The 113,655-nt window shown below is 58.4% G+C and carries 108 protein-coding genes, 1 tRNA gene and 1 pseudogene (2 of these 110 running past the window's edge); 43 read left to right on the plus strand and 67 right to left on the minus strand.

Going from position 1 to position 113,655, the window contains the following annotated elements; genetic code table 11:
- Window positions 1-366, plus strand: partial view of a pyridoxamine 5'-phosphate oxidase family protein gene (locus ACR0NW_RS16525; protein ID WP_480451519.1) — the 3' portion only. The gene continues 240 nt to the left of window position 1, outside the view; only the last 366 of its 606 coding nucleotides appear in the window; its start codon lies beyond the left edge, outside the window; the stop codon is at window positions 364-366.
- A 15-nt stretch (window positions 367-381) separates the two neighbouring features.
- Here the strand turns inward: ACR0NW_RS16525 and ACR0NW_RS16530 are convergent, their stop codons facing one another.
- From ACR0NW_RS16530 to mdh, 12 genes are all read right to left on the minus strand, one after another.
- Complete coding sequence (locus ACR0NW_RS16530) at window positions 382-1,230, minus strand: tellurite resistance TerB family protein (protein ID WP_480451517.1); 849 nt, start codon at window positions 1,228-1,230, stop codon at window positions 382-384.
- 163 nt (window positions 1,231-1,393) lie between these two features.
- The gene (gene lpdA / locus ACR0NW_RS16535; RefSeq protein ID WP_480451515.1) at window positions 1,394-2,782 is read right to left on the minus strand and encodes a dihydrolipoyl dehydrogenase; all 1,389 of its coding nucleotides are present in this window, start codon (window positions 2,780-2,782) and stop codon (window positions 1,394-1,396) included.
- 74 nt (window positions 2,783-2,856) lie between these two features.
- Window positions 2,857-3,126 carry a hypothetical protein gene (locus ACR0NW_RS16540; RefSeq protein WP_480451514.1) on the minus strand — a complete coding sequence of 90 codons (270 nt, stop codon included), beginning with the start codon at window positions 3,124-3,126 and terminating at the stop codon, window positions 2,857-2,859.
- A 1-nt stretch (window position 3,127) separates the two neighbouring features.
- Entirely contained in the window at window positions 3,128-4,648 is a 1,521-nt protein-coding gene (odhB, locus tag ACR0NW_RS16545) for a 2-oxoglutarate dehydrogenase complex dihydrolipoyllysine-residue succinyltransferase (RefSeq protein ID WP_480451512.1), read from the minus strand.
- 3 nt (window positions 4,649-4,651) lie between these two features.
- Window positions 4,652-7,609: a 2-oxoglutarate dehydrogenase E1 component gene (locus ACR0NW_RS16550; protein ID WP_480451510.1), complete on the minus strand. Its 2,958-nt coding sequence runs from the start codon at window positions 7,607-7,609 to the stop codon at window positions 4,652-4,654.
- A 39-nt stretch (window positions 7,610-7,648) separates the two neighbouring features.
- Window positions 7,649-8,383, minus strand: a complete 735-nt coding sequence (locus tag ACR0NW_RS16555) for a sulfotransferase family 2 domain-containing protein (RefSeq protein ID WP_480791887.1) — start codon at window positions 8,381-8,383, stop codon at window positions 7,649-7,651.
- Between the two features lie 12 nt (window positions 8,384-8,395).
- Window positions 8,396-8,950: a DUF805 domain-containing protein gene (locus ACR0NW_RS16560; RefSeq protein WP_480451506.1), complete on the minus strand. Its 555-nt coding sequence runs from the start codon at window positions 8,948-8,950 to the stop codon at window positions 8,396-8,398.
- A complete protein-coding gene (locus ACR0NW_RS16565) occupies window positions 8,947-9,543 on the minus strand; it encodes a DUF805 domain-containing protein (protein WP_480451504.1) in 597 nt (198 codons plus the stop codon). The genes ACR0NW_RS16560 and ACR0NW_RS16565 overlap by 4 nt, the downstream gene beginning before the upstream one ends.
- A gap of 103 nt (window positions 9,544-9,646) precedes the next feature.
- Window positions 9,647-10,528 carry a succinate--CoA ligase subunit alpha gene (gene sucD, locus ACR0NW_RS16570; RefSeq protein WP_058278790.1) on the minus strand — a complete coding sequence of 294 codons (882 nt, stop codon included), beginning with the start codon at window positions 10,526-10,528 and terminating at the stop codon, window positions 9,647-9,649.
- A gap of 84 nt (window positions 10,529-10,612) precedes the next feature.
- Window positions 10,613-11,806 carry an ADP-forming succinate--CoA ligase subunit beta gene (sucC, locus tag ACR0NW_RS16575; protein ID WP_170654678.1) on the minus strand — a complete coding sequence of 398 codons (1,194 nt, stop codon included), beginning with the start codon at window positions 11,804-11,806 and terminating at the stop codon, window positions 10,613-10,615.
- 364 nt (window positions 11,807-12,170) lie between these two features.
- Window positions 12,171-13,478 (minus strand): Hint domain-containing protein, encoded by a 1,308-nt coding sequence (locus ACR0NW_RS16580; protein ID WP_480451503.1) that lies wholly within the window; start codon window positions 13,476-13,478, stop codon window positions 12,171-12,173.
- A gap of 428 nt (window positions 13,479-13,906) precedes the next feature.
- Window positions 13,907-14,869 carry a malate dehydrogenase gene (gene mdh, locus ACR0NW_RS16585; RefSeq protein ID WP_170673531.1) on the minus strand — a complete coding sequence of 321 codons (963 nt, stop codon included), beginning with the start codon at window positions 14,867-14,869 and terminating at the stop codon, window positions 13,907-13,909.
- Between the two features lie 159 nt (window positions 14,870-15,028).
- Here mdh and ACR0NW_RS16590 point away from each other — a divergent pair, with 159 nt between their 5' ends.
- Window positions 15,029-15,784: a sulfite exporter TauE/SafE family protein gene (locus tag ACR0NW_RS16590; RefSeq protein ID WP_480451501.1), complete on the plus strand. Its 756-nt coding sequence runs from the start codon at window positions 15,029-15,031 to the stop codon at window positions 15,782-15,784.
- Here the strand turns inward: ACR0NW_RS16590 and ACR0NW_RS16595 are convergent.
- Entirely contained in the window at window positions 15,781-16,086 is a 306-nt protein-coding gene (locus tag ACR0NW_RS16595; RefSeq protein WP_480451499.1) for a hypothetical protein, read from the minus strand. The two genes, ACR0NW_RS16590 and ACR0NW_RS16595, sit on opposite strands and share 4 nt — an antisense overlap.
- Before the next feature lie 180 nt (window positions 16,087-16,266).
- On the opposite strand from ACR0NW_RS16595, the gene ACR0NW_RS16600 reads away from it, so the two are divergent.
- The 11 genes from ACR0NW_RS16600 to ACR0NW_RS16650 all read left to right on the plus strand — a co-directional run bounded on the left by ACR0NW_RS16600 (window position 16,267) and on the right by ACR0NW_RS16650 (window position 24,732).
- A complete protein-coding gene (locus ACR0NW_RS16600; RefSeq protein ID WP_480451497.1) occupies window positions 16,267-17,124 on the plus strand; it encodes an HpcH/HpaI aldolase/citrate lyase family protein in 858 nt (285 codons plus the stop codon).
- A 7-nt stretch (window positions 17,125-17,131) separates the two neighbouring features.
- Window positions 17,132-17,686 carry an NnrU family protein gene (locus tag ACR0NW_RS16605; protein WP_480451496.1) on the plus strand — a complete coding sequence of 185 codons (555 nt, stop codon included), beginning with the start codon at window positions 17,132-17,134 and terminating at the stop codon, window positions 17,684-17,686.
- 12 nt (window positions 17,687-17,698) lie between these two features.
- The gene (locus tag ACR0NW_RS16610; RefSeq protein WP_480451495.1) at window positions 17,699-17,905 is read left to right on the plus strand and encodes a DUF1737 domain-containing protein; all 207 of its coding nucleotides are present in this window, start codon (window positions 17,699-17,701) and stop codon (window positions 17,903-17,905) included.
- Window positions 17,905-18,933 carry a MaoC family dehydratase gene (locus tag ACR0NW_RS16615; RefSeq protein ID WP_480451493.1) on the plus strand — a complete coding sequence of 343 codons (1,029 nt, stop codon included), beginning with the start codon at window positions 17,905-17,907 and terminating at the stop codon, window positions 18,931-18,933. Before ACR0NW_RS16610 ends, ACR0NW_RS16615 begins: the two co-directional genes overlap by 1 nt.
- An 88-nt stretch (window positions 18,934-19,021) precedes the next feature.
- The gene (locus ACR0NW_RS16620; protein ID WP_480451491.1) at window positions 19,022-19,684 is read left to right on the plus strand and encodes a DUF1194 domain-containing protein; all 663 of its coding nucleotides are present in this window, start codon (window positions 19,022-19,024) and stop codon (window positions 19,682-19,684) included.
- A 212-nt stretch (window positions 19,685-19,896) separates the two neighbouring features.
- Window positions 19,897-20,283, plus strand: coding sequence for a succinate dehydrogenase, cytochrome b556 subunit (sdhC, locus tag ACR0NW_RS16625; protein WP_170654698.1), 387 nt, complete (start codon window positions 19,897-19,899; stop codon window positions 20,281-20,283).
- Between the two features lie 12 nt (window positions 20,284-20,295).
- Entirely contained in the window at window positions 20,296-20,667 is a 372-nt protein-coding gene (gene sdhD, locus ACR0NW_RS16630; RefSeq protein ID WP_480451489.1) for a succinate dehydrogenase, hydrophobic membrane anchor protein, read from the plus strand.
- Between the two features lie 18 nt (window positions 20,668-20,685).
- Window positions 20,686-22,491, plus strand: a complete 1,806-nt coding sequence (sdhA, locus tag ACR0NW_RS16635; RefSeq protein WP_480451487.1) for a succinate dehydrogenase flavoprotein subunit — start codon at window positions 20,686-20,688, stop codon at window positions 22,489-22,491.
- A 12-nt stretch (window positions 22,492-22,503) separates the two neighbouring features.
- Window positions 22,504-23,283, plus strand: coding sequence for a succinate dehydrogenase iron-sulfur subunit (locus ACR0NW_RS16640; RefSeq protein WP_480451485.1), 780 nt, complete (start codon window positions 22,504-22,506; stop codon window positions 23,281-23,283).
- 135 nt (window positions 23,284-23,418) lie between these two features.
- Complete coding sequence (locus tag ACR0NW_RS16645) at window positions 23,419-23,565, plus strand: hypothetical protein (RefSeq protein ID WP_480451483.1); 147 nt, start codon at window positions 23,419-23,421, stop codon at window positions 23,563-23,565.
- A 321-nt stretch (window positions 23,566-23,886) separates the two neighbouring features.
- Entirely contained in the window at window positions 23,887-24,732 is an 846-nt protein-coding gene (locus tag ACR0NW_RS16650) for an urea carboxylase-associated family protein (protein WP_480451481.1), read from the plus strand.
- Between the two features lie 50 nt (window positions 24,733-24,782).
- Here ACR0NW_RS16650 and deoD read toward each other — a convergent pair whose 3' ends face one another.
- From deoD to ACR0NW_RS16665, 3 genes are all read right to left on the minus strand, one after another.
- Window positions 24,783-25,496, minus strand: a complete 714-nt coding sequence (gene deoD / locus ACR0NW_RS16655) for a purine-nucleoside phosphorylase (RefSeq protein WP_480451480.1) — start codon at window positions 25,494-25,496, stop codon at window positions 24,783-24,785.
- 14 nt (window positions 25,497-25,510) lie between these two features.
- A complete protein-coding gene (locus ACR0NW_RS16660; RefSeq protein ID WP_480451478.1) occupies window positions 25,511-25,828 on the minus strand; it encodes an H-NS histone family protein in 318 nt (105 codons plus the stop codon).
- 107 nt (window positions 25,829-25,935) lie between these two features.
- Window positions 25,936-27,903 carry a methylmalonyl-CoA mutase family protein gene (locus ACR0NW_RS16665; RefSeq protein ID WP_480451476.1) on the minus strand — a complete coding sequence of 656 codons (1,968 nt, stop codon included), beginning with the start codon at window positions 27,901-27,903 and terminating at the stop codon, window positions 25,936-25,938.
- A gap of 146 nt (window positions 27,904-28,049) precedes the next feature.
- On the opposite strand from ACR0NW_RS16665, the gene ACR0NW_RS16670 reads away from it, so the two are divergent.
- The 6 genes from ACR0NW_RS16670 (at window position 28,050) to ACR0NW_RS16695 (ending at window position 34,962) form a co-directional block, all read left to right on the plus strand.
- Window positions 28,050-29,438, plus strand: a complete 1,389-nt coding sequence (locus tag ACR0NW_RS16670) for a 1-acyl-sn-glycerol-3-phosphate acyltransferase (RefSeq protein WP_480451474.1) — start codon at window positions 28,050-28,052, stop codon at window positions 29,436-29,438.
- A 113-nt stretch (window positions 29,439-29,551) separates the two neighbouring features.
- Window positions 29,552-30,838, plus strand: a complete 1,287-nt coding sequence (gene ccrA / locus ACR0NW_RS16675) for a crotonyl-CoA carboxylase/reductase (protein ID WP_170654716.1) — start codon at window positions 29,552-29,554, stop codon at window positions 30,836-30,838.
- A 363-nt stretch (window positions 30,839-31,201) separates the two neighbouring features.
- On the plus strand, window positions 31,202-31,921 hold the full coding sequence (locus tag ACR0NW_RS16680) for a helix-turn-helix transcriptional regulator (protein WP_170654718.1): 720 nt from the start codon (window positions 31,202-31,204) through the stop codon (window positions 31,919-31,921).
- Window positions 31,922-32,004: 83 nt separating this feature from the next.
- Complete coding sequence (locus ACR0NW_RS16685) at window positions 32,005-32,643, plus strand: acyl-homoserine-lactone synthase (protein ID WP_170654720.1); 639 nt, start codon at window positions 32,005-32,007, stop codon at window positions 32,641-32,643.
- Between the two features lie 61 nt (window positions 32,644-32,704).
- On the plus strand, window positions 32,705-34,237 hold the full coding sequence (locus ACR0NW_RS16690; RefSeq protein WP_480451472.1) for an ATP-dependent DNA helicase: 1,533 nt from the start codon (window positions 32,705-32,707) through the stop codon (window positions 34,235-34,237).
- Window positions 34,234-34,962, plus strand: a complete 729-nt coding sequence (locus tag ACR0NW_RS16695) for an SDR family oxidoreductase (protein WP_480451470.1) — start codon at window positions 34,234-34,236, stop codon at window positions 34,960-34,962. Before ACR0NW_RS16690 ends, ACR0NW_RS16695 begins: the two co-directional genes overlap by 4 nt.
- A gap of 3 nt (window positions 34,963-34,965) precedes the next feature.
- Here the strand turns inward: ACR0NW_RS16695 and ACR0NW_RS16700 are convergent, their stop codons facing one another.
- The 15 genes from ACR0NW_RS16700 to ACR0NW_RS16770 all read right to left on the minus strand — a co-directional run bounded on the left by ACR0NW_RS16700 (window position 34,966) and on the right by ACR0NW_RS16770 (window position 48,144).
- The gene (locus tag ACR0NW_RS16700; protein ID WP_170654725.1) at window positions 34,966-35,730 is read right to left on the minus strand and encodes a TIGR02186 family protein; all 765 of its coding nucleotides are present in this window, start codon (window positions 35,728-35,730) and stop codon (window positions 34,966-34,968) included.
- Window position 35,731: 1 nt separating this feature from the next.
- A complete protein-coding gene (locus ACR0NW_RS16705; RefSeq protein WP_170654726.1) occupies window positions 35,732-36,655 on the minus strand; it encodes a sulfite exporter TauE/SafE family protein in 924 nt (307 codons plus the stop codon).
- 8 nt (window positions 36,656-36,663) lie between these two features.
- Entirely contained in the window at window positions 36,664-37,722 is a 1,059-nt protein-coding gene (locus ACR0NW_RS16710) for a sulfite exporter TauE/SafE family protein (RefSeq protein WP_480451468.1), read from the minus strand.
- A gap of 90 nt (window positions 37,723-37,812) precedes the next feature.
- A complete protein-coding gene (locus tag ACR0NW_RS16715; RefSeq protein WP_480451466.1) occupies window positions 37,813-38,820 on the minus strand; it encodes an ABC transporter permease in 1,008 nt (335 codons plus the stop codon).
- Complete coding sequence (locus ACR0NW_RS16720; protein ID WP_170654733.1) at window positions 38,820-39,914, minus strand: ABC transporter permease; 1,095 nt, start codon at window positions 39,912-39,914, stop codon at window positions 38,820-38,822. The genes ACR0NW_RS16715 and ACR0NW_RS16720 overlap by 1 nt, the downstream gene beginning before the upstream one ends.
- 1 nt (window position 39,915) lies before the next feature.
- Window positions 39,916-41,445 (minus strand): ABC transporter ATP-binding protein, encoded by a 1,530-nt coding sequence (locus ACR0NW_RS16725; protein WP_480451464.1) that lies wholly within the window; start codon window positions 41,443-41,445, stop codon window positions 39,916-39,918.
- Window positions 41,446-41,534: 89 nt separating this feature from the next.
- Complete coding sequence (locus tag ACR0NW_RS16730; RefSeq protein ID WP_170654737.1) at window positions 41,535-42,533, minus strand: BMP family ABC transporter substrate-binding protein; 999 nt, start codon at window positions 42,531-42,533, stop codon at window positions 41,535-41,537.
- A 160-nt stretch (window positions 42,534-42,693) separates the two neighbouring features.
- The gene (locus ACR0NW_RS16735; protein WP_480451462.1) at window positions 42,694-43,092 is read right to left on the minus strand and encodes a GNAT family N-acetyltransferase; all 399 of its coding nucleotides are present in this window, start codon (window positions 43,090-43,092) and stop codon (window positions 42,694-42,696) included.
- An 11-nt stretch (window positions 43,093-43,103) separates the two neighbouring features.
- A complete protein-coding gene (gene tsaB / locus ACR0NW_RS16740; protein WP_480451460.1) occupies window positions 43,104-43,694 on the minus strand; it encodes a tRNA (adenosine(37)-N6)-threonylcarbamoyltransferase complex dimerization subunit type 1 TsaB in 591 nt (196 codons plus the stop codon).
- Window positions 43,684-44,247 (minus strand): NifU family protein, encoded by a 564-nt coding sequence (locus ACR0NW_RS16745; RefSeq protein WP_480451459.1) that lies wholly within the window; start codon window positions 44,245-44,247, stop codon window positions 43,684-43,686. Before ACR0NW_RS16745 ends, tsaB begins: the two co-directional genes overlap by 11 nt.
- A gap of 95 nt (window positions 44,248-44,342) precedes the next feature.
- The gene (locus tag ACR0NW_RS16750; protein WP_480451457.1) at window positions 44,343-44,534 is read right to left on the minus strand and encodes a hypothetical protein; all 192 of its coding nucleotides are present in this window, start codon (window positions 44,532-44,534) and stop codon (window positions 44,343-44,345) included.
- A gap of 7 nt (window positions 44,535-44,541) precedes the next feature.
- Window positions 44,542-46,119 carry a hypothetical protein gene (locus tag ACR0NW_RS16755; RefSeq protein WP_480451455.1) on the minus strand — a complete coding sequence of 526 codons (1,578 nt, stop codon included), beginning with the start codon at window positions 46,117-46,119 and terminating at the stop codon, window positions 44,542-44,544.
- Between the two features lie 112 nt (window positions 46,120-46,231).
- Complete coding sequence (locus tag ACR0NW_RS16760; RefSeq protein ID WP_170654907.1) at window positions 46,232-46,687, minus strand: universal stress protein; 456 nt, start codon at window positions 46,685-46,687, stop codon at window positions 46,232-46,234.
- A gap of 73 nt (window positions 46,688-46,760) precedes the next feature.
- Window positions 46,761-47,624 (minus strand): branched-chain amino acid aminotransferase, encoded by an 864-nt coding sequence (locus ACR0NW_RS16765; protein WP_480451453.1) that lies wholly within the window; start codon window positions 47,622-47,624, stop codon window positions 46,761-46,763.
- Between the two features lie 61 nt (window positions 47,625-47,685).
- Window positions 47,686-48,144: an Lrp/AsnC family transcriptional regulator gene (locus ACR0NW_RS16770; protein WP_480451451.1), complete on the minus strand. Its 459-nt coding sequence runs from the start codon at window positions 48,142-48,144 to the stop codon at window positions 47,686-47,688.
- A 128-nt stretch (window positions 48,145-48,272) separates the two neighbouring features.
- Between ACR0NW_RS16770 and ACR0NW_RS16775 the strand changes: the two genes are divergently transcribed.
- Window positions 48,273-49,322 (plus strand): Glu/Leu/Phe/Val family dehydrogenase, encoded by a 1,050-nt coding sequence (locus tag ACR0NW_RS16775; RefSeq protein ID WP_480451449.1) that lies wholly within the window; start codon window positions 48,273-48,275, stop codon window positions 49,320-49,322.
- Between the two features lie 54 nt (window positions 49,323-49,376).
- On the opposite strand, the gene trpS is transcribed toward ACR0NW_RS16775, so the two are convergent.
- Window positions 49,377-50,405, minus strand: a complete 1,029-nt coding sequence (gene trpS / locus ACR0NW_RS16780; RefSeq protein ID WP_480451447.1) for a tryptophan--tRNA ligase — start codon at window positions 50,403-50,405, stop codon at window positions 49,377-49,379.
- An 86-nt stretch (window positions 50,406-50,491) separates the two neighbouring features.
- Between trpS and ACR0NW_RS16785 the strand changes: the two genes are divergently transcribed.
- Complete coding sequence (locus ACR0NW_RS16785; RefSeq protein WP_170654755.1) at window positions 50,492-51,178, plus strand: rhomboid family intramembrane serine protease; 687 nt, start codon at window positions 50,492-50,494, stop codon at window positions 51,176-51,178.
- Window positions 51,179-51,192: 14 nt separating this feature from the next.
- On the opposite strand, the gene murJ is transcribed toward ACR0NW_RS16785, so the two are convergent.
- The 3 genes from murJ to ACR0NW_RS16800 are packed head-to-tail and all read right to left on the minus strand — an operon-like array spanning window position 51,193 to window position 56,685.
- Window positions 51,193-52,734 carry a murein biosynthesis integral membrane protein MurJ gene (gene murJ / locus ACR0NW_RS16790; protein ID WP_480451445.1) on the minus strand — a complete coding sequence of 514 codons (1,542 nt, stop codon included), beginning with the start codon at window positions 52,732-52,734 and terminating at the stop codon, window positions 51,193-51,195.
- A complete protein-coding gene (locus ACR0NW_RS16795; RefSeq protein ID WP_480451443.1) occupies window positions 52,731-55,550 on the minus strand; it encodes a [protein-PII] uridylyltransferase in 2,820 nt (939 codons plus the stop codon). Before ACR0NW_RS16795 ends, murJ begins: the two co-directional genes overlap by 4 nt.
- Window positions 55,510-56,685, minus strand: coding sequence for a penicillin-binding protein activator (locus ACR0NW_RS16800; RefSeq protein WP_170654761.1), 1,176 nt, complete (start codon window positions 56,683-56,685; stop codon window positions 55,510-55,512). Before ACR0NW_RS16800 ends, ACR0NW_RS16795 begins: the two co-directional genes overlap by 41 nt.
- Window positions 56,686-56,771: 86 nt before the next feature.
- Here ACR0NW_RS16800 and rsmI point away from each other — a divergent pair, with 86 nt between their 5' ends.
- The 3 genes from rsmI (at window position 56,772) to gshB (ending at window position 58,996) form a co-directional block, all read left to right on the plus strand.
- Window positions 56,772-57,629: a 16S rRNA (cytidine(1402)-2'-O)-methyltransferase gene (rsmI, locus tag ACR0NW_RS16805; protein WP_480451441.1), complete on the plus strand. Its 858-nt coding sequence runs from the start codon at window positions 56,772-56,774 to the stop codon at window positions 57,627-57,629.
- 1 nt (window position 57,630) lies between these two features.
- On the plus strand, window positions 57,631-58,002 hold the full coding sequence (locus tag ACR0NW_RS16810) for a YraN family protein (RefSeq protein ID WP_480451439.1): 372 nt from the start codon (window positions 57,631-57,633) through the stop codon (window positions 58,000-58,002).
- A gap of 61 nt (window positions 58,003-58,063) precedes the next feature.
- A complete protein-coding gene (gene gshB / locus ACR0NW_RS16815) occupies window positions 58,064-58,996 on the plus strand; it encodes a glutathione synthase (RefSeq protein WP_480451437.1) in 933 nt (310 codons plus the stop codon).
- On the opposite strand, the gene ACR0NW_RS16820 is transcribed toward gshB, so the two are convergent.
- The 4 genes from ACR0NW_RS16820 to cobU form a co-directional block, all read right to left on the minus strand.
- A complete protein-coding gene (locus ACR0NW_RS16820) occupies window positions 58,993-60,507 on the minus strand; it encodes a YifB family Mg chelatase-like AAA ATPase (RefSeq protein WP_480451435.1) in 1,515 nt (504 codons plus the stop codon). The genes gshB and ACR0NW_RS16820 overlap by 4 nt on opposite strands.
- A gap of 76 nt (window positions 60,508-60,583) precedes the next feature.
- On the minus strand, window positions 60,584-61,276 hold the full coding sequence (locus ACR0NW_RS16825) for a glutathione S-transferase (RefSeq protein ID WP_480451434.1): 693 nt from the start codon (window positions 61,274-61,276) through the stop codon (window positions 60,584-60,586).
- A 58-nt stretch (window positions 61,277-61,334) separates the two neighbouring features.
- The gene (locus tag ACR0NW_RS16830; RefSeq protein ID WP_480451432.1) at window positions 61,335-61,913 is read right to left on the minus strand and encodes a histidine phosphatase family protein; all 579 of its coding nucleotides are present in this window, start codon (window positions 61,911-61,913) and stop codon (window positions 61,335-61,337) included.
- On the minus strand, window positions 61,910-62,416 hold the full coding sequence (cobU, locus tag ACR0NW_RS16835) for a bifunctional adenosylcobinamide kinase/adenosylcobinamide-phosphate guanylyltransferase (RefSeq protein ID WP_480451656.1): 507 nt from the start codon (window positions 62,414-62,416) through the stop codon (window positions 61,910-61,912). Before cobU ends, ACR0NW_RS16830 begins: the two co-directional genes overlap by 4 nt.
- A gap of 118 nt (window positions 62,417-62,534) precedes the next feature.
- Between cobU and ACR0NW_RS16840 the strand changes: the two genes are divergently transcribed.
- From ACR0NW_RS16840 to ACR0NW_RS16860, 5 genes are all read left to right on the plus strand, one after another.
- The gene (locus ACR0NW_RS16840) at window positions 62,535-63,413 is read left to right on the plus strand and encodes an RNA polymerase factor sigma-32 (protein WP_480451431.1); all 879 of its coding nucleotides are present in this window, start codon (window positions 62,535-62,537) and stop codon (window positions 63,411-63,413) included.
- Complete coding sequence (locus ACR0NW_RS16845) at window positions 63,410-64,237, plus strand: ChaN family lipoprotein (RefSeq protein WP_480451429.1); 828 nt, start codon at window positions 63,410-63,412, stop codon at window positions 64,235-64,237. Before ACR0NW_RS16840 ends, ACR0NW_RS16845 begins: the two co-directional genes overlap by 4 nt.
- Window positions 64,238-64,315: 78 nt before the next feature.
- A complete protein-coding gene (gene coaBC / locus ACR0NW_RS16850) occupies window positions 64,316-65,512 on the plus strand; it encodes a bifunctional phosphopantothenoylcysteine decarboxylase/phosphopantothenate--cysteine ligase CoaBC (protein WP_480451428.1) in 1,197 nt (398 codons plus the stop codon).
- Window positions 65,513-65,565: 53 nt separating this feature from the next.
- A complete protein-coding gene (dut, locus tag ACR0NW_RS16855) occupies window positions 65,566-66,021 on the plus strand; it encodes a dUTP diphosphatase (RefSeq protein WP_480451426.1) in 456 nt (151 codons plus the stop codon).
- Window positions 66,021-67,070, plus strand: coding sequence for a HesA/MoeB/ThiF family protein (locus ACR0NW_RS16860; protein WP_480451425.1), 1,050 nt, complete (start codon window positions 66,021-66,023; stop codon window positions 67,068-67,070). The genes dut and ACR0NW_RS16860 overlap by 1 nt, the downstream gene beginning before the upstream one ends.
- 89 nt (window positions 67,071-67,159) lie before the next feature.
- Here ACR0NW_RS16860 and ACR0NW_RS16865 read toward each other — a convergent pair whose 3' ends face one another.
- The gene (locus ACR0NW_RS16865) at window positions 67,160-68,371 is read right to left on the minus strand and encodes a trans-sulfuration enzyme family protein (RefSeq protein WP_480451424.1); all 1,212 of its coding nucleotides are present in this window, start codon (window positions 68,369-68,371) and stop codon (window positions 67,160-67,162) included.
- Window positions 68,372-68,514: 143 nt separating this feature from the next.
- Here ACR0NW_RS16865 and ACR0NW_RS16870 point away from each other — a divergent pair, with 143 nt between their 5' ends.
- The gene (locus tag ACR0NW_RS16870) at window positions 68,515-70,530 is read left to right on the plus strand and encodes a M3 family metallopeptidase (protein ID WP_480451423.1); all 2,016 of its coding nucleotides are present in this window, start codon (window positions 68,515-68,517) and stop codon (window positions 70,528-70,530) included.
- A 68-nt stretch (window positions 70,531-70,598) separates the two neighbouring features.
- Here the strand turns inward: ACR0NW_RS16870 and ACR0NW_RS16875 are convergent, their stop codons facing one another.
- From ACR0NW_RS16875 to ACR0NW_RS16900, 6 genes are all read right to left on the minus strand, one after another.
- Window positions 70,599-71,531, minus strand: a complete 933-nt coding sequence (locus ACR0NW_RS16875; RefSeq protein ID WP_480451421.1) for a 2-hydroxyacid dehydrogenase — start codon at window positions 71,529-71,531, stop codon at window positions 70,599-70,601.
- Window positions 71,532-71,547: 16 nt separating this feature from the next.
- On the minus strand, window positions 71,548-72,687 hold the full coding sequence (rodA, locus tag ACR0NW_RS16880) for a rod shape-determining protein RodA (protein WP_480451419.1): 1,140 nt from the start codon (window positions 72,685-72,687) through the stop codon (window positions 71,548-71,550).
- Window positions 72,684-74,630, minus strand: coding sequence for a penicillin-binding protein 2 (gene mrdA, locus ACR0NW_RS16885; protein WP_480451418.1), 1,947 nt, complete (start codon window positions 74,628-74,630; stop codon window positions 72,684-72,686). The genes rodA and mrdA overlap by 4 nt, the downstream gene beginning before the upstream one ends.
- Complete coding sequence (locus ACR0NW_RS16890) at window positions 74,627-75,163, minus strand: rod shape-determining protein MreD (RefSeq protein WP_480451417.1); 537 nt, start codon at window positions 75,161-75,163, stop codon at window positions 74,627-74,629. The genes mrdA and ACR0NW_RS16890 overlap by 4 nt, the downstream gene beginning before the upstream one ends.
- Complete coding sequence (gene mreC / locus ACR0NW_RS16895) at window positions 75,156-76,058, minus strand: rod shape-determining protein MreC (protein ID WP_480451415.1); 903 nt, start codon at window positions 76,056-76,058, stop codon at window positions 75,156-75,158. Before mreC ends, ACR0NW_RS16890 begins: the two co-directional genes overlap by 8 nt.
- Window positions 76,059-76,119: 61 nt before the next feature.
- Window positions 76,120-77,166, minus strand: a complete 1,047-nt coding sequence (locus ACR0NW_RS16900; protein WP_039523195.1) for a rod shape-determining protein — start codon at window positions 77,164-77,166, stop codon at window positions 76,120-76,122.
- A 155-nt stretch (window positions 77,167-77,321) separates the two neighbouring features.
- Here ACR0NW_RS16900 and ACR0NW_RS16905 point away from each other — a divergent pair, with 155 nt between their 5' ends.
- Window positions 77,322-78,116, plus strand: a complete 795-nt coding sequence (locus ACR0NW_RS16905; protein ID WP_480451414.1) for a 23S rRNA (adenine(2030)-N(6))-methyltransferase RlmJ — start codon at window positions 77,322-77,324, stop codon at window positions 78,114-78,116.
- Between the two features lie 108 nt (window positions 78,117-78,224).
- Window positions 78,225-79,961 carry an adenylate/guanylate cyclase domain-containing protein gene (locus ACR0NW_RS16910; protein ID WP_480451412.1) on the plus strand — a complete coding sequence of 579 codons (1,737 nt, stop codon included), beginning with the start codon at window positions 78,225-78,227 and terminating at the stop codon, window positions 79,959-79,961.
- A gap of 51 nt (window positions 79,962-80,012) precedes the next feature.
- Here the strand turns inward: ACR0NW_RS16910 and ACR0NW_RS16915 are convergent, their stop codons facing one another.
- Window positions 80,013-81,587, minus strand: a complete 1,575-nt coding sequence (locus ACR0NW_RS16915) for a 2-isopropylmalate synthase (protein WP_480451410.1) — start codon at window positions 81,585-81,587, stop codon at window positions 80,013-80,015.
- A 251-nt stretch (window positions 81,588-81,838) separates the two neighbouring features.
- On the minus strand, window positions 81,839-83,305 hold the full coding sequence (locus ACR0NW_RS16920; RefSeq protein WP_480791888.1) for an MORN repeat-containing protein: 1,467 nt from the start codon (window positions 83,303-83,305) through the stop codon (window positions 81,839-81,841).
- 157 nt (window positions 83,306-83,462) lie between these two features.
- Between ACR0NW_RS16920 and ACR0NW_RS16925 the strand changes: the two genes are divergently transcribed.
- The 3 genes from ACR0NW_RS16925 (at window position 83,463) to ACR0NW_RS16935 (ending at window position 85,721) form a co-directional block, all read left to right on the plus strand.
- Entirely contained in the window at window positions 83,463-85,124 is a 1,662-nt protein-coding gene (locus tag ACR0NW_RS16925) for an NAD+ synthase (RefSeq protein ID WP_480451409.1), read from the plus strand.
- Between the two features lie 79 nt (window positions 85,125-85,203).
- The gene (locus ACR0NW_RS16930) at window positions 85,204-85,350 is read left to right on the plus strand and encodes a hypothetical protein (protein WP_480791889.1); all 147 of its coding nucleotides are present in this window, start codon (window positions 85,204-85,206) and stop codon (window positions 85,348-85,350) included.
- Window positions 85,351-85,508: 158 nt separating this feature from the next.
- Window positions 85,509-85,721, plus strand: a complete 213-nt coding sequence (locus tag ACR0NW_RS16935) for a hypothetical protein (RefSeq protein WP_480451406.1) — start codon at window positions 85,509-85,511, stop codon at window positions 85,719-85,721.
- Between the two features lie 114 nt (window positions 85,722-85,835).
- On the opposite strand, the gene ACR0NW_RS16940 is transcribed toward ACR0NW_RS16935, so the two are convergent.
- A complete protein-coding gene (locus ACR0NW_RS16940) occupies window positions 85,836-86,768 on the minus strand; it encodes an MBL fold metallo-hydrolase (RefSeq protein ID WP_480451404.1) in 933 nt (310 codons plus the stop codon).
- Window positions 86,769-86,875: 107 nt separating this feature from the next.
- On the opposite strand from ACR0NW_RS16940, the gene ACR0NW_RS16945 reads away from it, so the two are divergent.
- Complete coding sequence (locus ACR0NW_RS16945) at window positions 86,876-87,310, plus strand: DUF1801 domain-containing protein (protein WP_480451403.1); 435 nt, start codon at window positions 86,876-86,878, stop codon at window positions 87,308-87,310.
- Window positions 87,311-87,410: 100 nt separating this feature from the next.
- Window positions 87,411-88,736 (plus strand): glutamate--tRNA ligase, encoded by a 1,326-nt coding sequence (gltX, locus tag ACR0NW_RS16950; RefSeq protein WP_480451402.1) that lies wholly within the window; start codon window positions 87,411-87,413, stop codon window positions 88,734-88,736.
- An 83-nt stretch (window positions 88,737-88,819) separates the two neighbouring features.
- Here gltX and ACR0NW_RS16955 read toward each other — a convergent pair whose 3' ends face one another.
- A complete protein-coding gene (locus ACR0NW_RS16955; RefSeq protein ID WP_480451401.1) occupies window positions 88,820-89,389 on the minus strand; it encodes a gamma-glutamylcyclotransferase family protein in 570 nt (189 codons plus the stop codon).
- Between the two features lie 95 nt (window positions 89,390-89,484).
- Between ACR0NW_RS16955 and ACR0NW_RS16960 the strand changes: the two genes are divergently transcribed.
- A complete protein-coding gene (locus ACR0NW_RS16960) occupies window positions 89,485-89,931 on the plus strand; it encodes an RrF2 family transcriptional regulator (protein ID WP_480451399.1) in 447 nt (148 codons plus the stop codon).
- A 32-nt stretch (window positions 89,932-89,963) separates the two neighbouring features.
- Here ACR0NW_RS16960 and ACR0NW_RS16965 read toward each other — a convergent pair whose 3' ends face one another.
- Window positions 89,964-92,492: an ABC transporter permease gene (locus tag ACR0NW_RS16965; protein WP_480451397.1), complete on the minus strand. Its 2,529-nt coding sequence runs from the start codon at window positions 92,490-92,492 to the stop codon at window positions 89,964-89,966.
- A complete protein-coding gene (locus tag ACR0NW_RS16970) occupies window positions 92,489-93,184 on the minus strand; it encodes an ATP-binding cassette domain-containing protein (RefSeq protein WP_170654825.1) in 696 nt (231 codons plus the stop codon). Before ACR0NW_RS16970 ends, ACR0NW_RS16965 begins: the two co-directional genes overlap by 4 nt.
- A 50-nt stretch (window positions 93,185-93,234) precedes the next feature.
- Between ACR0NW_RS16970 and ACR0NW_RS16975 the strand changes: the two genes are divergently transcribed.
- Together ACR0NW_RS16975 and ACR0NW_RS16980 are read left to right on the plus strand one after the other, a co-directional pair.
- Entirely contained in the window at window positions 93,235-93,870 is a 636-nt protein-coding gene (locus ACR0NW_RS16975) for an arylesterase (RefSeq protein ID WP_480451395.1), read from the plus strand.
- Window positions 93,871-93,878: 8 nt separating this feature from the next.
- Window positions 93,879-94,496: an SOS response-associated peptidase gene (locus ACR0NW_RS16980; protein ID WP_480451393.1), complete on the plus strand. Its 618-nt coding sequence runs from the start codon at window positions 93,879-93,881 to the stop codon at window positions 94,494-94,496.
- A gap of 9 nt (window positions 94,497-94,505) precedes the next feature.
- Here the strand turns inward: ACR0NW_RS16980 and ACR0NW_RS16985 are convergent, their stop codons facing one another.
- The 5 genes from ACR0NW_RS16985 to ACR0NW_RS17005 form a co-directional block, all read right to left on the minus strand.
- Window positions 94,506-95,063: a L,D-transpeptidase gene (locus ACR0NW_RS16985; RefSeq protein WP_170654910.1), complete on the minus strand. Its 558-nt coding sequence runs from the start codon at window positions 95,061-95,063 to the stop codon at window positions 94,506-94,508.
- A 188-nt stretch (window positions 95,064-95,251) separates the two neighbouring features.
- Complete coding sequence (locus ACR0NW_RS16990) at window positions 95,252-95,458, minus strand: cold-shock protein (RefSeq protein WP_155149991.1); 207 nt, start codon at window positions 95,456-95,458, stop codon at window positions 95,252-95,254.
- Between the two features lie 268 nt (window positions 95,459-95,726).
- Window positions 95,727-97,205, minus strand: coding sequence for a D-alanyl-D-alanine carboxypeptidase/D-alanyl-D-alanine endopeptidase (gene dacB / locus ACR0NW_RS16995; protein WP_480451391.1), 1,479 nt, complete (start codon window positions 97,203-97,205; stop codon window positions 95,727-95,729).
- Window positions 97,206-97,271: 66 nt separating this feature from the next.
- Complete coding sequence (locus tag ACR0NW_RS17000; RefSeq protein WP_480451389.1) at window positions 97,272-97,889, minus strand: nicotinate-nucleotide adenylyltransferase; 618 nt, start codon at window positions 97,887-97,889, stop codon at window positions 97,272-97,274.
- A 35-nt stretch (window positions 97,890-97,924) separates the two neighbouring features.
- Window positions 97,925-98,395: an MOSC domain-containing protein gene (locus tag ACR0NW_RS17005; RefSeq protein WP_480451388.1), complete on the minus strand. Its 471-nt coding sequence runs from the start codon at window positions 98,393-98,395 to the stop codon at window positions 97,925-97,927.
- A 137-nt stretch (window positions 98,396-98,532) separates the two neighbouring features.
- Between ACR0NW_RS17005 and ettA the strand changes: the two genes are divergently transcribed.
- On the plus strand, window positions 98,533-100,200 hold the full coding sequence (gene ettA, locus ACR0NW_RS17010) for an energy-dependent translational throttle protein EttA (RefSeq protein ID WP_480451387.1): 1,668 nt from the start codon (window positions 98,533-98,535) through the stop codon (window positions 100,198-100,200).
- Window positions 100,201-100,500: 300 nt separating this feature from the next.
- Here the strand turns inward: ettA and ACR0NW_RS17015 are convergent, their stop codons facing one another.
- From ACR0NW_RS17015 to ACR0NW_RS17055, 9 genes and pseudogenes are all read right to left on the minus strand, one after another.
- Window positions 100,501-101,094: a GNAT family N-acetyltransferase gene (locus ACR0NW_RS17015; protein WP_480451385.1), complete on the minus strand. Its 594-nt coding sequence runs from the start codon at window positions 101,092-101,094 to the stop codon at window positions 100,501-100,503.
- On the minus strand, window positions 101,087-101,485 hold the full coding sequence (locus tag ACR0NW_RS17020; protein ID WP_480451383.1) for a ketosteroid isomerase-related protein: 399 nt from the start codon (window positions 101,483-101,485) through the stop codon (window positions 101,087-101,089). The genes ACR0NW_RS17015 and ACR0NW_RS17020 overlap by 8 nt, the downstream gene beginning before the upstream one ends.
- The gene (locus ACR0NW_RS17025; RefSeq protein WP_480451382.1) at window positions 101,482-101,940 is read right to left on the minus strand and encodes an arsenate-mycothiol transferase ArsC; all 459 of its coding nucleotides are present in this window, start codon (window positions 101,938-101,940) and stop codon (window positions 101,482-101,484) included. Before ACR0NW_RS17025 ends, ACR0NW_RS17020 begins: the two co-directional genes overlap by 4 nt.
- 3 nt (window positions 101,941-101,943) lie before the next feature.
- Window positions 101,944-102,426: pseudogene (locus tag ACR0NW_RS17030) on the minus strand (UPF0262 family protein); the annotation flags it as partial.
- Window positions 102,427-102,522: 96 nt separating this feature from the next.
- A complete protein-coding gene (gene hisD / locus ACR0NW_RS17035) occupies window positions 102,523-103,824 on the minus strand; it encodes a histidinol dehydrogenase (protein WP_480451381.1) in 1,302 nt (433 codons plus the stop codon).
- Between the two features lie 100 nt (window positions 103,825-103,924).
- Window positions 103,925-104,368 carry a GNAT family N-acetyltransferase gene (locus ACR0NW_RS17040; RefSeq protein WP_480451379.1) on the minus strand — a complete coding sequence of 148 codons (444 nt, stop codon included), beginning with the start codon at window positions 104,366-104,368 and terminating at the stop codon, window positions 103,925-103,927.
- Window positions 104,369-104,422: 54 nt separating this feature from the next.
- The gene (locus ACR0NW_RS17045) at window positions 104,423-104,899 is read right to left on the minus strand and encodes a DUF2948 family protein (RefSeq protein WP_480451378.1); all 477 of its coding nucleotides are present in this window, start codon (window positions 104,897-104,899) and stop codon (window positions 104,423-104,425) included.
- A complete protein-coding gene (gene murA / locus ACR0NW_RS17050; protein WP_480451377.1) occupies window positions 104,896-106,164 on the minus strand; it encodes a UDP-N-acetylglucosamine 1-carboxyvinyltransferase in 1,269 nt (422 codons plus the stop codon). The genes ACR0NW_RS17045 and murA overlap by 4 nt, the downstream gene beginning before the upstream one ends.
- Window positions 106,165-106,170: 6 nt before the next feature.
- A complete protein-coding gene (locus tag ACR0NW_RS17055) occupies window positions 106,171-106,326 on the minus strand; it encodes a hypothetical protein (protein ID WP_480451376.1) in 156 nt (51 codons plus the stop codon).
- A gap of 82 nt (window positions 106,327-106,408) precedes the next feature.
- On the opposite strand from ACR0NW_RS17055, the gene ACR0NW_RS17060 reads away from it, so the two are divergent.
- Window positions 106,409-106,483: transfer RNA gene (locus ACR0NW_RS17060), tRNA-Thr, on the plus strand.
- A 604-nt stretch (window positions 106,484-107,087) separates the two neighbouring features.
- Here the strand turns inward: ACR0NW_RS17060 and ACR0NW_RS17065 are convergent.
- On the minus strand, window positions 107,088-112,346 hold the full coding sequence (locus ACR0NW_RS17065; protein WP_480451375.1) for a beta strand repeat-containing protein: 5,259 nt from the start codon (window positions 112,344-112,346) through the stop codon (window positions 107,088-107,090).
- Between the two features lie 577 nt (window positions 112,347-112,923).
- On the opposite strand from ACR0NW_RS17065, the gene ACR0NW_RS17070 reads away from it, so the two are divergent.
- On the plus strand, window positions 112,924-113,655 hold the 5' portion of the coding sequence (locus ACR0NW_RS17070) for an AraC family transcriptional regulator (RefSeq protein ID WP_480451653.1). The gene runs 255 nt beyond the window's last position; only the first 732 of its 987 coding nucleotides appear in the window; it begins with the start codon at window positions 112,924-112,926; its stop codon lies off the right edge, out of view.

A 113,655-nucleotide genomic window follows, 5' to 3' on the forward strand; every position in this document is an offset into this window, starting at 1 on the left:
AACAACCGGCTGGATTCGCTGCGCAACATCGTGCGCGACCCGCGCGTGGCGCTGATGTTCATGGTGCCCGGATCGAACAATGTGGTGCGTTTGAACGGCAGGGCGCGCCTGACCGCAGACGAGGCATTGCGCGATCGGTTTGAAAAGAATGGAAAACGCCCTGCGACCGTGATCGTGATAGAGATCGAAGAAATCTACACACAATGCGCGCGCGCCCTCATCCGGGCGAAAACATGGGCGGGCGCGGATGAAAGTCCGCAGTTGCCAACCGTCGGTGAGATACTGGCCGAAATGACAGACGGAGAAGAAGGCGGCGCGCGCTATGATCAGGAATGGGGTGCACGCGCAGCAAAGACGATGTGGTAGGATTGTCGGCTCGGTTTAAGCGGGTGCGGCGGTGATGGACTGGAAGATCGACCTGACCTCATCCGCGCCGATCTTCAGCCCGTTGGCCAGTTTCTGAACAAACTCCATTTCGCGTTTGTCCAGATCGCCATCCGCGCCGATGACCATCAGAACGGCCCGTATGACCAGCCGTTTCTGATCCGCACTCAAACCCTTTCCGAATGCTGCGAATTGCAGATCGGTCGGCTTGGCCTCGGCCAGATCGTACATGCGGCGGATGCGGGCTTCGTCGAAGGTTTCCCCGGTCATTTGCATGGCGATATCGGCCATCAGGGCAATTTCATTTTCGTCCAGCCTGCCGTCCGCCTTTGCGGCGTGGCACATGGCATCCATGGCCTTAACCGCAGCGGGCGCAGCGCCTTTCATTTCCGCGGTACGCTTGTTTGTTCTTGCAGTGCGGCCTGCCCATTTGACTCCCACAAACCCCACCAACAGCACAATTACCGCCAACCCCCAAAAGCCGGAGATCATGTCATTCATCGACATCGCGGGTTGATCTGGCAGGTCCTTCGGAATGTCGCCAAGCGCCTTTCCCTGTGCCATTTCAGTGGCTGTAACAGCATAATATCCGTCAGTCTCGCATTTGTTCGCGGCCAGCGAATACCCCTTGGAACTGCGCCAGACACCTGCATACATGACGTGAGTTTTCTTGGTCAGATGACACAACGACAGATGCTGTCCGGAATTATCGGTGATCTGCGTGTCCGCAACAAAACTCATCTGCTCGGACGTGCCCCAGACCGCTCCGCCGCGCCGGGCCTGTGCTTCGTCGCCGAAGAAAATGGTAAAGGTAATCGTTGCTGCGCATAAAATCAGAAACCGCATTGGTGCCTCAATGATTGATTTGTGAAAACGGCGATCCCAGTTTCAATTCAGGGTCGCTACAACTTTGGCAGTTCAACCCTAGGGAGAGCAAAATTGAGGCTGATTGGCGTCAATAAAAAGGCAAGCCATTTGGCCTGCCTCTTCAGGTTTCTATTTGCGGTCGTCAGCTGTGAATCGGGCCGTCGCCGCAGGCCAAAGCTGCCTCGCGCACAGCCTCGGAATAGGTCGGATGTGCATGGCAGGTCAGGGCCAGATCCTCGGCAGATGCGCCGAACTCCATCGCGACACAGACCTCGTGAATCAATTCACCCGCTGCCGGACCGATGATATGCGCCCCCAGAATACGGTCGGTTTCCTTGTCGGCGAGGATTTTCACGAACCCGTCTGGCGCCAGTGTGGCCTTGGCCCGGCCGTTGCCCATGAACATGAACTTGCCCACCTTGTAGGCGCGCCCCTGTTCCTTGAGCGTCTGTTCCGTCTCACCCACGTTGGCCACTTCGGGCGCAGTGTAGATCACGCCGGGAATGACCCCATAGTTCACATGACCATGCTTGCCCGCCACCTGTTCCGCAGCGGCCATGCCCTCGTCTTCGGCCTTGTGCGCCAGCATCGGCCCCTCGGTCACGTCGCCAATTGCATAGATGCCGGGAATATTGGTCTGCCAGTCGGCACCGACCTTGATCTGGCCATGTTTGGTCATCTCGACACCCAAGGCATCCAGCCCCAGACCCTCGGAATAAGGGCGGCGACCGGTGGCCAGCAGAACGGTATCAGCGTCGATGACATGCTCGCTGTCATCCTTGCGCAGCTTGTAGGTCACCTTGGCCTTGGTTTTGGTCGCTTCGGTCTTTTGCACCGCCGCGCCCATGATGAACTTCAGGCCCTGCTTCTTGAGGATGCGCTGAAAGGTTTTCTGCACCTCGCCATCCATGCCGGGTGTAATCACGTCGAGGAATTCGATCACCGTCACCTCGGCGCCCAGACGACTATAGACCGAGCCCAGCTCCAGCCCGATCACACCCGCGCCGATCACGACCATCTTCTTCGGAATCTTGCCCAGCTCAAGCGCGCCCGTCGACGTCACGACAACCTTTTCGTCAACCTCCACACCGGGCAGCGAGGCCGCTTCGGACCCGGATGCGATGATGATATTCTTGGCTTCGTGAACTTCGTCACCCACCTGAACCTTGCCGGCGGCAGGGATCGATCCCCAGCCTTTGATCCAGTCGATCTTGTTCTTCTTGAACAGGAACTCGATGCCCTTGGTGTTGCCTTCGATCACTTCGTTCTTGTAGGCCAGCATCTGTTTCCAGTCGACCGAAGGGGTTTTCCCCTTCAGACCCATCTTGGCAAAGTTGTGCTCGGCCTCGTGCAACTGGTGGCTGGCATGCAGCAGCGCCTTGGAGGGGATGCAGCCGACGTTCAGGCATGTGCCGCCCAGCGTCTCGCGCCCCTCGACAACGGCGGTTTTCAACCCCAGTTGCGCGCAACGGATCGCACAGACATAGCCGCCGGGCCCGGCGCCGATTACGATGACGTCATAGTTAGCCATTATACTCTCCTAAATCGACCGGGTTGACCGGTGTCTGCAGGACCCGATTTTACCGGATCACTGCACGTCGTTCTTCAAACAGGTTCCAGCAGCTTGATCGAGATATGCGCAATACCGCCGCGTTCGTGGTGCATCGACAGTTCCTCAGATCCGAAAAAGGCCCGGGCCTTGTCCAGATTCGTGACCTCGAACATGGCGATTGCGTGATCCTTCTGATCGGGATCGCGCCAGACGTGCAGGTCGCGGATACCCGCGGCCTTGCGCATCGGTTTGTCCTCGCGGAACACTTTCAGCCAGACATCAAAATCGGCCACATCGGCCTGCCAGAGTACATGTGTCGCCATTTTACAGATCCATCAGCAGGCGGCGCGGGTCTTCCAGCGCCTCTTTCACGCGAACAAGGAAGGTCACGGCACCTTTGCCGTCAACGATCCGGTGATCATAGGACAGGGCCAGATACATCATCGGGCGAATCTTGATCTCGCCGTTGATGACCATCGGGCGGTCCTGAATCTTGTGCATACCCAGAATGCCGGACTGCGGCGGGTTCAGGATCGGCGAAGACATCAACGAGCCGTAGACGCCACCGTTCGAGATGGTGAAGGTGCCGCCCTGCATCTCGGCCATGCTCAGCTTGCCTTCGCGGGCGCGCTTGCCTTTTTCGGCGATGGCTTTCTCGATGGCTGCAAAGGACATCGCATCGGCGTCGCGGATCACCGGCACCACCAGTCCCTGCGGGGTCCCGGCAGCGACACCCATATGCACGAAGTTCTTGTAGACGATGTCGGTGCCGTCGATCTCGGCGTTGACTTCGGGAACCTCTTTCAGCGCATGACAGCAGGCCTTGGTGAAGAAGGACATAAAGCCCAGACGCACGCCGTGCTTCTTTTCGAACTGGTCCTTGTACTGATTGCGCAGGGCCATCACCTCGGTCATGTCCACCTCGTTATAGGTGGTCAGGATGGCTGCGGTGTTCTGGGCGTCCTTCAGACGCTTGGCGATGGTCTGGCGCAAACGGGTCATGCGCACGCGTTCTTCGCGCGCCGCATCCTCGGCGGCGACTGGTGCACGCGGAGCCTGCGCCGCAGCGGCGGGTGCCGCCGCTGCAGGCGCCGGGGCCGTGGCCGCTGCGACGGCTTTTGCCACGTCTTCTTTCATGATGCGTCCGTCGCGTCCCGTTCCGGTTACTTGATCCGCCGACAATCCGGCCTCGGCCATGGCCTTTTCCGCCGATGGTGCATTGGCCACATCCTTGGCTGCGCCGGTGGTGGCAACCGCAGGCGTCACCGCTGCTGCGGGGGCCGCAGGAGCCGGGCTTGCGCCCGATGCGGCGCCCGAAATCACGGCCAGTTTGGCCGATGCATCCACCGTAGTGCCTTCGGGGGCCACAATCTCGGCCAGGACACCCGCCGCAGGGGACGGAACCTCGACCGAGACCTTGTCGGTTTCCAGCTCGCACAGCATCTCGTCCTGCGCCACGCTATCGCCGACTTTCTTGAACCATGTCGAAACGGTCGCCTCGCTGACCGATTCACCAAGTGTCGGCACCATAACGTCGACGCTGCCTCCTGCAGGGGCTGGTGCAACCGTCGGTTCAGGCGCCGCAGCAGGTGCCGGTGCAGCCCCTTCTCCGGCAGTGATGGTGGCCAGCAGGGCGTTGACACCCACCGTCTCGCCTTCGGCGGCGACAATCTCACCCATGACACCGGCGGCGGGCGAGGGCACCTCGACCGTTACCTTGTCGGTCTCCAGCTCACAGAGCATCTCATCAACCGCGACGGCGTCGCCGGGTTTCTTAAACCATGTCGCAACCGTGGCTTCGGTTACCGACTCGCCAAGCGTGGGAACACGAACTTCAATCGTCATCGCTTACTTTCCTTCGATGCTCAGCGCTTCGTTGACGAGCGCTTCTTGTTGGGCTTTGTGCTGGCTGGCCAGACCCGTCGCGGGCGAGGCCGAAGTTGCGCGACCCACATAGCGGGGTCGTTTGTAATCGGCGCCGATGCGGGTCAGCACCCATTCGATATTGGGCTCGATAAAGGTCCAGGCCCCCTGATTTTTGGGTTCTTCCTGACACCAGACCATCTCGGCCCCTTTGAAGCGCTCAAGCTCGTTGATCAGCGAGTGCGCCGGGAAGGGATAAAACTGCTCGATCCGCATCAGATAGACGTCGTCGATACCGCGCGCGTCGCGTTCTTCCAGCAGGTCGAAATAGACCTTGCCGGAACACATCACCACGCGCTTGATCTTGTCGTCCTTGACCAGCTTGGTGTCCGAGTTGCCTTTCTGCGCGTCATCCCACAGCACCCGGTGGAAACTGGACCCGGTGGTGAAATCCTCGGCTGGGCTGACGGCCAGCTTGTGGCGCAGCAGCGACTTGGGCGTCACCAGGATCAGCGGCTTGCGGAAGGTCCGGTGCAGCTGACGGCGCAGGATGTGGAAATAGTTTGCAGGCGTCGTGCAGTTTGCCACGATCCAGTTGTCCTGCCCGCACATCTGAAGATAGCGTTCCAACCGCGCCGAGCTGTGTTCGGGGCCTTGCCCCTCAAAGCCGTGCGGCAGCAGACAGACCAGACCGGACATGCGCAGCCACTTGCTCTCGCCCGAACTAATGAACTGGTCGAACATGATCTGCGCGCCGTTGGCGAAATCGCCGAACTGCGCCTCCCACAGGACCAGCGCGTTGGGTTCCGCCAGCGAATATCCGTATTCAAAGCCCAGCACCGCATATTCGCTGAGCATCGAGTCGATCACCTCGTAATTCGACTGCCCCGCGCGAATGTTGTTCAGCGGATAATACCGTTCTTCGGTTTCCTGATGGATGAACCCGGAATGACGCTGGCTGAAGGTACCGCGCGTTGCGTCCTGCCCGGCCAGACGTACCGGATAACCCTCGGTCAGCAGCGAGCCGAACGCCAGCGCCTCACCCGTGGCCCAGTCAAAGCCCGTGCCGCTGTCGAACATCTGTTTCTTGTGATCCAGCAGGCGGCCCACGGTCTTGTGCAGGGCATAACCCTCGGGTGCGCGGGTCAGCGATGCCCCGACCTCGGCCAGCGTTTCCGGCGTGATCGCGGTTTCGCCGCGCACATATTCTTCTTTGCTCTTGTCCATGTGCGACCAGCGGCCGTCCAGCCAATCGGCCTTGTTCGGCTTGTAGTCCTTTCCAGCATCGAACTCGTCGTTCAGATGAGCCTGGAACGCGGCCTTCATGTCCTCGATCTCGCCCTCGGGGATCAGGCCGTCCTTGACCAGTCGCTCGGTATACAGGCTCAGCGTGGTCTTATGGGTCTTGATCTTCTTGTACATGATCGGGTTGGTGAACATGGGCTCGTCGCCCTCGTTATGACCGAACCGGCGATAGCAGAAGATGTCGATGACCACGTCCTTGTGGAACTTCTGTCGGAATTCGGTAGCCACCTTCGCCGCGTGCACAACCGCTTCGGGGTCGTCGCCGTTCACGTGAAAGATCGGCGCCTCGACCATCAGTGCGATATCGGTCGGGTAGGGGCTGGACCGGCTGAAATGCGGTGCGGTGGTAAACCCGATCTGGTTGTTCACCACGATATGCATCGTACCGCCCGTCTTGTGTCCGCGCAGGCCCGACAGGCCAAACCCTTCGGCCACCACACCTTGTCCGGCAAAGGCCGCGTCCCCGTGCAGAAGGATGCCCATGACCCGGGTGCGGTCACTGTCTTTTTTCTGATCCTGCTTGGCGCGGACCTTTCCCAGTACAACCGGGTTGACCGCCTCGAGGTGCGACGGGTTGGCCGTTAGCGACAGGTGCACAGTGTTGCCGTCAAACTCGCGATCGCTGGATGCACCCAGATGATATTTCACATCACCCGATCCATCGACCTCTTCCGGTTTGAAGCTGCCGCCCTGGAACTCGTTGAAAATGGCGCGATAGGGCTTGGCCATCACGTTGGCCAGAATGTTCAGACGCCCGCGATGCGGCATCCCGATCACGATATCCTCAAGACCCAGCGCCCCGCCGCGCTTGATGATCTGTTCCATCGCGGGGATCAGGGCCTCGCCGCCATCCAGGCCGAACCGCTTGGTGCCCATGTATTTGACATGCAGGAACTTCTCGAACCCTTCGGCCTCGACCATTTTGTTCAGGATGGCCTTGCGCCCCTCGCGGGTGAATGAGATTTCCTTGCCATACCCCTCGATCCGTTCTTTCAGCCAGGCGGCCTGTTCGGGATCGGAAATATGCATGTACTGCATCGCGAATGTGCCGCAATAGGTACGCTTCACGATCTCGACGATCTGCCGCATGCTGGCCATCTGCAGGCCCAGCACGTTGTCGATAAAGATCGGGCGATCCATGTCCCCGTCGGTGAAGCCATAGGTCTTTGGATCAAGCTCGGGGTGCGGCGTGGTCGCGCGCATGCCCAGCGGGTCCAGATCAGCCACCAGATGGCCCCGGATGCGATAGGCCCGGATCAGCATCAGCGCCCGGATCGAATCCAGTACCGCGCGCTTGATCTGTTCGTCGCTGACCGTAACGCCTGTTGCGGCGGCCTTGTCCCTGATCTTGGTGCCGGCCGCCTTGGCGTCGACCTCGGCCCATTCGCCGGTCAGTGCGCCCGTCAGGTCATCGCTTGGCATCGGCGGCCAGTCGGCGCGCGCCCATGACGGCCCTTCGGCCTCTTTGCGAACATCCGGCTCGGCGTCACCCATGGCCTTGAAGAATTCGGCCCAGGCGGCATCCACTGCGCCGGGGTCCTTGGCATACTGGGCGTATAACTGCTCCAGATATTCGGCATTGTGCCCCTGCATAAAGCTTGAGGCATGAAAGGCAGAGTTGGGCGTTTGTTCGGTCATTGTGGGACCTCGAATGGGTAGGCGGTTTCGTTTCTGATTTCAGTTTTGCGGGTGGTCCGGATAATCCAGAGCCTCAAAGACCCAGTCCATCTTTCGCCGCACGATTTCTATCGTTTCCGGGTCGAAGTAATCGGACACAGGGATATCCTTTCGTCGTTCGCTCATTGACTTCTCATGAGGCAGATCAAAGCTGTTCTCCGCCAGCCCAAAGCCAGCATAGGTTTCATTCAGGTCGGAAAGCAGATGTTCTTTTCGAATAAATCGATTGATGATCAACTTGTCGTCGACGGACACGATTTCCCAATCGTTGCTCCAGTTTTCTGACAGGATGAAAGCTCTGAACTGTTTGAATTCTGTACTTGCATCCTCAGACGGAAGGTTTCGCCGATGTTTCCTGAAGTGAAACTGTGAAACCGCCCGGTCAAACGGATCTCTCACGTTTGCGATCTTTGTGTAGGACTCGAATGTCCTGCGCCCCAGGTTTTCTTTGACCTCCTGAGCAGGCATGTGATTGCGCCACGGGTGGTTGCGCCAGAAATGCCATTTTGGCCGCCGCCGGTCCGATACCTCTCCTCTGGCGCCAACTATCCCATATCTGGAAGTACGGACCTCTCCAGGTTGCAAAACACCCAGACCAGGCTCTTCGCACAAAGGCTGCAACGCCTTTTCCGCCGAAGTGCCCGCCGTCTTTGTCGTCTTCAAGTATATAAAGCGGTGTTCATAACAAACGAGAACCATTTCACTGATCCTTCCCGATGTACGATTTATCGGCATCTACTTTACTCATTAACTCGAACTCGGCCGTTGGGATTCATTGGATGGGTTGGGACCGTATTGATTGGCGCCTGGCTGGCTGGGTCGCGTCAGCCACCACAGCACCAGAAGGGGCGACACAAACAGAACCAGCAGTGTCGGAATAACCACCAGCAGCGTTGCTCGGGTCAGAAGGATATCCATCGTGCCGCCGTGGAATTGGCTGGCGATGCCGATACCAAAGATCAGAACCGCAAATGCACCAACCATCAGCAGGATCGGCAGCAAGGCAAAAATCCCACTGCGCCCGGTATCATGCATCCGGCGGAAGGCGACGGCCAGATGCGGGACGAAGACGATCAGCCCTACGATGCTTTGGACAGGGCGCGAGGACGTGGCGGTGACGGATTTCACCTCATCGGTTTCGGCTACCGAGACCTGTGTGAAGAACTGCCAGTCGATGATCCCGGCGATGATGTTCCAGATCACGATGAACAGGAAAAAGAACCAGTATTCTGGGCGTGAAGCGCGCCCCGAAAAGGTGAAGAACTTGGCGAAACAGGTTCGGATGGCGTCAGAGAAGGTCATGGCGCGACCTCTCCATCATTCTCTATTGGGTCAAAGCGATTTCGGTTTTGCTCAGATTGCCGCGCCAACCAGACGATCACACAAATCACACTAATAACAGCGATGAGCCACGCAATCATAAACATTGTGCCACTTTGAGGCATCCTCATCGTTTCCGCTATATCGAACTCTGCCGGAATTGCACTGTGATCAATTGCGACAGGTTGTGACGTTAGAAAGAGAATCGAAGCCGAAAGAGCGAACGCAGGAATCGGCAAGAGTACATGCCAACCCGGGCGGCCAATGTCGTGCATTCGTCGCCAAGCTGCAGAAAGAAGAGGTATTGCTGTTACTAGTTGTAGAGCAAACCCCATCCAGCCGCCGTCATAGGAGTGATGGGTTACCAAGCTTTGTGTCTGTTCACCTTGCGAGTTGACTGACACCTGAAAACTCTGGGTTACGGTTGGTCCGAAAAGCACAGAATTCAGAATTGCAACCACGACTGATGCGAGCAGCAGGAATAGTACAAATTTCCAGAATTCAGGCCGAGAGGCTCTTCCCGAGAAGACAAAGTATTTTGAGAAGCAGCTACGTGTGGCTTCAATAATCGTCATCATACTTCCCGGGGCGCATCTCAGTTTCAAACAGGGCGGACGCTAGCCGTCCACCCTGGCTACCGAGCTTAGCTCTCAGAGCATATGCCCGGTCCTCGGTCACTTACCCAATCGCTTCCAGAACAGCCTCACCCAGCTGCGCCGGGCTTTCAGCCACGACGATACCGGCACTGCGCATGGCTTCGATCTTGTCCTCAGCACCGCCCTTGCCACCGGCGACAATCGCGCCTGCGTGGCCCATACGACGGCCCGGAGGGGCCGTACGGCCCGCGATGAAACCAGCGGTCGGCTTTTTGCGGCCCTTCTTGGCCTCATCCGCCAGGAACTGCGCGGCCTCTTCCTCGGCCGAGCCACCAATCTCACCGATCATGATGATCGACTCGGTCTCGTCATCGGCCAGGAACCATTCCAGCACGTCGATATGTTCGGTGCCTTTGATCGGGTCGCCGCCGATGCCGACGCAGGTGGACTGGCCCAGACCCACATCGGTGGTCTGCTTGACGGCCTCATAGGTCAGGGTGCCTGAACGCGACACAACGCCGACCGAGCCGCGCTTGTGGATGTGGCCGGGCATGATGCCGATCTTGCAGGCGTCCGGAGTAATCACACCGGGGCAGTTCGGGCCGATTAGGCGCGATTTGCTGCCTTCCAGCGCACGCTTCACCTTCATCATGTCCAGAACCGGGATACCTTCGGTGATGCAGACGATCACTTCCATCTCGGCGTCAATCGCTTCGAGGATCGAGTCAGCCGCAAAGGGCGGCGGCACGTAGATCACGGAGGCATTGGCTTCGGTCACGTGCTTGGCTTCGTGGACCGAGTTGAACACGGGCAGGTCAAGGTGGGTCATCCCACCTTTGCCGGGGGTCACGCCGCCGACCATCTTGGTGCCATAGGCAATGGCCTGTTCAGAGTGGAAGGTGCCCTGCGAGCCGGTAAAGCCCTGACAGATCACTTTGGTATTTTCGTCGATGAGGACTGCCATCTGGCGTTCTCCTATTTTAGGCGGGCCGCGGCCTGCCAGAATTCTTCAGAAAGGCGAGCCGAAGCCCACCCCACGGAATTAAGATTAGCCTTTGACGGCTTTCACGATCTTCTCGGCACCGTCTTTCAGGTTGTCCGCCGCGATCACGTCCAGGCCAGAGGTGTTGATGATCTCTTTGCCCTTTTCGACATTCGTGCCTTCCAGACGCACGACCAGCGGAACTTTGAGGCCGACCTCTTTCACCGCTGCGACAACGCCCTCGGCGATGACGTCACAGCGCATGATGCCGCCGAAGATGTTGACCAGAATGCCTTTGACCTGCGGGTCCGAGGTGATGATCTTGAACGCTTCGGTCACTTTCTCTTTGGTCGCACCGCCGCCCACGTCGAGGAAGTTGGCAGGCTCGGCACCGTACAGCTTGATGATGTCCATCGTTGCCATCGCCAGACCCGCGCCGTTGACCATACAGCCGATCTCGCCATCCAGCGCGATGTAGTTCAGGTCGTATTTCGACGCTTCCAGTTCCTTGGGGTCTTCCTCGGTCGTGTCGCGCAGCTCGGCAATATCCGGATGGCGGTAGACCGCGTTGCCGTCAAAGCCGACCTTGGCGTCCAGCACCTTCAGGTCGCCGCCGTCGGACACGATCAGCGGGTTGATCTCCAGCATCTCCATATCCTTCTCGATGAAGGCATTGTAGAGCTGGTTCATCAGCTTGACGCATTGCTTGACCTGAGCACCTTGCAGGCCCAGCGAAAAGGCAATGCGGCGGCCGTGATAGGGCTGATAGCCCGTCGCGGGATCGACCGAGAAGGACAGGATTTTCTCGGGCGTGGCTGCGGCCACCTCTTCGATGTCCATGCCGCCTTCGGTCGAGCAAACGAACGAGATGCGGCTGGTCTGACGATCCACCAGAAGGGCCAGATACAGTTCGCGTTCAATCCCCGAACCTGCTTCGATGTAAATTCGGTTGACCTGCTTGCCGACCGGGCCGGTCTGATGGGTGACCAGCGTGCGGCCCAGCATCTTCTTGGCTTCCTCGGCGGCTTCCTCGACCGATTTGGTCAGGCGCACGCCGCCTTTTTCCCCGGCATCGGCTTCCTTGAACGACCCCTTGCCGCGCCCGCCCGCATGAATCTGTGCCTTAACCACCCAAAGGGGGCCGTCCAGTTCACCGGCAGCCGTCTTCGCCTCTTCCGCGCGCAGAACAACGCGGCCATCCGAGACCGGAGCCCCATAGCTGCGAAGAAGGGCTTTGGCCTGATATTCGTGAATGTTCATCGAAATTGTCCCGTCTGACTACGATTACACCGATATAGGCGTGTCTAGGGATCAAGTTTAAAGGGTTTTTTGACGTGTAACGGTTTTTTGTCGAAGATTTTTCATATTTGTGATCACGGGTTTTTGGGGTGTGATCACAAAACTGAACTTGCACGCAAATGATTCGAAATTTGCAGGCAAGCAGGGAAAAACGCATCCAAAAAAGACGTTTGCGCCAACATTACCGACGTTGAGCGCGAAGACCGCAACTTAGCATATTTGCTGAATGACCCAAGCCACCGGTCATGGCCGATGTCAATCGGCGCCGGGATTTGCGAAAGCCATCAAGAACAGGCGCCAGAGATGCAATCACACTTCCGAATTATCAGCTTTCGGCCTGCGCCATATCCACCAGCGGTTTTTCGTTGGTCTGATGCCGCGCTACGAACTTGCTCAGCCTGCGCCGATCCGGGACAACCTTTGCCGTTGCGGTCAATAACCCTTGCGTCTCGGCATCCGGAAAAATGGCCCGGATCTCGTCCAGTGCATCCTGCCCAAGCGTTTTGCGCGCCTCTTCCCCCAACAACAACGTTTCGCTGGGCAAACCGTTCGCGAATACGACTTCGTGGCGCTGGCACAGGAAATGGACGTAAGTGACGCAGTCTGCATTTGTGTCGACGCAGACACCGGGAAGGTCGGTTAGCTTCACCGCCGGAATCAGAATTTCCCGGTCGCCAAACATACGTTCAGCTATTGGGGACCGGGCCATGACGCGGTGCTGTCTTGAAACATGCAGATCGGTTTTGGGATACCCGTCCCCAAGCGCATCGGCATGAATGACGATCGGGCGAAGGTTGGGCTTTGCCTGCAACTCGTTTGCGTGAATTGTCCGGGCATTGATCCAACGTATCGTTTGCGGTCCGTTGTCCAAGGTCAGGACTTCGTCACCGGGTGCAAGATTTTCCACAGGTACAGGCCCGCTTGGGGTTTCGATCAGGGTTCCTGCGGAAAAGCAAACGGTATTGGCTGTCAGATCCACATCGTCGATGTAAACCTCACCAGCGTTTCCGCCGGTTCGCCCGCCCATGACGAAATCCCAGCCATCCTGGCTGGTGGTTATCCATTCGTTACCCGGAATGGAGCCGCTGACGGTGTCGGGACCAAAACTGGCCGTTACGTTTCCAGAGGCATCGACGCTGACTGAAAAATCTGCAGCAGCAGGCGAGCTCATGTCACTGACCGAGGTGGAGCCAATGACCGCGCCGTTCCAACGGATTTCAATCACGTTGCCTGAATAACCAGCTGTTCCCCAGTTAAAGGGGGCAAGGCGAATGGAAAGCCCGGTTGAAACCCCCTGTTCCTCGGTCGAGCTCAGCGATGCCGGGTCGCCAAGATTGAAAGTCAAACCGTCGGATTCGCCATCGCCCCACGGGCCGGGCGCGGTTGTGAAATCCAACGTCATATTGGCGTCAAAATGGTTCACCCGTTCCGATCCGGTGAGGTTGGCGTTGAGGTCCAGCCGGTTTTCCTCACCCTGTCCCGAATAAAAGACAAACTCATTGTCGCCATCGCCAGAATTGGGCGAGTTGAGAACCCCCAGATTGGTACCGTTTGTTCCGTATTCTGTGGCGCCGTTAAGATTGTCGCCGTCGCCGTCGGGATCAAATGTATTGGTGTATGTAAAGGTTCCCAAAACAAACGCTCCTTGTTTCAAGCGAAAATCAAAAAATCACTCGGGACTTGTCCAAAGTCGCCGAGGCTATCTACTGAGATTGTGGCAAAATTCCAGTTTTGATGAGAAAAAAGCTTTAAATTACAAATGTTTACGTAACGTAATGCCTCGAGTTCCAGTTAATATTTTTCTTGCCCGGTCATTCGGTATGAGCAGCAGTAAATCAAAAGCCGACGTGCTGAGGTGGTTCGATGAGTCCTTGCCGGTAAATACCAAACCTGTCGCTCGATGCCGGGCCGAGGCAAAAGCCCTAGGGAACAAGGCCAATGATTTTCTGTTCCGGGCTGATTCATCAAAAAAGAAGCCCCGTCAAAATTCTGACGGGGCTTCGGAATATCAATGCTTGTCACGTGGACCGGCGTCGGTTCACGATAAATCGCTGACCTGTATTATCCCAGCGAGCTGTCGATGCCTTTGCAGGCTTCGATCAGGCCCTTCACGGCGTTGACCGAGTTGTCGAAACCGGCCTGTTCTTCTTCGTTCAGCTTGATGTCAACGACACGCTCGATGCCGCCCGCGCCGATCACGGTGGGTACGCCCACATACATGCCTTCAACGCCCAGTTCACCGTCACAGTAGGCGGCACAGGGCAGAACGCGTTTCTGATCTTTCAGATAGGCTTCAGCCATTTCGATGGCCGAGGTTGCGGGGGCGTAGAAAGCCGAACCGGTTTTCAGCAGGCCAACGATTTCGGCGCCGCCGTCACGGGTGCGCTGCACGATGGCGTCCAGTTTTTCCTGTGTGGTCCAGCCCATCTCGACCAGATCGGGCAGCGGGATGCCCGCAACGGTCGAATAGCGTACCGACGGCACCATGGTGTCGCCGTGACCGCCCAGTACAAAGGCAGTGACGTCGCGCATGGACACGTTGAACTCTTCCGACAGGAAATGCGCGAACCGGCCCGAATCCAGAACGCCAGCCATGCCACAGACCTTGTTGTGTGGCAGGCCCGAGAACTCGCGCAGAGCCCAGACCATCGCGTCCAGCGGGTTGGTGATGCAGATGACAAACGCATCCGGGGCGTTGGCAGCGATGCCTTCGCCGACCGATTTCATCACTTTCAGGTTGATGCCCAGCAGGTCGTCGCGGCTCATCCCCGGTTTGCGGGGCACACCTGCGGTCACGATGCAGACGTCGGCACCAGCGATATCCTCGTAGGACTGGGTGCCTTTCAGCTTGGCGTCAAAGCCTTCGGACGGACCGGATTCGGCGATATCAAGCGCCTTGCCCTCCGGGGTGCCCTCGGCGATGTCGAACAGGACAACGTCACCAAGTTCTTTCATAGCTGCGAGGTGGGCGAGCGTGCCGCCGATCTGACCTGCGCCGATCAGCGCGATCTTGGGTCTGGCCATTTGGAATCTCTCCGGTCGGTTTTGAAATCGCGATTTTGCTAGTCGCTAAAACGGCATTGCGCAAGGGTTCCGCGACGCGGCATGCGACCGCATACCGTTTGCGCCTGTCCGGCCGATTGCGCTAAAGGTCCTGAGAAACCGGGGTTTCGGGGCCGCCGCATGTTCGAATTGGATCTGACGTTTTTTGCTGTGGCGATCCCCGCTGTGATCTTTGCGGGTATCTCCAAGGGCGGCTTCGGCTCGGGCGTGGCCTTTGCCTCGGCCTCGATTCTGGCGCTGATACTTGAACCCGGACAGGCGCTTGCGCTGATGCTGCCGATCCTGATGATCATCGATCTGGCCACACTCCGCCCCTACTGGAAACGCTGGAGCTGGCCCGACGCCCGCCTGCTGATGTTGGGGGCGGTGCCGGGGGTGGCGCTGGGCGCGTGGCTCTATCGTGTAACCGATGCCGACCTGCTGCGCCTGTTGATCGGCGGCATTTCCGTCGGGTTCGTCCTCTGGCATCTGGCGCAATCCCGCGGCTGGATGAAACCTGCCGCGCGCCGCCTGCCAGCAGCCGCGGGCCTGTTCGCCGGGCTGGTTGCCGGTTTTACCAGCTTTGTCAGCCATGCCGGTGGCCCGCCCGCCGCTGTCTACCTCTTGTCACAACGCCTGTCGAAAACCCAGTTTCAGGCGTCCACCGTTCTGGTCTTCTGGGCCGTCAACATCGCCAAGTTCATCCCCTATGCCTATCTGGGCATGTTCACCTGGCACACCGCCCTTGCCGATCTGCTGCTGGCGCCCTTTGCCGTTCTGGGCGCGTGGCTGGGCGTTCGCGCCCACTGGATGATGTCCGAACGCCTGTTTTTCGGCATCGCCTACGTGCTGCTGACACTCACGGGCACCAAACTGATCTGGGATGCGTTGAGCTAGACGTTGGGCGGCAACCCCTCGGCCAGCGCCTCATACCCCTGACCAGAGGCGATCAGGCAGGATGTTCCATCCGGCAAGGTCACAACAATGGTCCAGCTGCCGGTCCCCTCGGATGCAAAAACCTCCATCACCGCACCTTGCCGGGCCATGCCCATGCCCCGGCGTGTCTCGCCATAAGTCTCGGCCAGCCGCTGGATCACATCTGCGCGCGGCGCGCAGTTGCGGGGTTGGGCGTTCAACTGCTGCGCTGCCAGAACCATGATCCCCAATCCCATGGTCATCTTGAAAACTGTATTCTTCATCTCCGGCCCCTTCTTTCATCCGATGCTCAAAAGGGTGCCGCACTCCTTGCGAAATACCGTTAAGGCGGCGTGCGTTGCGCCGCCCGCAGCGTCAAATGCTGCATCGCGGCGATTTTGCGCTTGAACTTTCCGACAAAAAATGCCCCATTCCGCGCAACTTTATTTCTCTGGGAGAAGCCAATGGACCCGCGCCAGCGCCCCTATCGTTCCGTTCTTTACATCCCCGCCTCAAAAGAGCGGGCGCTGGACAAGGCCCGTAACCTGCCGGTCGATGCGATTATTTTCGATCTGGAAGATGCAGTTGCAGCGGACGAAAAGGACAACGCGCGGGAAACCCTCAAGGCTGCACTGGCGACCGGTGGATATGGTGAACGTGTCAGGATCGTGCGAATCAACGGGCTGGACACCGAATGGGGCCGCGCCGATGCCGAGGCCGTGCGGGATATGGACGCCGATGTCGTCTTGCTGCCCAAGGTCAACTCTGCTGCGGATGTGGATGCGCTGGCGGCCATCACCGGCGATCTGCCTATCTGGGCCATGATGGAAACGCCGCGCGGGATGCTCAATGCGGCTGAAATTGCCGCCCATCCACTGATGGCCGGGTTTGTCATGGGAACAAACGATCTTGCCAAGGAACTGCAAACCCGCTTCCGCCCTGATCGTTTGCCGATGATGGCCTCACTTGGCCTGTGCCTTCTGGCCGCCAAGGCCGAAGGGCTGATTATTATCGATGGCGTCTACAATGCCTTCAAGGATGACGAGGGGCTGGCCGCCGAATGCGCGCAGGGCCGCGACATGGGTTTTGATGGCAAAACCCTGATCCACCCGGCCCAGGTCGAGGTCACCAACGCCGCCTATGCCCCCTCGGATGCAGAGATCGATCTGGCCCGCCGTCAGATCACTGCCTTTGAAGAGATCGAGGCGCAGGGGCAGGGGGTTGCCGTTGTCGATGGCAAGATCGTTGAAAACCTGCACGTTGTAACTGCCCGCGAAATTCTGGCAAAAGCAGAGGCGATAGTAGCTTTGCAAGCGGGGTAAGCCAGCAATGGGCTTTGTTTTGTTAATTCTGGGCGTGGCGCTTTGGTGGGCCGCGCATCTGTTCAAACGTGTGATGCCTGAACAGCGTGCCGCAATGGGCAACGCGGGCAAGGGCGTTGTGGCGCTGGCGCTGGTGGCGTCGATCCTACTGATGATTTTCGGCTATCGCATGACCGATTTCATCTACGTCTGGTCGCCGCCGTCCTTTATGATTCACATCAATAACCTGTTGGTTCTGCTTGCGATTTTCATGATGAGCCCCGCCGGAAGCAAAGGTAAACTGCTGAACGGAATGCGCCATCCGATGCTTGCGGGTTTCAAAGCGTGGGCATTTGCGCATTTGCTGGTGAACGGTGATCTGGCCTCGATCGTCCTGTTCGGCGGGTTGCTGGCATGGGCCGTGGTCGAAGTGATCGTGATCAACAGATCTGAACCCGACTGGACCCCGGGAGAGCCCGGAACATATGGCAAGGATGCCATGTTCTTCGGGGCCTCAATCGTGCTGATGGGTATCATCGGCTTTATCCATTGGAAGCTGGGTTATTGGCCCTTTGGCGGTTAAGGAACTGACATCATGGCAAAACTCTATCGGTTGCTAACGGAAGAAGACACCTCGGCCTTCTGCCACAAGGTTTCAGATGCGCTGGCAAAAGGGTGGGAGTTGCACGGCTCTCCTTCGTATGCATTCGACCCGGCCAACAACGTGATGCGCTGCGCGCAGGCGGTTACCAAAGAGGTTAAGGCCGACTACTCACCCGAAATGAAACTGGGACAGCAATAATGGCGAAAACAAATCCGGGCCACTTTTTCGAGGACTACTATGTCGGGCAGGTCCTGCACCATGCGGTGCCGCGCACCGTAACCGATGGCGAGCGTGCGCTTTATCACGCGCTCTATCCGGCGCGCCATGCGCTCTACTCCTCGGACGAGTTCGCCCGGAATTGTGGCCTGCCACAAAGTCCCATCGACGATCTGGCCGCATTCCACGTTGTGTTTGGAAAGACGGTCCCGGATATATCCCTCAACGCAGTCGCCAATCTGGGCTATGCCGAGGGGCGCTGGCTGAAACCGGTTTATCCCGGCGATACGCTTCGGTCCGAATCCGAGGTGATCGGCCTCAAGCAGAATTCCAACGGCAAGACCGGCGTTGTCTGGGTCCGCACCCGGGGTCTGAACCAGCGCGACGAGGTGGTGATCGAATATGTCCGTTGGGTGATGGTGCGCAAATCGAACCTCGACGCCCCCGCGCCGGACACCGTTGTGCCCGAACTGAAAAAAGCGCTGGATCCGCAGGATCTGTTGGTGCCGCAGGGGCTCGATTTCTCGAAGTACAGCTTTGTACAATCCGGAGAGTCGCACCGCTGGGATGATTACAAAACTGAAGAAACGATCGATCACATCGATGGTGTGACCGTAGAAGAGGCCGAGCACATGCTGGCCACCCGTCTCTGGCAGAACACCGCCAAGGTGCATTTCGACCTGACCTTCCGCCCCGATGGTCGCCTGATCTACGGCGGCCACGTCATCTCGATGGCGCGGGCACTGTCTTTCAACGGGTTGGCAAATGCACAGATGATCGTCGGCCTTAACGGTGGCGCCCATGCAAACCCCTGTTTTGCAGGCGACACCATCAAGGCCTGGAGCGAAGTACTGGACAAGGCCGAAACGGATGTGCCGGGCGTCGGAGCAATCCGTTTGCGTCTGGTTGCAACCAAGGGCGGTGACCCGTTTGTGCTGCGCTCGGATGACGGTAAATATAGTCCCGATGTTCTGCTCGATCTGGATTATTGGGCGCTTATGCCCATGTAATAAAGGGCTTTTCAGCCCGTGGCACAGTCATTGTACCACCTGACATTCATGTGATCGCAGACGCCATATTTCATGCTAGTCTGCGATCATGAAAGCTCTGCGTTGCCTTGCTGTGTCCCTATGCCTCGCGCCTCCAGCGGCGGCCTGCGATCTGGCCCTGGCATTGGCAGTGGACGTGTCGGGGTCGGTGGATTCCAATGAGTTCCGAATACAGATGGACGGCCTGGCTGAGGGATTGCGTGATCCGGTTGTCTCCGAGGCTCTGGTTCGGTCAAACGCGCGCCTGATGCTAGTGCAATGGACCGGCGCATCGCGACAACAGATCACCATTCCTTGGACCCATATCGACAGCTTTGACAGGCTCGAAGCTTTCGCACAGCAAGTTGCGCAGGACCCAAGGATCTGGCGAAACTTCTCTACCGCGATAGGAGAAGCCCTTGAAACCACGATACCTGCGTTTGAAGAGGTTCAGGAATGCGACAGGCATCTGATTGATATCTCAGGGGACGGCATTTCAAATGAAGGGATCGAGCCCGCCAAGCTGCGCCAATCCCTGCGCAGTCACGGCATCACGGTGAATGCAATTGCAATTGAAGAAAGTGAGCCAGATCTTACGGCGTATTTCTTCGAAAACGTCATAGTCGGAGAAGGCGCATTTGTTGTTTCAGCGGCGGGTTTCCGGGATTATCCTGAACGTATCCGCAAAAAACTACTGCGTGAGGTCACGCAGCAAACCGCTGGCCTACGCTGAATTTCAGATTCGTGATCACAAGTGCGCCACGTTGATATCGCTCACATAGTTAGCTTGGCCATTGGTTTGTGATCACATGATCATTTTGCGTGATCACATACCTTCGATATCTGTAGACATGCGTCAATTTTCGCTTCTTTTTGCACTTGCAGCGCGTGACAGTGTCGCAAAATGCGGTAAAACGTTCGGTAGCCAACCGGAAAGGAGCCACCATGGCCGATGTGAATCGGGGCAATCGCCCGCTCTCACCACACCTGACGATTTATCGTCCTCAGCTGACCTCGGTCACCTCCATCCTGACCCGGATCACGGGGAACGCGCTGATCGTTGCCGCTCTGCTGATCGTTTGGTGGTTCCTTGCTGCTGCAACTTCACCCGAAGCTTACGCCTTTGCCAATGGGGTCATCACCTCAGTGTTAGGCGATCTGGTCATGGCGCTGTCGCTTTGGGGTATCTGGTATCACACGCTGGCAGGTGTCCGGCATCTGATCTGGGACAACGCCATCGGGCTGGACATCCCCACCGCGTACAAGCTGGGCTGGGCGGTCGTGATCGGATCGTTCATCCTGACCATCCTGACCCTTCTGATTGTCGCATAACGGAGGCGGACGATGCGTTATTTAACAGACCGCAAACGCGCTGTTGGCATGGGCTCGGCCCAGTCCGGGACCGCTCATTTCTGGGCCATGAAGGTCAGCTCGGTGGCTTTGCTGATCCTTGTGCCCTTGTTTGTCTTCACGTTCGGACCCGTTCTGGGACAACCGTATGACGTGATGCTGGATTATTATTCGCGACCATTCCCGGCCATCGTGGCCGCGCTGACCCTGATCGTTGGCTTCAAGCATTTCGCTGACGGGGCGCAGGTGATGATCGAGGATTACGTGCATGGGCTCATGCAGAAGATTCTGATCATTCTGGTGATCTGCTTGTCCTACGCCGCCGCTGCGACTGGCCTGTTCGCCATCGCGCGCATCGCCCTTTAAAGACCGGAGCTGAAAGAAATGGCTGCTTACGAATACGAAACGCACGAATATGACGTGGTCGTGGTCGGCGCCGGTGGTGCGGGTCTGCGGGCCACGCTGGGCATGGCCGAACAGGGATTGCGTACTGCCTGTGTGACCAAGGTTTTTCCAACTCGTTCACATACCGTTGCTGCGCAAGGTGGTATCGCGGCGTCCCTGTCGAACATGGGCCCCGATAACTGGCAGTGGCACATGTACGATACCGTTAAAGGGTCGGACTGGCTGGGTGACACCGATGCGATGGAATACCTCGCCCGCCACGCGCCCAAGGCCGTTTACGAACTGGAACACTATGGCGTTCCTTTTTCGCGCACCGAAGAGGGCAAAATTTATCAGCGTCCCTTTGGCGGCCACACGACCGAGTTTGGCGAAGGCCCTGCCGTTCAGCGCACCTGCGCCGCCGCTGACCGGACTGGCCACGCCATCCTGCACACACTTTATGGCCAATCGCTGAAGAACAACGCCGAATTCTACATCGAGTATTTTGCCATCGACCTGATCATGTCTGACGATGGTCAGTGTCAGGGCGTTGTCTGCTGGAAGCTTGACGACGGCACCATGCATGTCTTCAATGCCAAGATGGTAGTGCTGGCAACCGGCGGCTATGGTCGCGCCTATTTCTCAGCCACCTCGGCCCATACCTGCACCGGTGACGGTGGCGGTATGGTGGCCCGTGCCGGGCTGGCCCTGCAGGACATGGAGTTCGTGCAGTTCCACCCGACCGGCATTTATGGCTCGGGCTGTCTGATCACCGAAGGCGCGAGGGGTGAGGGCGGTTACCTTACCAACTCGGAAGGTGAGCGGTTCATGGAGCGGTACGCGCCCCAGTACAAGGATCTGGCGCCGCGCGACTATGTCTCTCGCTCGATGACGATGGAAATCCGCGAGGGTCGGGGTGTTGGTAAAGATGGTGATCACATACACCTGAACCTCAGCCACCTGCCAGCCGAAGCGCTGCACGAGCGTCTGCCGGGTATTTCGGAATCGGCCAAGATCTTTGCCGGTGTTGATGTCACCAAGGAACCCATCCCGGTTCTGCCTACCGTGCACTACAACATGGGCGGCATTCCCACGAACTATTGGGGTGAGGTTCTGAACCCGGTTGCTGACGATCCGAACGCCGTCGTTCCGGGACTGATGGCCGTGGGCGAGGCGGGTTGCGCATCTGTTCATGGCGCAAACCGCCTGGGTTCAAACTCGTTGATTGACCTTGTGGTCTTTGGCCGGGCGGCCGCCATTCGGGCGGGCAGGGTGGTGGACCCCGAGGCCCCGAACCCGGTGCTGAATCAGGCTTCGGTCGATCAGGCGTTTGACCGTTTTGATGCGATCCGCAATGCCAGCGGTTCGATCCCGACCGCCGACCTGCGGCTTGAAATGCAGAAAACCATGCAAGCGGATGCCGCTGTTTTCCGTACGGCAAAAACAATGGCCGACGGCGTTGAAAAAATGACGGCCATTGCGGCCAAGATGGATGACATCCAGGTTTCCGACCGCAGCCTGATCTGGAACAGCGACCTGATGGAAACGCTTGAGCTGACCAACCTGATGCCGAACGCGCTGGCCACGATCATCGGTGCCGAGGCGCGCAAGGAATCCCGTGGTGCCCACGCACATGAGGACTTCACTGAGCGGGACGATGAGAACTGGCGCGTTCACACGATCAGCCATATCGACGGCAACAAGGTCGACCTCAGCTATCGTCCGGTCATCGTTGACCCGCTGACCACCGAAGACGAAGGCGGCATCAGCCTCAAGAAAATCGCGCCCAAGGCGCGGACCTTCTAAGGAGAGGAACACATGGTACAATTGACCCTCCCGAAGAATTCGCGCATCACGACCGGCAAGACATGGCCTAAACCTGACGGTGCGACCAATGTCCGTAAATTCCAGATTTACCGCTGGAACCCGGATGACGGCCAAAACCCGCGCGTGGATACCTATTTCGTCGACATGGACGATTGCGGGCCAATGGTTCTGGACGCGCTCATTTATATCAAGAACAAGGTCGACGCGACGCTGACCTTCCGCCGCTCCTGCCGTGAAGGCATCTGCGGGTCTTGTGCGATGAATATCGACGGGATCAACACGTTGGCGTGCATTTATGGCATGGATGAAATCAAGGGTGATGTGAAAATCTATCCCCTGCCGCATATGCCGGTGGTCAAGGATCTGATCCCCGATCTGAACCATTTCTATGCTCAGCATGCCTCGATCATGCCGTGGCTGGAAACCAAGACCAACCGCCCGGCGAAAGAGTGGAAGCAGTCGATCGAAGATCGCAAGAAACTGGATGGGCTTTATGAGTGCGTGATGTGCGCCAGCTGCTCGACCTCGTGCCCCAGCTATTGGTGGAACGGCGACCGGTATCTTGGCCCGGCCGCGTTGTTGCATGCCTATCGCTGGATCATCGACTCGCGGGACGAGGCAACGGGTGAGCGTCTGGATCAGCTGGAAGACCCATTCAAGCTCTATCGCTGCCACACCATCATGAACTGCGCCAAGACCTGCCCCAAAGGTCTGAACCCCGCAAAGGCAATTGCCGAAATCAAGAAGATGATGGTGGAACGGACCGTCTGAACAAAAAATGAAAAAGGCACTGGCCGCGTTGCGGCTGGTGCAATGCGTTGTTGCGAAATTGTACGGTGTAGCCGCTTCGCCAACAGCCTAGGCTGATCCTTGGGGAGGAGTGATCAAACTAAAAAGGTCACCCCAATGGACAAGAGCCGTAATTCAAAAAAAACGGATGCAGCAGAGGCGCTGAAACTGCTGGAGCAGGCATGGGCCTATTACATACCTGAACCGGTTTATCCGGCATCCGAGCATGAACCTGAGCTTTTCGAATATGCAAACGCCGCCTGAAGCTTGGTGCGTTAAAGTCGATTGAATTTATCGAAGGAAATGGGCAAACCAAAAGAATGCCCATTCTTCTTTTGTTACTTGCCGCCGGTGTATTTGCCTACTTCCTGTGGCGCGCGCGGACAACAACTCTGACTCGGGATTGCCGGTGGCGACAACACCGCAAGGAAGGCCGATGGGTTTGTACCTACTGCGGTGCCAAATCAGAAGGTGACGCTCAGCCGACGCAATGTCTGCGAAACAGGTCTTAAATCCACTTACGTGTCAGGGTTTCCTATTCGGGCAGTTTGCGCCAATCTGCGTGAAACTTCCGAAAGGGCAATCATGAGCCACCCACCATCCGACGCCAACGCTCGGCGCGCAATCGCCCCTGTCATCTGTTATCCGAATGATACGCTGCCCAAGCCAGATCTGGAATTGTACAGCAAGGCCCGTGTAGAAGCCGAAAAGGTTTCGGAAACGGTGGTCCCACCGCGTGATGCGCGATGCTTTGAGGTTCCGGCCGGACATTTCTTTCGCATAACTTCAGTAGAAGGCCCGCAGGTCGGTGATCTGAACCTCTGGAATCGTGACGATCTGTTGGAACGCTTCTATTCCGGCAAGACCCGGGCGTTGCACGGTACCCATATATCCACCGGCGAACGTATGTGGTCGAGCTTTCCGTATCTGCGACCGATGGCAACGGTCACAGAAGATACTCTAAGCTGGTATGGCATTGATCAGTATGGCGGTTCGGTTCATGACGTGATTGGAACCCGGTGCGATCCCTATACGGGCAATCTACTTTCCGGATCGCAATACCATCACTGTTGCCACTCCAACCTGACGCGGGCACTGGCGGACCACTTGTCCATTCCGCTAGCCGAAGCTGAACCGCATGTTCACGACGTTCTGAATGTTTTCATGTGCACCGGGTTCACCCGCGACACGGGGCAGTATTTCATGAAAGCCTCACCGGTTCGACCCGGCGATTATCTGGAGTTCTTTGCCGAGATCGACCTTCTTGGCAATCTCAGCGCCTGCCCGGGCGGCGATTGCTCGTCGGAACATTCATCCGATACTGCGGCCTGCTATCCGCTACTAGTGGAAGTGTTTGCGCCGAATAACAGCGCACTGTCAGATTGGATAAGCCCTGCCCGAAACGGGTACGACCGCACGCACGGAGGCTGAGGGCGAATTCGAAGAATCCGGGGGAAGGGAGGTTTCGCCCGGATTCAATTTTATGCAGCGTCAGGAAATGCCGCCTGCAGAGCGATCTCGACCATATCGCCAAAGCTGCTTTCGCGCTCCGACGATGGCAAGGCCGCGCCAGTCAGTAGGTGATCCGAAACAGTCAAAACGGCCAGAGCCCGGCACTTGTGCCGTGCGGCGAGGATATAGAGCTCTGCCGCCTCCATCTCGACTCCGAGAATTCCGTGGCGCACCATCTGTTCATTCAGGTCGGGGCGTTCGTCATAGAAAACATCCGAGGAATAGATGCCGCCGATGTGGGTTGGCGTGCCTTTCGCCTGTGCGGCCTTCGCGGCGGCCTGCAACAGCCCCCAATCTGCACAGGGGGCGAAATTCAGCTCTTTCATGATGCCATGCGACGGCGTGCTGAGTGTGGTGGACGTCATCGCAAGAATGACATCACGCACATCAATGCTTTCCTGCATTCCCCCGCATGAACCAATTCGGATCAGGGTTTTTGCGCCAAAGTCGCGGATCAGTTCATTCACGTAAATGGACAGCGACGGCATTCCCATTCCGCTGCCCTGAATGGTGACCGGAAATCCCTTCCAGGTTCCGGTAAATCCCAACATTCCGCGGACGTTGTTAATTTGCCGGACGTCGGTCAAAAAAGTCTCGGCCGCCCATTTGGCCCGATATGGATCACCTGGCAGCAATACAGTTTCTGCGATGTCGCCTTTTTCTGCGCCTATGTGAATGGTCATCTTCGCCGCCTCGATCAGATTTCCAGATCAGATATGTCGGCCCCGGCTTTCAGCGCATCATGCACCCATTGCGGTTTGCGACCGCGCCCAGACCATGTCTGGTCGGAATTGGCTGGATTGCGGTATTTGGCCTTTGCCTTTGCACCTTTTGCCGAACGGCGCGCATCCCCAGACAATTCCGCAAGCGAAAAGCCATACTCTGCTGCTGCCTTTTCGGCAGCCTCAAGCGCCTCACGGCGTTCGCGTACTTCTGCCTCTTTCAAAGCATCGTCTATATTGCCCCGCAATTCGGTCAATTCCTTGCGGGTCATTTTACTCAGATCGATTCCCATCATTATCTCCGTAGGGCGAAAGCCAATTAGGTGGCCAATTTTTTGGCCACCGTAATTACATACATCGCCATTATCCATCCCTCAATTATTTGAGAAGGACGTCGGAGTTATTCAGCGGCAATATCCTTGGGATCGGCCAGCGTTATGATGTCGCCCATTATCGAATTCAATTCGAAATTCTTCGGCGTATAGATTTTGGCTACACCCATTTCGCGCAGTCTTTCTGCATCATCATCGGGAATAATGCCGCCAACCACCACTGGAAGTTCCCCAAGCCCCGCTTCGCGCAGGCGCACCATCACGTCCTCAACCAGCGGAAGGTGGCTGCCGGACAGGATCGAAAGACCGATCACATGGGCTTGTTCCTCTGCGGCCGCCTTGACGATTTCCTCGGGCGTCAGACGGATGCCTTCATAGCTGATGTCCATCCCGCAATCCCGCGCGCGGAACGCGATCTGTTCGGCGCCGTTCGAATGGCCATCCAGCCCTGGCTTGCCGACTAGGAATTTCAGGCGGCGACCCAACTGATCGCTGACGGCATCCACTGCGGCACGCAGATCGTCCAGTCCTTCGGTCTTGTTGGAAACCGATCCCGATACACCGGTCGGGCCACGATAGGTGCCATAGGCTTTGCGCATTTCCTCGGCCCATTCGCCTGTGGTTACACCAGCTTTGGCGGCTGAGATCGATGGTTCCATAATGTTGGTGCCGGCTTTTGCCGCCTCGCGCAGTGCGGCCAGCGCAGCCTCGACCGCCAGACTGTCGCGTGAGGACTTCCAATCATTGAGGCGATTGATCTGCTCCTGCTCGACTGCCGGATCGACAACCATGATGCCGCCATCCTCGGTCTGAAGGGGCGAGCTTTCGCCTTCGATCCACTTGTTCACACCGACGACAACCGTTTCGTTCCGCTCGATGCGGTTCAGGCGTTCAGCATTCGAATCAACAAGACGGGATTTCATGTATTCGATCGAAGCAACCGCGCCGCCCATGGATTCAAGATTGGCCAGTTCGGCCCGCGCGCCGTTTTTCAGCTCTTCGACCTTGGCATCGACAACCTGATTGCCGTCAAACAGATCGCCATATTCCAGCAGGTCGGTTTCATAGGCCAAAATCTGCTGCATCCGCATCGACCATTGCTGATCCCATGGGCGCGGCAGACCCAGCGCTTCGTTCCAGGCCGGCAGCTGCACTGCCCGTGCGCGGGCCTTTTTGGAAAGCGTCACCGCTAGCATCTCGATCAGGATGCGATAAACGTTGTTTTCGGGTTGCTGTTCGGTCAGGCCCAGCGAGTTCACCTGTACCCCATAACGGAATCGGCGGAATTTGGGGTCCGTCACGTTGTAACGCTGTTCAAGGATTTCGTCCCAAAGGTCGACAAAGGCGCGCATTTTGCACATTTCAGTGACAAAGCGGATGCCCGCATTCACAAAAAATGAGATGCGACCGCAAAGGGCCGGGAAATCTTCGGCTGGTACGCGTGGGCGCAATTCGTCCAAAACCGCAATCGCAGTGGCCAACGCATAGGCCAGTTCCTGCTCGGGCGTCGCACCCGCTTCCTGCAGGTGATACGAACACACGTTCATCGGGTTCCATTTGGGGACGTTGGTGTAACAGTACTCGGCCACATCAGCGATCATCTTGAGGGATGGCTTGGGCGGGCAGACATAAGTTCCGCGGCTCAGGTATTCTTTGATCAGATCGTTCTGAACCGTACCCTGCAGGCTGGAGACATCCGCACCCTGTTCTTCGGCAACGGCGATATACAGGGCCAAAAGCCACGGCGCCGTTGCGTTGATGGTCATTGAGGTATTCATCTGCTCAAGCGGGATCTGATCGAACAGAACACGCATGTCACCCAGATGGCAGATGGGGACGCCCACCTTTCCCACTTCGCCGCGCGCCAGAGTGTGATCGCTGTCGTACCCGGTCTGGGTGGGCAGATCGAAGGCCACGGAAAGGCCGGTCTGACCTTTCGCCAGATTGGACCGGTAAAGCTGGTTCGAGGCTTTGGCGGTGGAGTGACCCGCATAAGTCCGGATGAGCCAGGGGCGATCTTTCTGCGTCTGCGTCATGACAAGGGCCTCGTGCTTGAGTGGGCAATAATATTTCACTGTAGCGTTCTAAATCGCAATTTTTGGGATATGTCAATTCGCTGCGTTGCGGCATCCACAGGTTTCTTCAGATTGTTCCCGCTGGCGATTGGTGGCAGGGTGCAGCTATGTGGCAAACCGTAGAAGTTCCGATTTGGCTGTTTGTGTTGATCGTCGTGTTTGCTGCGGTCACATTCGCCTCGCATTTTCTTTTTCCATCCGTTCGTTGGTTTTTTCGGCGTCGTTTGGAACGGGCAGTCGCAAGGCTGAATCAACGGCTGCAGCGCCCGATACAACCGTTCAAGCTGGCGCGACGTCACGATATGATTCAGCGCCTGATCTACGATCCTCAGGTCGGTAAGGCGGTTCAGGAACATGCGCGCGAAACTGGTATCCCCGAGGCGGTCGCGTCGGAACAGGCTCGCAGGTATGCGCGGGAAATCGTGCCGTCGTTCTCGGCCTTTACCTATTTCAGCTTTGCCATCCGGCTCGCGCGCTGGCTGAGTAATGCCTTTTATCACGTTCGGCTGAGTTACGAGGACGAAAAGGCGCTGAAGGACATTGATAGTGATGCAACGGTTGTGTTCGTCATGAATCACCGCAGCAACATGGATTATGTTCTGGTCACCTATCTGGCTGCACAACATTCGGCACTGTCTTATGCGGTGGGGGAATGGGCGCGTGTCTGGCCGCTTAGCCGTCTTATCCGGGCGATGGGAGCGTATTTCATTCGCAGGAAATCCGGAAGTGAGCTCTATCGCCAGGTTCTGGCCTGTTACGTACGGCATGCGACCGAGGCCGGTGTGACGCAAGCCATGTTTCCCGAAGGCGGGCTGAGTCTGACCGGCGGCCTTGGGCGACCGAAGCTCGGGTTGTTGAAGTATATTCTTGACGGTACCAGCATCGATGGAAAAGACGTCGTTTTTGTTCCTGTCGCGCTGAACTATGACCGGGTTCTCGAGGATACGATACTTACCCGCGCGGCGCTGGGCAGCGAAAGGCGCTTCCGGGCAAGAATCGGGGTCATCACGCGATGGTTTCTCAAGCAGATCTGGTTGCGCCTGATCGGGCGCTACCGCGGATTTGGTCTGGCTTCGGTGCGGTATGGTACTCCGATTTCTTTACGCACCTTCAGAAAGGGTACGGAGCGGGATTTGATGACCGATCTGGCGCGCGAGCTGATGGCAAGGATTGGCGCTGCCATCCCGCCAGTTCCGGCACCTGCCGCGTGTCGGCTTGTTCGCGAGAACGGGTCTATGCCGGAGGAGGTCGTGAAAGAACGGATCTGCAAAATTCTTGAGCGAAATGGCGGCCAGCCCCAAAGCTGTATTGAAGATACAAATGCGGCCATTGAGCAGCTTGTGGAGCGGAGAGTCCTTTGCCGTGCAGAGGGCCTGTTATTGCCTTCGATCGAGCGGCTGGACCTGATGGAGTATTACGCCGCATCGGCCCCGGTCGTTGACGATATCTCGGATGCTGCGAGTGCAAAGGAGATTTCTGCATCCGCTGGGTCATAAAATTACAAAACTACGCCCAAAAACTATTGCATTGTTTCTTTGAGGCTAATATTTCCTCCTTTGAGGTTCGCGATTCTGCGTCGCGGCAACGGAATTGAACAAAGGAGGCCACCATGGCTTTGGACACGGACAGCGGTATCGCGTCATACGAGGCACCCGAAAAAGACCTCTATGAGATGGGAGAGATCCCTCCGATGGGCTACGTGCCCAAACAGATGTATGCCTGGGCCATCCGCAAGGAGCGCCATGGTGAGCCGAACACGGCCATGCAGCTTGAAGTGGTCGACGTCCCAAAGCTCGACAGTCACGAAGTGCTGGTTCTCGTGATGGCGGCGGGTGTGAACTACAACGGCGTTTGGGCATCGTTGGGCACGCCGATCAGCCCGTTTGATGGTCACAAGGCACCCTATCATATCGCGGGGTCGGATGCGTCGGGCATCGTTTGGGCTGTTGGTGAAAAGGTCACTCGCTGGAAAGTCGGCGATGAGGTCGTGATCCACTGTAATCAGGATGACGGTGACGACGAACATTGTAACGGTGGCGACCCGATGTATTCGGATTCGCAGCGCATCTGGGGTTATGAGACGCCCGACGGCTCGTTCGCGCAGTTCACCAATGTTCAGGCACAGCAGCTGATGCCGCGTCCGAAACACCTGACCTGGGAAGAAAGCGCCTGCTACACTCTGACTCTGGCAACCGCCTACCGGATGCTGTTCGGACACGAGCCGCATGACCTGAAGCCGGGCCAGAACGTTCTGGTCTGGGGCGCGTCGGGCGGTCTGGGCTCATACGCGATCCAGCTGATCAATACGGCGGGTGCGAATGCGATCGGCGTGATCTCGGACGAAAGCAAGCGCGACTTTGTCATGGGGCTGGGCGCCAAGGGAGTTCTGAACCGCAAGGACTTCAACTGTTGGGGTCAGCTGCCGACCGTAAACACACCGGAATATGCCGAGTGGTTCAAAGAGGCCCGCAAGTTCGGCAAAGCCATTTGGGACATCACCGGCAAGGGCGTGAACGTTGACATGGTGTTCGAGCATCCGGGCGAAAGCACTTTCCCGGTTTCCACCTTTGTTGTGAAAAAGGGCGGCATGGTTGTGATCTGCGCCGGTACCACCGGTTACAACCTGACCTTCGACGTGCGTTACATGTGGATGCATCAAAAGCGCTTGCAGGGTTCGCACTTTGCACATCTCAAGCAGGCGGCAGCGGCCAACAAGCTGATGGTCGAACGGCGTCTTGATCCGTGCATGTCCGAAGTGTTCACCTGGGCCGATCTGCCCGAGGCACATATGAAAATGCGCCGGAACGAACATAAACCTGGCAACATGTCTGTTCTCGTTCAGGCACCGCGCACTGGTCTGCGTACGCTGGAAGAAGTTCTCGAAGCGAAAGACTGATCGCGCAAAAAACACGACTGGAAAGCCCGCGAATCGCTTCGGTGAGTCGCGGGCTCTTTCATTGTGAAACCAGCCTCAGGAGTTTCAGTCTGTTACAATTCTGCGTCTCGCTATTTTTGGGGAGTAGAAACCGGTGAATATTCGCACCAGTGCCATACATGCTATGGTTGTGTTAACCTTTCGTTAACTCTTTCGGAGAGACCCTGATGGCGCAAAATGAGTGGATACTGGACGTACTGTCGGATCTCAGAACTTTCGCCGCCGCGAATGGGATGAGTACGCTTGCCGAACAGCTTGATGACACCAAGCTGATCGCCGCAACCGAGATCGCGTCCCAACAAGATGAGGCACGGGCGCCAGTTTATGGGAACGAAAGTCGAATTGAGCCAGGTCCTGGGAGATTTGGAAGACACCAACTCGCTTGAAGACTTAGAGCGAATAGCGATTTCCATCAGGGACAGGCTTGGTGTTGCCCATATCATCTATCACTGGGTAGACAGCGCCGGCGATCAATATGGGTGTACCACCTATCCGGATGCCTGGGCTGAACGGTACCTGGAAAGAAATTACCACAGAATCGATCCCGTAATTCTGGGGTGCTTTCAAAGGTTCCAGCCGGTTGACTGGAAAACGCTGGATTGGTCGGGCAAAATCGCCAAGGCGTTCTTGCAGGATGCGCTGAGTCACGGGATTGGGAATCAGGGCTATTCAATTCCCATCAGAGGGCCGAACGGTCAGTTTGCTCTGTTTACCGCCAACCATAGCTGTGATGACGAAACCTGGCAGGGTTTTATGAAGACCTATGGCCATGACCTGATTCTGATTGCACATTTTTTTAACAAGAAAGCGCTTGAATTCGAAAGCGACCGGACACCTGAAACGTCTTGCTCATTGTCTCCGCGGGAAGTCGATGCAATGACCTTGCTTGCGCTGGGATACAGCCGTGCACAAGTCGCGCATTCATTATCGATTTCCGAGCATACGTTGAGGGTTTACATCGAAAGCGCGCGCTTCAAGCTTGGGGCGCTTAACACCACCCACGCCATTGCAACGGCAATGAGCAGAGGCTTAATAGTGGTTTAACGGGCGTTCGGTAGTCACACGGTAAATTAACCACAGGTTTGTACCCCCTTTGTTCCAGACATGGACGACAAGGGGAACAAGTCATGCTGCGTTATGTGTATGCCGATGAATTATTCAAATATCCGAAACTTGCTGAAGGGATGTTTCAGGATCGCGCAGATCAGTTCAAGACTCGGCTGGGGTGGGACGTTCAGATCAACGAAAAGGGTGAAGAGCGGGATGAATACGACGACCTGAACCCTCTTTATGTGATCTGGGAAGAAGAAGATGGCAGTCATGGCGGTTCGATGCGAATACTGCCGACAACGGGCCCGGTCATGGTCAATGATGTGTTCGGTCACCTGACCGGGGGCAAACCTGTTCGCAGCCCGCTGATCTGGGAGGTGACGCGGTTCTGCCTGTCCCGCAAGGCCAGCGCCCGGACCGCGGGCGCAATCATGCTGAGTGGGGGCGAGGTCATGGAAGGTTTCGGGCTGACCCACATCGCCGGGGTATTTGACGCACGTATGGTTCGCATCTATCGGCTGATCGGCTCGTCCCCGGTTATTCTGGGTTCGGAAGGTGAAGGCCGGGATCAGATTTCCGTTGGCCTATGGCCGTATTCCCCGGCAGATTGCGCGCGAGTGGCTGAAAGGGCGGGTATCCCCAGGGAATTGTCACGCATGTGGTTCAACGCGGCTTTCGGGAAGATGGCCAAACCCCGGTTCGCCCTTTCCGCCTGATGCCCGCGAATTCCTTATTCCGCATCTGGTGATGGGTCGCGCGGCCCTGTAGGGTCGCGCCATGTCCTTGTCGAATGTGACCTTTTCCGAAGATCAGGCGACCGCCTATGACAGCATCGCCGAGATGCTGAAAACAGCTGGAATCGACCTTGAAGACGACGCCCTGCTGCGGCCACCGGGCGGCGGGAAATCCGGGGTTATGGCGGTAATCGGTAAAGCAGGCTCCGGAAAAACGCTGCTGCTTGCCGAGCTTTACAAGGCACTCGCCGAGGCGGGTGTAAATGTTGTGTCCGGCGATTACGAAAGCCGCAAGTCCAAGGACAAACGCAGCCTTGCCATTCTGGCCCCAACGAACAAGGCGGCCAGTGTTTTGCGATTGCGCGGGGTCCCGGCGACCACGATCCACCGCATTCTCTATACGCCCGTATATGACCCTGAATATGAGCGGATTGCGGAATGGCTTGCTGGCAACGGGGACCGCCCCGAGATCGAGGGCCTGACGGATGAGGCACTGGATCGAGCGGCTGCCTTTTACGAGAAAAACAAGTCGATCCCCGGGGCTCTGGCCGCAGCAGGTTTGCGGGGGTCGGATTTCATAACCGGTTGGAAACGCAGGGACGAACCGTTGGACATCGGATTCGTGGACGAGGCGTCGATGTTGGACGATCGGCAGTTCGAGGACCTGCAGGAGATCTTTCCGACGCTTCTGATGTTTGGCGATCCGGCACAGCTGGCGCCTGTCAATCAGTCCGGATCGATGGTCTTTGACGGGTTGGCAGAGCCGCGAAAGTTGACCCTGCACCGCGTCCACCGACAGGACGCGGACAATCCGATTTTGGACCTTGCGCATGCTTTGGCCGACCCGGTGATGGGGTTTGAAGAATTCGAGCACCTGATTGAACAGACCTCGCGCAAGGATGATCGCGTGATCTGGGGCCAGCGGGTCGAGGTCGATTTGATGGCCCGCAGCCCGGTTCTGGTCTGGCGCAACGCAACACGGATACGATTGATAAACGCGTTCCGGCATGTTCACGGTGCGCCTGAAACGGAATTGCTGGAAGGCGAGCCGCTGATTTGCGACGGAATTGAACTGCCGCTGAAGCACCGCAAAAAACGCCTCGACCTCGAAGCGCGCGGGCTTATCAAAGGCGCACAGGTCATCTATCTGGGGCCGGGACGGAAACCGGGGTTTTCCCGGCTGCATGTTATCGGCGCCGAGGACCCGCAGGTCAGTGCCGCATCCATCGTCAAAATCGAAAAGCCGGACGAGGAAGAGCCGTTCATCCCCTACGCCGCGCGCATGGGGGCCACATTCCTGCACGGCGCGGCGGTCACGATTCACAAGGCGCAGGGATCGCAATGGAACACGGTACAGGTCTTTGCCCCGGATATCTATGCGGCCGCCAGAATGGGCCGGACCGAGGCCGGACAGCCCTTGTGGAAACGTCTGGCCTATGTCGCGATAACCCGCGCTCAGGAACGCCTGATCTGGGTCGTGCGCAATCGTTTGGCCAAACCAACACACGAACTGCGTGTGGATGATCTGCGGCAGGTTCCGGCTGCATCCCTGACACTGGAGGCGGAAGAAACATGAGTTCAATCATCGTGACCGGTGCAAGCTCGGGCATAGGCCGGGCCACTGCCGAGCTGTTTCTGGAACAGGGATGGACTGTGGGCCTTTTGGCGCGCAGCGGTGGCGTTCTGTCGGAGATGGCTGACCAATACGAAAACGCTGTTCCGCTGACTGCGGACGTGACGGACCCGCAGGCAGTCGACGCCGCCTTTCTGTCATTTGCACAAAAGGCCGGGCGGCTGGATGTGCTGTTCAACAATGCCGGTGTGTTTACCCCAGCAGGAAAGATTGACGAAATCGCGCTGGAGGATTGGTATCAGACAGTCAACGTTAATCTGAATGGCATGTTCCTGTGCGCGCGGGCAGCTTTCAGCACCATGCGCAGCCAGTCTCCGCAAGGGGGGCGTATCATCAACAACGGATCCATCGCGGCACATGTGCCGCGCCCGAACTCGGTCCACTATACGGCAACCAAACACGCGATCACCGGCCTGACCCGTAGCCTTTCTCTGGACGGGCGTGATCTGAACATCGCGTGTGGTCAGATCGACATCGGCAACGCGAGAACGCCCATGGTGCAGGGGTTGGTCGATGCGGCGATAACACAAGGGCAGCAGCCCGACCCGACCATGGCTGTCGAAGACGCGGCCCGTTCCGTTCTACACATGGCGACGCTGCCGCCCGAGGCGAACGTACAGTTCATGACCGTGATGGCGACAACAATGCCGTATATCGGGCGCGGCTGACGATCAGTTCTCGCGCAGCAGACGGAATGCCGTGGACGCGCTCCAGCCTGCGGCAATGGCAATCGCCAGAGACATCAGGCCATAAACCATCGGGTTTTGCCGTGACAGGTTGTAAAGAAAACGTTCCAGTCCGACCTTGCGCACATCGATTGCGGTTTCCAGCTGTGAAATGACCTCTCCCCCGCGCGTCAGGAAAATCCGGGCGACGTACTCGCCCTCGGTCAGATCCGCAGGCATCTCGATTGAGGTGCGAAACAAGGTCTGCTGATCCACGGCCACCGTGTCTTCGCGAATGGAATACAGGTGCTCCTTTTCACGGATGCGAACGACCGCATCAGCAAATGACTGTGCTTCGCGGATATGCATAGCAGCCCCAACCGAGCGAATGGCCCGCTCGATGGAAATGCGATACCGCAGGTCTTCGGTATCGGTAAGCACCTGATCGAACGGTGCACTGGTTGCGACTGCGTAAAAACTGGGGGCCGAGTCCACCAACACGCTGTCCACATTCACCCAGATACCGAATTTCTTTTCCTTGCGGCGCACCATCACCGGTTCGGATGGGCCGGACACTGCAACGACCACTTCCAGCGGTGGGCCCGATGGAATTGGGGCTTCACGTTTGACTGCACCAAAGATCAGGATATCGGAGCCGTCGAAATTGGCGGTAATGGCAACACGGTCCTGACTGAGGCCAAGAACAACCTGTTCCCCGTCAGCAAGAGCAGAGGAACACAACAGACAGAAAACAGCGATCAGACGCAACATCTCAGTGCCCTCCGTCCGTGCCAAGTGAATACAGCTCCGACGGCTGAAGAAGCAGTTCCAAAGCCAGCTTGCCGCAGACGGCCAGAACCATGAGGGCAAGCAAAATGCGCAACTGCTCGGCTTTCATGCGCGCTCCGATCTGGGTACCGATCTGGGCTCCGATCACCCCGCCCACCAGCAGCAGAACGGCCAGCATCACATCAACCGTATAGTTGGTGGTCGCGTGCAGCATCGTGGTGAATGCGGTAACAAAGATGATTTGGAACAGCGACGTTCCCACCACGACCTTGGTCGGCATCCCCAGAATGTAGATCATCGCCGGAACCATGATGAATCCGCCGCCGACGCCCATAATTGCGGACAACACGCCAACGCAAAGGCCGACGACCAGCGGTGGGATGACCGAAATATACAGGCCAGATGTCCGAAACCGCATCTTGAGGGGCATCGCATGAACCCATCCGCGCTGACGGCGTTTAGGCGGCGGCGCTCCATCGGCCTTGCGCAGCTTGCGGATGGCGTTGAGGCTTTCGATGAACATCAGCCCACCGATGACCCCCAGAAACACCACATAGCAAAGCTTTACCAGCAGATCGACCTGACCGAGGCTTTTGAGATAGTTGAACACCACCACGCCAAGCGCCGCGCCGATTAATCCGCCTATCAGCAATACCGTCCCCATCCTGAGGTCCACGGTCTTTCGTCGGAAATGGGCCAGAACGCCCGAAAATGATGAGGCGACGATTTGGTTCGCTTCGGTGGCAACCGCGACGGCTGGAGGAATCCCGATAAAGAACAGCAGCGGTGTCATCAGAAACCCGCCCCCGACTCCAAACATTCCGGAAAGGATGCCCACCAGACCACCAAGGCCCAAAAGCAGGAACGCGTTAACTGATACTTCGGCTATCGGTAAATAGATCTGCATGGTGACTTCTAGTCCAGCCTGGATAAGTTGTGCAATGCGGCAGGTTTTACGCACTCACCGGCATCGAGTGATCGTGTGCAGCCCATGGGTGACAGTTCCGTGTCATTTCCCACCGCACGTGGAGAGTTTTGACTGCCGGTAGGATCAATCCCACCCTGTTCGGTGACTGAATAAAGCTCGACCGGTTCAAGCAGCAGTTCAAAGGCGATTTTGCCCGAAACCGACATTACAAGAAGGGCCAGCAGAACGCGCAATTGCTCGGCTTTCAGGCGCGCGCCGATCTGTGTGCCCAACTGTGCCCCCACGACGCCGCCCAGAATCAACAGAAGGGCAAGCATCAGATCGACACTGAAATTGGTTGAAGCATGCACCATCGTCGTGAACCCGGCCACAAAGATGATCTGAAACAGGGACGTTCCGATCACAACCTTGGTCGGCATCCCAAGAACGTAGATCATGGCAGGCACCATGATGAAACCACCGCCAACCCCCATGATTGCCGACAGAATGCCCACGCCGAACCCAACCAATGCAGGTGGAATGACGGAAATATAAAGGCTTGAGCCGCGAAATCGCATCTTGAATGGCAGCGCATGAACCCATGTTCGCTGACGGCGTTTATAAGGTGCCGCGCCTCCGGCTTGTTTAGACCTCCGGATTGCGTTCACACTTTCGACGAACATCAGGCTGCCGATGACGCCAAGAAACACCACGTAACAAAGTTGAACGGCCAGATCGACCTGCCCGAGCTGCTTGAGAAAGTTAAAAAGAACCATCCCCAACGCCGCACCGAAAAGCCCGCCAACAAGCAGAACAAGCCCCATCTTCAAATCGACGGTTCTTCTTTTGAGATGGGCCAGAAGCCCCGAGAAAGAGGATGCGACAACCTGATTTGCAGATGTTGCGACTGCAACCGTTGGCGGAATGCCGATAAGAAACAGCAAAGGCGTGATCAGAAACCCGCCCCCCACTCCGAACATCCCGGAAAGCACTCCGACGGCTGCACCGATGCCCAGTAACAATAGGGGATTCACCGAGACCTCGGCGATAGGGAGGTAGACATGCATACCCCCTTAGAGCGGTTGCGGCACGCAAAATCAACTCTGCATGCCGCTATGCAGCGAACAGGACCGAAGAACGGTCCTGAACTGGCCCTATCAGCGTTCTTTTACGTATGGTTCGCCACCCGCGCGCGGCGGGATGGCCTTGCCGACAAACCCGGCAAGAATCACGACCGTCAGGATATAGGGCAGGGCGTCCATAAGCTGAACCGGGATGACGACACCACCCAGATCGATGTTCTGGAACCGCAGGGCTATGGCCTGCAACAGGCCGAACAGCAGGCAGGCCCCCATGGCGTGCCAGGGTCGCCATTTGGCGAAGATCAGCGCCGCCAGCGCAATGAAGCCGCGCCCCGCCGTCATGTCCTTTACAAAGCCAGCCTGCAGAGCTGTCGCCAGATAGGCCCCCGCAATGCCGCAAAGAACACCACAGATTGCCACAGCCGCATACCGCAAGCCCACCACTGACACGCCGGCCGTGTCGACCGCCGCAGGGTTTTCACCCACCGCACGCAGACGAAGTCCGAAACGGGTGCGGTACAGAATCCACCAGGTTGCGGGCACCGCCAGAAAGGCAAAATAGACCAGAATGGAATGACCTGAGAGCAATTCGGAATAAATCTGGTGCAAAACGTTGGTTTCGGACATCAGTGCCGAAACCGGACGTCCTGCAAGCTCTGCGTCTTCCGGACCGATTGCCAACGGGAATTCAGCGCTCTCAAAGCGCCCTTCGCCGATCAGCGAAGGAGTACGTCCTCCCTGTTGAAACCAGTCCTGCGCGACAAGCACGGTCATACCGGCGGCAAGGAAATTGATCGCCACGCCTGAGATCAGTTGGTTGCCGCGGAAAGTGATCGAAGCCAGGCCGTGCAGCCCTGCAAGAACCAGCGAAGACGCGATACCCGCCAGCAACCCCAGCCAGACCGAACCGGTTACGGCCGCGACAGCGGCGGAAAAGAACGCGGCCATCAGCATCTTGCCTTCCAGGCCGATGTCAAAGATGCCCGCCCGCTCGGAGTATAGCCCCGCAAGACAGGCCAGCAGCAAAGGTGTCGCCAAGCGAACGGTCGAATCGAGGACCTGAATGAGTGTCAGAAAATCCATCAGGCCGATCCTTTCCGCAATCCAAGGAACAGCTTTTCAAGCGGCATCCGCACCATATTGTCCAATGCCCCGGTGAACAGGATCACCAGTGCCTGAATCACCACGATCAGTTCGCGGGGGATTGAAGTCCACAGCGCCAGCTCTGCCCCCCCCTGATAGAGAAAGCCGAACAGGATCGCGGCAAGGAATACGCCAAAGGGATGCGACCGGCCCATCAGCGCCACTGCGATACCGATAAAGCCCGCACCTTCGGTCGAATTCAGAACCAGCCGCTCTGCCTCGCCCATCACGTTGTTGGTTGCCATCAGACCAGCCAAAGCACCTGAAATCAGCATGGCGACAATAGTGATGCGAACAGGCGATATACCGGCGTAGATGGCCCCGGTTTCCGAATGGCCATAGGCCCGGATTTCGTAACCCAGGCGGGTGCGCCAGATCAGGGCCCAGACCACAACGCAGGCAAGGATTGCCACAAAGAACGAGATGTTGGCAGGCGCGCCGCGGAACACCACGTTTTCGGCGGTCGAGAACATCGACTGGAAGGTTGGCAGATGCGTTGCCTCAGGGAAACGGGCGGTCGCCGGGTCCATCGACCCTTGCGGACGCATGACGTTGACCAGCATATAGTTGAGGAACGCCGCAGCGATGAAATTGAACATGATCGTGGTGATCACGATATGGCTGCCGCGCTTGGCCTGCAGATAGGCCGGAATTGCCGCCCACGCCGCTCCAAAGATCATCGATGCCGCACAGGCCCCGAGCAAAGCGATGGACCAGTGTGGCCATGGCACGTGCAAGCAAACAAGCGCCACGCCCAGCCCGCCAAGCATCGCCTGACCTTCGCCACCGATATTGAACAGGCGCGCATGGAATGCGACGGCTACGGCCAGACCGGTGAAAATGAAATTGGTGGCATAATACAGCGTATAGCCCCAGCCATAGGTAGACCCCAGCGCACCGGTAACCATTAGGTTCACAGCCTCGACCGGGTTTTCACCGATGGCAAGGATGACAAGGGCGGATAGGATCGCTGCCAGTATCAGACTGATCACCGGGATCAGAACCACGTCGGCCCATTTAGGCATTTTGTCCATGTTACGCGGCCTCCCCCGCAACACCGGCCATCAACAGGCCCAGTTCTTTTTCATCTGTTTCATTTGGCAGACGTTCGCCCATGATATGTCCGTCAAACATCACCGCGATCCGGTCCGAGAGCGAGAAAATTTCCTCCAGTTCGACCGAGACCAGAAGGATGGCCTTGCCCTGATCACGCAGTGCGACAATCTGTTTGTGGATGAATTCGATCGCGCCGATATCAACGCCACGCGTGGGTTGGCCGACCAGCAGCAGGTCCGGATTACGCTCGATCTCGCGTGCGACGACGATTTTCTGCTGGTTCCCGCCCGAGAAATTCTTGGCTGCCAGCCAGCCATCGGGTGGGCGCACGTCGAACTTCTCGATCTTGCGTTCGGTGTCGGCCCGCAGGGCGGCGTTGTCCATGAAGATGCCACGCTGATAAGCCGGATCGCGATGGTACCCGAAGGCCACGTTTTCCCAGGCGTGAAAGTCCATGATCAGACCCTCGCGCTGCCGGTCTTCGGGCACGTGTGCGATATGCTGGGCGCGGCGCGCCTGCCCATCCGAACCCGGACCGCTCAGCGCCAGAGGGGAGCCGTTCAGTTTGATCGTGCCACTTCCAGCGCGCATACCGCCCAGAACTTCCAGTAGCTCAGACTGGCCGTTTCCGGCGACACCGGCGATGCCGACGATCTCGCCCGCGCGAACAGTCAGGTTGATGCCCTTGACCCGTGCGACACCAGCCTCGTCGCTGACGTGCAGATTCTCGATTTCCAGAATTGGCTTGCCCGGTTGAGCCGGAACCTTGTCGACCTGCAACAGAACCTTGCGGCCCACCATCAGTTCGGCCAATTCCTCGGGGTTGGTTTCCGCTGTCTTGACCGTCGCCGTCATCTGGCCGCGGCGCATCACCGAAACCGTATCGGTGGCTTCCATGATCTCGCGCAGCTTGTGGGTGATCAGGATGATCGTCTTACCCTCTTCCCGCAGGCGGTGCAGAATGCGGAACAACTGGTCCGCCTCGGCCGGTGTCAACACGCCCGTGGGTTCGTCCAGAATCAAAATTTCCGCGCGCCGGTACAGCGCCTTGAGGATTTCGACCCGTTGTTGCATACCGACACCGATCTCGTCGATGCGTTTGTCCGGATCGACAAACAGTTCGTATTCTTCTTCCAGCTCTTTCAGTTCCTTGCGCGCCTTGGCCAGAGATGGCGCAAGCAGGCCGCCCTCTTCGGCGCCCAGAACGATGTTTTCCAGAACTGTGAAATTCTCGACCAGCTTGAAATGCTGAAAAACCATACCGATGCCTGCAGCGATCGCCGCCTGACTATCGGGGATGTCGGTCTTTGTACCGTTGATCCAGATTTCGCCTTTGTCAGCTTTGTAAAAGCCGTAGAGAATGCTCATCAGCGTGGATTTGCCCGCACCGTTTTCACCGATGATCCCATGGATCGTGCCGGGGGCGACGCTGATGGAGATGTCCTTGTTGGCCTGAACCGGCCCAAAGGCTTTGGATATCCCTTTGAGCTCAATGGCGGGGACGGTCATGTCTTGTCCTCAATTGCCGAAGGGCCGCGCTTGCAAATGGCGGCAGAGTGGATGCGGGACGGAAAGTGTTCTCCCCGTCCCGCGCGATATCAGAACTGCAGTGCCGGGCAGCTGTCGTTCTCGTAATAGCTGACGACCGTGACGTTGCCATCGATGATGTCCTGGCGTGCCTTGTCGACTGCGGCCTTCATTTCATCCGAAACCAAAGGCGCGTTGTTGTCATCCAGAGCATAGCCAACGCCCTCTTCGGCGAGACCCATGGTAAAGACACCTGGCTCGACCCCGTCGCCCGCTTTCATGGCCTCATAAACAGCCACGTCCACGCGTTTCAGCATAGAGGTCAGAACCTTGCCCGGATGCAGGTGGTTCTGGTTGCTGTCAACGCCGATGGACAGGATGCCTTCGTCTGCAGCGGTCTGCAGAACGCCAACACCGGTACCGCCCGCGGCGGCATAAACAACGTCAGCACCCTGGCTGATCTGAGCTTTGGTCAGTTCCGAACCCTTCACCGGGTCATTCCAAGCGGCCGGGGTTGTGCCGGTCATGTTGGCGACGACATTGATGTCGGGGTTAACGGCCTTGGCACCTTGTGCATAGCCACAACCAAAGTGACGGATAAGCGGAACGTCCATGCCGCCGATAAAGCCAACGGTGCCCGATTTAGACGCCATCGCCGCCATCATGCCCACAAGGTACGACCCTTCGTGCTCGGCAAAGCCGACCTGACGCAGGTTCGGCGCGTCCAGCCATGTTACGTCAACCACGACGAACTTGGTGTCGGGATAGTCGGGTGCAACGGTGCTCAGCGGATCGGCCATCGCGAAACCCATGGTGATGATCGGGTTTGCACCCGCTTCGGCAAAGCGGCGCAGAGCCTGCTCACGCTGCGCTTCAGACTGCAGCTCGATCTCGCGATAGCTTCCGCCGGTTTCCTCGGCCCAGCGCGAGGCGCCGTTATGTGCGGCTTCGTTGAACGACTTGTCGAACTTGCCACCCAGATCAAAGATCAGGGCCGGTTCGGCAAGGGCTGCGCCTGCCGTCAATGCGACGGCGGCAGCGGCGCCCATCAAGGATTTCATCAGGGTCATTTTGTACTCCCGTTGGTTTTTATCGATCCGGAGCGAACGAATAATCCGTTGCTCCGCTCAAAGCGAGCAGAACTGCTGTGATGCTGGCAATTAAGGCCGTTTGCGGCGGCGGTGGTCAACCGCTTTTTGACCAGATGGTCTGAGAAACGCCCGGCTGCCGTCAGGGCAAGCTGCGTTCCATTACAATTGCGTCCACGTTCTCCTCGTTTTCGCGCCGATAGTAGCCCCGGCGCAGACCGCAGGGCGCATAACCGCAACTTTTATAGAGTGCAATGGCCGCGTGATTATCAGCAGCGACATCCAGAAACGCGCGGGACGCGCCCGCCTTGATGGCCGTGTGCTGCCAGTCGTTCATCAGATTACGTGCCAATCCTGCTCGCTGGCGCGAGGGGTGGGTCGCGATGGTCAGCAGTTCCGCCTCGTCCGCTATGACGCGAATTACCGCAAAACAATCAGTACCGCCAATGGCATAGGTGAACTGGTTGGCCAGAAGATCAGCGAACTCTTCTTCCGTCCAGGGGCGCGACTGTCTGAAAGCTGCGGCGTGCAGGGCCGCCATTTCCGCCGGTCTCATTCGTCCAGAAGTACCGGCGGCACGTCTCTGGAAGGCGCCGCATCAGCCGGTCGAACATAAAGAGGGGCCGGTGCCTCACTGGTTGTGTTCCAACGCTGGACTGCAGACCGGGCAATCGCCTCGGCATGTTTTTGGGGCTCATCGCAAAAAAACAGGGGGGCATGGGCTTCCACCTGTTCTCGGCCTGACAATACCGGAGCGTCCTCTCCGATCTGAAAATAAACCTGATCCCGCGGGGCCGCGATTGCAGGGATGTGGCCTGCCGGGGCGATCAAACTCAACGCCTCAAACCCTGAGACGCCAACGGCGGGAACCTCAAGACCCAGTGCAAGCCCGCGAGCGGCGGATACCGAAATTCGGATGCCGGTGAAGTTGCCCGGACCGATTCCGACGCCGATTGCATCCAGATCGCTCCAGTCACATCCGGCCTCGGTCAGCAGTTCCTGAAGTAGTGGCATCAGCCGTTCGGCTTGCCCCCTCGACATCGCTTCGGCCCGCGACAACAAGATTTCGCCGTCACGCAACAAAGCGGCCGCGCAATGCGCGGCCGATGTATCGAATGCCAGTATCGTCGGTTCAGACGGCAACCGGGCGCACCTCGGTCACTTCGGGGATGTAGTGACGCAGCAGGTTTTCAATGCCCATCTTCAGGGTCAGAGTGGACGAGGGGCAACCCGCGCAGGCGCCCTGCATATGCAGATAGACGACACCGCGGTCGAAACCGTGGAAGGTGATGTCACCACCGTCCTGTGCCACCGCCGGGCGCACGCGGCTGTCCAGCAACTCTTTGATCTGGTCTACAACTTCGGCGTCCTCGCCGGTGTGCTCGGCATGACCCGAGGCTGTTTGCGCATCCGCGCCCATCACTGGTTGGCCGGACTGGTAGTGTTCCATCACCGCGCCAAGAATGGCGGGCTTGATGTGGTCCCACTCAACGCCGTCTTCTTTGGTCACGGTTACGAAGTCGTTGCCAAAGAATACGCCTGTCACGCCATTCACGGCAAAGATACGCTGCGCCAATGGCGATTTCTGAGCCGCCTCTGGCGACGGGAAGTCCGCCGTGCCCATTTCCAGAACGGTTTGACCGGGCAGGAATTTCAACGTGGCCGGGTTTGGGGTGGATTCGGTCTGGATGAACATGTCACGCTCCGCTTCTGTTGACCCTGATATGCGGGTGCGGACCGCAGAAGTCAAGAATTGGAACGATTCTAAAATGTGCAAATCTGGATCAGCATTCAACTCTGGTTCAGATCCGGGCAGTCGCAGCCGCTGATCGAACCTGTTGGCGAAGAGGAAAAGCCGCAGCATTGGACACCGGTGCTGAGCGTGCAGCAGCGTGTGCCTTGCGCAATTTCACATGCCGAGCCACCAGACGACTGGCTGCCGACGGACAGAGTCAGAACAAGAAGAAAGGTCAGGCGCAGCATTTTTTCCTCAATTCAAAGATGGATCACGGTGATCGAACGCGGCCGCCAACATCAGAAAGACGAAAAAGTCGCGCACATAGGGCCGTTGTTCCTGCGGATGACGCGCCAGCAACCGGCTTGTGACGTTGTTTTCCACTTCGATGAACTTGCGCAACGTGTCGCGCCAGATGAAGTATCCGGCCAGATCGGGAACGGTCCAGAACTGCCCCTCGCGCAGGGCGGAAGCGCTGGTATTTGCCGCATAGGCATAGTCTTTCCATTTCTGGAGATAGCTTTGCTTCAGATCGTCTGCGGCGCGCACTTCAAGCACCTTGCTGGACAGTCGGTGGTAATGGATGATGACAGATGTGGCGGATTTGGGTGTTCCGTCCACGCACCGTGATCGGAAAATTACGCGGAACAGCCACAGCTCACTATCATCTTCCTCGCTGACCGCCGGGGCGTTTTTGATCGGTTCGATGAAATAGGTCGACATCAGCAAATAGTCGTCCTCGCTCAGAGTGTTGGTGATTTCAGCGGTCAAAGCGGTTTCCGCCCCCGCAGATGCTTCGAAAATCCCGGCTGAAACCTTGGCCTTAAGGCCAACAGATGCGTCAAATCCTGAAGTATCGCTGACTTCCGTTCCACATTCCTTGACCGAGGTGATGCGGTAGTTTGTCATTGCATCCAGCAGATTGGTGTCCTGTCCGGCCTGCCCGACGCCAAACCGGCGATGGAACGAGCCATCCAGTTGCCAGGCAAACGCCTGATCCGCATAGGACTTCGTTACGATCTTAAGCGGAAACAGCGCGTTGTATTCTGCACCGGCGGCCTTTCGGCTGGCGCAGAACGACAAATAACTTGCGCCACTCTGATGTGGCTCACCCCCAGCCTTGTAGGCCAGAACCGGAAACGGCTGGCACGCCGCTTCTTCAAGGTCTTCCAGACTGATTTCGTCTCCGCTTTCGCTCCAGAAATCTGCGTCGCGAGAGGATTGGCTCAGGGCCGCCTGAAAGGCCTGTATTGTACTCATCGCCTGTGGGTCATCCGCTTCAGCCACGGCAAACCCATAACGCGCCGAAACAACGTACCGGCACTGGGAAGGTCTGTCGCAGATGTCCATCCCACTTCCCGGGCAGTTATCGGCGCTTCTGCAAATCAGCGAATTTGCGGGGCTGTCGCTAAAGAAGTAGGTCTGTTCCTGTAAAAGCGGCTGAATGTCCTGTTCGCGAATAAGCTTGCGATGTCCGTACTCGGTTATGACAAGGATTGCGCGGTCGCCGCGACCCGCCTCGAAATCCGGAAGCGAGACATAGGCGATCGGCTTCACGACTACACCGATCGGATACATTTCCTGCTCTTCGAATTGGGCGTCATCGCATCGCACGTTCACGAAACGGCCCGGGGTGACCGTTACATAGTATTCATGTTCGCTGTATGGCACTGGTTCTGCTTCGTCGTTGCCGGTCAGAAACCAGTTCCACCTGATTCGCGGTTCATTGTCTTCCGCACCGTGCAGTCGCGGGCAGGGATCGAACCCTTCGGCCTGCGCGGCGGAAAGGTATAACGGTATAGCAAAAACCGCGACCAGAACGGTATGGAACAATTTTTTCACAACTAATACGCACAAGCTAATAAATCGACTCGCGCATATTATCAGAGTTTTTGAATTTTTCCGAATCGACGCAGGATCCTGCATCAACCGGTTCAATGTCCGATCAGGTAATCTCTTCCAGTTTTTCTTTGCTCAGATCACCCGGAACTATGGTGATCGGAATCGGCAGGCCGCCGGAATTGCGCGTCAACTGTGTCACCAGAGGGCCGGGTCCTTTTTTGTCGGTACCCGCGCCCAGCACCAGCACCCCGATTTCAGGGTCGGAATTTACATGCTCGATGATCTCGGGAACCGCTTCACCTTCGCGAATCGCCAGTTCCGGCTCAACCCCCTGCTTGTCCCGCATCCATTTCGCGAACACCTCGAAATGGGCATGAATTCTCTCGCGCGCTTCCTCACGCATCACTGCTGCAACGCCGATCCAGTGATTGAATTCATCGGGCGGTATCACGGACAGGACGATAACGCCGCCGCCAGTGTTTGACGCGCGCATAGCTGCAAACCGCATTGCATTCAGGCATTCGCGGCTATCGTCAAGAATAACAAGGAACTTGCGCATATATGTCCTTTCCGTTTCAGGGATCATGCCTGAGCAAACGAGGGCTGGCAACTCAACAACGCAGTTGGCCCGCTCAACGGTTTGACGCAGCCCAGTCCCAATACAACTCACGTGCGCGCCGGGCAATCGGCCCGATTTGGTACTGCGTGTCATCCAGAGCAGTCACTGGCGTCACCTTGTTCATGTTGCCGGACATAAAGACTTCGTCCGCATCGTGAAAATCCTCAAAGCTCAGGATGGATTCGTGCACCGTAACGCCATCCTCGCGCAGGTTCTTCATATGCCGCGCGCGGGTGATGCCCGCCAGAAACGTGCCGTTTGCCACGGGCGTGAATACCTCACCGTCCTTCACCATGAAGATGTTGGCGGTGGCGGTTTCGGCGACGTGGCCCATGGCATCAGCGACAAGGGCATTGCTGAACCCTTTGGAGCGGGCTTCGCGTAACATCCTTGCATTGTTGGGATAAAGGCACCCCGCCTTGGCGTTCACGACTGCCGTTTCCAGTACAGGGCGGCGAAAACGCGTTGTAGTCAGCGTGACCGAGGCCTCTGCCGGGGCCAGAGGTATCTCTTCCAGACAGACAGCAAAGCCGGTGCTGTCTTCCTGTGGCACTATTGCCGATGCGTCCCCGTCAATGCCCCAGTACATCGGGCGGATGTATACGGCTTTGTCCGGGCCGTATGCCTGCAAGCCGTCGCGCACAATTTCAACCATCTGATCGACTGACACGGTCGGCGTCAGCATCAGCGCCTTGGCCGACCGGTTGGTTCTTGCGCAATGCGCCTCAAGATCTGGCGTCATTCCATTGAAAAAGCGCGCTCCGTCAAACACTGATGTCCCCAGCCATGCGCCGTGATCTCCGGCCCGCATGATCGGCGCGTCCCCGTCGTGCCATTTACCTTCGAAATAGGTGCGAATGTTGCTGCCGACCGCCATGATGCTCTCCCTCAATTCCAGCAGAAACTAGGGGGGCACCGGGCAGAGGTCCAGAGAATAGTCAGGCCGAAACAGGCAGCGTTTCACGTTTGACCATGGTGCGCAGGGCAAAATTCGAACGCAGGTTCCGGATACCGGGTATTTGCATCAACTGGTTTTCCAGAAACGCGTCGAATGCTGAAAGATCGGACGCAACAACCCGCAAGAGAATATCGCGCGACCCTGTCATCAGATAGCACTCCATCACCTCGTCGCACCGGCGTATGGCGCGCTCAAAAGCATCAATGGCTGAACGGTCCTGTTTTTCCAGCTCGACTGACACAAAGATCGACACCCCGTAGCCAAGTTTCGCGGCATCTACCTGTGCCGTGTATCCCGTGATGATCTGGTCTTTTTGCAAACGATCCAGTCGACGTGCGCAGGGCGTCGCAGAAAGGCCGACGGTTTCCGCCAGCTCGGTAACGGTCATGCGACCATCCTGCTGAAGGGCCCGAACGATTTTACGATCGATATTGTCCATAGTGAAATCTCTAAATCCTGCACCCAAATTAGGGGATTTCACCAAAGATGCAAAGTTGGTCAGCGCATCTTGGTGAAAACCGCTCAGCCCGGTGTGGCATGATTCCTGCAGTACTTCGGAGGGGCAACATGAAGATTACCGAAATTGACGCGCCGGACCACGAGCGCGTGGTGCAGTTCGAGGATGCCGCCAGCGGTTTGTTTGGCTACGCGGCCATTCATTCGACGCGACTTGGACCCGCTGCGGGCGGCGTCAGGATGAAAACATATGGTCACCGCACCGAAGCGTTGCACGATGCCCTGCGCCTGTCGCGGGGGATGACCTTCAAGAATGCGGCCGCTGACCTGCCATTGGGCGGCGGCAAGGCGGTCATTATAGGCGATCCGACTTCGGACAAGACCCCACAATTGCTGCGCGCCTTTGGCCGTGTCGTCCACAGCCTTGAGGGGCATTACCGGACTGCCGAGGATATGGGGATGACACCCGCCGACATGGCGCATATCGGGGCAGAGACGTCTTTCGTTGCGGGCCTTTCAGACGGTGAATTCGCGAGCGGAGACCCTTCTCCGATTACGGCGCAAGGTATCTTCAACGCAATTCGAACCACGGCGCGGCACCGGTTCGGGTCAGAGGACCTCAGCGGGAAAACGGTTTCGGTACAGGGTCTCGGCCATGTCGGGCATCACCTGTGTCGATTGCTGGACGGAGCGGGGGCAAACCTTGTCGTCACGGATATCGATCCGCAACAAGTTGCCCTGGTGGCCAGGGAGTTCTCCGCAACGGCGGTTTCACCGGATGAGATTTATGGCGTCGAGGCAGAGATTTTTGCACCCTGCGCCATCGGTGCGATCCTGAACGAAACCACCATTCCGCTGCTCAAAGTCGGAGCGGTGGCCGGTGGCGCAAACAATCAGCTTGCTACCGATGAAGATGCGTTGCGCCTGCACGAACGCGGGATTCTTTATGCGCCCGATTACGTTGCAAACGGCGGTGGCATCATCAACGTCGCCACCGAGATTCTGCAGATTTCCAACCGGCAGGAATGGGTCGCGGCCAAGTTGGACGCATTGGATCGAACCATGGATCGCATTCTGATCCGTGCGATCAGCCAGTCGGTCAGCCCTCATGACGTGGCCGAATCCATAGTCCGGGAAATCCTGCAACCGCAGGCTGCCTGACAAAAAACGGGCCGCCTTGCAAAAAGGCGGCCCGGAATTGCTCAAAGATTGGGTTCAGGAATTGCCTGCCCCAACCATTCCGACGATTTCGTAGGTCCGGCGCAGGATCGGAACCGTAATCTCGCGCGCCCGTTCAGCACCGCGCGTCAGGATCCGGTCAATTTCGGCCTGATCGTCCATCAGACGCGCCATTTCCGAAGAAATCGGCGAAAGACGTTCAACTGCCAGATCGGCCAGCATTGGCTTGAATTCGCCAAACTGCTTGCCGCCGACCTCGGCCAGAACCTGATCCACCGGCTGATCGCTCAGCGCGGCATAGATGTTGACCAGATTGCGCGCCTCGGGGCGTTCTTCCAGACCTTCGGCCTCGGACGGCAGGGCGTCGGGGTCGGTCTTGGCCTTGCGGATCTTCTTGGCAATGGTATCGGCATCGTCGGTCATGTTGATCCGGCTCATGTCCGACGGGTCGGATTTGGACATTTTCTTGGACCCGTCGCGCAGGCTCATGACACGGGTTGCCGCGCCCTCGATCACGGGTTCGGTCACCGGAAAGAAATCGACGCCGAAATCGTTGTTGAACTTGATGGCAATGTCGCGTGTCAGTTCCAGATGCTGTTTCTGGTCCTCACCCACAGGCACATGCGTCGCATGATAGATCAGGATGTCGGCGGCCATCAGCGACGGATAGGCAAACAATCCCAGCGAGGCGTTCTGCTGGTTCTTGCCCGCCTTGTCCTTCCACTGGGTCATTCGCTGCATCCATCCCATGCGTGCGACACAGTTGAAGATCCACGCCAACTGCGCATGCTCGGGTACCTGGCTTTGGTTGAACAGGATCGACTGTTCCGGATCAATGCCCGCAGCGATGAAGCCCGCGCACAGTTCGCGCGTATTGTGGGCCAGCGCGGTCGGATCCTGCCAGACGGTGATCGCGTGGAGGTCGACCATGCAATAGACAGTCTCGAACTCCGGACCCTGCATATCCACGAAGCGTTTCATCGCGCCAAGGTAGTTGCCCAGCGTCAGTCCGCCCGAGGGCTGGATGCCGGAAAACACGCGCGGCGTGAACATGGTTTCGGTCATGGAAGGGAACTCCCGTCTGGAAAAATCAGCCCCCGTCGCTTACCCATGAGGTCAGGGGACGTCAACAGCCGCGAAAGGCCAAGCCCATGAGCAGTGATCATTACACACCGCCGGTTAACCCGCTGCCGCCCGCCGTGGTGGCACTGGTGCTGTTCATCATGGGGATCGAACTGGCGTTTTCGCTGGGTGCGCGGGGGCTGGTCGGTGGGCCGGGTGCAGTGGGCTGGCGTGTCGAAGCGATCCAGAACTATGCATTTTCCGCCGATATTCTGGACTGGATGATCGAAACCGGCCGCTGGCCATTTGAACACATCATCCGTTTCGTGACCTATCCCTTTGTCTCGGGCAATTTTACGCAGGCCCTTTTCGTCAGCGTGTTCGTTCTTGCGATGGGCAAGATGGTGGGTGAAGTTTTCGGCGGCTTAGCAATGTTGCTGATCTTTGTGCTTTCCGGCATCGGCGGCGCGTTGGTTTATGCGCTGGTTCTTGATCCGAGCTACCCCCTGATCGGAGGGTTTCCGCCCGTCTATGGCTTGATCGGCGCCTTCACTTGGTTGCTGTGGCACAATTTGTCTCTGGTGGGGGCCAATCAGGCCCGCGCCTTCAACCTGATTGCAGTTCTGATGGGTATTCAGCTCTTGTTCGGTCTGCTCTTTGGCGGAACATCGGACTGGGTGGCCGATCTGGGTGGTTTTGCCACAGGATTCGGACTGTCGTTTCTTCTGGCTCCGGGCGGTTGGGCGCGGATTCTTCGCAAGATGCGACGGGACTGAGGTCGTAGTGCTGACTAGGATCGGCGCAGGGCTTTTTTGAATTCAGATGCCCTGAACGCGCCGAACACGTGGCCAAGCGCGAAATAAGCGCCTGCCGCAACCACAATCAGCGCCAGCAATGCCAGATAACGCCAGCCGGGAAGCTCGAAAGCCCAGCCAAAACTGTGAACGGCCACGAACAAGATGACCCCCATCCCCAGCGATGCCGCCGCAATCCGCCATGCGCGATGTTTCATACGCGCGTCAAAGCGGGCAACGTCCCCCATCTGCCGCGCACCGATGGCCAAAAGTGCGACCATGGCCCAGCCTGCCGCCGAGGCAGCAATGGCCGGGGCGATCCAGCCGACCACCGGAAAAAGACCAAAGGCAAGCACGGCGTTGATGATCATGGCAACGACCGCATAGCGGAAGGGGGCCCGTGTATTCTCGCGTGCAAAGAACAGCGGCTGTAACAGTTTCTGCAACATGAAGGCGGGCAATCCGATACCATAGATTGCAACCGCCAACGCTGTGGCTGCTGAATCCTCGGCACTGAACTGGCCGCGCTGAAACAGCACTGAGACCAGCGGAAGCGGAATGATCAGGAAGGCCACGGTCGAGGGCAGTGTAAGCAGCATGGTGAATTCACCGGCGCGCGAAAATGCGTTACGCGCCCCGGTGTCGTCGCCCGCGCGCAGCCTTCGCGAAAGATCCGGCAGCAGAACAATCCCGACGGCGATACCCACAACGCCCAGCGGCAACTGATACAGCCGGTCAGCAGCAAACAACCAACTGACAGCTTTTTCGGTCTTTGAGGCCACAAGTTGACCGACAACAAGATTGACCTGCGTCACCCCCATGGCCAGCGCGGCGGGCACAGCTATCCGCACCATGCGGCGCATTTCAGGCGTCAGACGGGGTCGACCCGGACGAATACGCACACCGGCCCGTTCTGCCGCCACCCACACCAGCGCCAGCTGCGCCACGCCCGCAACAGGGATAACCGCGATCAGCCACCTGATGATTTCGCCGCCCGAAACAGCTCCGGCGATAAGGGCAGTACACGCAAAGATGTTCAGCAACACTGGAGCGGCGGCGGCTGCCGCGAACCGACCCGTGGCGTTCAGAACGCCCGAAAACAAGGCCGCCAATGCCATGAACAGGATGTAGGGGAACACCACATACCCATAGTCGACGGCCAGGTCGAAACGTTCATCGCCATAGAACCCTTCGGCAGTGATCCAGACCAGCGCGGGCATGAAAACCATCGCCAGCCCCACCAAGGCCAGAACCGCAACGGCCAGCAGATTGAACGCATCCTGCGCGAACCCTTCGGCGTCTTCGTCCCCCTCTAACCGTTTCGAAAACATTGGCACGAAGGCGGCGTTGAATGCGCCTTCGGCAAAGAACCGGCGAAACATGTTGGGCAGGCGGAAGGCCGCTACAAAGGCATCCATAACCGGGCCTGGGCCGATATAGGCGGTCAGCAGAATTTCCCGAAGGAACCCCAGTATCCGGCTGGCAAGGGTCCAGAACCCCACGGTGAAAAAGCCCGACAGCAACCGGATGGGTTTCATGAGGCCGCGCGCTCCGCACCTTCGGTAATGGCTTTACGCAACTTGGCCTCCAGCCCGCGCTGCTTGGCTTCGGAATGGTATTTCAGACCGAACATATCCTTGACGTAGAACGTATCTACAACCTGCTCGCCATAGGTCGCGATGACGGCATTGGCGATATAGACATTCGCGGCGGCCAAAGTGCGTGTCAGATCATACAGCAAACCGGGCCGGTCACGGGTGTCCACTTCGATAATCGTGTAAATCTCGGACCCGTCATTGTCGAAGGTGATATGCGTCGGCACGTTGAACGCCTTTTCCCGCTTCTTGATTTTGTCACGGGATTTCAGCGCATCGCGCGCAACCACTTCACCTTTCAGGGTCTTGTGGATCATTTGGGTCAGGCGCGGCAGGCGCGCGGCCTCGTAAGGTCGGCCCTCTGCATCCTGAATCCAGAAGGCATCGGTCACGTACCCGTCTTTGGTCGTATAGCTGCGCGCATCCACCACGTTTGCACCAACAAGTGCCAGCGCTCCGGCGATGCGGGCAAAGATGCCGGGGTGATCCGCCATCGCGAAACAGGCGCGCGTTGCGTCCCGGTCGATGTCGGGATGCAGGCGGACCTCCATCGCGCTGGGCGCGCCGCTTTCTTCCAGCGCCAGCAGCATTTCTGCGAATTCAACATGCGTGGACAGGTTCAGGCCCTGCCAGTACGGATCATAGTGGCGGCCGGTCTCAGTCTTGAGATCGCCCTTGGACCAGTTTTCGAGCGCCTCGCGCAACGCCTTCTTGGCCTCGGCCCCGCGATTGGCACGGTTGAGGTCCTCCATCCCAGTTTCCAGTGCGCGCTTGGTCTCGGCGTGCAGCGCCCGCAGCAGAGTGGCTTTCCAGTTGTTCCATGTATTTGGTCCGACGCCGCGAATATCGCAAACCGTCAGAACCGTTAGCAGGTCCAATTGTTTGACCGTTTTTACCGCCTTGGCAAAATCCCGCACCGTCCGTGGGTCGGAAATATCCCGCTTTTGCGCCATGTCCGACATCAGCAGATGATAGCGCACCAGCCATTCCACCGTTTCGGCTTCCGCCTTGTTCAGCCCCAGTCGCGGAGCGACGGTGCGGGCGGTTTTGGCCCCCAGTATGGAGTGATCCTCGGGCCTGCCCTTGGCGATGTCATGCAACAGCAGGGCGACGTACAAAACCCGCCGGTTGACCCCGCGCTCCAGTATCGACGATGCTAGTGGCAGCTCTTCGATCAGTTCACCACGTTCGATCTGGGCCAGATTGATGATGCACTGGATCGTGTGCTCATCCACCGTATAGCTGTGATACATGTTGAACTGCATCATCGCCACGATGTGTTCAAATTCCGGCAGAAAGGCCGACAGCACGCCCAGCTCGTTCATCCGGCGCAATGCACGCTCCGGGTTGCCGTGTTTCAGCATCAGATCAAGGAAAATGCGCTGCGCTTCTTTGTCGTTGCGCATGTCATCGTCGATCAGATTCAGATTTGCAGAAACCAGCCGCATCGCATCGGGATGGATCAGCATGCCTGTACGCAACCCTTCTTCGAACAGACGCAACAGGTTCATCTTGTTCGCCAGGAATTTCGCGGGCTCGTCCACATCCAGCCGACCGTGCACCACCTTGTATCCCTGTTTGACCCTTGGGCGGCGGCGGAAGATACGCTCCAGCAGCGGTGCGCCCTTCATGTGCACCGCCTCCAGCTTGGTCAGAAGAATCCGGGTCAGCTCACCAACGCGCGTGGCTTCGCGGAAGTATCTTTGCATAAAGACCTCGACCGCGCGCCGACCAGCGCGATCCTCGTATCCCATGCGGTCGGCAACTTCGACCTGCAGATCAAACGTAAGCTGTTCGGTTGCGCGCCGCGTGACCAGATGCAGATGTGACCGGACGGCCCACAGGAAATTTTCGGCCTGAACGAAGGTCTCGAACTCCTCGGGGGTGAACAGGCCCAGCGGCACAAGCTCGGCGACGTCGTGAACCCCATAGACATACTTCGCAATCCAATACAGCGACTGCAGGTCACGCAGGCCGCCCTTGCCCTCTTTCACATTGGGCTCGACCATATAACGCTCACCCTGCTTGTGGTGGCGCTCGTCCCTTTCCTGCAGCTTGGCCTCGATGAACTCGCGTTCCGTTCCTTTGAACAGCTCTGATCTGAGGCGCGCCTCCAATTCATCGGCAAGCGGTTTGTCACCCGCAAGATACCGTTGCTCCAGCATTGCGGTCCGGATGGTGAAATCGTCGGCCCCAAGACGCATGCAGTCCCGGATCGTGCGCGACGAATGCCCGACCTTCAGCCGTAAATCCCACAGGATGTACAGCATGGATTCGATCACGCTCTCGGCCCAGGCGGTGATCTTGTAGGGTGTAAGGAAAAGCAGGTCGACGTCGGAAAACGGAGCCATTTCACCCCTGCCATAACCGCCAACGGCGAGAACCGCGATTTTTTCGCCCTGAGTCGGGTTGGCCAGCGGATGCAGATAGGTGCTGGCAACGTCCAGCGCCGTACAAACCAGACCGTCCGTCAGATAGGTATAGGCCCGGGTCAGGGCGCGGGCATCGAATGGGCGCCCGGCGAAGGCCTGCGCTATGGCATCCCGGCCCGATTTCTGCACGTCACGCAAAATGCGCACAACTTCAGCGCGCATTTCGGTGTTGTCGTTGCTGTTCTCATGGGCCTTGGCGACTTTGACGCCAACATCTGCTGCGTCGAAAATCGCCTCGGCTGGGCAAATCAGCTCGCCCTCGGGCAACGGCAGTTGCACCGCAGGATCAGAAACCGGCACCAGAGAAGCTTTGCGGGGCAGGGTCAATCACAACCACCTGTCTGTTCTGGATCGTGGCCACGGCCATGCCTCTTTCATTAGTCCCGTTCGGCAGCAAACGGAAGATGCCGCCGACACCCTGAAACCCTGCCCGTTGCGTCAGGGCAGATCCGGTCAGAGCGTCCGATTTCCCTTGGCCGACCAACGCACCGATTGCCGCTATACCATCATAGGCAAGGCCGCTGATCGGGTGCGGCGCCTGACCATAGGTGGTCTGGTACCGCGCGCGATAGGATTGCGCCTTCGCCGGGTCCGGCAACGCGAACCAGCCGCCCTGAACCCCCGGTAAATCCAGTGTTTGCTGCGGAATATCCCAGCGCGTCAGGCCGATGAACTGAGTCGTCGCAGGCGAAACTCCGGCCTCGGGCAACAGCTGGCTGTAAAGCGGCAGCGCTCCTGCGGTGGTTGCGGTCAGGAAAATCGAATCCGCGCCCGAGGCGTCCACGGTTGCCTTGATGGCAGGAACGGAATCGATCACGCCCTGCTGCGATCTGTCGAAGCCGACCGTGCCCACATTGCTCACCCGGCTGCCGCTCAGGGCGTTGGCGATGGCCGTTTGCCCCAGTTGCCCGGCGGCATCATTGCTATGCACGACCACCATGCCGGATTTTCCCTGCTTTCCAGCAAAATCCACCAGCCGGTTGGCGGTATTGTCAAAGGTCGGCCCCAGCACAAAAACATTGCCGCCGGCGATGCTGGTGTTGTTCGAGAAAGAAAGGACGTTGACGTTTTTGCTCAGCACCGCAAGACCTGCCGCATTTGCCGCCTGTGCGTATACCGGACCCAGAATGATCTTGGCGCCGTCATTCACGGCTTGCTGTGCCGCTGCGGCGGCAGCATTGGCGTTGCCCGCCGTATCGTACACGCGCAGATCGATCTGAACGTTCTGCAGATCGGCCATGGCCAGCCTTGCCGAGTTTTCAAGGCTTCGGGCCAGCGCCGCGTCACCCGCCTGCGGCGACCCGCTTGGAACCAGCAAAGCCACAGGGACCGGTTCGGAAGTGTTGATCGAAGGTCCGCCACCGCCGACTGTAGTCGGTTCGCAGGCAGCCAGAAATGCCGCGGTCATCAATGCAATGGCGGAAAGCGCCAGTTTGCGAGCAGGCTTGCAAACGGTAAACATCTAAATCAAAACTCCCTGATCCGACGGCATCAACGCCGCACTTTGTTGAGCCGCGATAATAAACGTCACGCAGAGAGGGTCCAGCTTTGAATTTCCAAAAGGTCAGATTGGACCCCGGGCTGTATTTTGTCGCCACTCCGATCGGTACGGCGCGCGACATTACGCTCAGGGCGCTGGATATTCTGGCCTCCGCAGACCTGATCGCAGCCGAAGACACACGCAGCCTGCGCAAGCTGATGGACATTCACGGCGTTCCATTGGAAGGCCGTCGCATTCTGGCTTATCACGATCACAGTGGACCCAGCGCGCGCGGTAAAATCCTTGAAGCTTTAGGTCAGGGTTTATCCGTCGCCTACGCCTCCGAGGCCGGAATGCCACTGATCGCCGATCCGGGTTATGATCTGGGTCGGCAGGTGACTGAGGCAGGCCATTTGGTGACCTGTGCACCGGGACCTTCGGCGGTTCTTGCCGCGCTGACTCTGGCTGGTCTTCCGACGGATGCGTTCTTTTTCGCGGGCTTTCTTCCAAACGCCTCTGGCGCACGGCGGTCCCGGCTTGAGGCATTGCGGCAGATACCGGGAACGCTTGTGTTCTACGAATCCCCGAAACGCGTTGCTGCCAGTCTGGCGGACATGTCTGAAACTCTGGGCGGGGATCGCCACGCCGTGCTCTGCCGCGAGCTGACCAAAAAGTTCGAAGAGACGCGGCGCGGAACGCTTGCCGAACTGGCCGCGCTATATGGCGATGCAAATGTCAAAGGCGAAGTTGTCCTGCTGGTGGATCGCGCCCATTCGCAAAGTGTTAACGAATTGGACATAGAAGAAGCTCTGAAAACGGCTTTGGAAACGCATTCGGTTCGGGATGCGGCGGATCTGGTTTCAAAAATGTACGATCTGCCGCGCCGTCCCGTATATCAACAGGCCCTGAAACTGGGAAAAGGATGACATGGCGCAGCGATCCGTTCAGGGCTCAAGGGCGTTTCACGCGGGGCAGGCTGCTGAACTGAGCGTTGCGTCAGAATATGAAAGACGGGGCTATCAGATCGCACATCAGCGCTGGCGCGGCGCGGCTGGTGAAATAGATCTGATTTTCAGGAACTCCGAAGGTCTGGTGTTTGTCGAAGTCAAAAAGAGCGCCAGTTTCGAAGCGGCAGCAAACCGGCTGGCCAGGCGTCAAATGAGACGTATATACGACGCGGCGGCGCAGTATCTGGCGCAGGAACCGCAGGGCCAGCTTACGAATGTGCGCTTTGATGCAGCGCTGGTGGATGCGGTCGGAAACATACAAATCATCGAAAACGCCTTCGGGCTGGACTGATCGCCATTGAACCCTCAGCAATGCTACGCCATGTAACGGGCGTGGATTTGAGGGACTTGCCATGAAAATCGCCTTTCAGATGGACCCGATCGGGGCTGTGGACATCAACGCGGACAGCTCGTTCCGCCTGGCAGAAGAAGCGCAGGCGCGTGGGCACACGCTGTTTTTCTATGGGCCGGACCAACTGGCCTATCAGGAAGGTCGGATCACCGCGCGCGGTCAGGACATGACAGTGCAGCGTATCCCCGGCGACCCGGCTGTTTTGGGTCCCGAGCGCGAAGTTGATCTGGCCGATTTTGACGTGGTGTGGCTGCGGCAGGACCCGCCGTTTGACATGCACTACATCACCTCCACCCATCTGCTGGACCGTCTTCAGGGGCAGGCACTGGTGGTGAACGATCCGTTCTGGGTGCGCAATTATCCCGAAAAACTGCTGGTGCTGGATTTCCCCGACCTGACGCCGCCGACAACCATCGCGCGGGATTTGCAGACCATTAAGCAGTTCAAGGAAAAACACGGCGATATCATCCTGAAGCCGCTTTACGGAAACGGGGGCGCTGGGGTATTCCGGTTGGATGCCAATGATCGGAACCTGACTTCCCTGCACGAACTTTTCACCGGATTCTCGCGCGAACCTTTGATCGTTCAGAAATTTCTGCCTGATGTCCGCAATGGCGACAAACGCGTCATCCTGGTGGACGGAGAGCCGGTCGGCGCGATCAACCGGGTTCCTGCCGAGGGTGAAACACGCTCGAACATGCATGTTGGGGGTCGCCCGGAAAAAATCGGCCTGTCGGAACGCGATCTGGAGATTTGCGCCGCAATTGGTCCGCTGCTGAAAGAGAAGGGGCAGATATTCGTCGGGATCGACGTCATCGGCGACTACCTGACCGAAATCAACGTGACCTCACCGACCGGCATTCAGGAGCTGGAGCGGTTCAATGGCATCAACGTTGCCGAAAAGATCTGGCAGGCGATTGAAGCCAAAGTCTAAGCTATTGCCGAGGCGCTGATGCGAAAACTCAGCGCCTCGGCAACATGTGGGCGGCGCACATCCGGCGCTCCGTCCAGATCGGCGATGGTGCGGGCCACACGCATGATGCGGTGATACGCACGGGCGGACAGGCCGAACCGGTCCGCCGCTTTCAGAAGCAGTTGTTTGCCTTCTTCGTCCGGGGTCGCAATCTCCTCAAGCGCCTTGCCTTCGGCATCCGCGTTTTGTCGGATTGTCGGATTGTCCTCGAACCGCATTTCCTGAATGTCCCGCGCTTTCTGAACGCGGCGCGCGACGGTTTCCGAACTGTCGCCGGATGCAGGGAGGTCCAAATCGGTGAATTCGACGGGTGGCACTTCCAGCCGCAGATCGAAGCGGTCCATCAACGGGCCTGATATCCGGCCAAGATAGTCCTCTCCACAGGAGGGCGCGCGTGAACAGGCGCGATGGGGATCGGTCAGATACCCGCATTTGCACGGGTTGGCAGCGGCGATCAGCATGAAGCGGCAGGGGTATTTCACATGTGCGTTCGCCCTTGCCACCATGACCTCGCCGGTTTCAATCGGTTGCCTGAGTGTTTCAAGAACGGTTCTTGGAAACTCGGGGAATTCATCCATGAAAAGCACGCCATTATGGGCCAGCGAAATCTCTCCGGGTTTTGCCCCTTTTCCGCCGCCGACAATTGCCGCCATCGACGCCGTGTGATGCGGTTCGCGAAATGGGCGGGTCCGGCTAATGCCGCCTTCGTCCAGCAATCCGCACAGAGACTGGATCATCGACGTTTCCAAAGCCTCCACCGGGGTCAGCGGCGGCAGAATGCCGGGAATGCGTGCAGCCAGCATGGATTTACCCGACCCGGGTGTGCCGATCATGATCAGATGGTGCCGCCCCGCTGCCGCGATTTCGAGCGCCCGTTTGGCCCTTTCCTGCCCCTTCACATCGCGCAGGTCGCGCGGGCAGGGTGTCAGGTCGACTTCGCCGGGCTGGGCAACGGCCAGTGGCGACTGGCCAGAGAAATGCCGGACGACATCCCCAAGCGAACCGGCGCCGATGACCTGTGTGGCATCGACCCAGGCGGCCTCGGCGCTGGAGGCACGCGGGCACAGTAGAATGCGCGAGTCGGTGGCCGCCGTCATCGCGGCGGGTAACGCCCCGACAACCGGCATCAGTGAGCCATCCAGCGACAATTCCCCCAACGCCACAGCACTTTCGGCCGCATCAAAAGGGATGATTTCCAACGCAGCCAAAAGCGCCATTGCGATGGGCAGATCGAAATGGCTGCCCTCTTTTGGCAGATCGGCGGGCGACAGGTTGATAGTGATGCGTTTCGAAGGCAGCGCGATCGCCATTGAGTTCAGCGCGCTGCGAATCCGGTCACGCGCTTCCGAGACGGCCTTGTCTGGCAGGCCGACAATGGAAAATGCCGGCAGGCCCGGCGATACCGCGCACTGAACCTCGACCGGGCGGGCGTCGACCCCCTGAAATGCGACTGTATGGGCGCGGGCGACCATGATTCCCCTGCTTATGGTTAACAGGTGATTGCTGCCATGGTCGCGGTTTAAGAAGCGTTAACGCGGAACTCAGCTCTTAGGCAGGTACCGGGTCAGGCCATGGTCGCACGGCGGCATCTACCGGATAGGGGAACGGATCATAGGTGATCTTCAGTGCCTCTTCCCGCCACTGTACGACCGCCGGATCAGCCAGCAGGGTATGGCAGTAGTCCAGAGCGTCGGATGAGACCGGCAATCCATATCCGACAATTCTGGCGGCCACCGGAGTGTAAAACACATCCGCCAGCGAGTAGCGCCCGAACAACGGACCCTTTTGTGCCCCAGAGACGGACCGGGCGTGCCGCCACAGGGCTTCGACGCGCTCAAGATCCGATCGGGTTTCGGGTGATGGCGAATACCCCGTGTAGCAGTGCAGCAGTTGCATCGGGCATTCTGCCCGCAACGCGGAAAATCCACCGACCATTTCTGCGCACAACCACCGCGCCGTTGCCCGAGCTGACGGATCGTCCGGCCACAGCCCGGCATCCGGATGCTTTTCGGCCAGCGTTTCGGCCATGGCAAGGCTTTCGCCGACAACCGTTCCATCCGGCAGGCGCAGGGCGGGTACAAGCCGGGCGGGGGCAAGTGCTTCCATATCCCGGGCCATGGTGCCGGAATACAATCCAACCATATGAGTGCGGTACGGGATGCCGAATTTCTCGAGCATCAGCCACCCACGCAGGGACCAGCTTGAAAACAGGCGGTCGCCGATAAATAGATCGTAAGTCATGGGGCAAGAATGAGTGCTGTTGCACAGACGGTAAAACGGTATTTTGTGGGCACCGGCATCACGGGCGATGATTGATCCTGCCCACAGACCAGCCATCGTCGGATTTCGTCAGGTCGGTGACCGACAGATTGTCGATCCGGTGCGAAAATGCCTGATACGCATCCAGTTTCAACGCCCGCTGCACCTGCGTCAGGATGACTCCGAAATGGGCGACGACGATCAGGTCTTTGCCGGTGTGATCATCAATCAGAGCGTCAATCGCCGCATCAACCCGCGTGCAAACGTCGTTCCAGCTTTCGCCATCTGGTGGTCTGACCTCGCCCGGTGATTCCCAGTATGCCCGCGCAAGTTCGGGGTCTTCGGTCTCGATATCGTTGAAGGTCCGCATCTCCCACTTTCCGAAATGGATTTCCCGTAAGTTTCGATTATGCGGCAACCGCGGACGGTTTCCCAGAATTGCGGTGGCGGTATCGACCGCGCGGCAAAGGTCGGAGGAAACGACAGTAGCCCTGTTCGGCAGATAAGATTGCAGGCGCGCGATTGCGGCACGGTCGCTTAGGTCGGCAGGCAGATCGGACCATCCAACCATGGTTTTGGCATGTGTCGGACCATGCCGGACCATGTGCAAACGGGTCACGGCAATTGCCCCTTCAGAACCAGTGGCAATCCGGCAGTCACCTGCACAACCAGATCGGCCTGCGCCGCCAGGGCAATGTTCAGCCGTCCCTGAGCCTCGCGGAACTTGCGGGCAAGGGCGTTGTCCGGAACGATGCCCTGTCCGACCTCGTTCGAAACGATAACGACCCGCGCCCGGCACGTGGCCAGCGCGTCAAGCAGGTCTGCCTGCGCCTGTTTCAGATCGCTGTCTTCCATAAGGTGATTATTAAGCCACATGGTCGCGCAGTCGATCAGGCAAATCTGTTTATCGTCCAACTTCGATAATACCGGTCGAAGGTCCAAAGGGGCCTCGATTGTCGTCCAATTGGGTCCGCGTTGTGCAATATGCTGCACAATCTTTAATCGCATCTCATCATCAAACACTTGTGATGTAGCGACATAAATCTGATCTTTCCCATGTGAAACAACGAGTTGCTCCGCAAATGCGGACTTTCCCGAAGCTGCCCCACCAAGAATTAACATTAAATCGGGATGCACTTTTATTACCTTTCTAGTGATCCACCCGGTTTCGACCTGCGTATCGACCACAGACGCGCATGGCAAGACCGGTAGGTACGCCTGTAGTATGGGGGAGAACGGCATGGCACTGGACAACCCGCGAGACCTGTCAATTTCGCGACAAGCGATGAAGGCAGAACTGCTCGATGCGGAAACCGAACTGCGTCTGGCCTATGCGTGGAGAGACCAGCGCGACGAGCAGGCCCTGCACCGCCTGATAAACGCGTATATGCGACTCGCCATTTCCATGGCGGCAAAGTTCAAACGATATGGTGCGCCTATGAACGACCTGATTCAGGAGGCCGGGTTGGGCCTGATGAAGGCCGCTGACAAGTTCGACCCCGACAGGGGCGTACGTTTTTCGACCTATGCGGTGTGGTGGATCAAGGCCAGCATTCAGGACTATGTCATGCGCAACTGGTCGATGGTGCGCACAGGATCGACATCTTCGCAGAAATCCCTCTTCTTCAACATGCGGCGTGTACAGGCCAGGCTTGAGCGCGAGGCGGCGACAGATGGCGTGAATCTGGACAAGCACCAGCTTCATCAGATGATCGCGGCGGAAATCGGTGTGCCTCTGCGCGATGTCGAGATGATGGAAGGGCGGCTTTCGGGATCGGACTTTTCTCTAAACGCAGTGCAGTCCACCGAAGAGGACGGGCGCGAGTGGATCGACATACTGGAAGACGAAAGAGAGCAGGCGGCGGAATTCGTCCAGCACCGTCACGACACGAAACAACTGCGCGAGTGGCTGCTGTCGGCAATGCAGGCGCTGAACGAACGCGAACGTTTTATTGTGCGCGAACGCAAGCTGCGCGAACCGGCGCGGACGCTGGAAAGTCTTGGGCAGGAGTTGAATCTGTCGAAAGAGCGCGTGCGCCAGCTTGAGGCGGCAGCCTTTACTAAGATGCGGAAGAACCTTGAAGCTCAATCGCGCGAGGTGCAACAGTTCTTCGCATGAGACATCTTGCGATTCTGGTTTGCACCATTCTGAGTTTTTCTGCCGTTCCGGCCATGCCGGTCCTCGCATCAGAACTGATACCTGACGACGTTCTTCAGGAAATGAAGTCGGCGGATGTCGTGATTCTGGGCGAAACCCATGACAATCCCCAGCATCATCTGGTGCAGGAAGAGGCGGTCGGGGCCATCTCACCCACCGCTGTAGTTTGGGAAATGGTGACCGAAGAGGGCGCGGAGCGTCTGAATCAGAAGGCGGTTTCGGACCCCGAGGAACTGGCGCGGATTTTGAGATGGGCCGAACTGGGATGGCCGCCGCTTACGATGTATCTGCCGGTGTTCAAAGCGTCGCAGGCGCCTGTCTATGGCGCCATGGTCCCGCGCGAGGCTGCCAAGGCCGCGATGGAACGCGGCGCGGCCACCGCGCTTGGTGCAGATGCCGCACGCTTTGGCTTGAATATTCCGTTGCCGCCCGAAGATCAGGCCGCGCGCGAAGCGGATCAGCAGGCGGCACACTGCAACGCACTGCCGCCCGAAACGCTCCCGAATTTTGTGGCCATTCAAAGGTTGCGGGACGCGGTTCTTGCCCGCGCCGTTCTGCGCGCGGTCGAGGAAACGGACGGACCGGTTGCCGTCATCACCGGAAACGGTCATGCCCGCAAGGACCGTGGTGTCCCCACCTTTCTGTCGCGTTTGCAACCGGGCCTGAAGGTCTTTGTCTTGGGTCAGTCCGAAGATGGCGTGGTCGAGGGTGAATTCGATGCCGTAATCGACAGCCCTGCCGCCGAACGGGAAAACCCCTGCAAAGCGTTCGAAGCACAGGACTGACAGGTCCGGAATATCCGCTGGAAGAATTTGGCACCGTTGCCTAATGTCAGAACCGAGCGGATTTAGGAAAGGCTGGGCATGCTTGCGTCCAAACGTATTCTGCTGATCATCGGCGGCGGTATTGCGGCCTACAAGTCGCTGGATCTGATCCGGCGGTTGAAAGAGCGGGGCGCCTCGGTCACTCCGGTTCTGACCCGCGCGGCGGAAGAGTTCGTGACGCCCCTGTCCGTTTCCGCGCTGGCGGGCGAAAAGGTGTATCGCGATCTTTTCGATCTGACGGACGAGGCCGAGATGGGGCACATTCAGCTGTCCCGGTCTGCCGATCTGATCGTCGCGGCGCCTGCCACAGCGGATTTGATGGGCAAGATGGCAGGTGGTCTTGCCGGTGATCTGGCCTCGACGCTGTTAATGGCAACCGATACGCCGGTTCTTCTGACACCCGCCATGAACGTCCGCATGTGGGAACATCCCGCGACACGGCGCAATCACCGGCAGCTTATGGCGGACGGAATTCGGTTTGTCGGTCCGAACGAAGGTGACATGGCCTGTGGTGAATATGGCCCGGGGCGCATGTCTGAACCGCTTGAGATCGTTGCGGCGATCGAAGCGGCCCTGGCGGAAGGGCCGCTAACGGGCAAACGTATTCTGGTCACGTCTGGCCCCACGCACGAGCCGATTGATCCTGTGCGCTATATCGCGAACCGGTCCTCGGGTGCGCAGGGCACCGCTGTTGCACGAGCGCTGGCAGCGCTGGGCGCCGACGTGATCTTTGTGACCGGTCCCGCCGATGTGGCGCCTCCCGATGGGGTCGAGGTAGTCCGTGTCGAGTCCGCACAACAGATGTCCGACGCCGTGGATGCGTGTCTGCCGGTTGATGCCGGGGTGTTTGCCGCGGCGGTGGCAGATTGGCGGGTGGCAAGCGCCTCTGACCGGAAGCTGAAGAAAAGCCGGGACGGATTGCCGGTTCTGGAATTTGCCGAAAACCCGGACATTCTGAAGCGTGTTTCACAATTGGACAAAGGCCGTCCCGCACTGGTGGTTGGCTTTGCCGCCGAAACGGACAATGTCATCGAACATGCAACGGCAAAGCGGGCACGCAAGGGCTGTGACTGGATCGTAGCCAATGACGTCAGCCCCGCGACCGGGATCATGGGTGGATCCGAGAATGCCGTCGTTCTGATTACCGGTGACGGGCATGAGGAATGGCCGAGAATGGGCAAGGATGCGGTGGCCAAACAGCTGGCGCAAAGGATCGCGACCGCACTGGTCGGATAGCGGGTTTATGTCCGGCAGTGAGTTTTGGAAAAGATAGAACAAGGGGCGCTGGAATGGTTGCAATCCGCGTGATCCGCGAAGAAGGGACCGACCCGGATGTCGCCCTTCCTTCGTATGAAACTTCAGGTGCGGCTGGCGCCGATGTCCGGGCCAACTTTCCGGACCGGATGCCCGTCGTGCTTGATCCGGGGCAACGCACTCTGGTGCCGACCGGCTTGCGGATAGAAATCCCGGCAGGTTACGAGGTTCAGGTGCGTCCCCGATCCGGACTGGCGCTGAAACACGGGATCACCCTGCCGAACACGCCGGGCACCATCGACAGCGACTATCGCGGCCCGCTTGGCGTGATTGTCCTGAATGCCGGGCACGAGCCTTTCGAGATCGCCCATGGTGAACGTATTGCCCAGCTTGTGGTGGCCCCGGTAGTGCAGGCCGCCTTCGAGCTCGTCGATGGTCTGGGTGATACCGTGCGGGGGCAGGGCGGTTTCGGCTCGACCGGGCGCGGCTGATGCTGGCGGTTCTTGTCGTTGCGGCCGCGATTTGGGGTCTGGGATACATTGCGGGCGTGTCCAGACCGGCGCGGGCAACCGCGGTTGCGATCCTGCTGGCCGGGGTGGTCCTTGCGCAGCTGATATTGCCCGACGGACACCCGCTGCGCGAAGCGACCGGGGGATCGGCGGCGATCTGGCTGATCCTGGGTGGTTTTGCGTTGCTGGCTCTGCTTTATAGCAGGCTGCTGAAGGCGCTGCGCAACCGGGCGGCATCTTCCCCGATCAAGGAGCCTGCTGTGCAATCAGATAAATTCAGTGATACGGAACTGGAGCGGTATGCCAGACATATCGTGTTGCGTGAACTAGGCGGCCCCGGTCAGAAGCGGCTGAAGGCGGCGCAGGTTCTGGTGATCGGCGCAGGCGGTCTGGGCGCGCCGGTCCTGCAATATCTGGCCGCTGCCGGTGTGGGAACCATCGGTGTGATTGACGACGATGTAGTTGAAAATGCAAATCTTCAGCGTCAGGTGATTCACCGGGATGCCGATATCGGAATGCCCAAGGTGTTTTCAGCGCAGCAGGCTATGGTGGCGCAGAACCCGAACGTGATCGTCCGACCCTATCACCGCCGCCTGACTGATGACATCGCCGCCGATTTGTTTGGCGACTATGATCTGATCCTGGACGGCACCGACAATTTCGAAACCCGCTATCTTGCCAACAAAACAGCCGTCGCGCTTGGCAAGCCACTGATTTCCGGCGCTTTGTCCCAGTGGGAAGGGCAGCTGAGCGTCTTTCATCCCGCAGGCGGCAGCCCGTGCTATCAGTGCATTTTCCCCGAAGCTCCAGCTGCCGGGCTGTCTCCGTCCTGCGCCGAGGCCGGGGTGATTGCACCACTTCCTGGCGTTGTCGGATCAATGATGGCGGTTGAGGCGATCAAGCTCATCACCGGGGCCGGGCAGCCGCTGTTGGGTGAGATGCTGATTTACGATGCGCTTTATGGCGAAAGCCGCAAGATTTCACTCTCCAACCGCACCGATTGCCCGGTCTGCGGTCAGGTCAAAGGTTAGGCGGTACCGCCGCGCGCCCTAGCGCGCGGCCACGCCCAACCCCGCCAGGACGCATCTTTGATGCAGCCACGAGGGCGGGAGCATCCGGTTTACCCGAGCGCTCGGTCCAGATCGGCAATCAGATCTTCGGCATCCTCCAGCCCGACCGACAGCCGGAAAATCCCGTCGCCTGCATAGGCGCGATAATCCTCTCGTTGCGCGCCCTGCAACTGAAAGGATGTGTCCATCAGGCCCTCGGTTCCCATCCAGAAAATCAGACTACGGTGATGGCCCAGAGATACTGCATAGTGAATGACCTGCAACCGCTCGATCATCTGCTGTGCAATGCGTTCCCCGGTTGCGGCGTCACCGACCTGAAACGAGATCATGCCCGATGTGTTCGACATCTGTCGCGCCGCCAGTTCCGACTGCGGGTGTGAGGCCAGCCCGGGATAGATCACCTGCATCACGCGCGGATCGGCCTCCAGCCATTCTGCGACGGCCTGCGCCCCGGATTGGTGCGCTTTCATCCGCAGGGGCAAGGTGGCTGCGCCGCGCGCGATAAGCCACGCGTTGAACGGCGACAGAACGCCGCCGTGATGAATTCCGGCTTCGGCCCGCATTTTCGCGATCAGTTCCACCGGTCCCGCCACCGCTCCGCCCACCGCGTCGCCATGCCCGCCGATATATTTGGTGGTCGAATGCATGGTCAGATCCACACCCAGCGCCACGGTGTCCATTCCGATCGGAGAGGCAAAAGTAGCATCGCAACTCATCAGCGCGCCTGTCTGTCGCGCGAGTTCGGAAATCGCGGCCAGATCGGTCAGGCGCCCAATCGGGTTCACGGGCGTTTCCATGTGGATCAGGCGCGTATTGGGACGAATCGCAGCGGCAACCGCGTTCAGGTCTGACATGTTGACTGCGGTGACCTCGATCCCCATGCGCGGCAGTGTTTCCCGGGCCAGTTCGGCAACACCGGCATATGAGACATCCGAAATGATCAGATGATCCCCGGCGGACAGAAAGGTGAAAAAAATCGCCGCCGCCGCTGCCATGCCCGATGCGGTGGCAAGACAGGCTTCGGTGCCCTGCAGGGCCGCGATCTTTGTTTCCAGCCCCGTCACCGTCGGGTTAGCCCAACGAGAATAGACATAAGGGCTGTCCGGGGTCAGATCATGCGCAGAAAACCCGGCCACGTCTTCGGAAATATATGTCGAACTCATGTGGATCGGCGGGGCCGACGCATTGGTCGAAGGATCCGGCGGATCACCTGCATGGATTGCGGTTGTCATGATCCCGGCGGGGCGATTGGGCTTGCTCATATCCTGTCTCCTCATTTCCTCCGAGCCTGCTTGCCGCTGGGGGCGGATGCAAGCTGTACAGCGACAGAATTTGTCGGTTCACCCTCTTGGGCTCTGGACCATTTCCCAATGCCTTCCTAGCTTGACGGGCAAAGGAGAACCCCATGACCAACCCGATCCTGTCCAACTGGGATACCCCGTTTGAACTCGCACCGTTTGCCAAAATTTCGGATGAAGATTATACGCCCGCGCTGGATCAGGCGCTGAAGGCGCATAACGTTCAGATCGACGCGATTGCTCAAACTGATGAACCTCCGACTTTCGCCAACACGATCGAAGCACTGGAAGCTGCCGGTGAAGAGCTGGATAAGGTCCTGTCCGTGTTCTTCACGGTTGCCGGGGCGGACAGCAATCCCCGACGCGAGGAATTGCAGCGCGATTTCTCGCCCAAGCTGGCTGCACATTTCGCGGCGATTTCGTCCAACAAGGCGTTGTTTCACCGAGTGGCAGACCTTTGGAACCGGCGAGAGGACCTTGGCCTGACGGCCGAGCAGGACCGGGTTTTGATGCTGACACACCGGAGTTTCGTGCGCTCTGGTGCGGCGTTGCAGGGGGCAGACGATGAGCGCATGAAGCAGATCATGTCCCGGCTGGCGTCTCTGGGCACGTCCTTCACCCAGAACCTGCTGGCGGATGAACGCGATTGGTTCATGGAGCTGACCGAGGATGATCTGGATGGTTTGCCGGACTTCGTTATCAATGCTGCCCGTGCCGCGGGGCAGGAAAAAGGTGCCGATGGGCCGGTCATAACCCTGTCCAGATCGCTGATCGTGCCGTTCCTGCAATTTTCGCCCCGCCGTGATCTGCGTGAGGTGGCGTATCGCGCCTGGGTGGCGCGCGGGGCGAATGGTGGTGAGACGGACAATCGCGACATAGCGGCCGAAACTCTGTCGCTTCGAGAGGAACGGGCCAAGCTGCTGGGCTATGAAAACTTTGCCGGGTTCAAGCTTGAAACGGAAATGGCCCGAACACCGGACAAGGTGCGCGCGCTTCTGATGCAGGTTTGGCAGCCCGCGAAACAGCGTGCCGAGGCGGATGCCCAAGTTCTGACGCAGATGATGCAGGCCGATGGCGTCAACGGCCCTCTGGAGGCTTGGGACTGGCGATACTACGCGGAAAAGCGGCGCAAGGCTGAACATGACCTGGATGAGGCTGCACTAAAGCCATACCTGCAACTGGATCGGATGATCGAGGCTGCTTTTGCCTGTGCCAACCGTTTATTCAGGCTTGAGTTTGCGCCACTGGATGTGCCGCTTTATCATCCGGATTGCCGGGCATGGGAAGTAACCCGAAACGGCCAGCACATAGCGGTTTTCTTAGGCGACTACTTTGCCCGTGGTTCCAAACGATCAGGCGCGTGGTGCAGCGCGATGCGCAGCCAGGCCAAATTCCCGAAGGTACAGGCGCCCGTCGTCATCAACGTCTGTAATTTTGCCAAGGGCGATCCTGCTCTGCTGTCCTATGACGATGCGCGCACGCTGTTTCATGAGTTCGGCCATGCACTGCATCAGATGCTGTCCAATGTCACATATGAGAGCATCTCGGGCACAAGTGTGGCTCGTGATTTCGTGGAACTTCCAAGTCAGCTTTATGAGCACTGGCTGGAGGTTCCCGAGGTTTTGGGTGAGTTTGCAACCCATGTAGAAACGGGCCAGCCAATGCCGCAGGATATGCTGCAGAAGGTTCTGAAGGCGGCAAATTTTGATCAGGGGTTCCAGACAGTCGAATATGTGGCCTCGGCTCTGGTCGATCTGGCCTTTCACGATGGTCCGGCCCCAGCTGACCCGATGGCAAAACAGGCCGAGGTTCTGGCCGAAATCGAAATGCCCCACGCCATTGGAATGCGGCATGCGACCCCGCATTTTGCTCATGTGTTCGCAGGCGACGGCTATAGTTCCGGTTACTACAGCTACATGTGGTCCGAAGTCATGGATGCCGATGCCTTTGCTGCCTTTGAAGAGGCGGGCGGTGCATTCGATGCCGAACAGGCGCGGGCGCTGGAGGAGAATATTCTGTCAGCCGGTGGATCGAAGGAAGCAGAGGATCTGTATCTTGCCTTCAGGGGGCGGTTGCCCGGTGTCGAAGCATTGCTGAAGGGGCGCGGGCTGATTGAGGCCTGAAGGGTTGGCGCCTGCGGCGGGGTATTTTTTAGCAAGAGAAAGGGGCGCGCGCCCCTTCCGGCATGTGGTCAATAACCCAGATTCCTGTCTACCAGATGCAGAAGAGGGGCGCCTGTCTCGTGCCTGCGGATGTTCTCACAGATTACCTGCGCGGCGGTGGCGGGGCGTGTTTCCGACGCGATATGCGGAGTGACAGTCAGGTTTGGATGTGCCCAGTAGGGGTGGTCGCGCGGCAGCGGTTCTGTTCGAAAGACGTCAAGCGTGGCATGGCCGATCTGGCCGTCATTCAGCGCTGACAATAGCGCGTCGTCATCTATCAGGGGACCGCGTCCCGGGTTGATGATCGTTGCGCCACGCGGAAGCCAGTGCAAGGTTTCCGCGTTCAGAGTATTTTCGGTAGAAGACGTGTTGGGCAAAAGCAAAACGGCGATCTCTGCCTGGCCCAACGCCTGACGCAGACCGTCCGGACCGTGCAAGCACTCGACACCGGGGATGTTTTTAGGCGTTCGGCTCCAACCAGTGACGCGGAAGTTCAGGGCAGACAGGGCCCGGGCCGATGCCTCGCCCAACGCGCCGAGCCCAAGCACGCAGACGGTGCGGTCCGTTGCAAGCGGAGGAACGTCCTGACGCCACTCGCCGTTCAGCCCGTGGATATGGGCATCCATGCCCAAGTGATGGCGCAGGACATGGCCCACGACCCATTCGGTCATTCCCTGCGTCAGGCCGTGATCAACCATCCGCGTGAGTGGAACGGTCAGGGTTTCGTTATCGGCAATGCTCTCGACCCCGGCCCACAGGCTCAGCACCGCCTTGAGGCGCGTGAAGGGCCCGAAATCGCGGAGCCCGCCATTTGGCGCATAGACCACATAGTCGACGTCTTCGGGTGGGAATTCAGTTCTCAGTGTGAAATCCAGGCCAGCATCGGTCAGGCCACGCGTCAGCAGAGGCTGGTAGACCGGCCAAAGGGCAGGGCGTGCGGAAAACAGGATGTTGATGGGCATTGGCCTGACCTTTTCATCAGCGTGGGCGATGGACGTTTGCGCTTTGTACGATGCCGAAGGCGGCCATGAGGACCAGCATGGCCGACCCGCCATAGCTGACCATGGGCAGTGGGACACCTACAACCGGGGCAAGCCCCATGACCATCGACATGTTCACGGCAAAGAACAGGAAGAAATTCAGAGATATGCCGAGTGTCACCAGCGACGAAAACCTATCTTTTGCGGCCATTGCCGTGAACAGGCAGAAAATCAGGATCAGAGCATAAAGGACAAGCAGCGAAATACCCCCGACAAAACCGAATTCTTCGGCAAGGGTGGTGAAAATGAAGTCTGTGTGCTTTTCCGGCAGGAAGTTCAGGCGGGACTGGGTTCCCTGCATGAACCCACGCCCGTTCCAACCGCCCGACCCCAGCGCGATCTTGGACTGCGTGATGTGATAGCCCGCACCCAGTGGGTCGGTCGATGGATCGAGGAAAGTGTCGATACGCCTGAACTGATAGTCCTTGAGCAATTGCCAGTCGGTGCCGCGGCTTTTGAAGACAGCGGTGATCAGCCCGCCCACAGCTGCGATGACCGCAGCAAAATAGGCCCAGTGCACGCCCGCAAGGAACATGAGGCCACCCCCTGCGGCAAGCAGCAGAATGGATGTGCCAAGGTCCGGTTGGCGCAATACCAGCAGCGTGGGAAGGATGATCAGAAAAACGGGGATCAACACCCAGAGCGGGCGCGAGGTCTTATGTTCGGGAAGCCAGTCGTAATAGGCTGCAAGCAGCATCACCAGCGTCACCTTCATCAGCTCAGATGGCTGCAGACGCATGAAGCCCAGATCGATCCAGCGCTGGGCGCCCATCCCGACGGTGCCGACAAGATCGACTAGGACAAGCAGACCGATGGAAACCAGATAGGCCAGAACAGACATGTTCCGCCAGAACCAGATCGGCACCATGGCAACGATGAACATCGCGGCCAGCCCGATACCAAACCGCTCAATCTGGGGCTCGGCCCACGGTGTCCATGATCCTCCGGCGACCGAATAGAGCATCAGAAAACCGGCGCTTGCCACACTGATCAGCAACAGCGTAAGCGGCCAGTTCATGTACAGAATCTTGCGGAACCCCGACGGCGTGGATTTGACGGCGTATTCAAGATAGCTCATGCGCGGTCCTTTTCGTCAGGACGCGCTTTGGGGCGCCGGTCGCCTTCCAGTTTCTTTTGCTGTTCTTTTATGCGTTCACGGTCGCCCGTCGGATAAGCCTCAAGCGGCGGTGTACCGCCATAAAGGGCTTGCAGCATCACATCCCGAGCTACCGGAGCCGCAGCCTTGGATCCGCCTCCGCCGTGTTCGACCACGACCGATATTGCATATTTTGGTTTGTCGAACGGTGCAAAGCAGACAAACAGGGCGTGGTCACGACGCTCCCACGGCAGGTCTTCGTTGCGGATCACACCGGCGGCGCGCTCGGCGGCGGTGATGTTGCGGACCTGGCTGGTGCCGGTTTTGCCTGCCATGCGAAATTCATCGGCGATGATCCGGCTGCGATACGCGGTGCCGCGACGGTCGTTCGACACCGCATACATCGCCTGTTGCACCTGCTGAAGGTTATAGGGGTTGATGTCCAGCGGCTCACCCGCACCCGAAGGCTGTTCGATACCGTTGACCGATCGCACCAGTCGAGGTGTCACCGCGCGGCCCGTGGCAATGCGGGCGCTCATCACTGCCAGTTGCAGCGGAGATGCCAGCATAAAGCCCTGTCCGATGGAGGCGTTAGCAGTGTCGCCCACCAGCCAGTCCTGACCGTGAACGCGCGATTTCCATTCCTGATTTGGTGCCAGCCCCTCGGCCACAGCGGACATCGGGATGTCATGACGGATACCCAGCCCGAATTTACGCGCCATCTCGGAAATCTTGTCGATACCGACACGCAATGCGACGTCGTAATAATACACGTCGCAACTGCGCTTGAGAGAGGTCAGCAGATCGACCATGCCATGGCCGCCCCGTTTCCAGCAGTGGAAACGTCGGCTGCCGACCTTGAGGTAACCGGGGCAGTAAACGGTATTGCCGGGGCTGACCACTCCGGCCTCCAGCGCCGCCAATGCTGTGATCATCTTGAAGGTTGAGCCGGGCGGGTAGGTGCCCTGCACCGTCTTGTTGGCCAGAGGGCGGTATTTATCCTGCGTCAGCGCGCTGTAGTCGGCGACTGAAATACCGCGCACGAACAGGTTAGGATCAAAACTGGGCGACGAGCTGATGGCGCGGATGTCTCCGGTTTCGCAGTCCATCACCACGACCGCAGCACTTTCGCCGCTCAGCCGGGCCTGCGCATATTGCTGAAGATCGGCATCGACCGACAGCTGCAAATCCGCACCGGGCTGACCTTCGCGCCGGTCCAGTTCCCGCATGACCCGACCGGTTGCATTAACTTCAACCCTTTTGGCGCCGGTCTTTCCGCGCAGATTGTCTTCCTGTTTCGCCTCCAGCCCGACCTTGCCGATCTGGAACCGGGGGATACGCAGAACCGGTTCGGGGTCGGTCATCTGGCTCAGGTCGTAATCGCTGACCGGGCCCACATATCCGACGACATGGGCAAAATCCTCGTAGCGGGGGTACTGGCGGGTCTGACCAACCTCGGGTGTAATGCCCGGTAGAGCCGGGGCGTTGACGGCCACTTTCGAGATGTCTTCCCAAGTCACCTGATCGGCCAGCGTCACAGGCAGAAAGGGGGCCGAGCGGCGCATCTCGTTCCGGGCGCGCTCGATTTCATCTTCGTTCAGCGGGATGAGGCGGGACAGGTTGGCGATTACCTGATCTACATCACCGGCATCCTCGCGGACGATAATGATGCGGTAGGATGGGGAGTTCTGGCCGATGATCTGACCGTTGCGGTCATAAATCCGCCCGCGTGTTGGCGGGATAAGGCGTATGTTGACCCGGTTTTCCTCGGCCAGCAGGCGGTACTGATCCGCCTGATCGACCTGCATGTACCGCATCCGCATGGCCAGCGCGCCAATAAACCCGGCCTGAACGCCCCCAAGAACCAGCGCCCGGCGCGAGAAGCGCTTGTAAACCCGACCTGCTTCTTTGGGATTCCGTTTCATGCCCGACCTCCCAGTGCCTCGGAAGCGGATGCCGACAGTCTGCGCACCCCAAGAACGTTCTGAGTAATCAGGATTGCAATCGGATAGACGGCGATCGTCATCGCAAGCTGCACAACTGTTGGCCAAAGGGCGGCTTGTTCAACCGACAACAGTGCAAGGATCACGCGGTTTGCAGCGAATATGGCCACAAGCACAACGCTGACGGAGCTCCACTCCGCCGCGAAACCCCCGTCGCGCATTCCGGGCGCGGCGGATCGCAAGTAAGCCGATCCCCCGACCACCAGCGCAGCCATTAGGCCGGGCGGTCGTTGCAGCAGCAGATCGGCCATCAGCATGACCGCCGCGATACTGAGTGTCGGCACGTAATCGGGACGGCGCAACACCCAAGCCATCGTCAGGGCGATCAGAAAATCGGGAAACGGCCATCGATCCGGCTGCGTATCAAGCGGCAGCAGATGAAAAAACAGGACCAGCATCGCCAGACAGACGTATAGTCCGCGCATAAACCAGAGATGCGTCTGATGTTTATCCATCTGCGGCATCCTCTGACGTCAGAGTGGCCTCGGGACGAACCGGTCCGACGATCCCGCCTGGATCTCGGATCGGTTCAGCTGAGTGATAGCGCAGCACGCGCAAGAACTCCAACCGTTCGAAATCAGCCGAAAGGCGGACGCGCAGTCGGCCCCCAGGGTCCATCGCGACCTGACCGATCAGCAGCCCGGCAGGGAAAACGCCTCCATCGCCCGACGTAATTACCCGGTCGCCAGGACGAACGAGTTCGCGGCTCTCAAGAAATTCGATGGCGGGTGAGGGCGTGTTATCCCCGGTGACAAGTGACGTCTGGCCGGACGGCTGAATGGTCGCGGGTATCGCGCTTGAGGCATCGGTCAGAAGGATCACGCGCGATGTGTCCGGACCAACACCGGAAATTCGACCCACCAGCCCGATACCGTCCATTGCGGCCCAGCCATCGACGATGCCGTCGCGGCTGCCGACATTCAGCACAACGGATTGCCGGAACGGAGAGCCGCTGTCGGCCATCACCACGCCGGTCACATAGGTCAGGCGTGGATCAAGTCGCACATTGTTCAGATCCAGAAGCCGCGCGTTTTCCTGTTCCAGCTGCAACGCCGCTTCCTTCCAGGCCCGCATCTGCCGCAATTCGCTGCGCAGTTCCCGGTTCTGTTCGCTCAGCCGCTGGTAGCTTTGGAAATCCCTGACCAGATTTACACCTGCCGTGACCGGAACCATGGCCCATTCCATCGACGGCACCACCTTGTCGACGACCTGAGCGCGAAAACGTTCGACCCGTGGGCTGTCGATCCGCCAGACAAGGAAAATCCCGACAAGGCATAGCAGGACAATCCCCAGAAGCAACCGGCGCAGGGGGGCGGTATAGTCCTCGCGCTGTGAACGGTCCTTTGCCACAGGACTCCTTCCGGTGCTGCTCGCGCCGTGTTTTGGACCCTCTGATCAGAGGGTGCGCGCCTCAGCTTTCGTAGTCAATCGCGTGGCGCAGTTGTTTTTCGTATTCCAGCGCTTTTCCGGTGCCAAGCGCCACACAATTCAGACTTTCGTCCGCAATTGAGACGGCCAGACCGGTTTGCTCGCGCAGCGCAAGGTCCAGATCGCCTAGCAAAGCGCCGCCGCCGGTCAGCATTACGCCCCGGTCCACGATATCTGCTGCCAGATCGGGCGGGGTGGTTTCCAGCGCGGTCATCACGGCCTCGCAAATCTGCTGGACGGGCTCGGACAGAGCCTCGGCAACCTGCGCCTGGCTGATCTCGATTTCCTTGGGCACGCCGTTCAACAGGTCACGGCCGCGAATATGCATGGATTGCCCGCGCCCGTCATCAGGCATCCGGGCGGTACCGATGGTGGTCTTGATCCGCTCGGCGGTGGACTCACCGACCAGCAGGTTCTGCTGACGGCGCAGATACGAGATGATGGCCTCATCCATCCGGTCGCCACCCACGCGGACTGAGCGCGCATAGACGATATCGCCCAGCGACAGAACGGCAACTTCGGTTGTACCGCCACCGATATCGACAACCATGTTACCGGTCGGATCGGTGATCGGCATACCGGCACCAATCGCAGCAGCGATGGGTTCTGCAATCAGGCCCGCTCGACGGGCGCCTGCGGACAGAACCGACTGACGAATGGCGCGTTTTTCAACAGGAGTGGCACCATGAGGAACACAGACAATGATCTTGGGTTTAGAAAAGGTCGAGCGTTTGTGCACCTTGCGGATGAAATGCTTGATCATCTCTTCGGCGGTATCGAAGTCCGCGATCACACCTTCGCGCATCGGGCGGATGGCTTCGATTGAACCGGGCGTCCGGCCCAGCATCAGCTTGGCGTCCTCACCTACGGCCAGAACCTTTTTTACGCCGTCCTTGACGTGATAGGCCACAACCGACGGTTCCGACAGGATCACTCCGCGCCCTTTGACATAAACCAGCGTGTTTGCCGTACCAAGGTCAATTGCCATGTCCGCTGTGAACAGGCCGCCCAGATTGCCAAAGATGCCCATGTTTTTCCTGATCCCGTTAGTCAGAATTTCTACTGCCCGCGACTCGACGGTTCCGGGACGCATGTCTTATAGGGTGCCATCTCGCCCGGTAAAAGGGCTGATTCCGCGTAAATCAGCGCTATTCCGCCTCATTTGCAAGGACATTAGAAGGCAACATGCTCTCTTATCAACACATTTACCACGCAGGTAATCTGGCCGATGTACAAAAGCACGCGTTGCTGGCGTGGATGTTGGCCTATCTGACCCAAAAGGAAAAGCCGCTGAGCTACGTTGAAACGCACGCGGGCCGGGGGCTGTACCAGCTGGACGCCGCCGAGGCACGCAAGACGGGTGAGGCGGCGGCGGGCATCGAGCGCGCGCAGCGCGAAACGTGGTTCGGCCCCGAACATCCTCTGTCACGCGCGTTGAGTGCAGTACAGGACCGGCACGGCGCAGCGGCCTATCCCGGCTCGCCACTAATTGCCGCCAGTCTTTTGCGGGCGCAGGACAGCCTGCATTTCGCAGAACTTCACCCGCAGGAAAACGCGGCCCTCAACGGAGTCATGGCTGCGCAACAGGCCAAAGTTTATCGCCGGGACGGCTATGAGCTTGCGCAATCGTTGCTGCCCCCCACGCCACGGCGCGGATTGATGTTGATTGATCCCAGCTATGAGGTGAAATCGGAATATGATCGGTTGCCCGGCCTGATCGCAAAGATGCACCGCAAATGGAATGTCGGGGTGATTGCCCTGTGGTACCCGATCCTGACGGACGGGCGGCAAAAGGCCATGGTCGCGGCGCTGAAACAGCAAGAGCTGCCCGGGGCTGTCTGCCACGAGGTCCGTTTCCCCGCAGCGCGCGAGGGGCATCGGATGGTTGGATCCGGCATGTTCGTGATCAACGCACCTTTTGGTTTTTCCGAAGAGGCTGCCGCGCTGGACCAACTGTTCGACAGGCTCGGTACTGCTTGACGCCGTTTGCGCAGGATCACTCGGCAACGCACGCACGCTATGGGCGAACATTCAAAAATTCTTGTTTGACAGGGCCGCGCGGCGCTAGAATTGCAGAAAGGGGGGGCCATGGAGCGCCGACTTGCTGCCATTCTTGCTGCCGACATGGTGGGTTACAGCCGGTTGATGGAAGCCGATGAGCAGGGCACACTGGCCCGCCTCCGGGCCCATCGGATCGAACTGATCGACCCCGCGATCCAGAAAAACCGCGGAACCGTTATCAAAACCACAGGGGATGGAATGCTGGTTGAATTTTCCAGCGCCTGCGATGCGGTTGCCTGCGCCGTCGAAGTCCAGAGCAGGATGTCACGCAGAAACACGGACGTGCCCGGGGAACAGCGCATTCAGTTCCGCATCGGTGTCAATCTGGGCGATATCATTTTCGAGGATGGCGATATCTTCGGCGGCGGCGTGAACGTCGCGGCCCGGTTAGAGCAATCGGCGGAGGCTGGTGACGTGCTGATCTCGGGCGCCGTGCACGAACAGGTTTCGGGGCGAATGGACCTGCAGTTTCAGGATCTTGGCGATCTCAGCCTCAAGAATCTGTCGCAGCCGGTGCATACCTATCGCATCGAACTGGACCGGCCTGCCGATCAGGACCTGACCGCGCCGCAGGAAGAGGCAACAAGGGTTGTCAAACCATCGATCGCGGTTCTGCCCTTGGAAAACATGAGCGGCGATCCCGAGCAGGAGTTTTTTGTTGATGGCCTGACCGAGGACCTCCTGACGGAACTCAGCCGCAGGCACGAGTTGTTCGTGATCTCGCGCAATTCCAGTTTTGTTTATAAAGGTCAGGCAGTAAACGTCCGCGATGTGGCCGAGAAGCTGGGCGCGCAGTATATTGTCGAGGGAAGCGTCAGAAAGGCGGGCAACCGACTGCGGGTGACCGTACAGTTGATCGACAGCCAGACCGATGCGCATATCTGGGCCGAAAAATACGATCGCGACCTGGATGATATCTTTGCCATTCAGGACGAGGTGACGGCGGCGGTTGTGGCAACCTTGCCCGGACGCATCGAGGCATCGCAACAAGAGGGGCTGGCCCGCAAGAAGCCATCGAGCTTTGCCGCCTATGAATGCGTTCTGGCGGCCAAGGTACTGCACCACCGTAGCACCCGCGAAGACAATATCGAGGCGACCAGACTGATCGATCGCGCCATCGAACTGGACCCCGACTATGCCCATGCCCACGCCTGGAGCGGCTGCATTCGCGGTCAGGCTTGGGGATACGGTTGGTGCGACGATCGTGACGAAATGCTGGCGCTGTGCGAGGCTGCGATCCTCAAGGCGGCTTCGCTGGATGACAACGATGCCGATGTTCACCGGCTGATGGCGGCGGTCGAGATTCTGCGCAACGATCTGGACCGCGCCCGCTATCATCAGGACAAGGCGCTGTCGCTGAATCCAAACTACGACCTTGTCGTCGTGCAGATGGGAGAGTTGCTGACTTGGTCAGGAAGCCCAGACGAAGGGGCCGAATGGATACTTAAGGCGATGCGGCTGAACCCCCATTACCCGGCCCGGTTTTGGAGCCATCTTGGCCGGGCCCGGTTCTGTGGCCGCCATTACGAGCAGGCAATCGACGATTTCTCGCATCTGCCCGCTTTGGACATCACGCAGAACGCCTTTGTCGCCGCATGTCACGGTTGGCTGGGGAATGAGGCCGGAGCCAGACGTCATGCCGAAGCGATCCGTTCAGCCGATTCCGGTTTCAAACTGGATGATCTGGCCGCCACCCTGCACTATGGCCGCGATGAGGATCTTCGGCATTTTCTGGACGGGGCGAAAAAGGCCGGACTGGCGTAATACGCAATCCGGCCTTGATGTTTCAGGACATTCGACAGGCCGCACAGCCCGTCACGTCAGATCCTTATAGCTGATCTCGCGCGCATCCGCGCCCGGACCGGTTTTTTCACGTCGCACGATCAGGCGGTTGAGTGCGTGGATATAGGCTTTGGCGGATGCCACAACGGTATCGGTATTGGCCGACTGACCGGTTGCGATCATGCCATCCTCTTCCAGCCGGACCGAAACAGTTGCCTGTGCGTCGGTTCCTTCGGTCACCGCATGGACCTGATAAAGCTGCAGATGCGCCGTGTTGGGATGGATGATGCGAATTGCCCGGAATGTGGCGTCCACAGGACCATCGCCATGCTCGGTGGCGGTGACATCCTGTCCGTTCACCTCCATCTCGACCGTTGCTTCGGCCTGACCGCCTGTACCGCAGGTCACTTTCATCGAAACAAGCTGCAGGCGGTCATCGCCATCATCGTCATCCAGCGTCATCAGCGCGATGATGTCGTCGTCGAACACCTCTTTCTTGCGATCCGCCAGATCCTTGAACCGTACGAAGATATCCTTGAGCTGGTTATCACCCACCTCATAGCCAAGGGTGTTCAGCTTGTCGCGTAACGCCGCGCGGCCGGAATGCTTGCCCAACGGCAGGGAGGTGCCGGACAGGCCCACATCCTCGGGGCGCATGATCTCGAAATTGTCTCGGTTCTTGAGCATCCCGTCCTGATGGATGCCGCTTTCATGAGCAAAGGCGTTCTTGCCAACGATGGCTTTGTTGAACTGCACGTTGAAACCCGACACCGTGGCGACCCGCCGCGAGATGTGCATGATCTTGGTGGTGTCGATGCCGGTGTGATACGGCATGATGTCGTTGCGGGTGCGCATCGCCATCACGACCTCCTCCAGCGCGGTGTTGCCAGCGCGTTCACCCAGACCGTTGATCGTGCATTCAATCTGGCGCGCGCCGCCGATAACAGCCGCCAGCGAGTTCGCCGTCGCCATGCCCAGATCGTTGTGGCAATGGGTTGCAAAGACAACCTCATCCGCGCCCGGCACAGTTTCGATCAGACGCTTGATCAGGTCAGCCGATTCCAGCGGTGCGGTGTAGCCCACGGTGTCCGGAATGTTGATCGTGGTTGCCCCCGCCTTGATGGCGATCTCGATCACGCGGCACAGGTAATCCCACTCGGTCCGGGTCGCATCCATTGGCGACCACTGCACGTTTTCACACAGGTTGCGCGCATGGCTGACGGTGGCGTGGATCTTATCGGCCATTTCGTCCTTAGTCAGGTTCGGAATGGCGCGGTGCAGCGGCGAGGTACCGATAAAGGTGTGAATCCGGCTTTTCTCGGCGTGTTTGATCGCCTCCCAGCAGCGGTCGATATCGGTGATATTGGCGCGGGCCAGGCCGCAGATGCGGCTGTTCTTGGAGCGCTCTGCGATTTCCGTCACAGCCTTGAAATCACCTTCGGAGGCGATGGGGAATCCGGCTTCGATGATATCGACGCCCATATCGTCCAGCAGTTCGGCGATTTCCAGCTTTTCAGTATGGGTCATCGTCGCGCCGGGGCTTTGTTCGCCGTCGCGCAAAGTGGTGTCAAAGATCAAGACGCGGTCTTGGTCGGTCACGTTGGTCATGTCGGTGTCTTTCTGTTCTGTCCTAAAGCCATTTGGCGCGCGGGCGTCCTCCTCTGAGCGGGCGCGCCGGGTGGCACGCTCAGAGGCGGATTAGGATCAGTAGGCCACGCAGATCGGTACCGCGCAGGGCGGAACCGGAAAATGGGATATCGGCGTGGTTGATCATGGAATCGAGTTATACAGCGCCAATTCGGAATGAAAAGAACGAAAATACCGCAAACCGGCCCGTGGGCTTGTCTTTCTGAACGGATTTATCCGTCTGAGGCTTCTGATCCGTCCTGAACCGGACCCGCTTCGGGCGCCTGAGTTCCGGAATCCGTATCTTTCTGTTCAGTCAGGGCGCCATTTTCCCAGACGCCGGTTTCTTCCTGACCATCGGAATAGCGCATTGTGCCTTCGCCCTGACGTTTACCGTCCAGGAAATTCCCTTCATAGACATCGCCATTGGCATAGGTCGCAACGCCAAACCCGCTGATTTTGCCATCGGTCCACCCGCCGGCATACTTAAAGCCGTCGGCCATGACGATCTCGCCCTGCCCATGACGCCGCCCCTGGTCGTATCCACCGGTATAGACCGAGCCATCAGGGTATGTTGCCTTGCCCTGACCCTGCCGAGCGCCATCGACCCAGTCGCCGTCGTACCGGTACCCGTTCGTATATGTCATGACGCCCTTGCCGTGATTGCGGGCATTCCGGAATTGGCCCTTATACACAATGCCGTCGGCATAAGCGGCGGTGCCGGTTCCTTCGATCACGCCAGCAACCCAGTCGCCGTCATAACTCGATCCATCGGGATAGGTGATCCGCCCTTTGCCATCCGCCAGATCGGCCTTGAAGTCACCGACGTATACGGACCCGTCGGGATAGGTGACCTCTCCCAGCCCTTCGATCTGGCCGCCGGACCAGTTGCCGCTGTATTTGTATCCATCCGTTCCGGTGAACGTACCGTCGCCGTGACGCTGATCGTCCGAGAACTGGCCTTCGTAAACGTCGCCATTTGCGTAAGTGACCTTGCCAGTCCCTTCGCGGCGTCCGGCCACAAGCTGGCCTTCATAGACATCCCCGTTTGCCTGCGTCAGGTGGCCGGAGCCTGTAATCTGCCCCTCTGCCCAGTCGCCGGTATAGATCATCCCGTCCGGCAAGGTCAGGCTGCCCTGACCATGGCGCTGATCCGCCATAACGTCGCCTTCGTAGATGGCACCATCAGGATAGGTGATCTTGCCCTTGCCCTGTTTCAGGCCGTCGACCCAGTCGCCTTCATAGACATATCCGCCGGGGTCTTTCATCATCCCTTGGCCGTGATGCCGGGCGTTCTTGAAACCGCCTTCGTAGCGCACACCGTTTGCATATTCGGCCACGCCGGTGCCGTTGATCGCGCCGTCCGACCAGTCTCCTTCGTAGGTGCCGCCGTCGGCATAGATGATCTTGCCCTTGCCCTCGGGCTTGCCGTTGACGAAATCACCTTCGTAGACCGACCCGTTGGGATAGCGCGCCGTGCCCTTTCCGCGAATCTCCCCCTCGACCCATTCACCGGAATATTCAAAGCCGTTCGGCAGTTTATAGGTGCCGGTTCCGTGGCGCAGGCCCTTTTCAAAGGTACCCTCGTACACACCGCCAACTTCGTCGTCCTTGGTCACGATCTGCCCGTCCTGGGCAAGTGCACCAAAGGCCATGGCTCCTGACATTGCGGTTGCCAGTGTCAAACGGATCATCTTCATGGTCTTTCCTGCCTGCCCGGTTTTAAGCTGTTTCCCGATCGTTTGCGCAAAACTAAGGTACCTGCGGACGCCGGGCAATGTCTTTTGCCGCATTTGCCTTCCACTTGCGGCGTGATCTGATAAATGGCTTTGGGACTGACGAGGGCATGAGGGCAATATGGCCGACCGTTTCCGCATTACTCTGGCACAGCTCAACCCCACGGTGGGCGATATCGACGGCAACGCAGCCAAGGCCTTTGCCGCCTGGGAGCAGGGGCGCGAGGACGGAGCCGATCTGGTTGCGCTGCCGGAAATGTTCGTGACCGGCTACAACACCCAAGACCTCATCATGAAACCGGCCTTTCATCAGGCTGCCATCGCTGCGGTCACCGATCTGGCGGAACGCTGCAAGGATGGCCCTGCGCTGGCGATCGGCAGTCCCTGGACCGAAGGCGACCAACTCTACAATGCCTATCTGATCCTGAAAGGCGGCAAAATAGCCAGCAAGACCCTCAAACATCACCTGCCGAACGAAACCGTGTTCGACGAAGTGCGCCTGTATGACGCCGGTCCTCTGGGCGGCCCCTATTCGGTTGGAAATACCCGCATCGGCAGCCCGATCTGCGAGGACAGTTGGCACGAAGATGTGGCCGAAACGCTGGCTGAGACCGGGGCCGAGTTCCTGCTGGTGCCGAACGGGTCCCCCTATTTCAGAAACAAATACGACGTGCGGATCAATCACATGGTGGCACGCGTGGTCGAGACCGGGCTGCCGCTGATTTATCTGAACATGGTCGGGGGACAGGACGATCAGGTTTTTGACGGCGGCACATTTGCGCTGAACCCTGGAGGTGAACTGGCTCTGCGCATGCCCGTATTCGACGAGGCCGTCACCCATGTTGATCTTGAACGTGGCGACGATGGCTGGCGCATTACGCCGGGCGAATTTGCTCCGCAACCGGATGAGTGGGAACAGGACTATCGCGCCATGGTTCAGTCCCTGCGCGACTATATGGGCAAGACCGGCTTCAAAAAGGCAGTTCTTGGTCTGTCGGGCGGCGTCGATTCGGCGCTGGTTGCGGCAATCGTGGTGGATGCCATCGGTGCCGAAAATGTCCGCTGCGTTATGCTGCCGTCTGAATATACCAGCCAGGGTTCTCTCGACGATGCCGAGGCCGTCGCCAAGGCTCTGGGAGTCCACTACGATTACGTTCCGATTTCTGACAGCCGGTCCGCTGTGTCATCGACGCTTGCGCCTTTGTTTGAAGGGCACGAAGCTGACCTGACCGAGGAAAACGTGCAATCCCGCCTGCGCGGCCTGCTGCTGATGGCGATCTCGAACAAGTTCGGAGAGATGTTGCTTACAACCGGCAACAAATCGGAAATTGCCGTCGGTTACGCCACTATCTACGGAGATATGAATGGCGGGTACAATCCGATCAAGGACCTGTACAAAACCCGCGTGTTCCAGACCTGCCGCTGGCGCAATGACAATCACCGGGACTGGATGATGGGTCCTGCGGGCGAAGTGATCCGGTCATCGGTCATCGACAAGCCGCCAAGCGCCGAGCTACGTGAAGATCAGAAGGACAGTGACAGCCTGCCGGATTATCCAGTGCTAGATGCCCTGCTCGACATTCTTGTCGATCAGGATGGTTCGATTGCCGATTGCGTTGCTGCCGGTTTCGACGAAAGCATCGCCATAAAAGTCGAGCACCTGATTTATATCAGCGAATACAAACGCTTTCAGTCGGCCCCCGGCACGCGCCTGACGCGCCGTGCATTCTGGCTGGACCGGCGCTATCCGATCGTCAACAGGTGGCGTGACAGCGGGCAGTAATGTAGCGGCTGCTCTGAGAGTCGTTAACCTCAATTCTTCAATCTGGCTGGTCAGTCGACATTGTTTCGAATGTGGCCGCATGATGGCAGTCAGCGTCAAGGGGCTGATGCCCTTTAACCTATTGAAAAGTTTGAAGTACACGCCGAAAATTGAAGGCGCGATTGGCGTTTTGCCACATTTTCGCCACAATTTAGAACCAAACTTGCCTCAAGTGGGGCAAATGTGACGCAATGCAGCCAGAGAAGTTGCGGCATCGGTCATTCTTAGGTGGTGTGGACGCGCTTTGGGCATAGCCCGACAGGTGTGTGTCAGTTGAAGATAGTTGGTGCGAATATGTTTAACGATTACGAAAAATCCCTTCACGGGCCTATCAAATGGAAAACCATGGAATCGCCGGCACGTGAACTGGACGAAGAGGGCACAGATGCCGCAATCGCGGATTTGATGCGCAGCGAAGCCCGGGCACAGACTCCTTCGTCGGCAACCCGGACCCGTCCCGAATTCCCTCCGTTGGCCCCTTGTGATGACCCTGAACCGAACAGTGACCTGTCCGTTTTGGATGCTGTGAAACGGAAATGGGCTGCGTTTGCGGCCTGAGTTTTTATCGGGGTGCAATTTCTGAGATATTCCTCACCAGCGGAACCCGGTCACAGCTGGGCGATAACGACACCAGTCGTATCGCCCGAGTGACCGGATTAGCGCCAATGCAGTTCAGCCCATCAACTGATAGCTGACCGGGACAAAGCGGAAACCGTCGCCTCGTTTCTCAACATAACCAGCTGCCGGGAAGGGCATGTGATAGCCGATCATCGGTACCCGGTCGGCGGCCAGAAGACCCAGCACATCTCGCCGCGCGGCGGTGGCCGCAGCCTTGTCCATGTCGAATTTGACCTCCCAGTCCGGATGCGCGAATGACCAGACATAGTGGTTGGCCAGATCGGCTGTCAGGATCAGCCGCTGCCCGTTGTTTTCCAGGTGATAAACCATATGACCGGGCGTATGCCCAAATGCCGCCTTGGCGGTGACCCCGGACACAACGTCGCCGCCGTCCTCGATAAAGGTCATTTTCTCGGCCAACGGCGTTACCTTTTCGGCAACCAGATCGCCGACCCGATTTCCCGCGTCTTGCGCCGCCCAGAAATCATACTCGGCCGCTGCGGTGACATAACGTGCATTCGGAAAGGTCGGTGCGCCGTCGGTTGTCATTCCACCAATATGGTCGGGATGCATATGCGTCAGAACGACGACATCGATGGCATCCGGGGCAACACCGGCCTCGTTCAGGGCTGCCTGAATGCCACCCTGACCAAGCCCGGTGTCAAACAACACAAGCTCGGACCCGGTGTCGACAAGCGTCGGGGTGAAAAAGAACTGGGCCTGATCAGCAGGAATGAAGTTTTCCGCAGAAACACTGGCGAATTCCTCATCCGAGGCACCGCCGCCGAATATCTCCTTTGCGCCGTCCCGTGGAAAGCTGCCGTCGAGCAGGGTGGTGACCGTAAAGTCGCCCAGCTGGAAGGATCGGGTATTCGGGGTCGCGGATTTGGGCTCTGAACCGGCGGCGCGCGCGGGTGTCACGCCTGCTGCCAGTGGAAGGGCAACTGCAGCCCCCAGTGCCGAGCGACGGGTAAGTTTGATCGCCATGTAATGAACTCCCTGTCTGATCTGATGACTGATACATAGAACGCGTGGATTGCTCTTCCAGCCTGTCCGGGGCTGTGCTCCTTGTATTCACATGGTACCGTCGCTTTATGGCAAACAGCAGTAACAAAACCGTGCCCACCGATCAGAGCGTCGAAGCGTTTCTGGCAGGCGTGCAGCCCCATAGCAAAGCAGATGATGCGCGCAGGCTTGACCAGCTGTTTCGTAAGGTGACCGGTTTCACGCCCCTGATGTGGGGGCCGTCGATGATCGGGTATGGCAAGTATCACTATCGCTACAAAACGGGGCGCGAGGGGGACTTTCTGGCGACCGGTTTTTCACCGCGCAAGGCGGCGCACTCGATCTATATCATGCCGGGATATGCCGATTTCGGGGATATCCTGTCCCGTCTGGGCAAGCACAAGCTGGGCAAATCCTGTCTGTATGTGAACAAACTTGCCGATATCGATCTAGTTGTTCTGTCCGAACTGATCCGCGCCGGGCTGGACGATCTTGACCGGCTCTGGCCTGTCGAACCGACCTGAGTATCAGTTCGAACGGTACTCCAACCTCGCGGCGCCGAAGGGTGTTCGGCTGGACAATTGGCCAATCCTGTGACAAGAGCCGCGCCAACAGGAGACACCCATGACAACCACCCGTTTCGCCCCGTCGCCCACCGGTTACATCCATGTGGGCAACTTGCGCACCGCACTGATGAATTATCTGATCGCCCGCAAGGCGGGCGGCACGTTCATCCTGCGTATCGACGACACAGACCCCGAGCGGTCGAAGGAAGAATATGTCGACGCGATCAAGCAGGACATGGAGTGGCTGGGCCTGCACTGGGACAGGATTGAGCGTCAGTCGGACCGACTGGATCGCTATGCCGAGGCTGCCGACAAGCTGCGCGAAATGGGCCGGTTCTACGAGGCATTCGAGACACCGACCGAGTTGGACCTGAAGCGCAAGAAGCAACTGAACATGGGCAAGCCGCCGGTCTATGACCGCGCCGCGCTGAACCTGTCAGATGCCGAGAAAGAAGCCCTGCGGGCCGAGCGTGGTAATGGTGTCTGGCGCTTCAAGCTGGATCACGAGCGGATCGAGTGGACCGACGGCATTCTGGGCGACATATCGATCGATGCGGCTTCGGTCTCTGATCCGGTGCTGATCCGTGGCGATGGTCAGGTTCTCTATACGATCGCGTCGGTGGTTGATGACACCGAGATGGGCGTAACCGATGTTGTGCGTGGCTCGGACCACGTGACCAACACGGCCACGCAAATTCAGATCATCAAAGCGCTGGGCGGGACGTGCCCACGTTTCGCGCACCATTCGCTGCTGACCGGCCCGCAGGGCGAGGCACTGTCGAAACGTTTGGGCACGCTGGCCCTGCGCGATCTGCGTGAGCAGGGCGTGCAGCCGATGGCGCTGCTCAGCCTGATGGCGCGGCTGGGTTCTTCCGATCCGGTTGAGCTGCGCGCGGACGTGGCTGAACTTATCGAAGGGTTCGACGTGAACCGTTTTGGGGCGGCGCCCACCAAGTTCGATGTGCAGGACCTGTTTCCGCTGACGGCGAAGCACCTTCAGTCGCTGCCTTTGGCAGACGTGGCCGAAGCAGTGGCCGAGGCTGGCGTTCCGACAGAACTGGCCGAACCGTTCTGGGCCATGGCCCGGGAAAACATCACCACGCTGGGCGATCTGAAGGGCTGGTGGGAGTTGTGTCGTGACGGGGCCGAGCCGCTGATCGCTGATGAAGACCGCGAATTCATTTCTCACGCCATGACATTGCTGCCCGAGGGACCGTTTGACGGAGAAACCTGGGGCAACTGGACCAGCGCCGTGAAAGAGGCGACGGGTCGCAAGGGCAAGGGCCTGTTCATGCCGCTGCGCAGGGCACTGACTGGCATGGAGCGTGGGCCGGAGATGGCGACGCTGTTGCCGTTGCTACAGGTGATCCGCGCGCGCGGATGATGAGACGCGCCTGACGGCGTGCCTCCGGCAGCCGTATTTGGGACAAGAAGAAGAGGTGGGCGCCGCGCCCGCCCCTTTTCCTTTTAAGCTGGCAGTCCGATTCTGGCGGAAATTTTGTGAAGGCGGTCGTCCACGAATTCAGTCTCAGCGGGTTTCAGTTGCTGATGACGCGGGTATCGGGGTTCCGCCCGGTCGTTCAGGATCGGAGCATCCCAGCCGTCTGTGGTGGCAAAGAAACGGTCCGCGCCTTCCGGGCCGAAGGCGCGCAGGTAGCCCTGAATGACCACGTCGATATAGCTGAGCAGGATAGGATGCCCCTCGGACGGGTCGCGATGCCGGTGCTCGGGCACGGCATAGACCGCAATCTCGACCTCATGCGACAGGGGGTGCGCGACCGATCGTGTTGTCGGGATACGGTCATAAGCCCATTCCCGTTCGTCCAGCGCGGCCCAGTCGTTTTCGGGCACATGCGCGATCATGCCTTCGATTTCACTGTCGGGGTCAGGGACGGCCGTCAGAAAGGCAACGGCTCGCAGGTCGGTATGCCGCCAGGCGCGCCTCCAACCTTGCAAAAGCGCCGGGCGCGGGTCGGGGAAGTCGTGAGTGGCAAGGTTCACCAGGCTGCCATAGCCAAAGAAATAGGGGTCTGCCATGCGATGTGACGTCCTTTGAGCAATTGATGTATGTCAAACCGTTTTTTTGAAGCACATGCAATATGGGTTCGTCTCGAAATCTGAGGAGAGTACCCATGCGTATTACCAAAAGGACGAATATCGCTGTCCGCCTTCTGATGTATTGCGCCGCCCACCAGGATCGGTTGGTCACGAAATCCGAGATCGCAGAGGTTTGCAACATTTCGGAAAACCATCTGGCGCAGGTCATCAATCAGCTGAGCCAGCTCAAGTACCTGAGCACGCAGCGCGGTCGCAACGGCGGCATGTCTCTGGGTCGGCCCGCCGATCAGATCAGAATTGGCGAGGTTTTTCGCCACGTGGAAGGCGGCTTGCCTATTGCTGAGTGTTTTGCTGATGCCGACAACACCTGTCCGCTGACCGATGCCTGCCGGTTGCGGCTTGCACTGCAGGATGCGGCTCAGGCGTTTTATGCATCGCTGGACGAGATCACGCTGGACGCCCTGGTTTGTGACAATACTCAGCTGCTGAAGATTTTGCAGCCGGTGGCCTGCGTTCGCTAAAGCGTATCCGGTATTGCCGAAAACGGAACGGGTCAGTCGCTGGCACGCAGGATGCGCGCGGGCCGGGCGGACAGGGGTCGCCATGCGAACAACAGCCCCGCAACCAGCGTAACCGTCGTTCCCGCCAGAACGATGCCAAGCGCGGACGGCCAGATGATCACAAAACCGGTTTCAAAGATGAAACTGACGACGGCCCAGCTTCCCAATAGCCCCGATACCAGTGCCACACAGGCGGCGGCAGCACCCAGCAAGGCGGACCGCAGCGCGAAGCTCAGCATTATGCGCGTTCTGTCTGCGCCAAGGGTTTTGAGGACCGCAGCCTCGAACCGGCGTGCAGATTCACCGGCCGCGGCCGCTCCGATCAGCACGAGAAATCCGGTCAACAACGATGCGCCCGCCCCATAGGAAGTCGCCGTGGCAAGCCCGGCAAGAAGCCCCGAGACCCGGTCTATGGCGTCGCGGACACGGATCGCAGTAATGTTGGGAAAGCGATCTGCGAGGTCCTTTAATATGACGCTTTCGGCGTGTTCCTCGGCATAAACAGTTGCGATGAAGCTGTGTGGCGCCCCGGCAAGTGCCGATGGATTCATCGACATGACAAACCCCATGCCTGCGGTTGAAAAATCGACCTCGCGGAAGGATGTGATCTGGGCGGTGATGTCGCGGCCCAGAACATTGACGGTTAGCGTGTCACCAAGTTGCAACCCCATCTCCTGCGCTTCTTCGGCTGCAAAGCTGATCTGGGGGGCGCCGCTGTAATCCTGTGGCCACCATTCACCGGCAGTCAGGCGCGTGTTTTCGGGCGGCTGGGGTGAATAGGTCAGGCCACGATCCCCTTCGAGAACCCAGTGGTCTCCGGCGACTTCGCTGGCAGGGCGGTCATTGATCCGGGTGATGATACCGCGCAGCATCGGTGCGCTTTCCACCCGGCTGACCGCCGGATCGCTTTCCAGCCGCTGGGAAAAGCCCTCCATCTGGTCTTTTTGAATATCCACGAAGAAATAGGACGGGGCCACGTCCGGTAGATTTCCGGTGATGGCCTTGCGCAGGTTACCGTCGATCTGACCGACGGCTGCAAGCACCGACAACCCCAGCCCCAGCGACAAAACCACGGAAACCGCGCTTTCCCGTGGCCCGGATATCGCCGACAGTGCCCAGCGAAGGGCAGGGCGGCCCCGGGATCTTGGCACGGCAGCCCGTGCGGCAAGGCGGATCAGCAAGGCTGATATCGCCAGCAAGACAAGAGCACCAATTACGCCGCCGGTTGTCCAGATCGTCAGCCGGTACGAGCCGCTGAACCATGCGGCAGCTGCGATCAGCACGATCAGCGCGAAAAGAGTGGTCACAAGGTATCTGGCCCGTGGCAGGGGGCGGGCCGACGACAGGGCATCCCGGAACAGCGTCGCCGCCCGGACCTCCTCGGTTCGTGCCAGCGGCCACAGCGTAAAAAGAAATGCCGTCAGCAGACCATAAAGCGCGGCCTCGGCCATTGGTGCGGGATAGAGCGTGAATACTGCCGGAACCGGCAACCGGGCCTCGATCGCGGAGGCCAGCAGGATGGGCGCAACCCCGCCCAATGCGATCCCCAGAAGGATACCGACGCCCGATAAAATGCCGATTTGTAGGAAATAGGTCTGAAACAGGGTCGCGCGATCCGCCCCTAGGGTGCGCAACGTCGCGATCGTATCTGTTTTCTCCGCCAGATAGGCGCGAACAGCGGCTGAAACGCCAATCCCGCCAACCGCAAGCCCCGACAACCCGACCAACACAAGAAACGCGCTGAGGCGCTGGACGAACTCGGTAATGCCGGGCGCGCCGTTGCGCGCATCCGTCCAGCGCATGCCGTTGCTTTTGAAATCCTGCCGGGCGGTTTCGGCGATCGTGGCCAGATCGGTCCCCTCGGGCAAGGCCAGACGGTATTTGGTCGAAAACAGCGTGCCCGGCTCAAGCAGCCCGGATGCCGTCAGGTCCTTGGTTTGCACCATCGTGCGCGGGCCAAGGCCAAATCCGTCTGCGGCCCCATCCGGTTCATGCTGCAGCGACGCCATCAGGACAAAGTCCTGCGTGCCCAGCCGAAAGCGATCGCCCGTCTCCAGATTCAGCCGGTCGATAAGCGCCGGATCCATCACCGCGCCTGGGGTTCCGTTCTGCCCGGCGAAAGCGTCCTCCAGCGGCATGTCGGGGGCCAGAATGACCGAACCGACCAGAGGATAGGCACCATCGACGGCCTTGATCTGCGTCAGCGCACGTTGGGTTTCGCCCCCGCGTTCCGTCACGGCCATGGACCGGAAATCTACGACCTCTGATACGGATCGCGCGTTTGAACGTATCCATGTCAGCTCGTCCTCGGATGCAAACCTGTAGGTGAACTCCATCTGGGCGTCGCCGCCCAGCAGCGCCGCGCCCTCCTGCACCAGTCCGGTTTCAATAGCTTCGCGGACCGAGCCGACTGCGGCTATGGCGGCAACGCCAAGGGCCAGGCAGCCCAGAAAAATCCGAAAGCCGCGAATGCCCCCGCGCAATTCGCGCCAGGCCAGCCGCGCGGACAGGCGCAGACTCATTCCGCTGCCTCACGCTCGACCGTTTCTGCCAGTCGCCCGTCCCGCAGGCGAACGATGCGGTCGCACTTGTCAGCCAGTTCGTGACTGTGTGTCACCAGAACCAGCGTTGCGCCATGCTTGTCGCGCAGCCCGAACAGCAGATCGATGATCGCGGCACCGTTTGTTTCATCAAGATTTCCGGTGGGTTCATCCGCCAGCAGGATCTGCGGCCTTGGTGCCGAAGCGCGGGCCAGCGCAACCCTTTGCTGTTCCCCGCCCGACAATTGCGCCGGATAATGGTCCCTGCGATGCGAAAGTCCAACGGTATCAAGCTCGGCCTCGGCGCGGGCAAAGGCATCTTTGTGACCGGCCAGTTCAAGGGGGGTGGCGACATTCTCCAGCGCCGTCATGGTCGGGATCAGGTGAAAATTCTGAAACACGATGCCCATGTTGTCCCGGCGGAACCGGGCCAGCGCATCCTCATCCATAGTCGTCAGGTCGGCCCCAAGGGCATGAACGGTACCGCCCGTGGCCTGTTCCAGCCCGCCCATCAGCATCAGGATCGACGACTTGCCCGAACCGGATGGGCCGATCAGGCCCAGCGTCTCACCATGATTCACGGTCAGTGAGATTTCGTGCAGGATGTCGACCTTTCCGGCATTGCCATTCAGCGACAAAGCAGCATCTTTTAGGACAAGTACAGGTTTCGACATGGGGCCTTCCTGGGGAACTGGATCATTTGGGATATGGAGCGGATCAGAAAATGCGCAAGGTCTTGATGTCGGCCATTTTTGTCTGGTGCGGTTTTACAGCCACAGCCGAACCGGTGGTGATCGCTGCGCTGGGAGATTCGCTGACGCAGGGATATGGGTTGGTCGAGCGGGATGGATTTGTCCCGCAACTGGATCGCTGGCTTGACGCGCAGGGGGCCGACGTCCGGTTGATCAACGCGGGTGTGTCTGGTGATACGACAGCAGGCGGTGCAGCCCGCGTGGAATGGACACTGACACCCGAGGTTGACGGAATGATCGTCGCACTTGGTGGCAACGACCTGTTGCGCGGCATCGATCCCGCTGTGTCCCGCGCGAATATTGAAAAGATTCTGATGGTGGCCAAACAGGCGGATGTCGATGTTCTTCTGGTCGGGATGAAGGCGCCGGGCAATTTCGGTGCCGAGTATAAATCTGCCTTTGATGCAATCTATCCGGATTTGTCCGGCGCATACGACAGTCTCTATGCCGAAGATTTTTTAGCGGGCCTCGACGCGGAAAGCGATCCGAACGCTGCGCGTAAATTTATGCAACCTGACGGCATTCACCCGAATGCAGAAGGGGTCGCGCTGATTGTCCGGGATCTGGGGCCACAGGTTCTGCAACTGGTGGATAAAGCCAGGGAATAGGGGGGCACATGCCGGGGCGTTTGTTTCTGACCCGACCAATTTCTGAGATCGCCGAAACACTTGGGGTGGCGGACGGCCAGATCGCGGATGAAGGACGGCGCCGAAACATAAAGCCCGGTGAAGACGTCACCGTCCTGACAGATACCGGATTGATCACCATGCGTTGGGGCATGATCCCGGTGGGACGCGTGAATGCGCGCGGACGGCCTGTCATGGAGACGATCATCAACGCCCGGTCCGAAACCGTATTTGATAAAACCGCGTTCAAGGATGTCGGTCGGGCCATCGTGCCGGTCGATGGCTGGTACGAGTGGACAGGCGAAAAACGCCGGAAAACGGCGTGGCGCATAAGCTCAAAAGACGACCGACCATTGTGGTTTGCCGCAATCACCGACTGTTGGCAGGCTCCGGGTGGTCTGCGCGTGGATCAGTTTGCAACCGTTACATGTGAACCGAATGAGGACGTGCGACCGATCCATCACCGGATGGGCGTTTTGTTGGATCAATCGGATTTTCACATATGGCTGAGTGGTGATCCTGATCAGGCTCTGTCGCTTGCCCGCCCGTGGCCCGATGGGTTGCTGCGGATTGAAGAAGCCAGTGATGTGGACTGGACAGGACGATAAGCGGGCTTGTCAGACGACTGAAACAACGGTTCCGATCGGAACGCGCTCATACAGGTCGATGACATGTTCATTCAGCATGCGGATGCAGCCATTTGATACGGCGTGACCGATGGTTTGCGGCTGCGTCGTTCCATGGATGCGGAAATACGTATCCACGCCGTTCTGGAACAGATAAAGCGCCCGCGCGCCCAGGGGGTTGTCACCTCCACCCGGCTGCACATAGTCGTTGTCCTTGAACTTGGCATAGGCCACGGGGTCCCGTTCGATCATCTCATCCGTGGGACGCCAGGTGGGCCATTCCTTTTTGACATCAATCGTGGCGGTGCCGGTAAATTCCAGCCCTGCCTTACCGACACCGCAGCCATATCTGACGGCCTTGCGCGGCTCAGTCACGTAATACAGGTAGAATGATCTTGGAACGACCAGCAGCTGACCGGGCTGGAACTGTTTCTTGATCCGGACGAATTGCGGGGTCGGATCGTATTCCGTTGCCTTCTTGGCGCTTGATGTCCCGGGGGCGAGACTTGCAGCCGCCGTTACGGCCAGAAAATTGCGGCGCGTGATCATGCGGGCCTCATATGCTTGCCAAACCAATACCATTCAGTGTTGGCAGGATAACCGGTTTGGTCAATCGGGAGGCGAAAAGTAACTGACTTGTGATGTATTTTATACGCCACACAATCGCGTACCCAGTCAGGGCGCGTGGTGGGTGTCGGGCAGTGAAAGGTGGGCAATTTGCCCACCTTCGCAATGGCTTATGCCAGTTCGATATTGTCCGCGCTTTCGCGGCCGTCACGACCCGAGCGCAGCTCGTATGTGACTTTCTGGTTGTCGGCCAGACCGGTGAGGCCCGAACGCTCGACGGACGAGATGTGAACGAACACGTCTTTGCCGCCATCTTCGGGTGCGATAAAGCCGTAGCCTTTGGTGGTGTTGAACCATTTTACGGTGCCTGCGGGCATTCCGTTGTCTCCTGAATTGGTGCTGCCCACGGAATTGTGACAGCCTGGCGTCGTTGTCTGTATCGATAGACTGAACGCCGGAATCGGAGACAGTAGGTCGAAATAGAAAAACGTAAGCCCCATGGATATGGCATCGCACCGGGCACGAAGCAAGGGAAGTTAGCACATAAGTTCCGCTAACGACGGGATATTGGAGGAACTTTGCTCATCCGCCCCCGCGCGCGGAATGTTCATTTTGCCGGGCGAAACGGCATTGCAATCCGCCGGTTCAACTGCCGTACTGTGAACCCCAGCGTTCGATCAGGGCCTGCTGCAGCTTGCGCGATTTGCGGTTCCACGCGCGCGCGCCTTGCGGTCGCTCACGGTTTTCGCGGCTGATCGTGGCGCGATGCGGGATGTCGGCGGTGAAGATCGCAAAAGCCAGTTCCGCCCCCCCGGCCGTGGTGATGAAACCGCCCAGCCCCGAGACAAAGTTCAGCGTCCCCGTCTTGGCGGCAACCTTGATCGGATGGCCCTTGATCGGCCGCCCCTTGGCATCCTTCAACGAAAACGATTTCAACAGGGGGCGCAACATACCGTCCTTACGGGCGGCAACCAATGCCAGAACCAGATCTTCGGGCGCCATGCGCGACGCGTCGCCAAGCCCCGAGTGATCGACCATCCTTATCCGGGATGCCCCGAATTTCTCGAAGGCCCACCGGTTCATCTCGTCGGCCGATCCTTTCAGGTCCGCAGGCATGACACCCCGCGCCCGCGTCGCCGCCATGCCGACCATCTCGGCGGTCAGGTTGGTTGAATATTTCAACATCCCCTTGAGAATGCTGTTCAGTGGAGTGCTTTGATGCACCGTCAGAACGGTACCGTGCGGAACCTCACGGATAAGCTGAACGCGGCCCAGAACAACGCCGTTGGCCCGCGCCAGAGTCCTGAACACATCACCCGCGTAAAGGGCGGGTTTGCGAACTGGCAACCAGCGCGCGCCACCCTTGCCAAGCGCGCTGTCCGCAACCGTCCATCTGTCGACCCGCGCGCTGGCCTGATAGGTGTAGATCGGCAAGCCGCGCTTTGCGACCCGCATGTCCGCCATCTGAACGGCGGGCGTATACTTGGAACTGCGGGCATCCATCGAAACAGCGTAGCCCGTGGTTGCGCGCTTCCATTCAAAATGCACGCGGTTGAAGTTCAGCGAAATCCCGCTGACAGCCGGGCTGTAACCAACGTGGTCCGGCTGTGACGGATCTATGCTGAATACATAGGGAAACGCTCCGTCATAGACTTTGAACGCCCCCCGGACCTCGGTGATACCGGCCTCTCTCAGATTGGCGGCCATGGTGGCAAGGGCATTGGTATCCAACAGCGGATCGCCCCCGCCGACCAAGATCAGATCACCATGCAATATGCCATTCTCGATCTCGCCGTCAGCCATCAGCCGCGTCTCAAAACGATGATCTGGCCCTAATACATCCAAAGCGTACAGCGCCGTCAGGGCCTTGGCGACGCTTGCCGGCGGCAACCCTTCGTCGCCCCCGAACGCCTCCAGCTGCGATCCGGATCCGACATCGGCGACAGCAAAGACAACTTCACCTTTTAGTCCAGCCGAGCGGACAAACCGTTCAACTCCGTTCAGGTCGGTCGCGCGCAACTGGGGTCTTAGAGAAACTGCTGGTGCATTGGCCAATCCCGCAGCCGGGGTCAGAACAGCGCCCAGACCTGCAAGAAATAGCCGACGTGAAATCCGATCAACCATGGGTAAATAAAATCCCAGAGACTGCCGCCATGCAACAGCGTTTCCCGTATTATGCGCGCAACGTTGCTATTCCCGCAACAACCCGGAATTCCAGTCGCCGCGCGTGCGAATCTCGGTCGAGCTCAGATTGACCATCGGCACGTTCACGAAGCACCATGCAGGTGCCGCAGCCCGTCCCAGCAGGCGCCGGGCCTGACCGTCAATTCTGTATCTACCATAGGCACGCGCCGCAGGAGACATGCGTGCCGAAATCCGATCACCCGGACGCGCCACAACACCCACGGGAACCGTATCCATGATCATCCGCCAGTCCTGCCAAAGGTGAAGCTGCGCCAGATTGTCAGCCCCCATAAGCCAGACAAACCGCACGCCGGGATAGAGTTTTTTCAAAGCGGCAAGCGTATCGGCCGTCGCACGGGTCCCTGTCAGCGCTTCAATCCCCGTCACCTCGACACCCGGGTGTCGCATCAGTTGTCGCGCCGCCTCGATTCGTTGCGGCAGCGGTGCAGGGCCTTTCTTCTTCAGCGGGTTGCCCGGTGAAACCAGCCACCACACCCGATCCAGCCCAAAGGCTTTCATTGCCTCCAGCGTTACATGCACATGGCCTTGATGTGGCGGATCGAATGACCCGCCGAACAGCCCCACGACCTGCCCGGGTCGCGAATAAGGGATCGAATACCGCATCATCCTTTGCTGATGTTCAAATTCGGCAGGGCTTGTCAATCAATCGGTTGCACCGCATCGCCCAGCCTGACCCGACCGGGCCGCACCACCTCGGCGCACCATCCCCCATGCCCGCGCACGGCAGAATAGCCGCCCTTACCCAGCGCTTCCTCCATCCGGCTGCACGGCGCGCAGATGACGGTGAGGCGCAAAATGGCTTCGCCCACCTGTACCTCACGCCCTTTAAGTGCTGCCAAATTAATGCCAGACACGACCAGATTACGCCTCAGTACGTCCGGCGTGACCGGCCGTTGTCCGAGAAAGCTGCCAATCGCCGCCAGATGCTCCTGCTGGATCAAAGTCACTGCGCGCTTGCCCGCGCGGCTGCGGTCGCCATCCAGTCCGCTGATTGAGATATTAGCCTCATCCACTACAAACATCTTAACCCGACGCTCGGGTCGCAGGCCGATCCAGTAAATACTTCCGGATTGTGCCCAACTGGCAATCAACTCTGATAGTTCTGACAAACCGCGCCTTCCTTTTACGAAGTTAATCTAACTGAATCCTACACCCGTCAGAATTCACAAAACCACCAGCTTGCCCCGCCCGCCCGCCTCAGATATCCAGCGTTCCAACCTGATTTCCCCGACCCAGAGGACGCGACATGGCCGCCTATCAATATGTCTACCACATGCAGGGTGTCTCAAAGACTTATCCCGGTGGCAAGAAGTGCTTTGAAAACATCCACCTGAGCTTTCTGCCCGGCGTGAAAATCGGCGTCGTCGGCGTCAACGGCGCGGGTAAATCGACATTGATGAAGATCATGGCTGGCCTCGACACCGATTTTTCGGGTGAGGCCTGGGCCGCCGAAGGCGCCAAGGTTGGCTATCTGCCGCAGGAACCGCAGCTGGATGAATCTCTGACCGTCCGCGAGAACGTCATGCTGGGCGTGGCCGCGAAAAAGGCCAAGGTCGACCGGTTCAACGAGATCGCAATGGAGATCGCCGAGAATTACTCGGACGAGCTGATGGAGGAAATGACCACCCTGCAGGACGCGATCGACGCCGAAAACCTGTGGGACCTCGACAGCCAGATCGATGTCTCGATGGAGGCGCTGCGCTGCCCGCCGGATGATGCCAACATCGCCAATCTCTCGGGTGGTGAGAAACGCCGGGTGGCGCTCTGCAAGTTGCTGCTCGAAGCACCCGACATGCTGCTCTTGGACGAACCGACCAACCACCTGGACGCCGAGACCATCGCCTGGCTGCAACAGCACCTGATAGATTACAAAGGCACCATCCTGATCGTCACCCACGACCGCTATTTCCTGGATGACATCACCGGCTGGATCCTCGAACTCGATCGTGGCCGCGGCATTCCCTACGAGGGCAACTATTCCGCATGGCTGGAACAAAAGGCCAAACGGCTGGAGCAGGAAGCCCGCGAGGACAAGTCCAAGCAGAAGACCCTGCAGCGCGAATTGGAATGGATGCGCCAAGGTCAAAAGGCGCGTCAGGCCAAATCCAAGGCTCGGATCAACGCCTATAACGAGCTGGCCGAACAGTCCGAACGCGAAAAGCTGACCCGCGCCCAGATCGTCATCCCCAACGGCCAGCGCCTTGGCGGCAAGGTGATCGAGGTCGAGGGTCTGTCGAAGCACATGGGCGACAAGCAACTGATCGAAGGGCTGGACTTTGCCCTGCCTCCCGGCGGCATTGTCGGCGTCATCGGCCCCAACGGCGCCGGTAAATCGACCCTGTTCAAGATGCTCACCGGTCAGGAGCAGCCTGACAGTGGTACCATCACGCTGGGCGACACGGTCGAGCTGTCTTATGTCGACCAGTCCCGCGACGACCTCAAGGATAACGACACTGTGTGGGAGGCAATCACCGGCGGTGCCGAGATCATTCAATTGGGCGACGCGCAGGTCAATTCGCGCGCTTATTGCTCGTCCTTCAACTTCAAGGGCGGTGACCAGCAGAAGAAGGTCTCGCTACTGTCAGGGGGTGAGCGCAATCGCGTCCACATGGCCCGCCTGCTGAAAGAGGGCGGCAACGTCCTGCTGCTCGACGAACCGACCAACGATCTGGACGTTGAAACCCTACGTGCGCTGGAAGACGCTCTGGTCGATTTCGCTGGCTGCGCCGTGGTCATCTCGCACGACCGCTTCTTCCTCGACCGCATCTGCACGCATATACTGGCCTTTGAGGGCGATGCGCATGTGGAATGGTTCGAGGGCAACTTCGAGGACTATGAAGAAGACAAGAAGCGCCGTCTGGGACCGGATGCGCTGGAACCCAAACGGTTGAAGCATAAGAAGTTCGCACGATAAAAGAGTATTTGAGGGTGGTGTCCGGCCACCCTCAGTCCAATTTTCCGGGGGGTGCTCTGGTTTACCTGTCTTACGCCTGTTGAGCGGGCAACGAGGAAGCCGAAAGTAAGGTTCTTTCAGAAGAACTTCGACCCGGCAACCTCTGATCCAAAAACCTAGCGATGCAATATTCCATTACGGGGACGAACTCGGCCTTGGGATAGGTCCGCAGCAGCGCGACTAAATCCCCCGGCAACGTCGATAATATCCTGCTTCCTTGTCAGATTTCGGGCCGTGAACGCCCAAAATCAGTGAGCAGGGCTATAAATCCCGAATCCAGAACTGCAGCGGCTTTAGCGTTTCCTCATCTTCGCCCAAATCCTTCCACGAGAACTGAGCGATAGCTCCGGGCAGCGGTTCGTACCCTCGCGCACGCCAGAACGCATCGAGCGGGCGATAGGTGTCTGGGCGCATGGGGTGGTCGGCGGGGCGTTGAACGCCGCAGAAGGCGCATTTGGGAAAACCCAGACTGCGGGCGTGGGCCTCGCGCAGGTCAAAGAACTTATGCCCGACGCCCTGCCCGCGATAGGCAGGCAGCAGGACGGATTCGGCGCAATAGAATATGTCGCCCAGATCCAGTCCGGTTCCCTCGAACGCTGCCGCGAAGTCGTCGGCGTGATCGACAAGGGGCGCGCCGGTTGAGGCGCCGATCAGTGTGTCGCCATCAAAGGCGCCGACAACAAGGGCGCCAGCGCTGTCGCGGTAGGATTGTAGGTAGCTGCGTTCGTACTCCAGATCGCCATCATAGAGATACGGCCAGGCGCGAAATACGTCGATCCGAAGGCGCGCCACGTCGTCCAGCGCGTTTTCCAGCGCGGGTCCGGTCAGGGCGCGAACCTCGGAAACCTTAGCCATTCGAGACCTGCTTTACCCAATCCGCCAGATTGTAGAACGTGGTCACGCGGGTGATTTTGCCATCCTTCAGGTCAAAGAATGACCCGGCAGGCAAGCGGTAGGTCTGGCCGTTCGCTTCGGGCAAGCCCGCATCGGTTTCCAGATAGGTGCCGTTCACGATGAATTCCGCCGCCGCACGGGTGCCGCCCTCGGCTTCGAATATGACCATGTCGGTCAGAAGCTCTTTGTAGCAGCGGTTCATGTGGGCGCAGAATTCAGAGAACTGTTCCTTGCCGACGCGAATCTGACCTTCGTTCACGTGATGGGCAATGTCATCGGACAGGCAGGCCAGCATTCCGTCAACGTCACCGGCATTGAAGGCTTCGAAATAGTTCTGGATGGTCTGGTTCATGATATCTCTCTGGGTTCTCCCCAGCGTTCCGTGAGGTGCTGGATGATCTGATCGCGGGTTTGTCTGTAGTGATGTAACTTCTGTTCCCGCGCCTCGCCCAGTCCGGTAGGGTCCATTATTGGCCAATATTCGACATCGAGGTGAAAAAAACGCGTAAGTTCCAGCGCCTTTCGCTGGCTTGCCGGAGACAGCGCGATAATCAGGTCGAAGGAACTGAGGTCATCGCCCCACTGTTCCATCTCGTCGAAGGAACGCGAGCGGTGGCGCGAAAGCTCGACATTGATCTCCTGACAGACTGCGATGCAGAATCCGTCGATTTCGAGGTCGTTGTGGACACCCGCCGACTGAACATAGGTTCCGGTTCCGTAGAACTTTTTCATGATGCCTTCGGCCATCGGCGAGCGGACCGAGTTGTGGTCACAACAGAACAGAACCGAATGCGGAAGCGGCTGCACGCGTTAGCCTCCGAAATGCAGCACGCAGATCAGCGTGAAAAGGCGGCGGGCGGTGTCGGTGTCGATATCGGCCTTTCCCTCAAGCCGCTCCTGCAGGACGCGGCTGCCTTCATTGTGAATGCCGCGCCGGGCCATGTCGATGGTTTCGATCTGACTGGGAGGCAGCGTTTTCACGGCGTTGAAATAGCTTTCGCAAATCTGGAAATAATCTTTGACCACCTGCCGGAACGGACCAAGCGACAGATGGAACTCGGCCGCTTTCTGGCTGTCTTCGGTTTCGATATCAAAAACCAGCCGCTTTTCGCGGATGGAAAGCTGCACGTGATAGGGACCATCCGGCACCACCCGGTCATCGCGACTGGGCAGGGAGAACGAGTTCTCCTCGAGCAGGTCGAAGATGGCGACCTTGCGCTCCTGCTCGATCTCCGGTGTTGGCGGAGGCAGGTTACGGTCATCCAGTTCAATATGCGATATCCGAGTCATCTTTTGATCACGGTCCTTTCGGGTCGGGACAGACCTATATCAACGAAATTCGATCGGCAACGCACGGAACCGGCACATTTGCCAGACTGATGCGTCAAATCAACCGTTCAGGCGATCCAGCCGGGCGCGCACGGAAAGCCCATGCGCCTCAAGGCTTTCCGATTGTGCCAAGCGCTCAGCTGACGGGCCGATGGCGCGCAAAGCCTCGGGCGTCATCTGGCTGAGCGTCGTGCGTTTGAGGAAATCCATCACGCTGAGGCCGGATGAAAAGCGCGCCGAGCGGGCGGTGGGTAGCACGTGGTTCGGTCCGCCGACATAATCCCCGATGGCTTCAGGGGTGTACTGACCCAGAAAGATCGCGCCTGCATGAATGGTTTTGGCGCTGAGCGTGACCGGGTCGGCCACGCAAAGCTCCAGATGTTCGGGCGCGATTCGGTTGGACAGGGTGGCGGCTGTATCCAGATCAGGAACGGTGATCACTGCGCCGAAGTCACGCCAGCTTGGCCCCGCGATCGCGCGCCGTTCGAGGGTTTCCAGACGTTTGTCCACGGCTTGCGCGACAGCCTGTCCAAAGGCGGCATCATCAGTGATCAGGATCGACTGCGCGCTTTCGTCGTGCTCGGCCTGGCTGAGCAGGTCCAGCGCAATCCAATCGGGATCGTTGTCCTTGTCGGCAATGACCAGAATTTCCGACGGCCCCGCGATCATGTCGATGCCAACCTTGCCGAACACCCGCCGCTTGGCTGCGGCAACAAAGGCGTTGCCGGGGCCGGTGATCTTGTCCACCGGTCGGATCGTTTCGGTGCCGTAGGCCAGGGCTGCAACCGCCTGCGCACCGCCGATGCGGTAAATCTCATCCACGCCGGACAGTTGCGCGGCCAGCAGGACCAGCGGGTTCACCTGCCCGTCCGGTGTCGGCACAACAATCGCCAACCGCTCCACTCCTGCCACCTTGGCCGGGATCGCATTCATCAGCACCGAAGATGGATAAGAGGCCAGACCACCCGGAACGTAAAGCCCGGCTGCCGAAACCGCTGACCAGCGCCAGCCCAGAGTGGCCCCGGTTTCGTCTGTCCATTCCTGATCCTGCGGCAACTGCCGTTCGTGATAGGCCCGAATACGCTCGGCGGCCAGTTCCAGCGCTGCGCGGTCATCGGAGGAGACCGAGTTCGCCGCCTGAGCGATTTCCGCATCGCTGAAGGCCAGAGAATCCGATATCAGTTCCAGCCGGTCAAACTTGGCCGTCAGTTCGATGACGGCAGCATCGCCGCGTGTGCGCACGTCGTCGATGATCTGCGCCACCACGGCATCCACATCCGGGCTGTCTTCGCGCTTGGCGCCGAGCAGGGCCAAGAACGCAGATTCGAAGTCGGGGGATGTGGAATCTAGAAAGACGGGCATGATCGGGTCCTCTGGCGTTTGTCCGGGACATATCGCCCGACAAGTGTGTCCTCAAGCCTTCACCACGAGGGTGCAGCGATTTGCGCAGGGCGGCGTGATCTTACAGCGGCTTGATCATTCTGTTTTCGGTAGGGGCCTCTGACGACCTATCGGGTTGCCATCCCCGGTTCAGATAGAATTCCCGCGCGGTTTTTGTGCTTTTGAGCGCCGCGACCGCGTGACCGGACCGCTTCAGCTCTTCCTCAAGTCCGGACAGCAAGGCAGAACCCACACCTTTACCGGTGCTTTCGGGTGAGACGTAAAGAACAGAAATCTCCCCTTCAGGAGAAATGGCCCCAACACCCGCAGGCACCCCGCGCAGTAAGGCAAGCCACAGCCTATGATCGCCTCTGAGCCAGTTAAGCATGTCCACTGGCGTCTTATTCGATGTCCAGCGCGCGATTTCTTCGGGATCGCCTTCATGATCCGCCGCGCATAGGCGGGTGATGGATTGGATCAGAATACGGCTCATGTCGAAGGCGTCGAAGACCGCCGCCTTTCGCAACTCAATCTCCGGCGCTGATGAAAACGCCTGCGATATGCCGCGCTTGTTCTGCACCTATTCCGGGTGGTTCGGGGCGTGTCCCGATGGCGCCCGGTAGGGGCGGGTGACGTCCCTGAGGGTTGCATCTACGGCTTCGACTGCAAGCCGCACCGCGCCGTCGCCCGCAAGGGTCAACAGAATCTGCCCGGCGCCGTCTTCTGCGGCTTCGAAATCGACTGACAACAGCGACAGGATCACATCCTTGTCCTTGCGATCTATGCCCTGACTGGCAACTGACAGAACATTGTCGAAGACCAGCACGGACTGCACACGTTCATACGCCCGGCCCCGGCGCGACGCGGCGTCCTTGTCTTCCCACCGAAATCGGTTGAGCAGCAGAGCAAAGCGCCGCTCGGACGGGCGCCATGACATCTCGGTCACCGGGAAAATGGCATCCTGCGTGAGGGTCGAAATAACCTGCAGGTCATTCGCATCCTCTGCGCCAAGGTTCAGTGGGGCTTCGCGCCCGTCTTCAAAGGTTGCGTCCGTCATTGTCCCTTGATCCGTTCGATCTTTGCACCCACGCCTTCCAGCTTGCGCACCACATGTTCATAACCGCGATCCAGATGATAGACCCGACTGACCGTTGTTTCACCCTCTGCTGCCAGCCCGGCCAGAATCAGTGAGACCGAGGCGCGCAGGTCCGTCGCCATGACCGGCGCGCCTTTCAGTCCCTCGACACCTGTCACGGTTGCCGTGCCGCCGTGAACTTCGATCTGGGCGCCCATCCGCATCAGTTCGGGCGCATGCATGAAACGGTTCTCAAATATACGCTCCTCAAGCACCGAGGATCCTTCGGCGGTGCACATCAGGGCCATCATCTGCGCCTGCAGGTCGGTCGGGAAGCCCGGGAAGGGTTCGGTCGTGACATCCACTGCACGGACGCGGCCATTCTTGCGGGCGACCGTCAGACCGTTTTCGGTTTCTTCCACGCTGATGCCCGCTGCCTCCAGTTTCTCAACGAAGGAACCTACCAGCTTTTTGCGTCCGCCTAGCAGCTCAACCTCGCCACCGCAGATGGCCGGGGCCAGCATGTAAGTGCCCAGCTCGATCCGGTCTGTTACCACCTGATGCGTTGCGCCGTGCAGCCGGTCGACACCCTGAATTTCGATAGTCGACGTTCCTTCGCCTTCGATCTGCGCACCCATCTGGCGCAGACACTCGACCAGATCGACAATCTCGGGCTCGCGCGCGGCGTTTTTCAGTACCGTGGTTCCCTTGGCCAGAGTGGCCGCCATGACCATGTTTTCCGTCGCCCCGACCGAGGCAAAACGCATCTCATGCACTGCGCCTTTCAGGCCACCCGGCGCCTGCGCGTGCAGGTAGCCGTCCTTCAGTTCGATTTCTGCCCCCAACGCCTCAAGCGCTTCGACATGCAGGTCCATCGGTCGGGCGCCGATTGCGCATCCGCCGGGCAAGGACACAACTGCCTGACCGAACCGCGCCAACAGCGGCCCTAGCACAAGGTTGGACGCGCGCATTTTGCGCACGATCTCGTAGTCGGCGGTATGGCTGGTCAGATCATGGCTGGACATCGCCAGCACCTGACCGTCCTGCAGCGACGACACCTCGGCTCCCAGTGATTGCAGCAACAGCGTCATCGTCTTGATGTCACTGAGGCGCGGCGCGTTGGTCAGCGTAAGCGGTTCTTCGCTCAGCAATGTCGCAGGCATCAACGTGAGGCACGCGTTTTTGGCCCCCGCAATCGGAATCTGGCCGTGAAGCGGCCCGTTGCCCGTTACCAGAATCGAATCCATCTGCTCTTATCCCTCGTCCTGACCCGGCTTATCGTCCTGCGTGGCCCGCGCCTTTGCCTGCGCCTTGCGCCTTGCAAGGTTGGCCTTGAGAGCGGCCTTCAGGCGATCCTCGCGGGCATTGTCGGATTTACCGTGTTTTTTTGGTGAACTTTTGTCTGCCATGGCCTTTCTCTACAGGAGGGGAAAAAAACCGTCCAGACACCCTTGCGCCGCGTTTCGTTTGAGTCTAATCACCCGCCACAGCGCTGCTGTAGCTCAGAGGTAGAGCACTCCCTTGGTAAGGGAGAGGTCGAGAGTTCAATTCTCTCCAGCAGCACCAGATATCCCTAAATTATCTGACGTCGTAGAAGAAACTCTTCTCTCTATACTGGATCGCTTTCTCGTTCGGACAGCACCGGGGCAGCACAAGCCGCCCTTCAATTCTTAACTATGAATTTTCGAAATTACTCCGATTAGATCGAAAACTCAGACCGGTGTGGTTAGGTCTTTCTGATCAGTTCTCTCAGTTTTCGCTCCAATTCCGATGGCTCAAATTAGAGATTTGTCCCCGATGTAATTGGAGAAACCATTGTTGCTACTCGCAGTGAACCATCAAAACCTGTGGCTTCCGGACGACCGTACACAAGCCAGAGGATGTGATTAGTCATTCAACCAAATGTGCTGCCAGTTTTTCAAAGCTGCCCCACAAAGTGCAGAAACCGGGCTTGGCAAAGTTCAGTGGACGGCCCAAAGCCGACCACCGCTTGGACATCTGCATAATGCATCCGTAGCCCGCATTCCTGCCTATCGCTGCAGGTACAAACACTGGGGGCGATCGAACTCATATTTTCTCAACGAACCAGACACTCAATGATTTACCTCGACTGTCCGGTAACAATTGGCATCAGCTTAGCTGCGCGTTTTTGAGCCACTATCCGAGCCGCTCAGAATTGCCAGTTTAAACCCGCTTTTACGTAGGGTCCTTGAGCCCCGCCACCGAACTCTTTCTCTGCAGTCAGCTCCAACTTGGCTCCAGACGAAAACTCCTTTTCGTAGCCGAGCAATAGATTGCCCCCAGTAAAACTAGATGCAGCAAAAGTCAGTGAGTTTGTAGCGGAGAATACAGTAACGTCTGCCGTCGAGTCCCCCAGATTACGGCGGTGCACACCGCCAAATTGACCAATGAGCGTACCGGCACCGTTGATCGACTTCTTCGCTTCCAGCCCAAGCCGTGCCTCCAACACTTCTGTCGTTACTTCGCCCACTGTAGCATTCACGTCAGAACCGGTTTCGGTATAGCTGTCATCGTCCTGTCGGGTATATCGAACATTACCAAACCCCAGCAGATCAACGCCGGCGTCAAGATTGATTGCCCGCTCAATGCCGGCGCGAACTGTCAACAGAGTGCTGTCGTACTCTCCATCCGCGTCTGGGCTGCCCGAGATAGTTCGGGTTCTGTCAGTTGAAAGAAATCCAAAACCCAGATCAGCTTCGACCAGATATTCTCCGAATTGTCGTCCGGCGGCTACGCTCAGGTAAACAGTGTTCGTGTCAAAGGTAGAATTATCACTGTCGCCATCGGCGTAGAACACCCCCAGTCCTAGCGCCAAGGATACTCCGTTCTCCAGCTGCCCCGTAATTCCGGCGCTGCTATTGATCAGACTAAGGTCGGTTCTGTCCCCGGAACTATCCTCAAATCGTTTCCCTTGGGCGTCAATCATCGCAAAGGGCTTGAGACCGGATTTAGTGAGGGGTTCTGTGTCACTGAAAGACAAGGCTCGGCCAACTTCCGGCACTGCATCGTAGTTCAGTGCGTCACGAACGCTGCCGATGGCCTCGCCGTAAGTCGCAATGACATCGCGCGAAGTGAAGAGCCCACTGGAATCGACGGCAGCATAAACCGGATCTGTGCCACCTTCATCCTGCACGAACCAAACGGAACGGTCGTCAGAAACCGTTGTAGTGAACGTTCCATTCTCAGGGGCCGCATCCTCGAAATAGAACACCGCACTTCTACCCTGTGCATCCAGATTCACATCGTGATCCGCAACCCGGATTGTACCTGTAACTGTGTCACTGGTGTCCAGATTTACCGACCCGGAGCCCGTCTCCAGGTAGATAGCGTAGGCTTCGCCACTTTCTGATGTTGCCGAGATTGCACCCACATCCGAAATCACCCCGTCATGGTTCTCGATGTAGAGACCATAGGCGCTTGCACCGGCCCCGCCGGACGCTGTCGCTTCGATCGTTCCGCTATTTGCAAACTCGCCCTGCAAATTGTTGATACGAATTGCTGAGGCAGTAGCGCTGGCCTGGCTTGTGGCATTTTCCAAATCAACGCGCGCACTCAGATATCCCACATTGGACACAACACCGGTAGTTTCGCCGCCAAGTTGAACCGCGTTTGCCACGACGTTTTGCGCCCCGGTCGCCTCGGCCGTCATCGAGCCAGCATTTTCGAAATCACCAATAAGATCGCCGCTCAAGTGCAGAGCATAGGCACTTACATCTCCGTTTTCGGATACTGCCTGTGCAGAAATCGAGCCAGAGTTCGAAATATCCCCAGCGAACCCGTCACGGCTTTTGATATATATCCCATAGGCATTTGCATTACCTGCGCCGGTTGTGGACGCGGCAATTGTTCCACTGTTGGTAAACTCGCCTTGCAAATCCTCGATATTGAACGCCGCCGCAGTTGCCATGGCGCTGCTTGTAGCGTTGTTCAAACTGGCCGTCGCGCTTACATATCCACTATTGGACACAACGCCTTTGACTTCGCCACGAAGGTAAACTGTGTTTGCCTCTACACTTTGTGCCCCGGCTGCCTGAGCAATCATTGAACCTGTATTGGTTATATTGCCTGCAAAATTGCTGCCAACGTAAAGCGCGTTGGCTGCCGCATCGTCGGCATTGGAAACGGCTTCTGTAGCGATTGATCCCGAGTTGGAGAAACTTCCGCTAAGATCATTGTCGACATAAATTCCACCTGCGGTGACATCCTCATCGCCGGACGCCGTGGCCGTGATACTTCCGCCATTATTCACATTACCAACCAGGTCGATGCCGACATAAGCGCCAAAAGCTTCGGCGTCGTCTGTTTCGGCATTGGCTGTGATGGCGATAAGGCCGGAATTTCTAAAATCGCCGATCAGGTTGTCGTCAAAATAAAGCCCTGCAGCCGTTGCGTCGTCGCCGCCGTGTGCCGAGGCGGAAATGGCGCCGAGATTATCAACATTTCCAGTGGCGTCCCCATCGACGACGGCAAATCCAATTCCGAACGCATCACCCTTTGTACCCTGCGCGGACACATCAACAGTTCCGGAATTTTGCACTGTTCCATCAAGGTCGCCTGCAACAAACACGCCGTGAACGGCGGCTGTCTCGCTTCCGGTGCCCTGAGCCGCGATTGTCCCACTGTTTGAGATATCTCCGGTCATGCCGTCCGAGACAAACAGCCCGTAAGATACGGCCTCAGAACTCTCCGAATTTGCAGAGGCAGAAATCGTGCCGGAGTTGTCGAAATTCCCTGCAAGACCGCGAGAAATGAAAACCCCTGCAGCGGTCGAGGATGTGTAGCCGTCCACCTGAGCGCTGATGGACCCCTGATTGACGATATTACCAGTCATGCCTTGGTCGGCCCATAGACCATAAGCATCTGCTTCCGAGTCCTCTGCCGTGGCAGACGCAGTGATCGTACCCGAGTTGCTGAAATCGCCAGTCAGCCTGTCAAAGGTACTGATACCCGCAGCGATTGCGGAAGAATAACCATCGGCCTGAATATCAATGATCCCGCTATTCGCGATGTTGCCATTCATTTCATCACCGACATAAAGGCCGAATGCTTCGGCTTCGCTGTCTCTGGCCGTCGCGTCGACCGTTACCGAGCCAGAGTTTGTAAAACTGCCATCCAGATTTTCGTCGATGAGAAAGGCTCTGGCGTCCGCATCCGTTGCCGCGTTTGCCGTTATGTTGATTGTACCGCTGTTTTCAATGTTTCCGGTCATACCTCGTTCAAGTTGGAGCCCGTAAGCATCTACACTGGATGATTGATCCAACGCTCTTACGACGAGTGTTCCGGTGTTTGAGAAACTTTCAACCATCTCCCCCGGTGCGTAAACGCCCGCGGCGGATACGCCGGAAAAACCATTGGCCAAAACATGGATCGACCCTTCATTCAGGATGTTCCCGGTCGCGCCATCACTACTGCTCACGTACACGCCATATGCGTAGGCTTCGTCCGCCTGAGACACCGCTGACGCCTGAATTGTGCCGGAATTTGTGAAATTCCCATCAAGACCCCGTATGATGAAAAGCCCATATGCCTCTGCCGATGAAAAGCCATCTGCAGTTGCGCTTAAGGTTCCGCTGTTCGTGAAACCACCGTCCACACCCTGTCGTACATAAAGGCCGTAAGCGTCGGCATCCGCAGATGCTGCTCTTGCAACGACTGAGACCGTGCCGGAATTATTGACGTTGCCATCCAAACTGCCGCGAATGCTGAACCCGGCTGCCGTGGCGGATGATCCACCATCAGCGTAGGCCAATACGGTGCCGCTGTTTGTGATATTTCCGGTCATGTTTTCGTCGACACGCAGACCGTACGCATCTGCTTCGGATGATTGACCGAGCGCTATGGCACTAATCGTGCGCGAGTTGTTAAAATCACCGTTCAGGTAGTCAGAAATTCTAACTGCGCTGGCTGATGCAAAGCCCACGCCATCGGCCTGCGCGCCGATAATTCCACTGTTCGTTATGTTACCATTTGCATCGTCGTCGATCTCAAGACCATTGGCCGTAGCAGGCCCACGGTTTGATCTTGTGACAACGCTGATCGAGTTGGAGTTTTCGAAATCGCCCTCAAGGTCGTCGGAGGCGTAAATCCCAACGGCTCGCCCAATCCCTTCAGCGACGGCCCTGACCTGAATTGCTCCACTGTTTGTCACCGTGTCCCTGAAATCATTATTGATGTGGAGGCCGAATGCGGATGCTACCCCCGATTGCCCCGTCGCGGCCACGGTAACGGTTCCGCTGTTTTCAACAGCCCCGCCGACATAGTTTCCAACATACAGCCCCATGGCGGATGCTGCTGTAGCCCCGACGCCACGGACATTGACGTTGCCGCTGTTTACGAGGTTTCCCTCTACGCCGCTTCCGCTTTGAAGACCGTAGGCTTCGGCCTTGGCAATCTGGTCCTGCGCAACAACGTTGATCGTACCAGAGTTGGTGAAATCACCGGTCAGCCGACCAAGGGCGTAGTAGCCTGCAGCGGTCGCCGAAGAATATCCATTGGCGCGGGCGTCGACGATGCCGCTGTTCAGAATGCTCCCGGTCACGCCGTTGTAGGAGAATAAGCCGTATGCCCTGGCATCATCATTGACGTTATCTGTCGCGGTTACTGTAATCGTACCCGCGTTTGTTACATCCCCGGTAATTTGTCCCGGCACATAGGCTCCATAAGCAAGTGCATCTGCCGCGCCTTCAGCCTGTACGTTGATGTTACCCGTGTTCGACCAATTGCCCGATGCGGCGCGACGATAGCGGACGCCATAGGCCGTTGCCCGCGAAGACGCGGAGTTGGCACTTACATTAATAGAGTTGGAGTTCTGAAAGTCGGTGTTCATCTCTTCGTAAAAGAAGAAGCCGGACGCCAAGGCCTGAGTTTCGCCATTGGCCGTTACGTCGAACGTTCCCAAGTTTTCGACGAAGCCGGACGCCAGGACATCTTCGTCAAATTGGGCACCAAAGGCATTCGCGTATGCTGTAGTAGACGTTGCAGATACCGTTACGGCCCCTGAATTGGAGAGTTGGCCAGCAAACGACTGATCAAACCGAAAGCCAAATGCACGAGCAAAGGGCGACCGGTCGGTGTCAACCAGGATAGTACTGTTGTTCACGATCTGCCCTGTCGAACCCAGTGCTCCGTTCAGAAACAGGCCATAGAGGGTTGCTTCAGAGCCCCCTTCAATCGAAATCGTTCCGTCATTGGTGAATACGCTGGAATAATCAGTGTCGATCGTAACGGCGGGCGCGGCTGCGCCGGTCGTGGTCACTGTCCCTGCAGTTACCGTGACTGCGCCCGTTGAAGTGACGCTATTATCTTCGTCGATGGCAAATACAGCCTGTGCGGTTTGCGGGGCCGAGATCTCTTCTGCGCCAACCAGATCCGCACCCAGAACACCAAAGGATGCTGATGTTAGAAACAAGGATGGCGCAACACTAGCGACCCTTCCTTTCCACTTCACAAGACGTCCGCCACGAGCCACGACCCTCGGTTCGTGACGCTTACTTTTACTATTATTCACAGGAGACCTTTTGATTCTTGAGCTTACTGAACAGCCTCAAATTCGGCACGCTGGGCCGATTTCTGATCCGTGCAGCGCTTGGAACTTGAAAGGCATTTCGTTTTGAAGCCGCGCCGCATCTGCAACCCTTGAGTTTATTGTTTTCAGTGAACTCGTTTCAGAGTTGACGCATAGTAAGACTTGGCAAGCCCCATCCGATCAAGGACAGTTCACGCAAACAGCCGGACAGTTTGCGCCAATCTGTCGTTCTAGCGCGCGCGATCTGGCCGAACGGTCACTCGGCGCGAAATTCCGGTTCAAATGATTGTCATTCCACAAACCGGTCGCTAGACGAACGAATGCCTATTGTGGCAACGACCAGTTCACTTCCCCACTAGAAACACGACGCAGCGTGTGAGCTGCCAAAACAAAGACTCTCAAAGTGCCGAACGCAGACAATCCGTTGAATCACAAGACCATCGCAGCGGCTGCTGCCAACATGGTAAGCTATGCCATTTCGCGCGGAGTTCCGGTCACGGAAATCGTTGAAGAGTTGGGCATCGACCCGGCTCAACTGCTCAACCCGAATGCCAGGATTAACGAGGACGATTTCCCAAAGATCATGAACAAGATGGCCGCGTCTTTGCCGGGCGAGCCGTTTACGCTGGATCTGGCAAAAGTCACGCCGTTTTCAATCCTGGGCTATGTGAGTTCGGCGGTCGAGTTTGCTCCAACGGTCCGAGACGCATTGGAAATGCTGGTTCAGTACCGATCGGTCCTTTCGGATCGACTGCATCTTACTCTTGAAGAGACACCCACACATACGCGCCTAGGCATATACCACCCGATGGATGGTCTGGATAATGGTGGCACTGCAGAGTTCGGTTGTGCGTTGTTGTACCGGACAATGTGCGAGTGGTTTGACCTTGCTGACGCAATTGCCGAAGTCCAATTCGCGCATAAACCTTTTCTGGAACATGAACAGTACGAAGAGTTTTTCGGTACCAAAGTAACATTCGAACAACCGAGGAATACGCTGGTGATTGCCAGCGACGCGCTTGATAGACCTAGCCGTTTATCCAGCAGACCTTTGTATGATTACGCACGCGCGCATTTGGAGCGTGCGCATGAGGAGAACGGCCTCTCGAATCTGGGTATCCAAGACCTGCAGAAAGTGCACGACGCAATTTGCGAGAACGCTGCCGTTGGCGAATATGGCGCAGCGGCCCTT

The organism is Ruegeria sp. CF5 (genome assembly GCF_056537325.1).

Bases quoted from the DNA above. Each gene is read 5' to 3' on its own strand.
- ACR0NW_RS16530 (WP_480451517.1), bottom strand. From the start codon at position 1,230: ATGCGGTTTCTGATTTTATGCGCAGCAACGATTACCTTTACCATTTTC.
- lpdA (WP_480451515.1), bottom strand. From the start codon at position 2,782: ATGGCTAACTATGACGTCATCGTAATCGGCGCCGGGCCCGGCGGCTAT.
- ACR0NW_RS16540 (WP_480451514.1), bottom strand. From the start codon at position 3,126: ATGGCGACACATGTACTCTGGCAGGCCGATGTGGCCGATTTTGATGTC.
- odhB (WP_480451512.1), bottom strand. From the start codon at position 4,648: ATGACGATTGAAGTTCGTGTTCCCACGCTTGGCGAGTCGGTAACCGAA.
- ACR0NW_RS16550 (WP_480451510.1), bottom strand. From the start codon at position 7,609: ATGACCGAACAAACGCCCAACTCTGCCTTTCATGCCTCAAGCTTTATG.
- ACR0NW_RS16555 (WP_480791887.1), bottom strand. From the start codon at position 8,383: ATGCCGATAAATCGTACATCGGGAAGGATCAGTGAAATGGTTCTCGTT.
- ACR0NW_RS16560 (WP_480451506.1), bottom strand. From the start codon at position 8,950: ATGACCTTCTCTGACGCCATCCGAACCTGTTTCGCCAAGTTCTTCACC.
- ACR0NW_RS16565 (WP_480451504.1), bottom strand. From the start codon at position 9,543: ATGACGATTATTGAAGCCACACGTAGCTGCTTCTCAAAATACTTTGTC.
- sucD (WP_058278790.1), bottom strand. From the start codon at position 10,528: ATGGCAGTCCTCATCGACGAAAATACCAAAGTGATCTGTCAGGGCTTT.
- sucC (WP_170654678.1), bottom strand. From the start codon at position 11,806: ATGAACATTCACGAATATCAGGCCAAAGCCCTTCTTCGCAGCTATGGG.
- mdh (WP_170673531.1), bottom strand. From the start codon at position 14,869: ATGGCCAGACCCAAGATCGCGCTGATCGGCGCAGGTCAGATCGGCGGC.
- ACR0NW_RS16590 (WP_480451501.1), top strand. From the start codon at position 15,029: ATGTTCGAATTGGATCTGACGTTTTTTGCTGTGGCGATCCCCGCTGTG.
- ACR0NW_RS16595 (WP_480451499.1), bottom strand. From the start codon at position 16,086: ATGAAGAATACAGTTTTCAAGATGACCATGGGATTGGGGATCATGGTT.
- ACR0NW_RS16600 (WP_480451497.1), top strand. From the start codon at position 16,267: ATGGACCCGCGCCAGCGCCCCTATCGTTCCGTTCTTTACATCCCCGCC.
- ACR0NW_RS16605 (WP_480451496.1), top strand. From the start codon at position 17,132: ATGGGCTTTGTTTTGTTAATTCTGGGCGTGGCGCTTTGGTGGGCCGCG.
- ACR0NW_RS16610 (WP_480451495.1), top strand. From the start codon at position 17,699: ATGGCAAAACTCTATCGGTTGCTAACGGAAGAAGACACCTCGGCCTTC.
- ACR0NW_RS16615 (WP_480451493.1), top strand. From the start codon at position 17,905: ATGGCGAAAACAAATCCGGGCCACTTTTTCGAGGACTACTATGTCGGG.
- ACR0NW_RS16620 (WP_480451491.1), top strand. From the start codon at position 19,022: ATGAAAGCTCTGCGTTGCCTTGCTGTGTCCCTATGCCTCGCGCCTCCA.
- sdhC (WP_170654698.1), top strand. From the start codon at position 19,897: ATGGCCGATGTGAATCGGGGCAATCGCCCGCTCTCACCACACCTGACG.
- sdhD (WP_480451489.1), top strand. From the start codon at position 20,296: ATGCGTTATTTAACAGACCGCAAACGCGCTGTTGGCATGGGCTCGGCC.
- sdhA (WP_480451487.1), top strand. From the start codon at position 20,686: ATGGCTGCTTACGAATACGAAACGCACGAATATGACGTGGTCGTGGTC.
- ACR0NW_RS16640 (WP_480451485.1), top strand. From the start codon at position 22,504: ATGGTACAATTGACCCTCCCGAAGAATTCGCGCATCACGACCGGCAAG.
- ACR0NW_RS16645 (WP_480451483.1), top strand. From the start codon at position 23,419: ATGGACAAGAGCCGTAATTCAAAAAAAACGGATGCAGCAGAGGCGCTG.
- ACR0NW_RS16650 (WP_480451481.1), top strand. From the start codon at position 23,887: ATGAGCCACCCACCATCCGACGCCAACGCTCGGCGCGCAATCGCCCCT.
- deoD (WP_480451480.1), bottom strand. From the start codon at position 25,496: ATGACCATTCACATAGGCGCAGAAAAAGGCGACATCGCAGAAACTGTA.
- ACR0NW_RS16660 (WP_480451478.1), bottom strand. From the start codon at position 25,828: ATGGGAATCGATCTGAGTAAAATGACCCGCAAGGAATTGACCGAATTG.
- ACR0NW_RS16665 (WP_480451476.1), bottom strand. From the start codon at position 27,903: ATGACGCAGACGCAGAAAGATCGCCCCTGGCTCATCCGGACTTATGCG.
- ACR0NW_RS16670 (WP_480451474.1), top strand. From the start codon at position 28,050: ATGTGGCAAACCGTAGAAGTTCCGATTTGGCTGTTTGTGTTGATCGTC.
- ccrA (WP_170654716.1), top strand. From the start codon at position 29,552: ATGGCTTTGGACACGGACAGCGGTATCGCGTCATACGAGGCACCCGAA.
- ACR0NW_RS16680 (WP_170654718.1), top strand. From the start codon at position 31,202: ATGGGAACGAAAGTCGAATTGAGCCAGGTCCTGGGAGATTTGGAAGAC.
- ACR0NW_RS16685 (WP_170654720.1), top strand. From the start codon at position 32,005: ATGCTGCGTTATGTGTATGCCGATGAATTATTCAAATATCCGAAACTT.
- ACR0NW_RS16690 (WP_480451472.1), top strand. From the start codon at position 32,705: ATGTCCTTGTCGAATGTGACCTTTTCCGAAGATCAGGCGACCGCCTAT.
- ACR0NW_RS16695 (WP_480451470.1), top strand. From the start codon at position 34,234: ATGAGTTCAATCATCGTGACCGGTGCAAGCTCGGGCATAGGCCGGGCC.
- ACR0NW_RS16700 (WP_170654725.1), bottom strand. From the start codon at position 35,730: ATGTTGCGTCTGATCGCTGTTTTCTGTCTGTTGTGTTCCTCTGCTCTT.
- ACR0NW_RS16705 (WP_170654726.1), bottom strand. From the start codon at position 36,655: ATGCAGATCTATTTACCGATAGCCGAAGTATCAGTTAACGCGTTCCTG.
- ACR0NW_RS16710 (WP_480451468.1), bottom strand. From the start codon at position 37,722: ATGCATGTCTACCTCCCTATCGCCGAGGTCTCGGTGAATCCCCTATTG.
- ACR0NW_RS16715 (WP_480451466.1), bottom strand. From the start codon at position 38,820: ATGGATTTTCTGACACTCATTCAGGTCCTCGATTCGACCGTTCGCTTG.
- ACR0NW_RS16720 (WP_170654733.1), bottom strand. From the start codon at position 39,914: ATGGACAAAATGCCTAAATGGGCCGACGTGGTTCTGATCCCGGTGATC.
- ACR0NW_RS16725 (WP_480451464.1), bottom strand. From the start codon at position 41,445: ATGACCGTCCCCGCCATTGAGCTCAAAGGGATATCCAAAGCCTTTGGG.
- ACR0NW_RS16730 (WP_170654737.1), bottom strand. From the start codon at position 42,533: ATGACCCTGATGAAATCCTTGATGGGCGCCGCTGCCGCCGTCGCATTG.
- ACR0NW_RS16735 (WP_480451462.1), bottom strand. From the start codon at position 43,092: ATGGCGGCCCTGCACGCCGCAGCTTTCAGACAGTCGCGCCCCTGGACG.
- ACR0NW_RS16745 (WP_480451459.1), bottom strand. From the start codon at position 44,247: ATGTTCATCCAGACCGAATCCACCCCAAACCCGGCCACGTTGAAATTC.
- ACR0NW_RS16750 (WP_480451457.1), bottom strand. From the start codon at position 44,534: ATGCTGCGCCTGACCTTTCTTCTTGTTCTGACTCTGTCCGTCGGCAGC.
- ACR0NW_RS16760 (WP_170654907.1), bottom strand. From the start codon at position 46,687: ATGCGCAAGTTCCTTGTTATTCTTGACGATAGCCGCGAATGCCTGAAT.
- ACR0NW_RS16765 (WP_480451453.1), bottom strand. From the start codon at position 47,624: ATGGCGGTCGGCAGCAACATTCGCACCTATTTCGAAGGTAAATGGCAC.
- ACR0NW_RS16770 (WP_480451451.1), bottom strand. From the start codon at position 48,144: ATGGACAATATCGATCGTAAAATCGTTCGGGCCCTTCAGCAGGATGGT.
- ACR0NW_RS16775 (WP_480451449.1), top strand. From the start codon at position 48,273: ATGAAGATTACCGAAATTGACGCGCCGGACCACGAGCGCGTGGTGCAG.
- trpS (WP_480451447.1), bottom strand. From the start codon at position 50,405: ATGACCGAAACCATGTTCACGCCGCGCGTGTTTTCCGGCATCCAGCCC.
- ACR0NW_RS16785 (WP_170654755.1), top strand. From the start codon at position 50,492: ATGAGCAGTGATCATTACACACCGCCGGTTAACCCGCTGCCGCCCGCC.
- murJ (WP_480451445.1), bottom strand. From the start codon at position 52,734: ATGAAACCCATCCGGTTGCTGTCGGGCTTTTTCACCGTGGGGTTCTGG.
- ACR0NW_RS16800 (WP_170654761.1), bottom strand. From the start codon at position 56,685: ATGTTTACCGTTTGCAAGCCTGCTCGCAAACTGGCGCTTTCCGCCATT.
- ACR0NW_RS16810 (WP_480451439.1), top strand. From the start codon at position 57,631: ATGGCGCAGCGATCCGTTCAGGGCTCAAGGGCGTTTCACGCGGGGCAG.
- gshB (WP_480451437.1), top strand. From the start codon at position 58,064: ATGAAAATCGCCTTTCAGATGGACCCGATCGGGGCTGTGGACATCAAC.
- ACR0NW_RS16820 (WP_480451435.1), bottom strand. From the start codon at position 60,507: ATGGTCGCCCGCGCCCATACAGTCGCATTTCAGGGGGTCGACGCCCGC.
- ACR0NW_RS16825 (WP_480451434.1), bottom strand. From the start codon at position 61,276: ATGACTTACGATCTATTTATCGGCGACCGCCTGTTTTCAAGCTGGTCC.
- cobU (WP_480451656.1), bottom strand. From the start codon at position 62,416: ATGTTAATTCTTGGTGGGGCAGCTTCGGGAAAGTCCGCATTTGCGGAG.
- ACR0NW_RS16840 (WP_480451431.1), top strand. From the start codon at position 62,535: ATGGCACTGGACAACCCGCGAGACCTGTCAATTTCGCGACAAGCGATG.
- ACR0NW_RS16845 (WP_480451429.1), top strand. From the start codon at position 63,410: ATGAGACATCTTGCGATTCTGGTTTGCACCATTCTGAGTTTTTCTGCC.
- coaBC (WP_480451428.1), top strand. From the start codon at position 64,316: ATGCTTGCGTCCAAACGTATTCTGCTGATCATCGGCGGCGGTATTGCG.
- dut (WP_480451426.1), top strand. From the start codon at position 65,566: ATGGTTGCAATCCGCGTGATCCGCGAAGAAGGGACCGACCCGGATGTC.
- ACR0NW_RS16860 (WP_480451425.1), top strand. From the start codon at position 66,021: ATGCTGGCGGTTCTTGTCGTTGCGGCCGCGATTTGGGGTCTGGGATAC.
- ACR0NW_RS16865 (WP_480451424.1), bottom strand. From the start codon at position 68,371: ATGAGCAAGCCCAATCGCCCCGCCGGGATCATGACAACCGCAATCCAT.
- ACR0NW_RS16870 (WP_480451423.1), top strand. From the start codon at position 68,515: ATGACCAACCCGATCCTGTCCAACTGGGATACCCCGTTTGAACTCGCA.
- ACR0NW_RS16875 (WP_480451421.1), bottom strand. From the start codon at position 71,531: ATGCCCATCAACATCCTGTTTTCCGCACGCCCTGCCCTTTGGCCGGTC.
- rodA (WP_480451419.1), bottom strand. From the start codon at position 72,687: ATGAGCTATCTTGAATACGCCGTCAAATCCACGCCGTCGGGGTTCCGC.
- mrdA (WP_480451418.1), bottom strand. From the start codon at position 74,630: ATGAAACGGAATCCCAAAGAAGCAGGTCGGGTTTACAAGCGCTTCTCG.
- ACR0NW_RS16890 (WP_480451417.1), bottom strand. From the start codon at position 75,163: ATGGATAAACATCAGACGCATCTCTGGTTTATGCGCGGACTATACGTC.
- ACR0NW_RS16900 (WP_039523195.1), bottom strand. From the start codon at position 77,166: ATGGGCATCTTTGGCAATCTGGGCGGCCTGTTCACAGCGGACATGGCA.
- ACR0NW_RS16905 (WP_480451414.1), top strand. From the start codon at position 77,322: ATGCTCTCTTATCAACACATTTACCACGCAGGTAATCTGGCCGATGTA.
- ACR0NW_RS16910 (WP_480451412.1), top strand. From the start codon at position 78,225: ATGGAGCGCCGACTTGCTGCCATTCTTGCTGCCGACATGGTGGGTTAC.
- ACR0NW_RS16915 (WP_480451410.1), bottom strand. From the start codon at position 81,587: ATGACCAACGTGACCGACCAAGACCGCGTCTTGATCTTTGACACCACT.
- ACR0NW_RS16920 (WP_480791888.1), bottom strand. From the start codon at position 83,305: ATGAAGATGATCCGTTTGACACTGGCAACCGCAATGTCAGGAGCCATG.
- ACR0NW_RS16925 (WP_480451409.1), top strand. From the start codon at position 83,463: ATGGCCGACCGTTTCCGCATTACTCTGGCACAGCTCAACCCCACGGTG.
- ACR0NW_RS16930 (WP_480791889.1), top strand. From the start codon at position 85,204: ATGATGGCAGTCAGCGTCAAGGGGCTGATGCCCTTTAACCTATTGAAA.
- ACR0NW_RS16935 (WP_480451406.1), top strand. From the start codon at position 85,509: ATGGAATCGCCGGCACGTGAACTGGACGAAGAGGGCACAGATGCCGCA.
- ACR0NW_RS16940 (WP_480451404.1), bottom strand. From the start codon at position 86,768: ATGGCGATCAAACTTACCCGTCGCTCGGCACTGGGGGCTGCAGTTGCC.
- ACR0NW_RS16945 (WP_480451403.1), top strand. From the start codon at position 86,876: ATGGCAAACAGCAGTAACAAAACCGTGCCCACCGATCAGAGCGTCGAA.
- gltX (WP_480451402.1), top strand. From the start codon at position 87,411: ATGACAACCACCCGTTTCGCCCCGTCGCCCACCGGTTACATCCATGTG.
- ACR0NW_RS16955 (WP_480451401.1), bottom strand. From the start codon at position 89,389: ATGGCAGACCCCTATTTCTTTGGCTATGGCAGCCTGGTGAACCTTGCC.
- ACR0NW_RS16960 (WP_480451399.1), top strand. From the start codon at position 89,485: ATGCGTATTACCAAAAGGACGAATATCGCTGTCCGCCTTCTGATGTAT.
- ACR0NW_RS16965 (WP_480451397.1), bottom strand. From the start codon at position 92,492: ATGAGTCTGCGCCTGTCCGCGCGGCTGGCCTGGCGCGAATTGCGCGGG.
- ACR0NW_RS16970 (WP_170654825.1), bottom strand. From the start codon at position 93,184: ATGTCGAAACCTGTACTTGTCCTAAAAGATGCTGCTTTGTCGCTGAAT.
- ACR0NW_RS16975 (WP_480451395.1), top strand. From the start codon at position 93,235: ATGCGCAAGGTCTTGATGTCGGCCATTTTTGTCTGGTGCGGTTTTACA.
- ACR0NW_RS16980 (WP_480451393.1), top strand. From the start codon at position 93,879: ATGCCGGGGCGTTTGTTTCTGACCCGACCAATTTCTGAGATCGCCGAA.
- ACR0NW_RS16985 (WP_170654910.1), bottom strand. From the start codon at position 95,063: ATGATCACGCGCCGCAATTTTCTGGCCGTAACGGCGGCTGCAAGTCTC.
- ACR0NW_RS16990 (WP_155149991.1), bottom strand. From the start codon at position 95,458: ATGCCCGCAGGCACCGTAAAATGGTTCAACACCACCAAAGGCTACGGC.
- dacB (WP_480451391.1), bottom strand. From the start codon at position 97,205: ATGGTTGATCGGATTTCACGTCGGCTATTTCTTGCAGGTCTGGGCGCT.
- ACR0NW_RS17000 (WP_480451389.1), bottom strand. From the start codon at position 97,889: ATGCGGTATTCGATCCCTTATTCGCGACCCGGGCAGGTCGTGGGGCTG.
- ettA (WP_480451387.1), top strand. From the start codon at position 98,533: ATGGCCGCCTATCAATATGTCTACCACATGCAGGGTGTCTCAAAGACT.
- ACR0NW_RS17015 (WP_480451385.1), bottom strand. From the start codon at position 101,094: ATGGCTAAGGTTTCCGAGGTTCGCGCCCTGACCGGACCCGCGCTGGAA.
- ACR0NW_RS17020 (WP_480451383.1), bottom strand. From the start codon at position 101,485: ATGAACCAGACCATCCAGAACTATTTCGAAGCCTTCAATGCCGGTGAC.
- hisD (WP_480451381.1), bottom strand. From the start codon at position 103,824: ATGCCCGTCTTTCTAGATTCCACATCCCCCGACTTCGAATCTGCGTTC.
- ACR0NW_RS17045 (WP_480451378.1), bottom strand. From the start codon at position 104,899: ATGACGGACGCAACCTTTGAAGACGGGCGCGAAGCCCCACTGAACCTT.
- murA (WP_480451377.1), bottom strand. From the start codon at position 106,164: ATGGATTCGATTCTGGTAACGGGCAACGGGCCGCTTCACGGCCAGATT.
- ACR0NW_RS17055 (WP_480451376.1), bottom strand. From the start codon at position 106,326: ATGGCAGACAAAAGTTCACCAAAAAAACACGGTAAATCCGACAATGCC.